The following is a 112,309-nucleotide window of genomic DNA, read 5'->3' as shown; positions in this document are numbered from 1 at the left end:
GCCGAGACGGAGAACCCGGTGATGCTCTACTCCATCGGCAAGGACTCGTCGGTGCTGCTGCATCTGGCCCTCAAGGCCTTTTCACCGGGCCGCCTGCCGTTCCCGTTGATGCACATCGACACGACGTGGAAGTTCAAGGAGATGATCGCGTTCCGCGATCAGAGGGCCAAGGATCTCGGGCTCGATCTCATCGTCTATACGAACCAGGAGGGCTTGGCGCGCGGCATCGGTCCCATCAGCCACGGGTCGGAAGTCCATACCGACGTGATGAAGACGCAAGGTCTGCGGCAGGCACTCGACAAGCACAAGTTCGATGCGGCCTTCGGCGGCGCGCGCCGCGACGAGGAGGCGAGCCGCGCCAAGGAGCGCATCTTCTCGCTGCGCACGGCGCAGCACCGCTGGGACCCCAAGCGCCAGCGCGCCGAGCCGTGGCACGTGTACAACCTCAGGAAGAAGCGCGGCGAGTCCCTGCGGGTGTTCCCGATCTCGAATTGGACCGAGCTCGACGTCTGGCTCTACATCGAGCAGGAAAACATTCCGATCGTGCCGCTGTACTTCGCCAAGCCCCGCCCCGTGGTGGAGCGCGACGGCCAGCTCATCCTGGTCGATGACGATCGCCTGCCCCTGGAGCCGGGCGAGACCCCGAAAGAGGTCTCGGTCCGCTTCCGGACGCTCGGCGACTATCCCCTCACGGGGGCCGTCGAGAGCGATGCCGCGACCTTGCCGGAGATCATCGGCGAGACCCTGGCCGCCCGCACCTCGGAGCGCCAGGGCCGGGTCATCGACAAGGACGGGTCCGGCGCCATGGAGCGCAAGAAGCAGGAGGGCTATTTCTAAGATGACCATCCATCAATCGCCCGAGGCCTTCGGCTACGACAGCTTCCTTGCCGCCCATCAGAGCAAGGAGGTGCTGCGCTTCATCACCTGCGGTTCCGTGGACGACGGCAAATCGACCCTGATCGGCCGGCTCCTGCACGACACCAAGCAGATCTTCGACGATCAGGTGACGGCCCTGCAGCGCGATTCGCGCAAGCACGGCACGCAAGGGGCCGAGATCGATCTGGCCCTCCTCGTCGACGGCCTCCAGGCCGAGCGCGAGCAGGGCATCACCATCGACGTCGCCTACCGGTTCTTCTCCACCGACCGGCGCTCGTTCATCGTCGCCGACACGCCCGGTCACGAGCAGTACACCCGCAACATGGCCACCGGCGCCTCGACGGCGGATGTCGCCGTGATCCTGGTGGACGCCCGCCAGGGCCTGACCCGGCAGAGCCGCCGGCACGCGCTCCTCGTCTCGCTGCTAGGCATCCGGCGCGTGGTGCTCGCCATCAACAAGATGGATCTCGTCGGCTGGTCCGAGAGCAAGTTCGAGGGGATCGTCCAAGCGTTCGACGCCTTCTCGGCGCCGCTCGGCTTCACCGAGATCCGGGCGATCCCGCTCTCGGCCAAGAACGGCGACAACGTCGTTCTGCCGGGCGCGGCCGTGCCCTGGTACACGGGCACGCCCCTGCTCCAGTACCTCGAAGAGGTGCCGGTCCATCTCGAAGAGCAGGCGGCTCCATTCCGCATGGCGGTGCAGTGGGTCAACCGGCCGAACTCCGAGTTCCGGGGCTTTTCCGGCCTCATCGCCAGCGGTCGCGTCGCCCCCGGCGACAGCGTCGTCATCGCCCCGTCCGGCCGGACCTCCACCATCGCCCGCATCCACACCGCCGACGGCGACCTGCCCCACGCGGTGGAGGGCCAGTCCGTGACCCTGGTGCTGACCGACGAGGTCGATGCCTCGCGCGGCGCCGTCATCGCGGCGGCCTCGGCACCGATCCGCGTCACCGACACGATCGACGCCCGCCTGTTCTGGGCCGCCGAGACCGAACTCGCTGAGGGTGCGACCCTGCTCGCCAAGATCGGCACCGTCACGGTCAACGCCGTGGTCACCGCCATCCGCACGCGGATCGATCCCGAGACGGGGCAGGCCGAGCCGGTGACGCGGCTGGTGGCCAACGACATCGGCGACGTGGTCCTGACCCTGGACCGGCCCGTGCCGGTGGATGCCTATACGGACAACCGCGACACCGGCGGCTTCATCCTCATCGACCGCGAGACCACGGATACGGCGGCGTTGGGGCTGGTGCAGGCGGCATCCGCCGCGCCGAAGCCGGCCAAGGGGAACGTTGCCGAGGCCGAGGCCGCCAAGTCCGAACCCGCCAAGTCCGGCGGCCTATTGTCCGGGATCAAGCGTCTGTTCGGCGGCTGACCCTTCGCGCCCCGCCTGCCATCGCGCCGCCGCTCCCCTGGGGGTGGCGGCGTTGTCGTAACCGCGGGTGACGGGCGCGACACCGATGTGCGACACGGCGGACCCCGTCGCCCATCAGAGGATCGGTTCGGACCAACAATGGCGAAATTCCACTTCGTGGAGGATTACGAGCGCTACGTCGCCGACCTGATCCGGCAGCATCCCATCGACACGGCCATGAGCCTGGCGGTGGGAGGTTCGTACGCGAGCGTCGGCGCCATCGAGTGCGAGATCCTGCTGCATGCGGGCCTGGAGCCCGGCATGGCGGTGGTCGATCTCGGCTGCGGCAGCGGACGCCTCGCAGTGGCCCTCGCCAACCGGATCGCGGTCGGCTATCTCGGCCTCGACGTGGTGCCGGCGCTGCTCGACTATGCCCGGACGAAGGCGCCGAAGGCCTACCGGTTCGTCCTCAACCGCGCCCTGTCCCTGCCCGTCGAGGCGGCGTCGGTGGATGTGCTGTGTGCCTTCAGCGTGTTCACCCACCTACTGCACGCCGAGACCTACCTCTACCTGGAAGACGCCCACCGGGCCCTGCGCCCCGGTGGCCGGGTGGTGCTGTCGTTCCTCGAATTCGCCATCCCCGATCATTGGGCGGTGTTCGACAGGACGATCCAGGCCCAGCGCGCCAGCACGGTGCCCCACCTCAACCAGTTCATCGAGCGCAATCAGATCATCGTCTGGTCGCAGCGCCTCGGCTATGCCGGGGTGAGCTTCATCGACGGCAACACCGCGCCCTGGCCTTCGGGCGAGCCGCTCGGGCAGTCCATCGCGATTCTCACCAAGGGGTGAAACTTCGAGCCCCTTGCAGTTCCCGACGTTGTCGTCAGGCCGGCTGAGCGTCTTCTGCAGACGCGCTGTCGAGACGGATATGTAACGTGGCACCCGTCGCGTCGGCGAAGCGGCGGAGCGAGGTTGTTGTGGAGGCGGATTTCCCACTCTCCCACCGCGCGACCATGGCCTGGGACGTGCCGATGCGCTGGGCGACCTCCGACTGGGAAAGATGCGCGCGGTGGCGGGCCTCGGCCATGGCAAACGCCAGATCCATCACCGGCGACACCGCGTCCCGCGCGGCCCGATAGTCCGGCTCGGCGTTCCACCGTTCGCGGACGACCTTGAAGGGAATCGCCATCACACCAAGCCTTTCGTCGTCGTAACCTTGCTCCGTTTGCGTGCCACGACTACGGTCCGGCCCGTCCGAAAACCGCAAAAATTCCGGAGTTCTCCCATGGGCTTTCTCGCCGACGCCCTGTCGCGTGTGAAACCGTCCGCGACCATCGCGATGACGCAGAAGGCGCGCGAGCTCAAAGCCGGCGGGATGGATGTCATCAGCCTGTCCGTGGGCGAGCCGGACTTCGACACGCCCCAGCACATCAAGGATGCGGCCGTCGCCGCCATCGCGCGCGGCGAGACCAAGTACACGCCCGTCTCCGGCATCGTGCCCCTGCGCGAGGCCATCGCCGCCAAGTTCAAGCGCGAGAACGGGCTGGACTACAAGGCGTCGCAGACCATCGTCGGCACCGGCGGCAAGCATGTGATCTACAATGCCCTGCTCGCGACCTTGAACCCCGGCGACGAGGTGGTGATCCCGCGCCCCTACTGGGTCTCGTATCCGGAGATGGTGGTCCTGTGCGGCGGCACGCCGGTCTTCGCCGAGACCACCATGGACCACGACTTCAAGCTCCAGCCCGAGGAGCTGGAGCGGGTGATCACTCCCAAGACCAAGTGGATCATCCTCAACTCGCCGTCGAACCCCTCGGGGGCGGCCTATGCGCGGGACGAGATGAAGCGGATCACCGACGTGCTCCTGCGCCATCCCCAGGTGTGGGTGCTCACCGACGACATGTACGAGCACCTCTGCTACGGCGATTTCGAATTCGTCACCCCGGCCCAGGTCGAGCCGAACCTCTACGAGCGCACGCTCACCATGAACGGCGTCTCGAAGGCCTACGCCATGACCGGCTGGCGCATCGGCTACGCTGCCGGCCCGGAAAAACTCATCAAGGCCATGGACTTCGTCCAGGGCCAGCAGACCTCGGGCGCCTGCTCGATCTCGCAATGGGCGGCGGTGGCGGCCCTCGACGGACCGCAGGCGCACCTCGCCGAGTTCCGCACGGCGTTCCAGGCGCGCCGCGACCTCGTGGTGTCGATGCTGAACCAGACCCAGGGGTTGAAGTGCCCGACGCCCGAGGGTGCGTTCTACGTCTATCCCTCCTGCGCCGAGGCCATCGGGCGCCGGGCGCCGTCCGGCAAGGTCATCGCGACCGACGAGGATTTCGTGGTCGAGCTGCTCCAGGCCGAGGGCGTGGCCGCCGTCCACGGTTCGGCCTTCGGCCTCGGCCCGAACCTGCGCATCTCCTACGCCACCTCGAACGCCGCCCTGGAAGAGGCGTGCACCCGCATCCAGCGCTTCTGCGGCTCCCTGCGCTGAGGGCACCCGGGATCGCCCCGGCGTCGCGGCCGCCGCGGCTTGCGGTCCTGCGGCGCGGGGGCGGATTGCCGGCTCCCGGTCCGGCGCCTACATCGACGGTCCCTGCTGCCGATGTGTCCGATGGTCTCGCGAACCCGCTCGGACTTCGCATGGTGACGGGGTCTGTCGTGACGGGGTGGTGCGGACCAGTTCTCTGCGCCGTTCCTGTGAGGCCTAGTGGGCCGGGTCGCGACAGGCGTGTCACGGGCGCGGGGAACAGGAACCGTCGCCGTGGCGCAAGGCCCACCCTTCGTCGAGGCCCGCCCTCTTAACGGATCGAGGACGGACGATGGCCCAATCCGGGACGGTAGCTCATCCAGCCCGGGTTCGTTCCCTTAACGATCCTGGGTGAGAGTGGGGCAAGGCCGGGGAACCGGTCGCGTGCCACCGCGTAGTTTCGGGCCCGACCTCAATGAGACGCCTTCTCACCGGTGGCATCAAGGCGATCCTCGCCATCGCCGCCCTCTCCACCGCCGCGCACTGGACCATGCGCCTGCAACGGGATCCCGCGCCCGCACCCCGGCCCGTGGCCGCGATCCCCGATCCGGTGACCACCGGGTCCATCGATGCGCGAAAGCCCGTCCTGGCCCCGGCCGCCGACGTGACGCGCGGCCTCGACCAGCGCCGCCTGTCGGAGCTGTTCGCCGGCACGGCACCCGAAAAGGCCAAGGTCCAGAAGGCCGAGGTCCAGAAGGCCGCCGTGAAGCGCTGAGGCGCTTCGGGACGTCGCCGAGTCTCGGAACCCTCCCCAGGGGGCATGTGTTGGTCAGCACAGCCCCACCCGAGGAGATTCCGCATGGCCAACCCCGGCCTACCGATCCCCGAACCGTTGCCCGGTGGCATTCCCGGCGATCTGCCGGTGCCTCCGCCGCCCGACGAACAGCCGGATATCGGCCCCACCGGTCCCCGCACGCCGTATCCGGTCAATGATCCGGGCATCGACGAGCCCACCGGTCCCGGCTCCGAGCCGGATTATCTGCCGGGCGGCCCCACCGATCCCGGCGTCCGCATGTAGTTAGTGATCTCCGTGCGACGCGCGAACGTCGCGCGGCGCACTCAGGATTTCGGAGAGGCTCGTCACCACGTGGCGGGCCTCTTCGTCCGTCAGGCGCAGCTGGAACGGCGGCAGCGCCCCGGCCTGAAGGGCGACCACGGCCTGGCCCTGCTCGTCGGTGCCGACCTCGATGGCCGAGGAGGTCACGTCGAGCATGGCCATGTCCTCGTCGTTCATGTCCTCAGGGCCATCGGTGTCGTCCGGCTCGTCGATGGCCGTGAGGAGGTGGCCGACCGCCCGCACCAGGGCGCGGGCGGCGCGCGCATCCATCACCACTGCCGTCGCCTGATCGTCCTTCTGGAAGGAGAGCTGGATGTTCGCACCTTCGAGGGAAACCGAAATGCCCGCCATGAACCGCCTAACCGCATCGCCACCGAACGGCCCACGCAAACCCCGGTCCGCGACAGATCTCCCACGGGCGAGGCGGGACGCGACGGAGGTGTCCGTGGGCGGCTCTAACTGCCTGGACCCGAACTCTTATATGCACCGGGACGCACCGGAATCCCAGCGGTCGGCGGCATTGCCGCAGGCCGCCCGAGCGCGCCGGAGACCCGTCCTGCCTTGTTGCGGCCGCAGGAACCGACTACATATCATCTCAGCGGGTATCGGTGAGCCGGGCGCTTGTAAGACCAAGCGTTTCACGTCCTGCTGATCCCCGTCAGGACGTTTTACGAAGAGGATTTGCGGTTTCATGTCCCTGGACATGGGCCGTCGATCGACGAACGATACGAGGATCTATACGTGAATACCGGCACTGTTAAGTGGTTCAACGAGACCAAGGGCTACGGCTTCATTCAGCCTGACGATGGCGGCAAGGACGTTTTCGTCCACATCTCTGCCGTCGAGCGTGCAGGCATGCGCAACCTCATCGAGGGCCAGAAGATCTCCTACGAGATCCAGACGGACAAGCGCAGCGGCAAGGACTCGGCTGGCAACCTCCAGGCGGCCTGACGCCCTCGGCGCCAGCCCTCAGGGCTGGCGTCACCAACGGTTCTCGCGAGAACCCTTCACCGCCGACCATCGATGACCGTTCCGGGAAGGAACGCCGCATCGATCCGGCTTCCCGCCACATCAAGCGACGCTACCGGACCCGCAAGGGGTCCCGCACATCACGACACCTGAAAGTACACAAGAAAACACATGTTGTTCGAATACACCCGACGCCGCAGCGTCCGTTCGCCCGTCACCGACGCGGCGACCTTCCGGGTGGATCGTCTCAAGCAGTCCGCGACGCGCGGTACGAAGACGACCGACCTGAGCCATCTCATCGACACCTCCTACAACTACCATTCGCCCCGCGAACTGCGCTGGCACCTCGCCGAGCGTTTCGGAATGGCCCCCGAGGCCGTGGCCCTCCGCGAGCACGCGTAAGCGTCCGGCACGCCCTCCGAAGGCGCGGCTCGTTTCGCGGGCCATGCCCCGATCCGCTCCGCGCTCCGGTTCGTCACCCGACGGGCGCGTCTTCCCATCCCCGATGGCATTCCCTGCATCGCCGCCGGTCTCCCTCGGAGACCGCGCGGCTTTCGGCATGCGATCAACCACGACGGTACTCCGTTTCCCGTCGCGGGGAGGCGCAACGAATCACTACGCAACGACGTAGGACGTCGGCGCCCGCCTTAGGACGCTGCGAACAGCTCGGGATGGCGCAGGCGCAGGGCGTAGACGAGAAGCAGCGTCTTGATGTCGGTGATGGCGCCGGTGTCGCTCATGATCGCCAGGGTCGCGAGCGGCATCTCGTGCACGGTGATGTTCTCGTGCTCGGCATCCAGGCCGCCGCCAGGGCCGGAGCGGTCGTCGGTGCCGTAGGGAGCCAGGAACAGGTCCATCTGCTCCGTCGAGATGCCCGGCATGCTCCAGCCGCAGGTGATCCGCTCCAGGGCACCGAGGCGGACGCCCACCTCTTCGTAGGCTTCCCGCCGCGCCCCTTCCTCGGGATCGGCCTCGTCGAGGAGGCCGGCCGGAACCTCGAGGACGGATTCGGTCCCGGCGGCGTAGAGGGCGGCGGGCCGGAACTGCTCCACCAGGAGGGCGACGCCGCGGGCCGGATCGTAGGGCAGCACCGCCACCGCCCGACCGTGATCCTCGATCTCGCGGGCCAGACGCGTCCCGTCCGGCATCGTCACCTCGGCAACGAGAAACCGGCTCCAACCGTCATGCAGGATCCGCGTGCCACGGATGACTGGCGCCATGCTTTTTCCCCACTCGCCGTCCGGACAGGAACGGCCGACGCGGGGGCCTTACCAGCGCGTTGTCGCACGATTGAGGCAGGGATTCGTGAGGCAACGCTCGCCTCAGCGCGGCATACGCCGGATGACGAAGCGGATCGCGCCGTCCCGACGTTCCTGGCCGAGGAGCGAATCGCCCTCGCTGCGCACGAGGTGCGGAATGTCGATGGCCGCGAGGGGGTCCGTGCTCAGGACCGCCAGAGTCGCGCCGGGGAGCAGGCCGCCGAGGGCCTTGCGCGTGCGCAGGACCGGCAGCGGACACTTGAGGCCCGAGAGATCGAGCTCGGTGACGTCGGAGCGTTCGGCGGACATGGACTTTCGTAATGGAGTCACGGCGCAAAAAACCCGCCGGCGGCGCGGGGCCATCGACGGGTCTTATCAGGGTCGAGGCCCGGTGACACACACCGGGCCGTCCGAACCTCAGTAGCCGTAACCGTAGGCGGGGTATTCGTAGGCCGGCGCGTAACCGTAGGCGGGGGCGGCGTAGCCGTAGGCCGGGGCGTAGCCGTAGCCATAGGCGGGGGCGCCGTAGCCGTAGCCGGCGCCGACGTAACCGCGGTCGTAGTAGCCGTAGCGGGGCGCCTGACTCGCCGCGATGGCGCCGCCGATGATGCCGAGGGCGGCACCCGCCGCCAGGGCGCCGCCGATGCCGGGGCCGCGACGGTGGCCGCCGTAATAGCCGCGGCCATACCCACGGCCGTAGCCGGCGCCGTAATAGCCGCCGCCGTAGCCGCCGCGCCAGCGGACGTTCTCGACGCCCGCCCGCTCACCGGCGATCTGGCCGGCGTTCAGGGCCGGGAACGGGGCCGCTTGGGCAGCCGTGAACGAGCCGGCGGACAGGCCGATGGCTGTGGTGCCGGCGAGGGCGAGGGACAGAATGCGCGACATGCGAGACTTCTCCGTCTGGCGATCCAATGTGCCTATGAACGGCATCGCGCCTGAACCGTTCCCGAACGAACACAGTCAAGCCTGCACGCTCCCGTGAGGCGACGGCTGGTTCAGAAGACGCAATCGGTGAAGGCGGGCTCGACGGAACGCTGCCAGCGGCCTTCGTAGGCGGCGAGATGCACCTCCGCCTGCGAGCGACCGGCGGCGACGATGGCCTCGAGGGGCTGGAGGTGGCGGGTCTCGTCCTGCCCCTGCGCGTCGCGGCGGCCCCGGGCCGCGAGGCCGGAGCGCGCCACGGCCAGGGCCTCGGCGGCCACCGCCCCGAGGGGTCGGCCACCGATGCGGGCGGCGAGGCCGAGGCGCGGCACCGTGGCGCGCAGGCACTCGCGGTCGGCGTCGGTCCAGCCCTTGGCGATGTCCCAGGCGGCGGCCAGGGCCGCGTCGTCGTAGAGCAGCCCGACCCAGAACGCGGCCTGGGCGGCGATCATCTCCGGACCGCCGACGTCGGCGCCGCGCATCTCGAGGAAGCGCTTGAGCCGGACCTCGGGAAACGCCGTGGAGGCGTGGTTCGCCCAGTCCGACACCGTGGCGCGCTCGCCCGGCAGGGCGGACAGCGTTCCAGCCATCAGATCGCGAAAGGAGGCGCCGGAGACGTCGTGATAGGTCTCGCCGCGCTTGACGAAGTACATCGGCATGTCGAGCAGCCAGTCGGCATAGGCCTCGTAGCCGAAGCCCGGCGCGAAGGCGCGGGGCAGCATGCCGGTGCGGTCGGGATCGGTGTCGCGCCAGATCTCCGAGCGGCGCGACAGGAAGCCGTTGGGGCGTCCATCGGTGAAGGGCGAGTTGGCGAAGAGCGCCGTGGCCACGGGCTGGAGCGCCAGGGCGACGCGCATCTTGGCGACCATGTCGGCCTCCGAGGCGAAGTCGAGGTTCACCTGCACGGTGGCCGTGCGCAGCATCATGTCGAGGCCCAGCGTCCCGACCTTCGGCATGTAGCCGGCCATGATCTTGTAGCGGCTCTTCGGCATCACGGGGGTTTCCTCGCGGGTCCATTTCGGACTCATGCCGAGGTCGAGGAAGCCGATGCCGAGGGGCTCGGCCACGCGCTTGACCGCATCGAGATGCGTGCGCAGCTCGGCTTCCGTGGCGTGGACGTCGGCGAGCGGCGCGCCGGAGAGCTCGAACTGCCCGCCCGGCTCCAACGAGATGGCACCGCCCTCCTGGCCGGCCAGACCGATGAGGTGGCCCGCATCCTCGATGGCCTCCCAGCCGGTCTCGCGCGCGAGACCTTCGAGGAGGGCCTGGATGCCGGCCTCCCCTGCATACGGAACCGGCCGATTGCCGTCGCGGTAAAACGGCACCTTCTCGTGCTCGGTGCCGATGGCGAAGCGCGCGCGCGGTTTCTCGCCCTCGGCGAACCACGCGATCAGTTCGTCCCGCGTCGTCAGCGGCGTCGTGTCGGACGTATCGCGCGCCATGCGCTGGCCTCGTCGTGAAATCGTTCGGGTGAGAGGCAGGCCCGACCTCGGGTCGCGGAAGCCCCATCGGGATGCCGCCTCCTTAGTCCACGCCCGCTGTGCGAACAACGGACGCGACGGCGCGCCGTGTCAGCGTGTGTCCCCTAGCACCGACTGCACCAGGGCGAGCACCACGACGGCCGCCGTGTCGGCCCGCAGGATGCGGGGTCCAAGGGACAGGGCAACGGTGTTGGGCCGGCCTAAGATCAGGGCGCGTTCTTCCGGCGCGAAGCCGCCCTCGGGGCCCACCAGCACGGCCAGGGGCGGGGCGGCGGCGGGGTCGGCCGCTCCCCGCAGGGCGGCGATGGGATCGGACAGGGGGGCGTCCTCGTCGCAGAACACCAGCAGGCGCTCCGGCGCGAGATCGGCCAGTGCGGCGGGCAGCCGCACGGCGTCCGGAAACTCCGGCAGGGCGAGGATGCCGCACTGCTCGGCCGCCTCGATGGCGTTGGCGCGCAGGCGCTCGACGTTGAGCTTCTCGCCCTGCGTGCGCCGGGTGAAGACTGGCCGGATGGTGCCGGCCCCCATCTCCACGGCCTTCTGGGCGAGGTAGTCGAGGCGCGCGCTCTTGAGGGGGGCGAACAGGTAATGCAGGTCGGCCCGTGGCGTCTGGGCGCGGGTCCGCTCACGGACCACGAGATCGGCGCTCTTGCGGCCACTCTGCGCCAGGGTGGCGCGCCACTCGCCGTCGCGGCCGTTGAACAGGAGCACCGGGTCGTCCGGCCCCCGGCGCAGGACGTTGAGGAGATAGTTCGCCTGCGCCCGGTCGAGGGGCAGGACCGCGTCCGGCGCGAGGTCGGCCTCGACGTGGAGACGGGGGGTGGTAAAATCGTAGGCGGCCATGGCGGCGGTGGTCGCGTGGCGCTCGACCGCTGTCAACGCGCGGTTTGTTGCGGGAAGAGCACAGGCGCGATCTTTACGAAGTTTGCCCACGCCCGATCGAACGGGCCGGTTTGCGACTCGAATAGCGCCACATTCCTATGGCGAAACACGAATCGGGGTCGAAGCGCGCGGATCGCGCCACGTCCCGCAGCGGATCGGGCCATCGCGTCGGCGGTCAGGGGCAGAGCTCCCGCCGGGGCGTCGGGGAGACTCAAGGGAAGTCAGAGCATGTCGTTCAAGATCATCGCGACGGTCGCCGTCGCCCTCGCCGGCCCCCTGCTCGTCGCGGCTCCGGCGTTTGCCCAGAGCGTCGAGTGCGGCGAGATCCAGAAGACCCTCCAGGCGCGCAAGGACCTCGTGGCCAAGGCCAATTCCGCCTCGAACTCGAAGAAGAAGATGACCCCGCAGGAGGCCTGCGCCCTGTTCGGCAGGCTCCAGACCAACGGCTCCGAGGGGATGAAGTGGATCACCGCCAACAAGGAGTGGTGCTCGATCCCGGATTCCTTCGCCGAGGGCTTCAAGGCCGATCACCTTAAGGTCGGCGGCATCCGCACCAAGATCTGCGGCATCGCCGCCCAGGCCGCCAAGATGGAAGCCCAGGGCCGTGCCCAGGCTCAGAACGGCGGCGGCGGCGGTGGCCTCCTCGGCGGCCCCGGCCTCACCGGCGCGATGAAGATGCCCCAGGGCGCGCTCTGACCGCGCGATTCCGGACCGTGCGATCCCGACGGCTTGTGTCGCCGGGGCAATGCCCGCCATACGCCGCGGGATGAACCGCTCCCGTCACGCCGCCGGTCCCGCATGCGCGTGACCGTCCCCCCGTCCGAGCGCCCCGTCGCCGATGCGGTCGCCGGCCACTGGGTCGACCGATGGGCGCCGCGGCGCACCCGCCCCTACCTGCGGCTCGCCCGCATCGACCGGCCCATCGGCTGGTGGCTGCTGCTGCTGCCGTGCTGGTGGTCGGCGGCTCTGGCCGCCATCGCGTCGGGTGCGGCGTTCCCGAACCCGGTCCATCTCGCCCTGTTCCTCGTCGGCGCCGTGGCCATGCGCGGGGCGGGCTCGACCTATAACGACATCGCCGACCGCGACCTCGACGCGCAGGTCGAACGCACCCGCTCGCGCCCGCTTCCCTCGGGGCAGGTACGCGCCCGCCACGCGGCGGTGTTCCTGGTCGCCCAGACCTTCGTTGGGCTCCTCGTGCTGCTGCAGTTCAACGCCGACGCCATCCTGGTCGGGATCGCGTCCCTCGCGCCCGTGGCGATCTACCCGTTCATGAAGCGCGTGATGCCGATGCCGCAGCTCGTGCTCGGTCTCGCCTTCGCCTGGGGCGCGCTGATGGGGTGGGTCGCCGTGTTCGGCCGCCTCGATGCCCCGGCCTGGCTGCTCTACGCCGGCACCATCGCGTGGGTGGTGGGCTACGACACGATCTACGCCGTGCAGGACATCGAGGACGACGCCATCGCGGGCATCCGCTCCTCAGCGCGCACCTTCGGACCGCGCCTGAAGGTCGCCATCGGCGCCTGCTACGCCGCCGCCGCCGGGCTCGTGGGCCTCGCGGCCTGGAGCGCGGGCGCGGGCGTGGTCGGTCTGTTCGGCGTCGCCGGGTTCGCCGCCCATCTCGGATGGCAGACCGTCCGCCTCGAGGCGGGGGACGGGCGCGGCGCCCTCAGGCTGTTTCGATCGAACCGCGACGCGGGCCTGATTCTGTTCGCGGGTCTCACCTTCGACGCCGCCCTGCGGGTCTGGACGGCGTAATCCTCAGCAGACGCCGCCGCAGGCGATCTCGCTCTCGCCGCGATGGATCAGGGGACGCACGGGCAGGGAGCCGGTCTTGCGGCGCACGAGGAAGCGCGGGCGGCGGCCGGAAAGCAGGCCGTGGCGGCGGCGGGTGCGGGTGAGACCGAGCGCCACGGGACCGAGCTGGCGCGAGACCGCGGCGAGGCCGCCATCCTCCTTCACGATCATCCGGGCGAGGCCGGACGTGTCCGCCACGTCGCGCCACAGGGCCACGACCTCGTCCTCGCAGAACGGGCCGAGGCGGCTGATGACGACGGCGTCCGCACCGACGAGGAGCAGGTCGAACCGATCCTCGCCGCACGCGTCGGAGGCGTCGTCTGAGAACGCCAGGGCGACGCCCGTGGGCCGGACGGCGCCGGTACGGCCGATCACCGGCAGGCGGGCGGCGACGAAGGCCGGCATCGTCGAGAGCGTGTCGTCCTGGCCCGTGGCATCGGCCGAGGCGCGGTTCGTGTTTGCGAAAGTGTTCATCACCGGGGCACCCTGTCGGTGGCAACGGCCTCTGTCGGACCGTCCGTCTATGACAAGCAGAATTGCGTCTAACCTCCTCCAACCACCTTAAGAGTGAGCGTTAAGCGAATATGGACGCGCCCCTCTTGCCAAGAATGCTCAACGGTTCCTTGCGTCGATGTTCGGGATCCGAGCGTATCGACCTCTGCGCGGCAATCCTTGTGGCGACCGGACGTGCACCTTAGAGTGACTTCGACGACGGATGCACGGCGCATCGCCACGCCGCCCGGCATCTTCCGTGCTCCGTCCCCAGCCTCGTCCCCCGCCCGAACCCGATCCGACTGGAGCCGCATGCCCGCCACGATGACACCGGATGCGGCCCAAGCTCACGCTCAGGCCCTTGTGCCGGCCCTGCGCGAGGCGATCCGCGAGGCCGCCGGCCTCGCCCTGCCGTTCTACCGGGCGGGCGAGCAGACGGGCGCGCGGATCTGGTCGAAGGCCGGCGGCTCGCCGGTGACGGAGGCCGATGTCGCCGTCGACACCTTCCTCAAGATCCGCCTGAGCGCCCTGCTGCCGGCGGCGGCGTGGCTCTCGGAGGAGACCGCCGACGATGCCCTGCGCCTGAAGGCCGACCTCGTCTGGATCGTCGATCCCATCGACGGGACGCGCGCCTTCCTCACCGGGCACCCGGACTGGTCGATCTCCGTGGCGCTGCTGTCCGGCGGCCAGCCGGTGCTCGGCTTCGTCCACGCGCCGGTGAGCGGGCATTTCTACGAGGCGGTGGCGGGCTTCGGGGCGACCCGGGACGGCCAGCCCATCCGCGCCTCGTCGCAGGCGACCCTGGCGGGCGCGCGGGTGACGGGCCCGAAGCCGATGATGGACAGGCTCGCGCGCGGCGGCGCCCGGGACGGGGTGAAGCCGGACTTCGTCGTGGTCGAGCGGGTGCCGTCCCTGGCCCTGCGCGTTGCCCGCGTCGCCGACGGTTCCATCGATGTCGGACTCGTCTCGTCGGATGCCCGCGACTGGGATCTGGCCGGCGCCGACCTGCTCCTGCGCGAGGCCGGCGGCTCGGTGAGCGACCTCTCGGGCCGCCCCACCACCTACAACCGCACGGACCCTGTCCACGGCTCGCTCATCGCCCTGCCGGACGGTTTGCGGGCGCAGACGGTGGACGCCCTGGAACGCGGCTGAGGGCTCAGCCCCGCGGCGTCGCCACGGGCGCGTTCGCCAGGGTCAGCAGGGTCTGGAGCAGGAGATCCGCGCCGGCGGTGCAATCGGATTGCGTCGCCGATTCCGCCTCGTTGTGGCTGATCCCGTCCTTGCACGGCACGAAGATCATCGCGGTCGGCACCTTGAGGGCGAGGTTGCAGGCGTCGTGTGAGGCGCCCGAGACCATGCGGCGATGGGGCAGCCCGAGGCTGTCCGCGCCCCGTTCGATCAGCGCGACGATGCCGGGGTCGAACGGCACCGGCTCCTGGCGCCACACCAGATCGAGGGTGAAGCCGAGATTGCGCCGTCCGGCGATCTCCGCGAGGGCGGTACGCAGTTCGGCGTCGATGGCGTCGAGGGTGGCGGCGCGCGGGTCGCGGATGTCGAGGGTGAAGCGGACCCGGCCCGGGATGACGTTGCGCGACGGCGCTCCGATCACCGCCTCGCCGAGGGTGCCGACGGCGCTCGGGCCATGGGCACGGGCGATGCGCTCGACGGCGAGCGCCACCTCGGCGAGACCCGCGAAGGCATCGCGGCGGCGCGGCATGGGCGTGGTGCCGGCGTGGCTTTCGAACCCCGTGATCGTGCCGTCGAACCACAGGATTCCCTGGCCGCCCTCGACCACGCCGATGGTCTTGTCCTCCGCCTCGAGGATCGGCCCCTGCTCGATGTGGAGTTCGACGAAGGCGCCGATGGTGCGCGACCCCGTCGGCTCGGTGGCGGCGATGCCGAGCTTGTCCAACGCGTCCGCCACGCTGACCCCGTCCACATCCGTGCGGGCCAGAATGTCGGCCGTCGCGAAGGTGCCGACATGGGCGGCCGACGCCATGGTGGCGGGGGCGTAGCGGGAGCCCTCCTCGTTGGTCCAGTTGACGATGAGGATCGGCGCCTCCGTCTCGATGCCGGCATCGTTGAGGGTGCGCACCACCTCCAGCCCCGCGAGGGTGCCGAGAATCCCGTCGAAGCGCCCGCCCGTGGGCTGGGTGTCGAGGTGCGAGCCCGTGGCGACGGGCGGCCGTGTGCCGTCCCGGCCCGGCCGCAGGGCGAATTGGGTGCCGAGCTCGTCCGTACCGATTGTGAGTCCCGCCGCCTCGCAAGCGTTACGGAACCAGTCGCGGACCTGCCCGTCCTCCGGCGACAGGGTCAGGCGGTTGATGCCGCCTGCCGGCGTCACCCCGAACGCCGCCGTCTCCATGAGGCTGGACCATAGGCGCGCTCCGTCGACCCGCAGGTTGTGCCGTGCCGTGCCCATGGGGGCTCCTTCTTTGGTTCGATCGAGTCGGGTTTGATCGGCTCACTCGATCAAACCGCCGCTTCCAGCACCCGCGCCCGGTCGCCCTGGAACGCGGCGTGCGCCGCCTCCGTTCGCCAGCACGCCGCCCGGTGACCGGGATCGACGGCGACGTCCGGCGGGGCGTCGACGCTGCAGCGGTCCTCGGCGAGGAAGCACCGCGGAGCGAACGGGCAGCCCGGCGGGCGGTTGGCGAGGTCGGGGGGCGAGCCCGGAATCGTCTTGAGGCGCGAGCCCTTGGCCAAAGCCCCGTCGGCGCGGCTGCGCATGAGGCCGATGGTGTAGGGGTGGTGCGGGTTCAGCACCACGTCGCGGGCCGATCCCTCCTCGACGATGCGGCCGGCATACATCACGGCGATCCGATCGGCGACCTCCACCGCCGCCCCGAGGTCGTGGGTGACGAAGATCGTCGAGAGGCCGAGTTCGGCCTGCAGCTCGCGCAGGAGCAGCAAGATCTGGATCTGCACCGTGGCGTCGAGCGCGGTGGTCGGCTCGTCGGCGAGCAGCACCTGCGGCCGGCAGGCCAGCGCCAGGGCGATCATGGCGCGCTGGCGCATGCCCCCCGACATCTCGTGCGGATAGGCGTCGAGGCGCCGCTCGGGGCTGGGGATGCGCACGCGCTCGAACAGCTGGAGCGCGCGCCGGCGCGCGGCCTCGGCCCCGATTCGTTCGTGCTGGCGGATCGCCTCGGTGATCTGCTTGCCCACCGTGTAGACCGGGTCGAGGGCGAGAAGGGGCTCCTGGAAGATCATCGCCACTTCGCGGCCGCGCAAGGCGCGCAGGGCACGCGACGACAGCTTCATCACGTCCTGGCCAGCGACGAGGATCTCGCCGTCGATCCGGGTCTTGCGCTCCGGGTTGAGGCGCATGATGGCGCGGAGGGTCACGCTTTTCCCGGAGCCCGATTCGCCGATGAGGGCCACGGCCTGGCCGCGCTCCAGGGTGAGGTCGACCCCGTCCACGGCCTCGACCACGCCGCCGAACACGACCTTCAGGCCGCGAATGGCGACGGCGGGTTCTTTTGCGAGTCCGCTGCTCATGCGGCCACCGACAGGGCGGGGGCGGCGGAGTGGCCGGAGCCCGGCTGGCGGGCGAGGCAGGCGACACGGTGGACCGGATCGACGGGGGCGAGCGGCGGGGCGGTCGCCCGGCACACGTCCTCCACCAGGGTGCAGCGCGGGTGGAAGCGGCAGCCCGGCGGCGGGTCGATGGGGTTGGGCGGATCGCCGGCGAGGGGCGCCACCTCGGTCCGCGCATCCGGGTCCATGGACGGCATCGAGGACAGGAGCGCCGCCGTGTACGGATGGGCCGGGTTCGCCAGCACCGTGTCGGCCGGGCCGATCTCGACCACCTGGCCGAGATACATCACCGCGACCCGGTCGCAGATGAAGCGCACCACGTTGAGGTCGTGGGAGATGAACAGATACGTGAGGGCGAATTCCTGCTTGAGGTCCATGAGCAGGTTCAGCACCTGCGCCTCCACGGACTTGTCCAGGGCCGAGACCGCCTCGTCGAGGACCACGAGGCGCGGTTCCAGGGCGAGGGCGCGCGCGATGTTCACGCGCTGGCGCTGGCCGCCCGAGAGTTCGTGGGGATAGCGCGCGGCGAAGCGCGCCGGCTCCAGGCCGACGCGGGCCAGGAGCGAGCGCGCCCGCTCGATGGCCTGGCGCTTCGGCACCCCGTGCACCCGCGGCCCGAAGGCGACGGAGCCCTCGATGGTCATGCGCGGGTTGAGGGACGAGTAGCTGTCCTGGAACACCATCTGGGTCTGGGCGCGGAACTCGCGCCAGGGCAGCGCCCGGCCGCCGATGCGCTCGCCGTCGAACAGCAACTCGCCCTTGTCATGCGGCATCAGCCCCATGATGAGGCGCGCGGTGGTGGACTTGCCGCAGCCGGATTCGCCGACGATCCCGAGGGTCTCGCCCTTGAGGATGTTGAAATCGACGCCGTCGACCGCACGCACCACGGCCTTCTTCCCGCCCAAGCCCTTCTTGACGGGAAAATGCTTCACGAGGCCGTCGATGGACAGCAGCGGCTGGGCCGGGCCGCCCCGGTCGCGGTCCTGCGGAACGGTGGGGAGTCCGATCGGCGTGCTCACGACTTCACCTCCATGGCGGACCGGAGCCCGTCCGAGAACAGGTTGAACGAGATCGAGACGATGAAGATGGCGAGTCCCGGCAGAGCCGCGACCAGGGGGTTCACGTAGATCGCCGTGCGCAGGGTGTTGAGCATCAGGCCCCATTCGGGCTCGGGCGGCTTCACCCCGAGGCCGAGGAACGACAGGCCCGAGGCCAGGATCATCGACACGCTGATGAGGCTGGTGGCGTAGACGAAGATCGGCCCGAGCACGTTGCCGAGCACCTGCACCCGCAGGATCGTCAGGGTCGAGGCGCCCGACAGCCGGGCGGCGTCGACGTAGTCGCGCGAGCGGATCTGCGTGGTGACGCTCTCGGCGACCCGCGCGATCTGGGGCACGAACACGCAGGTGAGCGAGACGATGGAGTTGAACACGCCCGCGCCCAGCGCGCCCGAGAGGGCGATGGCCAGCAGCACGGACGGGAACGCGAAGAACACGTCCACGGTGCGCATGAGCACGGTGTTGACCCAGCCGCCGACATAGCCGGCGAGAATGCCGATCCCCGAGCCGATGACGAAGGCGAGGATGACGGGGGTGACGCCGATGAACAGGGACAGGCGCCCGCCCATCATCAGGCGGCTCAACATGTCGCGGCCGAGCTCGTCCGAGCCGAGGATGTAGGTGGCGTCGCCGATGGGCTTGAGGCGGCGCACCATCGACCCGCGATAGGGGTCCATGGGGGTGATCCACGGCGACAGCAGCGCGATCGCCACGATGGCGAGGATGACGCAGGCCGCCGTCATCGCCACGGGATCGCGCACGAGCTTGTGGCCGACCTGCCCCCAGAACCCGCGCGAGGCCACGAAGGCGTCGGGGGCCGCCGGGGCGGGGGGGGCCCCGCCGGCGACATCGATGGCTGGTGCAAGGGTGTTGGCCATCAGCCCCTCTCGATGCGCGGGTCGAGGGCCGTCTGGACCACATCGACGATGAGGTTGAGGGCGACGAAGAACATCGCCAGGACGAGGATCGAGCCCTGGAGCAGGGGCAGGTCGCGCTGGAAGATCGCCGCGTTGAGCAGGAAGCCCGTGCCCGGCCAGGCGAACACCGTCTCGATGAGGATCGAGCCGCCGAGGAGGTAGCCGAGTTGGAGGCCCATGATGGCCAGCGCGGTCGGCGCGGCGTTCTTCACCACGTGCTTGAACACGCCGAACTCGCTCATGCCCTTGGCCCGCAGCGCCCCGACGAAGTCTTGGGCGAGGATGTCGCCGACCAGCGCCCGGACGGTGCGGGCGATGACCCCCATGGGGATCACCGACATCGTGATCGCCGGCAGGATGATATAGCGCAGGTGCTCGAGATCGGGCCGCCAGTTGCCCGAGCCGTCGGGGCCGGCGCCCGTCGGCGGCAGCCAGCCGAGCTGGGCCGAGAACACGATGACCAGCACCATGCCGAGCCAGTAATGCGGCACGCTGACCCCGAACACCGACACGGCCGAGGCGAGGCGGTCGAGGATCGAGTTGCGGAAGTAGCCGGCGACGAAGCCGAAGATCATGCCGAAGGTGAAGCCGATGAGCGTCGCCACTGAGGCGAGGATCAGGCTGTTGACCACGGCCCGGCCGACCTCCTGCGCCACGGGGCGCCCGGTGGCGATGGAGATGCCGAGATCGCCCTGGAGCACGTGCCAGAGCCAGATCACGTACTGCACCGGCAGCGGCTTGTCGTAGCCGTAGGCCGTGCGCATGGCGTCGATGGTCTCCTGCGTCGCGTCCACGGGGAGCACGGCGCTCAAGGGGTCGCCGGGCGCGAGGTGGACGAGGAGGAAGCACACGACGCTGACGCCGAGGGCCACGGGGGTGACGGTGAGCAGGCGCTGGAGGATGAAGCTCAGCATGGTCTTTACCCTCTCCCCCCTGCGGGAGAGGGTGCCTGCGGAGCAGGCGGGAGAGGGGGCGACCTCTCCGGAAGCGTTCCTCCCCTCTCCCGACCCGCGCTCGCGTGCGGGCCACCCGCCCCCGCAGGGGGGGGAGGGTTCATGCGTGCGGCCCTGGTCATCACTGGCCCGATCATTTCGCCATCGAGATCGGCGAAAAGTCCTGGAACCAGTTCTGCGCCTGGACGAAGCCCTTCACCTTGGGGCTCATGGCCCGCGGGTTGGTGTCGTGGGCCACCATCAGGAACAGGGCGTCGTTGACGTACTTCTCGTGGACCTTCTCCAGCACCTTGGTCTGCGCGACCGGATCGAAGGTGGTGCGAACCTCGTCGAACAGCTTGTCCATCTCGGGGTCGCAGTAATGCCCCCAGTTGGTGCCGTTCGGCGCCGCGAGATTGCACTGCAGGTGGCGGATGAAGCCCGTGAACGGGTCCTGGACGAAGTACGAGAAGTTCATCCCCGTGGCCTTGCGCGACATCTCGGCCTTCGATCCACCCCGCCACAGGTTGATGAGGGTGTTCCACTCCACCACCTCGAACTCGACCTTGATGCCGATGTCGGCCAGATTCTGCTGGATCAGCTCGTTCATCGGCAGGGGCTGCATCTGCCCCGAGCCGGACGGCGCGATGAGGATCTTCGTCACGATGGGCTTGTTGGGGCCGTAGCCGGCCTCGGCCAGGAGCTTCTTGGCCGCCTCCGGGTCGTAGCCGGGCTTGAAGGTCGGGTGGCCGAACCAGGCCGAGCCCGGCGGCATGAAGCCCTGGGCCGGGATCATCAGGCCGTTGAGCATTTCCTTCATGCCCTCGCGGTCCACCGCGAGGTTGGCGGCCTTGCGCACGCGGATGTCGTTCCAGGGCGAGCCCTCGGCCCGCGACAGGTGCCAGGTCCAGTTGTGCGGATAGGCGTTGGTGACGATGCCGAAGCCCGCCCCCTTGAGGGAGGCGACGGCGTCGGGCGGCGGCGCCTCGATCCAGTCGACCTGACCGGACCGCAGGGCCGCCACGCGGGCGTTGGCCTCGGGGAGCGGCACCAGCACGAGCTTGTCGAGCTTCGGCACCCGCGCCTTGTCCCAGTACGCCTTGAACGGGACCATCTCGGCGCGCTCGCGCGGGGCAAACAGGGTCATCTGCCACGGGCCCGTCCCCGACGGCGTCTTGGCGAAGGCGTCCCAGCTCTTACCGAGCTTCTCCCACTGGGCCGGCGACGAGATCATGATCCAGGCGATCTGGTAGGGCAGGGTCGCGTCGGGGTTCTTCGTCGTGATCTCGACGGTCAGGGGATCGACGACCCGGTAGCTCGCCACCGCCGGAATGCGCGAGCGCCCCTGCGCCGATTGGCGCGGATCGAATTGCGGGGCGTCGGTCTTCAGGAGCTTGTCGAGGTTCCACACCACCGACTCGGCGGTGAAGGCCGAGCCGTCGTGGAAGGTCACGCCGTCGCGAAGCTTGAACGTCCACTTGGTGTTGTCGGCCGGGTCCACGGTCCAGCTCGTGGCGAGCCCCGGCGCCAGCACGGACGGCTTCGTCGCCGAGGACAGGTCCCAGTTGATGAGGCCGTCATAGACCGTGAAGCCCGTGAACCGCATGCCCTCGCCGCCATTGTCGGCCTGGCCCGTGGTGAGCGGGATGTCGGAGGCGGTCATCCCGATCTTGAGGACGCCCTGCGCGAGGGCCGCCGGGGTCATCAGGCCCGACAGGAGCGTCGCGGCGAGGAGGCGCTTGTTGAAGCGGGAGAGCTTGGTCCGACGCGTCACTGAATCGATCATGCGCACACAGGTTCCTTCGGCGGGCCGGGCCCGGACGGGATACCGTATGCAATCCACTGGCCAGCCCGGCGGGTCGGGGCCGAGAAACCGATTTGAGATGTCGAGGATGGCAGACCGCCGTCGATCCTCGACGACCCGCTATTCGTTCGTATCGCGGGCGGTCTTTCTTGGAGGGAGAGGGACACGGCGAGGTCTGAGACCCGCCCGGTTGACCCGCACACCTCACCGCGATCCTTTCCCGAGAGGAGTTGGAGCCCGTTGTGCCTCACGCCGCCGGCCCCAATCCTTCCGGATCGGTCCTTCGAACGGAGTGGATCCCGTGCGGGCGGTGAAGTCCCCAGGTCGAGCGGGCGGGCGCCGCCTCAGGCGCCGTGGGACGCCGCGCCCTCCGGGGCCTCGTCGCGGGCGCCGACGAGGCGGCCGAGCAGGCGGCCCAGGACGTTGCCGAGGCTGTCCATGAGCAGGAACACCGCCGGCACGAACACCAGGGACAGCAGGGTCGAGACGATGAGGCCGGAGATCACCGCCACCGCCATGGGGGCGCGGAACTCGCCGCCGACCCCGAGGGCCAGGGCGGAGGGCACCATGCCGGCGGCCATGGCCAGCGTCGTCATCACGATGGGGCGGGCGCGCTTGCGGCCGGCCTCGACGATGGCGGTGACCCGATCGACGCCGCGGGCCATTTCCTCGACGGCGAAGTCCACCAGCATGATGGCGTTCTTCGTCACCAGCCCCATGAGCATCAGGATACCGATGACCACCGGCATGGAGATCGGCATGTTGAGGACGAGCAGGCCGAGGATCGCCCCGCCGATGGAGAGGGGCAGGGAGAACAGGATGGTCAGGGGCTGCAGGAACGAGCCGAACAGCAGCACGAGCACGGCGTAGACCATCATGATCCCGGCGCCCATGGCCATGAGGAACCCCGAGAACACCTCGCCCATGATCTCGGCGTCACCCGTCTGCCGGATGGTCACCCCCGGGGGCAGGTTCTTCGCGGTGGGCGTCTCCAGGGCCTGCTGGATCAGGGAGCCGAGGGCGTCGGACCCTTCCATGTTGGCCTCCACGGCGACACGCACGACGCGGTCGTAGCGGTCGATGGCGCCCGGCCCCTGGCCGAGCTCGATGTCGGCGACGGCGGCCAGCGGCACGGCAGTGTTGTTCTTGGCCGGCACCTTGAGGTTTTCCAGGCGCGCGACGGTGCCGCGGGCGCTTTCCGGCAGCTGCACCCGGATCGGCACCTGACGGTCGGCGGCGTTGAACTTCGCCAGGTTCAGGCCGATGTCCCCGATGGTGCCGACTCGCACGGTCTCGGCGATGGCGTCGGTGGACACGCCGAGATCGGCGGCGGAGCCCTCCTTCGGGCGGATCCGCACCTCCGTGCGGTTGAGCGGCGCCGTCGACATCACCGAGACAAGGTGGGGGATCGCCGCCATGTCGCGCTGCAGGCGGGCGGCGACCTCGGTCACCACCTCCGGGTCGGGCCCGCCGACGACGAGGGCGAGGTCGCGCTGTCCACTGTCGCGAAGGGTCCAGGAGCGGATGTCCGGCTCCTCGGCGATGAGCGCCGCGATTTCGGTCTCCAACGCACCCTGCTTCTTCGCGCGCTGGTTCTTCGGCGTCAGGTTGACGATGAAGCTGGCGAGCCGGGTTTCCTTCTTGCCGCCCACCTGCCGTCCGCCATCGACGAAGACGGAAACCACCTCGGGGAGCGCCCGGATGCGCGCCGCCACCCGGTCGGAGGCCGCGATGGTGTCGGCCAGCCGCGCGCCGGGGGCGAGCTCAACCATGACGAGGGTGCGGGCGTTGTCCTGCTTCGGCACGAACCCCGACGGCAGCAGCCGTGTGGAGGCCAGCGACCCGGCGAACAGTGCCAGACCGATGACCAGGGTGATGAAGCGATGGCGCACGGACCAGCCGACGAGGCGAACATAGAGGCGCATCACCGGGCCTTCATGCGCTTCGGCGTGACCCTGATCGCGTAAAAAATAGGCAGCCAACATCGGTGTGATCAGGCGTGCCACCAGAAGCGACATGAAGACCGACACCGCGATGGTGAGGCCGAACTGCATGAAGTAGCGCCCGGCGATCCCGCCCATGAACGACACGGGGGCGAACACCGCGATCAGCGTCGCCGTGATGGCGATGACCGCGAGCCCGATCTCGTCGGCGCCGTCGATGGCGGCGCGGTAGGGCGATTTGCCGAGGCGCATATGCCGGACGATGTTCTCGATCTCGACGATGGCGTCGTCGACGAGGATGCCCGTCACCAGGGTGATGGCCAGCAGGCTGATGCCGTTGAGGGTGAACCCCATGGCGTCCATGGCCCAGAAGGTCGGGAACACCGAGAGCGGCAGGGCGACGGCGGCGATGAGGGTCGCGCGCCAGTCCCGCAGGAACAGGAACACCACGATGACGGCGAGCACCGCGCCCTCGATGAGGGTGTGCATGGCCGAATCGTAGGAGCCGAGGGTGGCCGAGACCGACGAATCGATTTTTTCGAAGAGGAGGTCGGGATAGGTTTCCTGGAACTCGGCGATTTTCTTCTCGACGCCCACCGCGACTTCGGCGTCGCTGGCGCCCGCGCCGCGCGAGACCGTGAACGCCACCACCGGATTGCCGTTGAAGCGCGCGAAGGTGCGCGGCTCCTCTATGGAATCCTCCACGGTGGCGAGGTCGTCGAGGCGCACCTTGCGGCCCGCCGGCAGCACGATGGAGGTGGCCTTGAGGTCGCGCAGGGTGCGCGAGGCGGCCAACGTGCGGATCGACTGCTCGCGTCCGCCGACCTCGCCGCGCCCGCCGGCCATGTCGGCGGAGGTGAGGCGCAACTGCCGGTTCACGTCCGCCGCCGTGATGCCGAGCGCCAGGAGGCGGTCGGGCTGGAGCACCACGCGCAGTTCGCGGGCGACGCCGCCGACGCGCTCGACGCCGCCGACGCCCTTCACCCCCTGGAGGGTGCGGGCGATCTTGTCCTCCACGAGCCAGGACAGGTCGGCGGGTGTCATGGCCGGGGCGGTGACGCCGTAGACGAGGATCGGCAGGCCGGCGATTTCGACGCGGCTGATCACCGGCTCGTCGATGGTGCGCGGCAGGTTGATGCGGATCTTCGAGACCGCGTCCTTGACGTCGTTGACGGCCCGGTCGGTGTTCACCTCGAGGCGGAACTCGACGGTGGTGACGGACGAACCCTCGGTGATGGCCGAGGTGATGTGCTTGACCCCGCGCACGCCGGCGATGGAATCCTCGACCCACTTCGTCACCTGGGTCTGCAGCTCGGACGGCGCCGCCCCCGCTTGCGTGATCGCCACGGAGACGATGGGCACGTCGACGTTGGGCATGCGCGTGACGGCGAGGCCCCGGAAGCTGACCAGCCCGAGGACGATCAGCACGAGGAACAGGACCAGGGGCCCGATGGGCTTGCGGATCGCCCAGGCGGAGACGTTCAGGCGCATGGGACGAGGTCTGCGGTGCGAAGCGCGGGGGGGCGGGGCGGTCTACGGAACGCCGGCCTCGGCGGTCGTCAGGGGCGACGGCTTCGCCGTCATGGCGGGAGCCGGTGCCGCGACCATGACGGGCCGCACCCGGTCGCCGTCGCGCAGGAACGAGCCGGCCCGGGCCACCACCCGTTCGCCCGCGTCGAGCCCCTTGCGGATCTCGATATCGTCGTCGTCGGACAGGCCGGTGCGGACCTCCCGGGCCTCGACCCGGTCGCCGGTCACCACGAGGACGGTGCTGCGCCGGTCGGCGCCGTAGAGGACGGAGGCCTGGGGCACGGTGACGTCGCGGGTGCGGGCGAGCTCGACGCCGCCGCGGGCGAAGGTGCCGATGCGCAGGCGCGGGTCGGCGTCGAGGCGCACCCGGACCTTGCCGAGACGGCTCGCCTTGTCGACCTCCGGATAGATGGCGCGCACGCTGCCCTGGACCCGTTCGCCGTCGCCGAGCACGATCCAGGCGGGCTTGCCCTCGCGCAGCTGCGGCAGCTTCGTCTCGATGACCTCGCCCTCGAGCTCGATTTCCCCCCGCGCGATGAGCCGGAACAGCGGCTCGGACGCGGCGGACGCCGCCATGCCGACGCGGGCGGTGCGGCGGCTGACGATGCCGGCCTCCGGCGCGCGGATCTCCGTGCGGGCCAGGCGCAGTTCGAGTTCGTCGCGCACGGCCCGGGCCTGGGCGAGCTCGGCCTTCGCGATGATCAGGCCGTTGCGGGCAAACGCCAGCTTGCCCTCCGCCTGACGCAGGACGGAGGTGCGGTTCTCGAGGATCACCGCCGTGGCGTTGCCCGTCTGGAGCAATTGGCGGGCGCGCTCGTGGGAGAGGCGCGCCTCCGTCTCGGCGGCCTCGGCCTGCTCGATGCTGCTCTGCGCCTGCGGGACGACGGCCGCCGCCTTGTCGATGAGGGCCTTCTGCTGGGCGAGCTGGCGATCGACCAGGTCGCGCGACAGGCGTGCCAGGACCTGGCCGCGCTCGACCCGCATGCCCTCCTCGACGAGGACCTCGGTGATGCGGGTGCCGTCGATCTCGGGCGTCACCAGAATCTCGTCGCGGGGCACCAGGGTGCCGGTGACGGTCACCGTCTCGACGATCTCGCGGCGCTGCGCCTCGACCACGCTGACGGTGGGCGGGAGCGGCGCCTTGGCGGGCGTCGTCTCGGCCTGGGCTGAGCCGCCGCCGAGGCCCGACATCACCGCATGGGCCAGCATCACGGCACCGAACCGGAGGGCGTGCGTGCGGACCATGGTCATGGGGTCGACTCCAGGATCGTCTGGGAGGGACGGGGAAACTGTCCCGCGAGCCCCGCTTCGATCGTGCTGTTGAGCTGGGCCGCCGCCGCGACCGTATCGTAGCCGGGCACCAGGGCTCGACCGACGACGAGTCCCGTCATGAGGGGTTCGATGATGGCGTAGACCGCGGTCGGATCGCAGTCGGGATCGGTGGCGAGGGCCGCGATCGTCGCCAGGAACCACGCCCTGGTCTCGGCGTCGGCCCGCTCCGTCATGGCGGCGATGGCCGGGTTGCGGGTCGCCTCCGACCAGATGTCGAGCTGGAGCACCGCGGTCTCGCGGCTCAACGTTCCGAAATACTGGGTGAGGATGCCGAGGAACGCCGTGCGGCGGTCGCCGTCGCGCTCCAGATCGGCGACGCGAAGGGCAGCCTGTCCCCGCTCGCGTTCGGCGAGCCCCAGAACCAGGGCCTCCTTCGATTCGAAGTAGCGGTAGACGTTGCCCGGGCTCATGGCCGCCTCGCGGGCGAGGTCCTGCATGGTGGTGCGGTGGAAGCCGTTGCGCACGAAGCAGGCCTGCGCCGCGTCAAGGATGTGCTCGCGCCGGGCGGCTTGACTGCCCCGGGCGTCGATGACGGCGCCGGCGGCCGCGCTCACGAGGCGGCTCCCGGGGACTGAACCACCGCGCAGGCCCGCGGCTGCAGGTCGAGGTCGGCACAGACCCGGGCCTGCCAGCTGTCCGGGCCGGCCCCGGTCCAGCCGATGAGGGCGAGCCATCCGAAGGCGAGGGTGCCGGCGAGCACGAGGTTCCCCGGCGTGCAGACCGCGCGGATGGCCGCCATGACGTGGTGGGCCGACCTGGATTGCACGGACCCGGATCGCGATGGTCCGGGACCCGTCACGTCGAATTCCGGCCAGCGGCCTCGGTGGGGAAGGGCCATCACGCACTCCTGACTATGCCTCTGTGTAATGAACATTCATTCTCATGTCAATGAACATTCATTCTCATGGCGGGCCGAACGATGTGGGCGGCGACGAAGGGGCATATCGGGGAGCCCCCGCCGCCGATTCGCCGCCGTCGAAGCGGACCCGCACTTGGCCGGGCGATTCGCGCCTGGAAACGGGGGGCTGACCGTCCCATGCGGTGCGGCGTCATCGGGTGTGGTATCGGTCCGTCGGCGTGAGCCGCGATCCCGAGCGACAGGGGCCGCCGGTCGTTGCCGCGGCCTCGCCGGACCGGGGCTTCGCCAAGCCGTAACTTCGGAGAACGCAGTCCCGAATGACGCAAACGCCCGACGAACGCGCCCTCCGCATCGATCCCGGCCTCGATGGTACGATCCGGGTCGCGCCGCGACGTTCGGCCGGTTCGGCAAGCCCCTGGGCGCGCGCTTCGACGACGCACGGCGTTCCGGGCGCGGAACCCGCACCCCCGGTCGCCGCCCGGCATCGGACTGCCCGTCGGAGTGCCCTCGCGGGCATCGCCGTCATCCTCGGATGCCTCGCGCCCGTCGCGGCCTCGGCCCGGCCGTTCACGGATGCGGCCGGCCGGACGGTGGAAATCCCCGACCGGGTGGCGCGCGTCCTCGCCGCCGGGCCGCCGGCCTCGGTGCTGCTCTACAGCCTCGCGCCCGGCCGGATGGTGGGTTGGGTCCGGGCCCCGTCCCCGGAGGAGCGCCCGTACCTCGCGCCCGAGACGCGGGACCTGCCGGCCACCGGGCGCCTCACCGGGCGCGGCGGCACCGCCAATGTCGAGGCGGTGCTGGCCCTCAAGCCCGATCTCATCGTCGATGTCGGCAGTACCGGACCGACCTACGCCTCGCTGGCCGACCGGGTCCAGGCACAGACCGGCATTCCCTACGTCATCCTCGACGGCACCTTCGCCAAGACCGGAGAGGCCTACCGACAACTCGGCGACCTCATCGGTGAACGATCCGCGGCCGAGGCCCTGGCCGCCTATGCGGATGCCACCCTGAAGGACGTGACGGAGACGCTCGCGGCGGTGCCGGAGGCCCGGCGGCCCCGCGTCTACTCCGCCCGCGGTCCGAGGGGACTCGAGACGGCGCTCGCCGGCTCCCTCAACGCCGAACTGCTCGACGTCGTCGGCGCCCGCAACGTCGCCGTGGCGGCGGGGCAGGGCGGCCTCGCCACCGTCTCGCCGGAGCAGGTCCTGGCCTGGAACCCCGACGTGATCGTGACTCAGGACCCGGTCTTCCGCAGGGCCATCGTCACCGATCCGCTCTGGGCCGGCGTCAAGGCCGTGCGCGACGGCCGCGTGATTCAGGCGCCAACCCTGCCGTTCGGCTGGTTCGACGCGCCGCCCGGCGCCAACCGCCTCATCGGCGTGCGCTGGCTGGCGGGCGCGCTCTATCCCGACCTGTTCCCGCAGCCGCTGGCCGAGGTCACCCGCGACTTCTACCGGCGCTTCTACCATGTCGAGCTCGATGCGGCGCAGGCCGCCGCCCTCCTCGACGGTGCCGTGAGCCCGCAGGGCCCGACCCCGCACGGACCGACGCCGTGACGACGGATGCCGTGGCGGAGGTCCCGACCCGGCCGGCGGGGCGGCGAGTCCTCGCCGTTGCCGGATGGGTCCTGCCCGTCCTGGCCCTGTGCGCCCTCGCCGTCGCGGCCCTCGGCATCGGCCGCTACGCGGTGCCGGTGGGCGATGTCTTCGACGTCCTCGCCGCCACGCTGTTCGGATGGCCGTCGGGCGCCGACGCCACGGTCCAGACGGTTGTCCTGCGGGTGCGCCTGCCGCGGGTCATCGCCGCCCTCGTGGTCGGGTCGGCCCTCGCGGCGGCCGGGGCGACCTACCAGGGGCTGTTTCGCAATCCCCTGGTCTCGCCCGACATCCTCGGGGTCTCGGCCGGCGCCAGCCTCGGGGCAGTGCTCGGCATCTTCCTCGCCCTGCCCGTGGTGGCGATCCAGGGCCTCGCCTTCGCGGGCGGCCTCGCCGCCGTGGCGGCCGTCTACGCCGTGGGCGCCACGGTGCGGCGGCACGATCCGGTGCTGACCCTGGTGCTGGCCGGCGTCGCCATCGGGGCGGTGCTGGGGGCGGCGATCTCCCTCATCAAGGTCCTGGCCGATCCGTTCAACCAGCTGCCGGCCATCACCTACTGGCTGCTCGGCAGCCTCGCCTCGGTGACCCTCGGCGATGTCGGCGCCATCCTGCCGGCCATGGTTCTCGGCCTCGTGCCCCTCGTGCTCCTGCGCTGGCGGGTGAACCTCATGAGTCTGGGTGAGGAAGAGGCCCGGGCGCTCGGCGTCGAGACCCGGGCCCTGCGCCCCCTCCTCGTCATGGCCGCCACCCTGGTGACGGCGGCGGCGGTGTCGGTGACGGGCGTCATCGGCTGGATCGGCCTGCTCGTGCCCCACGTCGCCCGGCTCCTCGTCGGCCCGGACTTCCGGCGCCTGCTGCCGGCCTCCCTCCTGCTCGGGGCCGGCTACCTGCTCGCCGTCGACATCGTCGCCCGCACCCTGGCCCCCGTGGAGGTGCCGCTCGGCATCCTCACGGCCCTCATCGGCGCGCCGTTCTTCCTGTGGCTGCTCGCCAGCGGCCGGCGCGGCTGGGCCTGATGCTGGAGGTCGACAACCTCGCGTTCGGCTATGGAACCCGAAGGATCGGGTCCGACGTGAGCTTCGGCCTCGCGGCCGGGGAGGTCCTGTGCCTGCTCGGCCCCAACGGCGGCGGCAAGACCACCCTGTTCAAGACCCTGCTGGGGCTGCTGCCGAAGCAATCGGGGCGAATTCTCCTCGACGGCGCCGATGTGGCGGGCTGGTCGCGCGCACGCCTCGCCCGCAGCCTCGCCTACGTGCCGCAGGCGCAGGCCGCCTTGTTTCCGTTCCCGGTCCGCGACGTCGTCCTGATGGGGCGCGCCAGCCGCCTCGGCGCCTTCGCCAGCCCCGGCCGGGGCGACCGCGCCCACGCCGAACGGGCGCTCGCGACCCTCGGCATCACGCATCTGGCCGACCGCATCTACACGGAGATCAGCGGCGGCGAGCGCCAGATGGTGCTCATTGCCCGGGCACTCGCCGGCGAGCCGCGCCTCCTCGTCATGGACGAGCCCACCGCCAGCCTGGATTTCGGCAACCAGACCCGGGTCCTCGATCAGGTCCGGCGGCTGGCGCGCGGCGGGATCGCCGTGATCCTCTCGACCCACGACCCCGACCACGCCTTCCTGTGCGCCGACCGCGTCGCCCTGCTGCACGAGGGCCGCCTCGCGGCCCTCGGCACCCCGGCCGAGACGATCACACCCGCGAGCCTGCAGCGCCTCTACGGCGTCGCCGTCGCAGTGGTGCCGCTCCCCGGATACGGACGCTCCGTCTGCGCACCGATCCTGTCCTGATCCGCAAGAGGCCCTTTCCGATGGTGCGCCTGAACGAGATCCGCCTGAACGAGATCGCCGTGGCCCCGCCCGCCGCCACCGATGCCGGCCTCGTCTATGTCGGGCGCATCGCGACGCACTGGAGCGACCGCCTCGCCTGCCCGCGCCAGGGCCGGGCCGACGGGCCCCTGTGCCGGATCACGGTGTTCGAGCCCTGGGTCGCCGCCCTCGACGGGCTCGCCGCCTACGCGCGGATCGAGGTGCTGTACTGGCTCGACGCCTCGCGGCGCGACCTCGTCCACCAGTGCCCGGCGAGCGACGGGGTCGCGCGCGGCACCTTCTCGCTCCGCTCGCCCGTGCGTCCCAACCCCATCGGGACGTCCATCGCGCGCCTCGTGTCCATCGAGGGACCGGTCGTCACCGTGCGCGGCCTCGACTGCCTCGACGGGACGCCGCTCCTCGACCTCAAGCCGGATCGCACCCTGTTCACCCCCGTCGCCCCGCCGCAGCCGGGCGATTTCGAATGACGGAAGCGATCCGGAACCCGCTCAGTCGACGGCGATCATGACGTCCGAGGCCTTGACCACGGCGTAGGCCTGGCCGCCCACCGTCAGGCCGAGGGCATCCACGGCCTCGTTGGTGATCGAGGACGTGATGACCGTGCCGTCGGCGACCTCGATCTTGACGTGGGCCGTGGTGGCGCCCTTCTCGACGGAGACGACCTTGCCCTTGAGGGTGTTGCGCGCGCTGATCTTCATCGGTGCTCTTTCGTTACTGTGAGGGACCGGCGCCGAGGACCTGGAAGCCTTGCGCCTCGAAGAAGGGCCGGGCCGCCGCACTCTTCAGGAAGGCGAGGAAGCGGGCGGCACCATCCCCCTTGGCCTCGGCGGTGACGGCGAACGGATACACCACCGGCGGGTGCGAGTCCGCCGGAAACACGCCCACCACCTTCACGCCCGGGTCGGATTTCGCATCGCTCTCGTAGACGACGCCGAGCGGCGCCTCGCCGCGCGAGACGAGGAGGAGGGCCGCGCGCACGTTGTCGGCCTGGGCGAGGCGCGGCTGCAGGCCGCCCCACAGGCCGAGCTTCTCGAAGGCCGCCTTGGCGTACTTGCCGATGGGCACGGAGGTGACCTCGCCCGTGGCGAGGCGGCCATCGGGGCCGAGGGCGGCGGAGAACCCTTCCTGCGTGAACGGCACGTCCGCCGTCCTGGCGTCCTTCGGCGCGATGACCACGATGCGGTTGCCCAGCAGGTTCGCCCGGGTCTCTGGGCGCACGAGGTTCTTCTTCGCGAGATAATCCATCCATTCGAGGTCGGCCGAGGCGAAGAGGTCCGCCGGCGCCCCCGACTCGATCTGCCGCGCCAGGGCCGACGAGGCGGCGTAACTCGCCTTCAGCGCGACGCCGCTCTCGGCGGTGAACGCCTTGCCGGCGTCGTCGAGGGCGTTCTTCAGGCTCGCAGCCGCGAACACCGTCGCGGTCTCCGCGGCCCGGGCGGCGGGGGCCACGGCGATGAGGCCGGCAAGCAGGACAGCACGGAGGGATGTAAGCATGCGGAATCGATCCTTCGACAAAGCACCGGCGGGGCCGCGGCGATGGGGTATATACAGCCAAATATAGCCGAGGTCAGGGGCCCACGGCCCGGGGAACCGACCGGTCCATCGCCGATTGACGCCTCATTGGGCTCGACGGGCCTCGCCCCGGCGGGGCCTCCGCAACGGCAGGACACGGGATCCTATGAAGCTGCAAGGCAAGCGCGCCCTCATCACCGGCGCCGATTCCGGCATTGGCCAAGCCACGGCCGAACTGTTCGCCCGCGAGGGCGCGGATGTCGCCATCACTTACAACACCGACGCCGAGGGCGCTCGCGAGACGGCACGGCGCGTGGAGGCCCTGGGCCGGCGCTGCCTCGTCATCCAGGACGATGTCGGCGATCCGGCCTCCGTCGCCGCGACCTTCGACCGGGTGGCGAGCGAACTCGGAATCCTCGACATCCTCGTCAACAATGCCGGTCAGGCCATGTGCGGCATGCCCGTGGCCGACATGGAGCCGGCGAAGCTCGAGCATATCCTGCGGGTCAACCTCATGGGGCCGGTGTTCTGCGCCAAGGCCTTCATCGCCGTGCGCCGGGCCAACGGCGGACGCGGCAAGATCGTGACCGTCTCCTCCGTGGCCCAGCACCTGCCGACGCCGGAGAGCGCGCCCTACGGCATGTCGAAGGCCGGCATCGGCTCCCTGTGCCGCAGCCTGTCGCGGGAGCTCGCCGAGGACGGGATCAACGTCAACAACGTCGCGCCGGGCCTCATCGAGACGCCGATGACGAGCGACCGGTTCGAGAACCCGGAAAAGCTCGAAGCCTCCCTGGAGCGGATCCCGTGGCACCGCGCCGGCCAGCCCGACGAGATCGCCAAGGCGATTCTCTACCTCTCCAGCGACGATTCCGACTACGTGACCGGCCATACCCTCGTGGTCGACGGCGGCCTGACCATGCAGTGGGGCGGCGCCTGAGCGCCGGCGGGCCGGAAACACGACCCATGTCGGCCACCGATCCCGCGCGGACGCTTCCGATCCGCCCCATCGACGCGGCGGCGTTCGCGCCGTTCGGCACCCTGCTGGAAACGCCGGACGTCGCCCCGCGTCAGGACCGCGCCGCGTTCATCGAGAACGGGCGTCCGGATGTGGCCGTCAACCTCGCCCTGATCCGGAGCGAGCCCTGGTCCGGCCCCGTACCCGTGGCCCGCCTCGAGCGGCACCCGCATTCGAGCCAGGCCTTCCTGCCCCTCGCCGTCGCCGCCTACGTGGTGGTGGTGGCGCCCGACCGGGACGGGCGTCCCGACGAGGCGGCCCTGCGGGCCTTTCGCGTGCCCGGCCATATCGGCCTGAACTACCGGGCCGGGGCCTGGCACGCCCACATGATGACCCTCGACGCCCCCGGCATCTTCGCCATGCTGGTCCACGAGGACGGGAGCGCGGACGATTGCCACGTGGTCGCGATCGCGCCCGTCGCCCTGACCCTCGACGGATGAGCGGTCGCGCTCCCGCTCTCCACTGTCAGACCAAGAGACCTCTCCATGACCAAGCCCCGCCTCTATACCTCGCCTTCGGCCTTCCCGAACCCGCAGCGGCTACGCCTCTTCCTGCATGAGAAGGGCATCGCCGACCGGTTCGAGGAGGTGATCTACGATATGGCGCCGAAGGGCGAGCAGCGCGGCTGGCGCCACCTCAAGCTGAACCCGTGGGGCGAGACCCCGACCCTGGATCTCGGTGACGGCCAAATCCTCTCGGAATCGGCCGCCATCGTGCGCTACCTCGATGCGACGCATGACGGCCGCAGGATTACCGGCACGACGCCCCTGGAGCAGGGCCAGGACGCCATGTGGGACGACCGGATCTGGGTGCAGATCCTCTATCGGATCACCACGATGTTCCACGTCCGCAACGAGGGCCTGGGCCCGAAGCTCGAACTGACGCACAATCCGCAATGGGGCGAACACTGCCGTAAGGAGGCCATCGCCCATGCGGGCCTCGTCGACCGTCACCTCGCCGACGGCCGCGACTGGCTGCTCGGTGGCGACCAGCCGACCTTCGCCGACATCACCCTGTGTACCGCCATCGCCTTCTCGAAGTTTCCAAGCGTGCAGACGCCCCTCGACGAGCGCTTCGAGCACCTCGACGGATTCTGGCGGCGCTGGAAGGTCCGCGACAGTTTTCGCACCGCCTATGCCGATGGCGGCGGCCTCGACGAACTGGCCGACCTGTCGGCCTGAGCGGATGCGGCGACGCCATCCGGCGCGCGTCGTGCCGGCTCCGAGACCGCGTCCCGCTCCCGTCCCCGGAGACCCCATGGTGCTGCTCTACGAGCATCCGCTCTCGTCCTACGCCCAGAAGATCAAGATCGCCCTTCGCGAAAAGGGCGTGGCGTTCACGGCCGAACTGCCCGAGAGCTTCGGTACCGGTCGCGCCGACGGCCCGTTCGCAGAGGCCAATCCGCGCACGGAAGTGCCGGTGCTCATCGACGGCACCGTGTCGATCTTCGAATCCACCATCATCCTCGAATACATCGAGGAGCGCTGGCCCGATCCGCCGCTCCTGCCCCGGACCCCGGCGGCCCGCGCCTTCGCGCGGATCACCGAAGATGTCTGCGACACCCAGTACGAGGCCGTGAACTGGGGGTTTGGCGAGGTGCTGTGGTTCCGCCGCGCCACCGGGGCGCTGGCCGATCACCTGCGGGCCCAGGCGGCGGCGCAGACGCGTGTCCTGCAGGATTGGCTCGCGGGACGCCTCGGCGACGCCGACTGGTTCGGCGGAGAGGGCTTCGGCTGGGCCGACGCGGCGGCGGCGCCCCTGGTCAACCGCTCGGTGCATTACGGCCTCGGGCCGGAGCCCGGCAGCCCGCTCCGGCGCTGGCACGCGCGGGTCGGCGAACGCCCCGCCGTGGCCCGGACCTTCGCCGAGTTCGAGGCGGCCGCCGCCCGGATGGCGCAGGCCGCGGACCTCTACACCACGGGAACGCGGCGGCGCGAGTACCGCGACCATCGCCTCGAATGGATGGTGAAGTCGGGTGGGCTGTGCGTCGTCGAAGCGGGTCTGCGCGACGGCAACATCCGCTTCCCCTGGCCGGACACCCCGTAGGCGGGCTCCCGTGCGTTGCCGCACGGTCAACCGCGTCATCGTGTGAACCGACCTTCGCGGCACCCGTTGAAACACGATGATCCTCAACCGAAGGAAGTGCGCCGTGACCTCGAGAATTCCGCTGATCGCCGCCCTCGTGTTCACCATTGGGTCAGCCGGTTCCGTTCTGGCCCAATCCCCCGCCGAGACCGGGACCGGTGGGGACGTCAGCACCACGACGCGGGCACCCAACACCACCTCCGTCGGCCAGACCAAGCCGCCCGGCGCCGCCGCGGGCGGCGACGTCGATCGCAACCTCGATCAACGCACGAAGCAGCAGAAGAAGGACAGCGAGATCACCAAGGGCATCTGCATCGGCTGCAACTGACGGGGCGATACGCTCGCCCATGGCCGGTTCTCGCTCCGCGCACGACGGCGGAGCGGGGGGCTCCTGTGAACCGAGGGCTCGGCGAACGCAGGTGGTTTCGCGCATGTTCCGACCGTGCCTCGTCGGCATGCGGTGCCGCGGCTTTCGACGAGGATGGCTTCGTCCGTCTTGAGAAAGTCCTGTCGACCAGTCGGAGGCCTGCGGGCAAGTTCGGAGGTCGGCGTACGTGCGGGACGAATTCCTGCTTACGCTCAGTGTTAATAAATAATAATATTCCGCTCGTATTCGCGTGGAAAAGTGTCTAATGGTCGTCTGTCAATCGGCTCGGATCATTCGCTCGATACAAAAGCGCCTGATTTCCTCTGAAACAGGTGCCGCCATGACACTTTCTCTCGATCAATCTAAGTTGCAGAATACGTTACTGGCCAGTCTCCGGCCCGACCTGTTCGCCGTGCTCGCGCCGTACCTCGCGCCCGCGTCGCTTGATCGCCACCACGTCATTGAGAGCCAGCACGAGGCCATTTCCCAGGTCTGCTTCCCGGGACCGGGCGTCGTCTCCGTGGTCGCTCGCACGGCGAACGGCATCCGCATGGAAACGGGCCTGATCGGCCCGGAGGGGATGACGGGCGTGGCGCTGCTATACGGCGTCGACCGCACGCCGCACGAAACCTTCGTTCAGATTCCCTGCCGGGTCATGCAGCTCTCGGCGTCCGACCTCCGCCAGGCCCTGATCGACAGCCTAACCCCTGCATCGCCATCTGCTGCGCTACGCCTATGCCTTCTCGATCCAGGTGGCGCAGACGGCGCTCTGCAACGGCCGCTTCACCATCGAACAGCGCCTGGCCCGCTGGCTCCTCATGAGCCACGATCGCGTCGACCGCGAGGACATCATGCTCACGCACGAATTCCTGTCCCTCATGCTCGGCGTGCGCCGCGCCGGCGTAACGACGGCCCTGCGCAACCTCGTCACCCTCGGATCCATCGGCATCCATCGCGGCACCATCGTCATCCGGGACCGCGCCGAGCTCCTGGCCTCGGCGGGCGACGCCTACGGCGCGCCGGAAGCGAGCTACGCCGCCGTCATGGGAACCACGCCCCCCGGGCTCGCCGCCTGACCGTCGGCGCTTGCCGGCGCGTCACGCCGTCCCCTCGCGGCGGCGCCAGACCTGGGCACGGGCGAGGACGAAGCGGTTGACCAGGGCCAGCGCCAGGCGGGCGCAGAGCGCGGTCGCCATGATCACGCTCGCCATGGCGGCGGCGGACGCCGTGGCCCCGGCCTCGTCCATGTGGACGATGGCGATGGCGGCGAGCTTGGTGCCCGGCCCGTAGAGGAAGATCACCGCCGAGACCGTCGTCATGGCGTTGACGAACAGGTAGACGGCGAGTTCGAGCACCGTGGGCAGGCAGATCGGCAGGCTGACCCGGCGGAACGTCTGCCAGAACGGCACCTTGAGGGAGGCCGAGACCGCTTCGAATTCGGGATCGATCTGCTTCAGGGCCGTCGTCGCGGTCACGTGCGCCACGGTGTAGTAGTGCGCCACGGTGTTGATCACCAGGAGCGCCAGGGTCCCGTAGAGGACGTTCAGGGGGTTCCACGGCGCGTTGAAGAAGAACACGTAGCCGAGTCCCAGCACGAGGCCGGGTACGGCCAGCGGCAGCATCGCCAGCAGCTGCGCCAGGGCGCGGCCGGCGGAGAACACCTTGAGCTTCTCGATGAGGTAGGCGCCGCAGAACACCAGCCCGGTGCCGAGGACGGCCACCGCCCCGGCCATGAGCAGCGAGTTCCCGTAGGGCGTCCAGCCGTCGGAATCGGCCGCCGCGAAGTCGTAATGGTCGAGGGTGAGGCCGAGGTTGTACGGCCAGTAGCGGATGAACGAGGCCCAGACGGCGACGCCGTAGGTGGCGACGACGAGGCCGGCGACGAGCCCCGCATAGGCGAGCGACAGGCCGTCGCGGACGGGGTGGGGTTTGGGCTCGTAGGGCACGGAGCGGGCCGTGAGCAGGGCCGATTGCCGGCGCCGGATCAGCCGGTCCACGGCGAAGGCCAGCACCGCCGGGGCCAGCATCAGCAGCCCGACCACGGCGCCCATGGGGAAGTTCTGCTGGCCGACCACCTGGCGGTAGGCGTCGGTGGCGAGGACCGGATACTGGCCGCCGATGACCTTCGGGATGCCGAAATCCGTCACCACCAGGGTGAAGACCACGAAGGCCGCGCTGACGAGGCCGTAGCGGGCGCCCGGCAGGGTCACGGTGGCGAAGGTGCGCAGGCGCCCCGTGCCCATGGCGGCGGCGGCCTCGTAGAGCCGGGCGTCGGACAGGGCCAGGGCCGTCATCAGGATGATGAGGGCGTGCGGGAAGGCGTAGAGGCATTCGGCGATGACGATGCCGATGGGTCCGTAGACGCTCTGCCCCATGAGCAGCCCGCGCAGGAATCCCTGGTTGCCGAGGATGTAGGTGAGGGCGATGCCCGACAGGAGCGAGGGCGCGAACAGCGGCAGCAGGGCCAGGGCCAGCAGCACGCCCCGGAACCGCATCGCCGTGCGGGTCAGCGCGTAGGCGTAGGCGAAGGCGAGGGGCACCACGATGGCGACGGTGGTGCCGGCCACAGCGAGGCTGTTGACCAGGGCCTCGACCAGGGTCGGGGTGGCGAAGTAGGTGCGGAAGTTGGACAGCCCCGCGAAGCCCCCGCCCGGCGCCTCCAGGCTCTTCATCAGCAGGGTGCCGAGCGGCAGGGCGAGGATGAGGACGAGCACCAGGCACAGGCCGGCGATGAGCACGGTGGCGACGAGGCGCTCCGGCACGCGGGCGCGCCGCACCGGAACGGCCTCCGGCAGGGCGAGGGCGAGGGCCTCCGTCATCGCGGGACTCACGCGCGCGCTGCCACCGGGAAGGCCCGGAGGGCCGCCGGCGGCAGGGAGACGTAGAGGTACTGGCCTTCCGTCAGGGCGAGGTCGCCGTGGAGGTTGGCCGAGACGTCGGCCACGAGGGAGCCGCCGAGATCCAGGCTCGGTTCCAGGCGGGCCCGGGTGAAGGCCCCGAGGAATTCGAGGCTGCGCACGCGGACCTGGAACGCGTTGACGTCGGTTGGTCGGACGTTGCCGACCCGGATCTCCTCCGGCCGGAAACCGAGGCGCACCGGACTGCCGGGGACGAAGCCGCGCCCGTCCTCGCAGACGAGATCGACGGCGCCGACCCGGAGCTGCCGCGCCGCCCCGACGGTGGCGTCGAGGAAGGTCATGGCGCCGATGAAGTCGGCCACGAAGGCGGTGGCCGGGTTGCGGTAGATCTCGCCGGGCGTGCCGACCTGCTCGATGGCACCGCGATTCATCACCACGACCCGGTCGGCCATGGCCAGCGCCTCCTCCTGGTCGTGGGTGACCATGATGGTGGTGATGCCGAGCCGCTTCTGCAGGTGCCGGATCTCCTCGCGCAGCCGGGTCCGCACCTTCGCGTCCAGGGCCGAGAGCGGTTCGTCGAGGAGCAGCAGGGACGGCGAGGTCGCCAGCGCCCGCGCGAGCGCCACCCGCTGCTGCTGCCCGCCCGAGAGCTGGACCGGATACTTCTCGCCCTGATCGGGCAGGCCGACGAGGGCGAGGAGCTCGGCGACGCGGTCGGCGATACGGGCCCGGTCGAGGCGGCGGTTGACCAGGCCGTAGGCGACGTTGGCCGCCACCGTCAGGTTCGGGAACAGGGCGTAGGACTGGAACACGATGCCGAAGTCCCGCGCCGCCGGCGGGGCGTGGGAGACGTCCCTTCCGGCGATCCCGATCCGGCCTTCGTCCTGCCGGTCGAGGCCGGCGATGAGGCGCAGGAGGGTGGTCTTGCCGCAGCCCGAGGGGCCGAGGAAGCACACGAACTCCCCGCGCCCGATGACGAGGTCGATCCGGTCCAGGGCCGTGAAGGCACCGTAGCGCTTCGACAGGCCGGAAACCGTCAGGAACGGGGTCGCATCGCGCTGCGTCATGGCGGGGCCCTCGGCTTGGCGGGAGACTTACTTCTTGGCGGCCTTGGCCTCGTAGCGGCGCGACCACTCGGCCAGCACCCGCTCGCGGTTGTCCGCCATCCAGCCGAGATCGTTCCTGATCATCGCGGCCTCCGCGCCGGCGGGATAGTTCGCCGGCACGGTGGCGACGCCCGGATAGGCGACCACGGCGTAGCTCTTGGCGTAGAGCTCGTTGGCGGCCTTGGTGGCGCCCCAGTCGGCGACCTTGCGGGCGGCGTCCCCATGCTTCGTGGCGGCCACGATGGCGTAGGCTTCCTCGTCCCAGCCGGTGCCGTCGGCGGGCGCGATCACGGCGAGGGGCGCACCCTTGGTCTTCTCGGCGGCGCCCCGCATGTCCAGCGACAGGCCGGCGGTGCGCTCGCCCCGCGCCGCCTGGACGCAGGGGGCCGAGCCCGAATGCAGGTAGGCGGCGATGTTGTCGTGGAGGCGGTCCATGTAGGCCCAGCCGGCCTCCTCGCCCATGCCCTGGAGCCAGCCCGCCACGAGGAGGTAGCCGGTGCCGGACGAGGCCGGATGCGGCATCACCACCTTGCCCTTGAGCTCGGACGCCAGCAGATCGGCCCAGCGCGCCGGTGTCTTCGCCTTGTCCTTCTCGGCCTCCGCCGTGTTGAAGCAGATCACGCCGATGGAGGCGTCCGTGCCGGTCCAGGTGTAGGGCGCCTCGGCGTCCCGGAAGGCGGGCTTCAGGGCCTCGACGCCCTTCGGCTCGTAGGTGGCGAGCAGGCCCTGCTTCTCGAACATCAGCAGGCTGGAGGCGGCGAGCCCCATGACCATGTCGGCGCGCGGGTTGTCCTTCTCGGCCAGGAACCGGGCGGTGATGACCCCCGTCGAATCCCGCACCCACACCACCTCGACCTCGGGCACCGCCCGCTCGATCCCGGCCTTGAACGGACCGAGCTGGTCGTTCTCCAGGGCGGTGTAGATCGTGAGCTTGGTGCGCTCTGCGGCCTGGGCGGGGAGGGGCGCCAGGAGGGCGAGTACGAGGGGCAGGGCGAGGCGGCCGAGGGCTGTCATAGTCGCGTCTCCGGGAGGCTTTCGTCGCCACCGCTTTACGGGGCGGTTCGTGACAGTAGAAAGACGAAATCTCGCATGAGCAAGATTAGTCTTTCGGCGTCTCTTGCCTCTTTCGTGTCCATCGTCTTCGAAGACTTAAGTGATTTCGCGCACGCCAAGACCGCCCACGGCGAGATGCCATGGACGGTCCACGAATGCTTCGGTTGTCCGGGCGCGCGAGGCGCCCGCGATCAGCAGGCCTGCGGCATCCGCCCGGCAGCGAGCAGGCCGTCGATGTCCGCGACGATTCCCGGCAGGTCCGCGATGGTGTCGATGAGGAAGTGCGGCTTCGACGCGGCGAACAAATCCGCGATCCGCGCGCGCTCGGCGGCGAGGCGCTTGGCGGGCAGGCGTAAGTACTGGTCGTGGGTGAGGCCGAGGGCGTTGCCCGAGCAGGTGAGCGCCACGGTCCACATCCCGGCCTTGCGGCCCTCCAGGATGCCCGGCACCGTGTCGTCGACCTTCACGCAGGCGGCGACGTCGTCGATGCCGAGCGCGATGACGTTGGCCAGTGCCTGGGCCGGCCACGGCCGCCCGTTGGGAACCTCGTCGGTGGCGACGACATGGTCGGCGACGTAGCCGTTGCTGGCGGCGAGGGCCACGACCCGCTCCATCACCCGCGCCGGATACCCGGAGCACGAGCCGATCTTCAGGCCCCGGGCCCGCAGGGCCGCGATGGCGTCGAGGGCCCCGGGGATCACCGCCGAATGGTCGGCGATCTTCTCGATCTGGAGCGGCATGAAGCGCTCGTAGAGGGCGGTGACGTCGGCATCGCTCGCCGCCCGCCCGTGGGCGACCGCGTAGCGCGCGGCGATGGCGGGATCGTTCAGCAGCGTGCGGATGTGGTCCCACTTGCCCATGCCCATGGGCCCGCGCGCCTCGGCGAGGCTGACGGCGACGCCGAATTCGGCGAAGGCCTCGACGAAGATCTGCGTCGGCGCGAACGAGCCGAAATCGACGACGGTGCCGGCCCAGTCGAGGATCGCCGCCTGGAGTCTTTTGGGTGGGGCGTAGGACATGGCGCGTGTTCCTCGAGGGGCTCAGGGCGTCGTGATGGCGAGGGCCCGCAGGGCGTCGGCGATCGCCTCCACCGCGCGTTCCATGTCGGTGGAGTCGACGTGGCCGATGCAGCCAACGCGAAACGTCTCCACCTGCGTGAGTTTGCCGGGGTAGAGGATGAAGCCGCGCTCCCGCACCGCCGCGTAGAACTCGGCGAAGCGATAGTTCGGGTCGCGCGGGGCGTGGACTGTGACGATGATCGGCGCCTGGATCGCGGGTGCCAGGAAGCTTTTGAGGCCGAGGCGCTCCAGCCCGCGGATCAGCACGTCGCAATTGCGGCCGTACCGGGCGTGGCGGGCGGGCAGGCCGCCTTCCTCGTCGTATTGCAGCAGGGCCTCGTGCAGGGCCGCGACCACGTGGGTCGGCGGCGTGAAGCGCCATTGCCCCGTGCGCTGCAGGTAGGTGTGCTGGTCGTGGAGATCGAGGGCCAGCGACGCCGCGTTGCCCTCGGCCCGCGCCAGGGCATCGGCACGGGCGATGACGAAGCCCATGCCGGGGACGCCCTCCAGGCACTTGCCCGAGGCCGCGATCAGGGCCTCGAACGGCACCGTCTTGGCGTCGATGGGCAGGGCCCCGAATGAACTCATGGCATCGACGATGAGGCCGCGCCCGTGCCGGGCGACCATTGCGGCGATCTCGGGCAGGGGGTTGAGGATGCCGGTGCTGGTCTCGCAATGGATCAGGCCGACATGGGTGATGGCCGGATCGGCGCCGAGCAGGGCATCGACGGCGTCCGGTGTCGTCGGCACGTCGTCGGCGGTCTCGTAGACGCTGTGGTCGCGGCCGAGGGCCGCGCAGATCTTCGCCAGGCGCTTGCCGTAGGCGCCGTTGACGAGGACCAGCACCTTGCCCGTGCGCGGTACGAAGGTGGCGATGGCGGCCTCCACCGCGAAGGTACCGCTGCCCTGGAGCGGCACGCAGGCATGGCTTCCGGTGCCGTTGGCGATGGCGACGAGCCGTTCGCAGACGGAGGCCGTCAGCCGGTTGAAGCTGGAATCCCACGAGCCCCAGTCTGTCATCATCGCGGCGCGGGTGCGCGCCGAGGTGGTGAGCGGGCCGGGCGTCAGGAGTATGGTGGCGGGGGCTGTCATGGTCGTCTCCGGTCCGCTGAGGGACACGAGCGAAGCGGGTCGGCGCCCAAAAACCTTGCCTTCGCGGCACCTATCAGATCAAATCGTTTGTCATGATGTACGGCATCAGTTCGGCTGATGGGCGCCCATGAACCTGTTCCAGCTCCGCGCCTTCGACGCCGTCTCGCGCGAGGGCAGCTTCACCCGTGCGGCCCGAAGGCTGTGCATCAGCCAGCCGGCGGTGACCGGGCACATCAAGGCCCTGGAGGAACGCTACGACCTCGTGCTGTTCCGGCGCACGGCCCGCAGCGCCGAACTGACGCCGCAGGGGCAGGCCCTGGCCGAACTCACCGGCCCCCTGTTCGGCCTCGTCGAGCGGGCCGAGGACCTGCTGGAGGCCAACCGCAATCTGGTCTCGGGCCGCATCGAGATCGCCGTCGATTCGCCCCACATCGTCATGCCCCTGCTGGCGCGCCTGCGCGCCCGCCATCCCGGCATCGTCGTCGGCCTCCGCCTCGGCAACGCCGCCGAGACCCGGGAGGCCCTGCTCGCCGAGCGCGCGAGCGTCGCGGTGCTGACGGAGGCGCAGGCCCATCCCGACCTGCACCTCGAAGACATCGCCGTCTCGCGCATCTGCGCCGTGCTCGCCCGCACCCATCCCTGGGCCGGGCGGAGCGGACTCGATCCCGGTGACCTCGACGGCGTTGCCATGGTCCTGCGCGAGCCGGATTCCGTCACCCGCCGGACCTTCGACCGCGCCTGCGCCGCGCGCGGCATCAGGCCCAACGTGCTGATGGAGCTCGACAGCCGCGAGGCGGTGATCGAGGCCGCCGCCGCCGGGATCGGGATCGGCATCGTCTCCTCCCTCGAATGCGGGCATGACGGCCGCGTCGCGGCGATCCCCCTCGCCGGGCCGGACCTCACCAACCGCCACGCCATCGCCTGCCTCGCGCGGCGCCGCGGTCTGCGCCTGATCCGGACGGTGTTCGACCTCGCCGCGACCGACCGATGAGGGACGCTTCCGTCGGCGCCGAACCCCGCACCCTGGCGGCCCGGCGCCAGGACGAGATCCTGGCGCGCCTCGGCACCGAGGGCAGCGTCAGCGTCGAGGCCATGGCGGCGCGGTTCTCCGTCTCCCGCGAGACCATCCGGCGCGACCTCAAGCATCTCGCCGAGCGCGGACGCCTCGCCATCGTCCACGGCGGCGCCACCCGCCGGGCCGACGAGCCGGCCCTCGCCGTGCGGGCGCGCGACAACCCCGAGGGCAAGGCCGCCATCGGCCGGGCGGCGGCGCGCCTGGTGGAGGACGGGATGGTGGTGGTGCTCGATTCCGGGGCGACGACCCTGGCGGTGGCCCACGCCCTCGCGGGCCTCGATCCCGTCCTCGACGCCGTGCCGCGCACGGGCGTGACGGTCTGCACCAACAGCCTGCCCGTCGGCCTCGTCCTGTGCCGGGTGCCCGGCCTCCGGGTCCATATCCTCGGCGGCGCCGTCGAGGCCTCGGACGAGGCCGCTTTCGGTTCCGAGGCCGTGGCCGCCCTGGCGCGGTTTCGCGTCGATCTCGCCTTCGTCGGCGCCGGCGGCATCGCCCCGGACGGCGAGATCACGGACTTCGCGCCGCTCCCCACGGAGCTGCGCATCGCCATGCTGGCCTCGGCGGCGCGCGGCTACGTCGTGGCCGACCGCACCAAGTTCGGCCGCCTCACCCCGATCCGCCTCGCGCCGATCCCGGCCGGCAGCGGGCTCATCGTCGATGCCGCCCCGCCGGCCGCGATGGCGGCCGCCCTGACGGCGCGCGGTCTTGAAGTCATCGTCGTCCCATGATGTGGTTTTTTGTGGTTTTTCGCTTCCTTTCGTTGAGGACGTGGCCTAGGTCTGGGCCCGGCCGCGCCGGTTCGGGCGGCCGGAGCGGAGCTGCGGACGCGTGGAGAACCTCGTCACCACCGGCATGAGCCTGCCGGTCTTCGCCATGGTGCTCGCCGCCGCCTGCATGCATGCGGGCTGGAACGCGGCGGCCAAGCTCAACCTCGAACCGATCCTCACCATGGCGCTGATCTCGGCGTCCGCCGGCCTGTTCGCTCTGCCGGCTCTGGTCTGGTTCGGATGGCCGGTGCCGGCCGCATGGCCCTGGCTCACCGGGTCCATTGTCCTGCATCTCGGCTACTACGTCGCCCTCGCCGAGGCCTACCGCCACGCCGACATGGGACAGGTCTATCCCATCGCCCGGGGCAGCGCGCCCCTGCTGACGGCGCTCGCGTCCCTGACGGTCCTACGCGAGCCGGTGGCGCCGCTCGCCGCCGCCGGCATCGTCGTCCTGTGCGCCGGCGTCGCCCTGATGGCCCTGGCCAAGGGCGGCGGGAAGCCCCTGAGCCGGACGGGCCTCGGCCTCGCCCTGCTGACGGGCATCCTCATCTCCGGCTACACCCTGGTGGACGGGCTCGGGGCGCGGGCCGCCGACGATCCGCACGCCTACGCGGCGGCGCTCTTCGTCATCGACGCCGTACCCCTGCCGCTCTACGTCCTGTGGACCCGGGGGCGCGGCGTCCTGGGGCTCGCGCGCGGCCTTGCCTTGCCGGGCCTCGGCGGCGGCCTCCTGGCGCTCGGCTCCTACTGGATCGCCATCTGGGCGATGACGGTGGCGCCCATCGCCCTCGTGGCGGCGACGCGGGAAACCAGCGTGCTGTTCGCCACCCTCATCGCCGTGGTGCTGCTCAAGGAGCCCCTGGTCGCGGCCCGCGCCGTGGCGGCCGTGATCATCGTCGCCGGCATCGCCACCATGCGGCTGGCCTGACGACCGCGCCTCCGGATGGGGTTCAGGCGTCGATGGCGCGAAAACTCCGGGCACCGAGGGGCGCGGGCATCCGTGTCGCCTCGTCCCGGCGGTCGCGGCTGGCACCCCGCATGAGGGCGAGGCCGGCACCGAGGGCGAGTCCGAGGGCGAGGGCGAGGGGCAGCACCACCTTGGGCGAGGGCGGCCAGCTGCGCAGGCGGGCCGGGGTCGCGGCCGAGATCACCCGGACGTTGGAGCTGTTGAGCCGCTCCTGCTCGGAGGTCTCGCGCGAGCGCTTCAGGAAGGTCTCGTAGACCCCCCGCCGCGATTCGAGTTCGCGCTCGAGCTCACGCAGGCCGACATTGGCCCGGTCGTTTCCGGCGGTCTCGACCTTGGCCCGCTCGAGGCTTTTCCGCACGGCGGCCTCGCTGGCCGAGGCCCGGTCGTAGTCCTTCTGCGAGGTGTCGATGATCCGCTCCTTCTCGCGCTGGATGAGGCGCTGGAGGTCGCGCTGCTGGGCATACTGCTCGGCCATGGCCGGGTGGCGCTCGCCGAGGCGGGTCGCGAGTTCGGCGGTGTTGCGCGACAGGGTGGCGTAGGATTGCCGCAGGTTCTGCATCTCGAGGGATTGCAGCATTTCGGGCAGGGCCGTGCCGGCCTCGGCCGTGCGCATGCGCTTGGCCTGATCGAGGCGGGACTGGGCCTCGGCCGTGCGGATCGTGGCGGTGACGAGCTGCTGGTTGAGGTCGCTCAGCTGCTGGTCGCTGAGGAGGCGGCCGCTCGTGGTCACGAGCTTGTTCGATTCCCGGTAGCGGATCACCTTGCCCTCGGCCTCTTCGACGCCGCGCCGCAGGCTGACGAGCCGGCCGCCGAGGGCATCGGAGGCGCGCCGGGCCGCCTCGGTCCGGGCGCGGGCGTCTTCGGCGAAGTAGGCGTCGCCGATGGCGTTGGCGATGCGCGCCGACTTCTCCGGATCGAAGGTCTGGACGTAGACGTCGATGACGAAGGTCCGCTCCGCCCGGCGCACGCCGAGCTTGGTCCGCAGGGTATCGAGGGCGATGTTGACGGCGTCGCGGCTGGCGGCCGGCGGGTCGAGGCCGAGGAGGTCCTTCACGCCGACGACGACGGGGTTCGTCGAGGGTTCGCGGACGAATTCCGGGTCCTCGGCGAGGTGGAGGCGTTCCACCACCCGGCGCAGGACGCTGTCGGACTGGATCACCCGCGCCTGGCTCTCGGCGATGGAGACGCCGCTGTCGGCCTGCGGCGAGCGGGTGCTGAGGTCGTTGGCGATGACGGCGAGATCCGTGGGGTCGACGAGGACCTGGAGCACCGAGGTGTAGGTCGGCGTCAGGACCCCGAGCCCGGCCACCGCCAGGACCACCGCGATCACCCCGGACAGTACGATGAGGCCGGCGCCCCGGCGGAGCCGCCGCAGGATGATTGCGGCGTCGGGCGCCGAGGATGCGCGTTCCATCACGATGGGTTCGCCGCGTACCGTAGTCCCGAAGTCGAACATCTGTCCCGTCCCCGACCGTCCCGTCCCCGGGGCATCGCGCCCCGCGCCCCACACCGGTCCTCCGAATTTCTGTGCCGATCCGGCACGGAAACCTCAGGCGTCGGCGTGGATGCGGGGTGATTCGCAGTCGGCATGCCAGCTCGCCCCGTTCCGGCCGCCCCGCGGCCCCATCGGAGCCGGACACGCCGGGGCCCCGAGGAGGCCCCGTCGAACCTGCTGCGATCACCACCGAAGACTAGGGACGGCCCGGTATAAGAAGAGGCTATCGGGCGCTCGGCGACCCCGCAAATTCCTGTGCGCAACGGCGACGATGCGTCGGTATGGTGACCGAAGTCTGACGTGATGGACGTCCGCCGTCACCGGCCTCAGCGTGCCGGCACCACGCCGTCCGGGTCGTCCGCGTAGGCGGCCGGCCCGCGGTCGAGGAAGTCGCGGAAGCGCGCCGCGTCCCCCGCCGCGAGCCGGTTCCAGCGCGCGACGTTGGCCCGTGCCGCCGCCGTCGCTCCGGGGAGCCGGGTGCGCGCCCAGGCGGCGATGCGCCGGGCCGAGTCCGCCGGATCGTCCGGTGCGATGAACAGGGCGGAGGACCCCAAGACCTCCGAGAACACCGCGCCCTCCGGGGCGACGACGGGCAGCCCTCCATGCTGGACTTCGAGGAGCGGCAGGCCGAGGCCCTCGGCCTTCGAGGTGGACAGCAGAAGGTGGCAGCTCTCGGCTAGGCGGCGCAGGCCGGCATCGTCGACGTAGCCGTGCAGGGTCAGGAAGGGGGGCGGCGCGTCGAGGAAGGCGTGGCGGCCCCAGCCGATCCGCCCGACCACGTGCAGCTCCGCCGGGATGCCGGCGGCGTTGAGGGCCGCCACGATGGCGATGGCCGCCGGGTAATCCTTGCGCGGCTCGATGGTACCGATGGCGAGCAGCCGCAGCGGGCGCCCCGGGTCGTAGGCCGCCGTTCCGGCCATCCCGGCGAGGCCGAACACGTCGCGCACCGCCGGCCGCAGCAGGGCCACGAGGGCTTCGCGCCGGCACACGTCCCGCACGGCCGCGCCGGTGGTGCGGGAATTGACGAGGAAGCGGCGCCCGAAGCGCATGGCGAAGGCGAAGCTCGGCGCCATGTAGAGCCGGCTCTTCCAGCTCAGGTCCTCGGGCCGGGTCAGCAGGAAGGTGTCGTGGACGTAGGCGATGCAGCGGTCGCCGAGGGCGACGGACAGGGGGCCCGGGGGGAAGCCGGGGAAGACGAACAGGGCGGAGCGGTCGGCGAGCGCGCGGGCCGGCAGGCCGACATGCTGGGTCAGCACCATCCCGGGCAGGCTGCGGCTGCGAACGGGGCGGACCGCGTGCGGCGCGAGGTTCTCCGGGGCGAACAGGTCGAGGGCGATCCGCTCGATGCCGGTGACGTGGCCGCGCAGGTTGGTCAGGTCGAGATAGACCCGGCGCGGCGAGGGATCGGTGCTCATCGGCGGCGCCTCATGATCTGTTCCGTCTCAGGGGGCCCGCGAGGAGGCTGCTGACGTAGAGGCCGCGCCGGAGCCAGAGGGGCAGGTCCCGGCCGAGAACCGCGCGCTTGGCCCGGCGCAGCATGCGGATCGGCGCGGGGGAGGGGGCCGGCACGGTGCCGCTCTCGCCGGGGTGCCGGTCCCGCGCGAAGGCGAACCGCCCGAGCAGGTCCGGGGAGAAGCGCAGGCGCCCGTCGGCGGCGGCGGGCAGGAGGCCGTGCGCGCGCAGGACGTCGTTGAACCGCAGGGCGGCCGAGGCGTGACTGAACCGGTTCTCCAGGGCGATGCGCGCATAGGCGCCCATGCGCCGGCGCAGGGGCGCATCGTCGATGAGCTTCGCGAGGGCGTCGGCGAGGGCGCCGGGGACCTGGGGCACGAGGATGCCCGAGACGCCGTCGATCACCGCCGTGGTCAGGCCGGAGGCCCGGTAGGCGACGGTGGGGATCCCGCACAGGCCGGCCTCCACGGGGGTCTGCCCCAGGGTCTCGTTGAGGCTCGCAGTGACGTAGATGTCGCAGGCGCCGTACCATTGCGCCAGGCCGGCCTCGTCGCCGATGGGCCCGACGGCCACGAGGTCGGGCAGGCCGAGGGCGGCCGGGTCGTCGAGGCGCCCCACGGCGACGAAGCCGACGCCCGGCCGGGCGACCCGGCGCAGGGTCGCGGCCAGATCCGCGAACCCCTTGCCGGGCGCGTCGGCGATGACGGCGGCGAACATCACCAGCACGCCGTCGGCGGGCAGGCCGAGGCGCCGGCGCAGGGCCGCCCGGTCCCCCGGCCGGAACGCCCCCGTGGGGAAGGCGAGGTCGATGCGGGCGATGGCGGCGCCGGCGGGGGCGCAGGCGCGGGTGTAGGCGAGGGTCCAGGCGGAGTTCGCCAGGAGCAGGGGCCCGCCGGGCTCGGCCAGCAGCGCCCGCTTCTCCGCGTAGATTCCGGCGATCCGGGACGGGGCGAGGTGGGGATACTGCGTCGAGGTCGGGCAGCGCGCGTCGCAGCCCGTAGCGATGAGGGCGCATCCGCACGGGAAGGCGCAGCGCCCGGTCAGGGGAAACAGGTCGTGCATCACGAGGGCGACGGGCAGGTGCCGCCCGAGGCGCGCGAGGACGTTCGGCCGGCGGGTGGCGCCGTGGATGTTGCCCACGAGGAGAAGATCGTAGGCGCCGTCGCGGATGGCGGCCTCGGTCCGGGGAAACCGGTCCTGCCACTCGGCCCCCGCCGGAACGGCCTCGTCGGCCAGCCGGAAGTCCGTCACCCGGTGGCCCGAGAGGATCAGCGCCTCGGCCAGGCGCCGATGGGCGATGCCGGCGCCGCCGCCGGCGCCGTGGTCGGTGAGGGTGGCGATGGCGAGCCCCGGATGCGGCGGCGTCAGCGAGGACCGTCCGCCGGGGGCATGCTGCAGCAGGACCGGTCGCCCGATCCGCGCGAGGCGCGCGCCCGCGAGGCGGGGCCACAGGTCGGCCACCGGGCGCGCCCGCGCGAGGTCGAGGCCGCCCGCCCGGCGGATCGCCGCCCGCGCCAGGAGGCACTCGCCGCCGGTGAACGCCGCCAGGGAGCCGTCCGGGACCCCGCCGCCGTCGAGGGGGCCGGGGGCCTGCGCGATGGCATCGAGGCCGAGCACCCCGCCGAGAACCCCTCGGTCGAATACGACGCGCAAGCCGGCCACCACGTCCGGGCCCGCGGAGGGGCCGCCGTCCAGGATCGCTTCCAGACCGAGGGCGGTCAGGGCGCCTGGCGCCAGGAGGTCGCCGGCCCGCAGGACGAGGACGTAATCGACGGACGGATCGGACAGCAGGACTTCGACGGAGGCCGTCGCGTCCGGCCCCGGCGGGACATGGTGGTGATGCAGGGGCGCATAATTCTGGGCGGCCACCGAGGCGTCCGTGGCCTCAAGCCCGGGGGCGTCGGGCGCCGCCGGGGTGAGGACGTGGATGCTGGGCCAGGGGCGGCCGTCGGGCAGCGTCGCCGGGCGCAGCGCGTCCGGCGCGCGGGGTCCGAAGGGCCACTGGGCGACGCCGTGACCATCGTGTTCGAGCATGGCGACGGTCGAGCCCGTGAGTGACATCGCCGGGAGAACGCACACCGACCCGGCCTCGGACCATGGCCCGAGGGTAGGTCCGAATCCTGAAGATATGCTTGTCGCCCCTTGAGCCGGCAGGACCGGGTAATCCCGCGCACCTCCCGTCATCCGGGCCGGCACCGCGTCCCCCCACGGTACTGCTGGGGCCGCAGGGGTCGGGCGTGTTCGGTCATGGAGATCGCAGGCCGGCGATTCCCGGCGGCGTATGGTCCGGACCATAAAGCGACGGGCTGGTCGCAACCCCATCCCGGCATCGCGACATGATGAAAGCGCGAGGGCGCCACCGGACAGCGGTGCGCCGACGCACGAGGAGAGTCGATGGCACGCTTGAGTATCCGCATCGATCTCGGTCCCGACCATCGGGTCGGCCCCGGGAAGGTGCACCTGCTCGAGATGATCGCGGAGCATGGTTCGATCTCGGCGGCGGGCCGGGCGCTCGGCATGTCGTATCGCCGCGCGTGGATGCTGGTCGAAGCGATGAACAAGGGCTTCGGCAGGCCCGTCGTCGATGCACAGATCGGCGGCAAGTCCGGGGGCGGCGCGCGCCTTTCGCCGTTCGGCGCCGACGTCGTGGCCCACTATCGCGCCATCGAGCGTGCGGCGGAGGAATCGGCCCTGCCGTTCCTGGCGAAGCTCTCGGCCCCCTCCGCGAACGGGACGTAGCCCGCGGCCCGCGTCGCGGCGGAGGTCCGGTCGCACCGCGACCTATCCGACCGTGGAGCCGCGTATCCCTCCGGTTGCAGCGGGCCGTTCCGCTACGGGCTCGATGCCTCGGCTTGCGCCTCGCTCTCCCGTTGCCGCGCCTCCTGGCGGCGGCCGAGCCAGAGGCTGTTGACGAGCCATGCGATGGAGAGCGGTACCGCCGTCACGGCGACGGCCGTCGAGCCGAGTCCGAGGGCCGCGATCCCGGCGAACGACCAGGCGCCGATCTGGTCGCCGGTGCGATAGACCACGGTGTCGAGGAAGTTCTTGGCCTTGTAGCGATCCTCGCGCGGCACGACGGTGAACAGGACCTCGCGGATCGGCCGGGCAATGGCGAAGTTGCCGGCCCGGCGCAGCACCTGGAACACCACGATGGCGGTGATGGTCGGCGACACGGCCAGGGCCGCGAACCCGAGGATGCTGGCCGCCGGCAGGAGGGCGAGGCTCGGGCCGACGCCGATGCGCCGGACGATCCGCCCCGTGAGGAAGAACTGCACGCCCAGCGTCAACCCGTTGACCAGGAGATCGACGGTGGCGAAGAACGCCGTCTGCGCGCCGCGATCGGGGAAGCTCTTCTTGGCGATGCCGGCCTGCTCGAAATACAGGAACGTCGAGGTCACGGAGAACAGCAGCAGGAACAGGCCGATGTTGAGGAGATAGGGCGAGCGGAACGTCCGGGTGATGCCCGCGAAGGCACTGCCGCCGATGGCATCGGCCGGGCCCGCGTCCCCGGCCACGGGGCGCTGGTGCAGGCGGTCCGACAGGCGGGCGAGGCCGCGCATGCTGAACACCGCCACCTCCAGCAGCACGGCCGCACCAACGAGGAGCACCCAGGTCGGCACGTCGCGGGCGAGGATCGCCGTGGTGGCCGAGCCCGCGATGGCGCCGAGCGTCGCCCCGGCGGCGATGAATCCGAACAGGCGCTTGCCCTGCTCGGTGGAGAACACGTCGACGATGGTGGCCCAGAACACCGAGACCACGAACAGGTTGAAGATCGACAGCCAGATGAAGAACGCCCGCCCGATCCAGACATCGCCCTCGGGGCCGGCGAGGTAGAGGGCGGCGGCGAACAGGAGGATGTTGGCGGCGAAGAACCGGTAGGTCAGGGGCACGAACCGGGCGCGCGGCAGGGTCTTCACCAACCAGGCGAAGGGCACGTTGAGGGCGAGCATGCCCACAAGCGTACCGGTGAACAGCCAGGGCAGGTTCTCGAGGCCGCCGGCGATGCCCATCTGGTCCCGGATCGGGCGCAGGACGTAGTAGGCGGCCAGGATCGAGAAGATGTAGGCCCAGGACCACGCCAGCGCCGGAACCTCGCCGGGCCGGACGTCGACGAGGCGCCCGAGCCAGTGGGTCGCCCGGCCCCCGCCATCGACGGGGACGGGATCGACCCCGCCGGGGCTGCTCAACGCGTGACCCCGAGGCGCGTGCTCAATTCCGGGGCGGTGAGGTCGTGGCCGAAGCCCGGCGAGCCCATGGCGAAGCCGTCCGCTTTCGCGAGGGGTCCGACGATCACCGGATCGAAGCCCGCATCCGTGACGAGCTTGGAGACCGTGGCCAGGGCCTCGGCGTCGTCCCCCGCCATGGGGATCGCCATGCGGGCGCCGTCGCGGTTGCTGTTCTTGGCGAACACCTTGTAGTTCGCCGCGTTGAAGGCGCGCACGATCCGGGCACCGCGCAGGTACTTGGCCGAGACCGCCGCGATGCCGCTCTCCTTCACCTCGGCGTAGACCGCACCGTCGCGGGCCTCGGTGGCGTTCCCGGCGTCGATCACGGTCTTGCCCTGGAGGGCGGCGCCATGGTCGGCGCTCAGTTGCGGATAGGCCTTGTAGGGCACGGCGATCAGAACGACGTCGCCGAAGGCGATGGCCTCGGCCGGGGTGCCGGCGCGGGCCTTGGGGCCGAGGCTCTCGACGAGGCCCTTCAGCTCCTCGGGGTGGCGCGAGGACACCATGACCTCGTGGCCGGCCTTCGCCCACAGGCCGCCGAGGGTGCCGCCGATGTTGCCAGCGCCGACGATCCCGATGCGGGCCGGCGGCGGGGCGGTCTGGGCCCAGGCGGGCCCGCTCAGGGCGAGGGACGTGGCGAGGGCGAGGGCCGCCCGGCGGGACATGATCTCAGAGCGCATCGACATAGGCCTCCATTCGGGCACGCTGGGCGGCGTCGGGCATCCGGCCGCGCGCGGCACCGAGGTTGTCCTCGACATAGGCCGCCTTGGCCATGCCGGGGATCGGGCAGGTCACGGCCTCGTGGGCGAGGACGTATTTGAGGAAGAATTGCGGCCAGCTCGCGCAGTCGAACTCGGCGGTCCAGGGCGGCAGGTCGCGGCCCTGGACGGCCTTGAACAGGCGGTCTCGCCCGAACGGCACGTTGACCATCACGGCCACACCGCGCTCGGCGGCGAGCGGCAGGATGCGCTGGGCGGCCAGTCGATCGTCGAGGGCGTAGTTCACCTGGATGACATCGAGGGTCTCGCGCTTCATCACGGCTTCGAGGTCGGCGAACTGATTGTCGCGCCACACGGTGACGCCGACGTAGCGGATACGCTTTTGCGCCTTCAGGTCCCGGAGGGTCGCGAGGTTCGAGGCCGGGTCGATGAGGTTGTGGACGGCGACGAGGTCGATCACCGGTGTGTTCAGGCGCTTGAACGAGCGTTCGATCTCGGCGAGGCCGGCTTCGCGGCCGGGCGTGCCGACCTTGCTGCACAGGAACACCTTTTCGCGCAGGCCGTCCTGCGGGAGGATGAGGCCGAGCACGTCCTCGGCCGTGCCGTAGCTCGGCGCCGTGTCGATCACCGAGCCGCCGAGCGCCACGAACCGCCGCACCGCCTCGCGCAGGGGGGCGACCTTCTCCGCGGTCGGCTCGACCTCGTAGCGGCGCGAGGTGCCGATGCCGAGGACGGGCAGCATCTCGCCGGAGGACGGGATGGGCCGGCGGATCAGGCCGGCGGGCTCCGCCCGCGCGGGCCGGATAGCGGGGCCGAGGAGCGGCGCCAGGGGGAGAAGGCCGGTGCCGGCGAGGATCGCGCGTCGGGATGGGTGCATCGGGCAGGGGCTCCTGCGGAGAGTGGCGTGCCCTCCATCTAGGTCGCGCATCCAATTCCGACATGGTGCAGGGCGCCTGCCGGGCCGCGACCGGCCCCTGTCGGCACCCGGTCGCGCGAGGCGACCGATGCCGAAGAGCCGGCGGCCGCCCGGTGCGCGAAGGCCTCGCTAACCATTTCACGTGAAAAAGGCGGTCGGAAAGATGCGCCGGCCGAGGCCGGCCGATCCCCCGACCGGCGCCTCCCGGCCTCAGGCCGCGGACAGGGAAGCGACGTGATCGGCGATGGCCCCGGCGGTGGTGAGCCAGATGTCGTCCCGGTGCCGGGCGATGTGCTCCAGGGCCGTGCGCAGGGGCTTGAGACGATGGGGCTGGCCGACGATGTAGGGATGGAGCGCGATGCCCATGACCAGGGGCGCGGTCCGGGACTGCTCGAGCATCGCGTCGAAACCGTCGACGATGGCTTCGGCGAACTGGCGCCCGGTGTCCTTGCGGGCGACGATGGCCGGGATGTCGTTCAGTTCCTGCGGGTACGGCACCGATAGGATGCGCCCGCCCCCGCGCGTCGCGAACCAGACCGGCTGGTCGTCGTGTGCCCAGTCGAGGAGGTAGCGGTAGCCGGCCTCTGCCAGGAGATCGGGCGTGACCGGCGACTGCGAGATCCACGGGCCGAGCCAGCCGGCGGGCGGCCTGCCCTCGTGCCGGGCCAGGGTCCGCGTGGCCTCCGCGATGAGGGCCCGCTCGGCCGCCTCGTCCAGGGTGCCCTGGCGCTCGGCATTGGTGCGGCCGTGGCCGACGATCTCGTCGCCGCGCGCCCGGAACGCCTCGATGAGGCCGGGGCAATCGTCGTAGAGCCGGCTGTTGACCAGCACGCTCGCCGGCAGGGCGAGCGCGTGGAACAGGGCCTTCATCCGCCACGCGCCGACGCGGTTGCCCCAGTCGCGCCAGGCGTAGTTGAGCACGTCCGGCTGCGGCCCGCCGGGGGCGAGCTCGGCCCCGAGTCCCGATCCGAAGTCGAAGGTCTCGAGGTTGAGGGCGACGTAGACGGCCAGGCGCTTGCCCCCGGGCCAATCGTAGACCGGCCGATCGGGCAGGGCGCTGTAGCCGTAGCGGCCGTGGCCTGTCGGTGTGTCCATACCTGATGCCCTCGAATTCGACGGGATGTCGCGCCCGGCCGAGATAGGCCGCTTCGGGCCGCGGTTCCACGGCGATCAGGCCCGCCACTCGGGAAGCGCGTCCGGCGTCGCTTCGAGCCAGCCTGGGACCGGCAGGCCGCGCTCGCGCAGGAACGCGATGTTGAACAGCTTCGAGGCGTAGCGGGCGGCCCCGTCGCACAGGATCGTCACGATGGTGTGGCCCGGCCCCAGTTCGCGCGCGAGCCGTACCGCTCCCGCGACGTTGATCCCCGACGAGCCGCCGAGGCTGAGGCCCTCGTCGCGCATGAGGCCGAAGACGTGGTCGAGGGCCTCGGCGTCGGGAATGCGATAGGAATGGTCGGGCCGGAAGCCTTCGAGGTTGCGCGTCACCCGGCCCTGGCCGATGCCTTCGGTGATCGACGAGCCCTCGGCCTTGAGCGCCCCGTCCGTGTAGTAGGCGTGGAGCGCCGAGCCGTCGGGATCGGCCAGGGCGATCCGCACGCCGGGCTTCAGGGCGCGCAGAGCTTCCGCCGTCCCGGCCAGCGTCCCCCCGGTGCCCGCCGCGCAGACGAAGCCGTCGACGGCGCCTCCCGTGCCGGCGAAGATCTCCGGGCCGGTGGTCTCCACATGGGCCCGCCGGTTGGCGACGTTGTCGAACTGGTCGGCGAAGAAGGCGCCCGCCGGCTCCGTGGCACTGAGCGCCGCGGCGAGGCGGCGCGCGGCGTGGACGTAGTTGTTCGGATTGGAAAACGGCACCGCCGGCACCTCGACGAGGCGGGCGCCGGCCAGCCGCAGGGTCTGCTTCTTCTCGGCCGACTGGGTCTCCGGGATGACGATGACCGTGCGGTAGCCGCGCACGGCGGCGACGAGGGCGAGGCCGATGCCGGTGTTGCCGGCGGTGCCCTCGACGATGGTGCCGCCGGGCCGGATCAGGCCGCGCGCCTCCGCGTCCCGCACGATGGACAGGGCGGCGCGGTCCTTCACCGACAGGCCGGGATTCAGGAACTCGGCCTTGCCCAGGATGGTGCAGCCGGTCTCGTCCGAGGCGCGCGCCAGCCGGACGAGCGGCGTGCCGCCGATGGCGGACAGGATATCGTCGTGGGGCGTCATTCGGGGCGTCAGCCGTGTTGTCGTTGCGGATGCGAGGCGGCGCCCTCAGGCCGGTCCATCCCGTAGGAGGGCCGAGTGTGCGCCGCCCTCGCCGAGGTAGGCAACCATCATTTCGGCCACCGCCCGTTCGGCGTAGGCGGCGAGGCTCTCGCCGTTCCAGACCGGAAAGGCGTCCACCAGGGTGCGCCCGGCCAGGATCTGCCGGATCTCGTCGGGCATCAGCCCATCCTCAATGGCGGCGAAGTATCCGGCCCGCGCATAGGCCCGGCGCCGCCGCGGTCCCGCGCCCTCGGAGCGGTGGGACGCGCCGGTTCGCTCGAGGCGTCCGAAGTCCAGGATGCGCGTGCGCGCCTCGCGATCAGGATAGTCGCTTCCCATGGCCGACGGGCCTCCCTGTCGAGTTCTCCGAATCCGAGTCCGCACCGGCCGGGCCCGGGCATGGGACGGGTGATCTCGTGGAAGCGGGAATGAACATCGTCACGATACGGGACCCTCACGACCGAAACGGCACCGGCCTTTTCGATACGGCGATCCTAGTCAGTCGGATTGAGGATGTGCTTCCAAAGATCGCCGCCGCCGGGGTGCGATCGTCGCCCGGACACGCTCAGCGTGAAAGTTCGTGGGCGCAGGCGGACGAGGCGGCAGGTCTGCGGGGCGCCGCGATCCGTTCGAACAGGAGCATGGGGCCCGGGTACCGATCTCGGCGACGGGCTGCACGATGACCGTGAGGCCCGGAGCGACGGGGCCGGTCCAGGGCTCGTTGTCGACGTCGGCGAGGGCGACGCCGGTGGGCCTGCGCAGGCCTTGCCCGCGCGGCGCAGGGCAGGAGCGCCCGCTCACCCCTCGGCCGCATCCTCCTTGTGCGGGCGGAGTTCCGGGACGCCGTGGTCGATGGCGGCTTCGGCGGGGGCCGAGCGGCTCTCCACGCGGGTGCTGTCCACGAAGATGCGGGCGTCGCCCTCCTTCAGGCCGAGGCTGCGCAGGGCGTAGAGGGTCATGCCGAAGGCGAGCTCTCGCTCGGCCATGAGGACGAGGCCGACGCCCTGCTCCTCGAAGTAGCGCCGCTCCGTGTCGCTGTGGGTCCGCACCAGGGTGTCGATCCCCGGGCTCATCTCGCGGGCGAGCTCGACGAGGCGGCGGGCCGTGTGCGGCTCCGGCGTCGCGATGACGATGATCCGTGCCGCCTCGATATCGGCGGCGTGCAGGATGCCGGGTGCCGTGGCGTCGCCGAACACCGCCTCGATGCCGTCCTTGCGCAGGTCCAGCACCCGGCGCCGGTCGCGGTCGATGACGATGTAGGGCAGGTCCCAGGCGGCGAAGGCCTTGCCGATGGTGCTGCCGACGCGGCCGTAGCCGACGACGATGGCGTGGCCGCGCTTCGGGATTGCCTCCATCTTGGCGGCGAGGGCGTCCACGCCCCGCCGTTCGAAGCGGGCGGCGAGGGTCGGGCGGGCGGCCACCGACCGCCCGATCCAATCCGTGAGGGCGAAGAACAGCGGGTTGAGGGTGATGGACAGGATCGCGCCGCCGAGGATCAGGTCGCGCCCCTCCGTCGGCAGGAGCTTCAGCGACAGGCCGAGGCTGACGAGGATGAACGAGAACTCGCCGATCTGGGCCAGACTCGCCGCGATGGTGAGCGCCGTCCCGAGGGGATGCCGGAACGCCAGCACGATGGCCACCGCCGCCACTGACTTGCCGATGAGGATCACGCCCAGCACGGCCAGCACCGAGAGCGGCTCGCGGATGAGGATGCCGGGATCGAACAGCATGCCCACGGAGACGAAGAACAGGACCGCGAACGCGTCCTGCAGGGGCAGGGAATCGGCGGCCGCCTGATGGCTGAGGTCGGATTCGGCCAGCACCATGCCGGCGAAGAAGGCGCCCAACGCGAACGAGACGCCGAACAGCTCCGCCGAGCCGAAGGCGATGCCGAGCGCCAGCGCCAGGACCGCGAGGGTGAACAGCTCGCGCGAACCCGTGCGGGCCGCCTGATCGAGGAGCCAGGGCACGACGCGGCGCCCGCCGACCAACATCACCACGGCGAAGACCGCGACCTTGGCGAGGGTCAGCACGAGGGTGAGCCAGATGTTGCCGTCACCGGCATGGTGCGCCACGCCGTCCCCGACGCCGCCGAGCGAGGGAGCCAGGGCCGGCAGCAGCACCAGGGCCAGCACCATGGCGAGGTCCTCGACGATGAGCCAGCCCACGGCGATGCGGCCCTTGTCGCTGTCGAGCAGCCGCCGTTCCTCCAGGGCGCGCAGCAGCACCACGGTGCTCGCCACCGACAGGGCGAGGCCGAAGACGAGGCCGGCGCCGACGCCCCAGCCCCAGGCCCAGGCGAGGCCGCCGCCCATGGCGGTGGCCGCCGCGATCTGCACGATGGCCCCCGGCAGGGCGATGGTGCGCACCGCCATCAGGTCCTTGATGGAGAAGTGCAGGCCGACGCCGAACATCAGCAGGATTACGCCGATTTCGGCGAGCTGGCCGGCGAGCTGGCCGTTGCCGACGAAGCCCGGCGTGTAGGGGCCGACGAGGACGCCCGCCATGAGGTAGCCGACGAGGGGCGGCAGGCGCAGGCGCTGCGCCGCCATCCCGCAGATGAAGGCGAGCACGAGGCCTAGGGCGATGATGGCGATCAGCTCGGTCGCGTGCGGCACGGGGGAGGGCTCTCCTGTCGATGGGATCGGGCTGCCGGTCGCATCCCTGGCGTTCTGCTGCGCCTGCTGATGCGCCGGGTGTTATTGCCCCTTGGCGCGTGTCGCCCCCAGGGGCAAGCGCTGTTCCAGGCTCCTACGGGCACGGCGTGGGGAAATCCGGCGGAACCCTCGGGGGGACCTTGGGCGTGCAGGCCATGAAACTGCATCTTGAATTCACGTTCGCGTGAAACTTCCGTGACTTCGACGCTGTTGTCGAGGGGGAACGTGCCGACGTCTGGTCGGTGCCCGGAAGGACACTGGCATGGCCGAGCGCGACGACGTCCAAAGCTCCCTCGATGCGGCGTCGACCGGCCCGACAATGATCTGGACCCTGGCCCTGGCGACGGCCCTCGTCGGCCTCGTGGTGCTGCCGCGCCGGGGCGCTTCGCAGGGGCCGACACAGGGGGCGGCGACGTCACGCGCAAGCGGTTCGGCCCTGCCGGGCGACCCGACTCGCGAGCCGTCGCCCTCCCACGCGGGCGGCGACGCCAGGGCGGTCGCCCGAGCCGAGCCGGAGCGCGGCCGGCAGGCGGCGAAACCCTCCGAGATCCCCGCCAAGGGCTGGAAGGATATCGGCCTGCGGGTGTTCCACGACATCTCAGAGAACGCCATCGTGTCGGTGGCGGCGGGCGTGACCTTCTACGTGCTGCTCGCGATCTTCCCGGCGGTGGCGGCCCTGGTCTCCTGCTACGGCCTGTTCGCCGATGTCGCCACCATCAACGACCATCTCCAGAATCTCCAGGGCATCATGCCGTCGGGCGCCCTCGAGATCGTCGGCGATCAGGTCAAGCGCATCGCCGAGAAGGGCGACACCACCCTCGGCCTCACCTTCTTCACCGGCATCGCCCTGTCGCTGTGGAGCGCCAACGGCGGCATGAAGGCGGTGTTTGCCGCCCTCAACGTCGTCTACGAGGAACGCGAGACCCGCAACTTCGTCTGGCTCAACCTGCGCTCGCTGGCCTTCACCGCCGGCGCCCTGCTGTTTGTGGTCCTGGCTCTGGTGGGAATCGTCGTCGTCCCGGCGGTGATCGGCATCGTCGGCCTGAGCACCGAGGCTTGGTACATCGCCCTCCTGCGCTGGCCGGTACTGCTCCTCGCGGTGCTGGGCGGCCTCGCTCTACTCTACCGTTACGGCCCGAGCCGGGACGCGCCGCGCTGGCGCTGGGTGACCTGGGGCAGCGCCATCGCCGGCATCGCCTGGCTCGCGACCTCGCTTGGGTTCTCGTGGTACGTCGCCAATTTCGGCAAGTACAACGAGACCTACGGGTCCCTCGGCGCCGCCATCGGCTTCATGACCTGGATCTGGATCTCCACCACCATCGTGCTGGTCGGCGCCGAGATCAACGCCGAGATGGAGCACCAGACCGAGGTCGACACCACCCGCGGCCCCGAACAGCCGTTGGGCACCCGCGACGCCCGGATGGCCGACACGGTGGGGGCGGCGGGCTGAGGGCCTTCAGCGACCGTGGGCGTTCTGATACGGTCCGCCCATGGAACGCGAGGCCGCCATCGAGATTTTGCGCGCCCACGAGGGTGCGTTGCGGGCGCGTGGAATCCGGCATGCCGCCTTGTTCGGCTCGACGGCGCGGGGCGAGGCGCATGCGGACAGCGACGTCGACATCGTGATCGACCTCGACGAGGCCCTGAAGCTCGATGTCTACGCCTATGTCGGCCTCTGCCACTTCATCGCGGACCTGTTTCCCGTGTCGGTCGATGTCGCCAATCGCAAAACTCTGAAGGACCGGGTCAGGACACGGATCGAGCGCGATGCCATCCCTGTCTTCTGACCGCGAATACGACGCGTGTGAGGATATCGTCACCAACGCCGAGGCGGCCCTGCGCTTCACCGCCGGCCTGACGTTCGCGGCCTTCGAGGCCGATCTGCTGACGCAGTATGCCGTGGTTCGCTGCCTCGAGATCATCTCGGAGGCGAGCCGGCGGCTTACGGCCGAGACCAAGGCGCGCCACCCCGACATCCCCTGGCGCGACATCGCGCATGCCGGAAACCCCTATCGACATGCCTATCATCGGGTGTCCCTGGACATCGTCTGGAAGACCGTCCACGACCAGTTGAACCCGATCACCGCGGTCTGCCGCGTTGAACTGAGCCGACCGCAGGCCCCGTGAGCGCGGCCGCCCCGAGCCCCTCTTTGCGAGACCCCGCCGCGCGATGACGATGCCCGCTTCCGCTCCCGTCGGCCCCGGCGATCAGATCATCCTCGTCGATGGCTCGTCGTTCATCTTCCGCGCGTACTTCCAGTCGATCAACCAGGACCAGAAGTACAACACCCGCCCCTCGGACGGCCTGCCCACGGGGGCCGTGCGGCTGTTCTGCACCAAGATCGCCCAGTTCGTGCAGGAGGGGGCGGCGGGCGTGATGCCGACGCATCTGGCCATCGTGTTCGACAAGTCCGAGGGCTCGTTCCGCAAGGAGCTCTACCCCGACTACAAGGGCCACCGGCCGGACGCGCCCGACGACCTCAAGCGCCAGATGCCGCTCATGCGCGATGCCGTGCGCGCCTTCGGCCTCCAGCCCATCGAGCTCATCCGCTACGAGGCCGACGACCTCATCGCCACCTATTCGCGCCAGGCCGAGGCGCGGGGCGCCGGGGTCATCATCGTCTCGTCCGACAAGGACCTGATGCAGCTCGTCGGCCCCCTGGTGCGGTTCTACGACTTCGAATCCGGCACCAAGGGCAAGGCCGGCCACCGGCCCGAGCGCAACCTCGACCGCGACGCCATCATCGCCAAGTGGGAGGGGCTGACCCCCGAGCAGATCGGCGACGCCCTGGCCCTCATCGGCGACACCTCCGACAACGTGCCGGGCGTCCCCGGCATCGGCCTGAAGACGGCGGCGGCGCTGATCAAGGAATACGGCAGCCTCGACGCCCTCCTGGACCGGGCCGGCGAGATCAAGCAGCCCAAGCGCCGCGAGACCCTGCTCGCCAGCATCGATCAGGCCCGGCTCTCGCGGCGTCTCGTGGCGCTCGAAGAGAACGTGCCGGTGCCCGTGCCCCTCGACGATCTGCGCCTGCCGAAGCCCGATCCGCAAAAACTCGTCGGCTTCCTCAAGGCCATGGAGTTCAACACCCTGACGCGGCGCATCGCCGCGATGCTGCACGTCGACCCCGAGGCGGTGCAGCCCGATCCAGCCCTGCTGCCCCAGCGTGCCGAGGCCGAGGACGCGCCGTTCGCGGCGCAAGCCCTCGGCGATCCCGTGCCGCTGCCGCCCGGAGACGGGCAAGAGGTCGATCCCTTCGCCGAGTTCGGCTTGCCCGACGCCGCGCCGAAAGCCCGCCGGTCGTCCGAGGCGACGCCCGCCGACCTCGTGGCGGCCCGCGCCGCCGAGTCCGTCAAGCCGTTCGATACGGCGGCCTACGAGACCATCGGCCTCGTCGAGCAACTCGACGCCTGGATCGCCGAGGCCGAGGAGGCGGGCGTGGTCGCCGTCGATACGGAGACCGACGCCCTCGACGCCATCAATTCCAACCTCGTCGGCATCTCGCTCTGCGTCGCGCCGGGGCGCGCGGCCTACATCCCCCTGCGCCACCTCGACCCCGTGCAGGCGACGGAGGGCGACCTGTTCGGCGACGCCAAGGCGGCGTCGGACGTGTTCCAGCCGGCCGCCGGCCAGATCGACGCGAAGGTGGTGATCGCCCGCCTGAAGCCGCTCCTCGAGAATCCGGGCGTGCTCAAGGTCGGCCAGAACCTGAAATACGATCTCGCCGTGCTGACCCGCTACGGCATCGACGTGGCGCCGTTCGACGACACCATGCTGATCTCCTACGTGCTCGATGCCGGCAAGGGCGGCCACGGCATGGACGAACTCGCCCGCCGCCATCTCGGCCATCAGCCCATCACCTTCGCGGACGTGGCCGGGACGGGCAAGGCCAAGACCACCTTCGACCGGGTGCCCCTGGACCGGGCCACGGCCTACGCGGCCGAGGACGCCGACGTCACCCTGCGCCTGTGGCGGATGATGAAGCCGCGCCTCGTCGCCGAGAAGCGCGTCACCGTCTACGAGACCCTGGAGCGCCCCCTGGTGGCGGTGGTCGCCCGCATGGAAGCGCAGGGCATCCGCGTCGACCGGAACATGCTGAGCCGCCTGTCCGGCGACTTTTCGCAAATTTTGGTGCGCCTGGAGGAGGAGATTCAGGAGGATGCCGGCGAGAAATTCCAGGTGTCGTCCCCGAAGCAGATCGGCGACATCCTGTTCGGCAAGATGGGCCTGCCCGGCGCCAAGAAGACGCCGTCCGGCCAGTGGGCGACGCCCGCGACCCTGTTGGAGGAACTCGCTCAGGCCGGCCACGAACTGCCGAAGAAGATCCTGGAGTGGCGCCAGCTCGCCAAGCTGAAATCCACCTACACGGATTCGCTGCAGCAGCACGCCGACCGCGAAACCGACCGGGTCCACACCTCGTTCTCGCTCGCCGCCACCACCACGGGCCGGCTGTCCTCCTCGGACCCGAACCTGCAGAACATCCCGATCCGCACGGAAGAGGGCCGGCGCATCCGCCGCGCCTTCGTGGCGGCCGAGGGCAACCGCCTGATCTCGGCGGATTACAGCCAGATCGAACTCCGGCTGCTCGCCCACATCGCCGACATCCCGCAGCTGCGCCAGGCCTTCGCGGACGGCGTCGACATCCACGCGGCCACCGCCAGCGCCATGTTCGGCGTGCCCCTGACGGAGATGACGCCGGACCTGCGGCGCCGCGCCAAGACCATCAACTTCGGCATCATCTACGGCATCTCGGCCTTCGGGCTGGCCGACCGCCTCGGCATCGGCCGCGAGGAGGCGGGCGCCTTCATCAAACAGTACTTCGAGCGCTTTCCCGGCATCCGCGCCTATATCGACGACACCAAACGCCTGTGCCGCGACCTCGGCTACGTCACCACCCTGTTCGGCCGGGTGTGCCACTACCCCCAGATCCGCTCCAACAACCCCAACGAGCGGGCGAGCGTCGAGCGCCAGGCCATCAACGCCCCGATCCAGGGCTCGGCCGCCGACATCATCCGCCGGGCGATGATCCGCATGGAGGACGCCCTGAAGGCGGAAAAGCTCAACGTGCGCATGCTGCTGCAGGTGCACGACGAGCTCGTGTTCGAGGCGCCGGAGGACGAGGTCGCCAAAGCCCTGCCGGTGATTTCGCGGATCATGGTCGAGGCGCCGGCGCCGGCTTTGACGCTGCGGGTGCCGCTGGTGGTGGAGGCGCGGGCGGCGTTGAATTGGGAGGAGGCGCACTGAGCCGTCGCAAACGACCGTCGAATTTCCGGTTGGCGCCGATCGGGAAGCGTGTTCCGTGACGGGTCACTACCAGAGGGGGGCAGAGGGCCTGTGGCCGAGCGTGCCGTGCGCGTTGCACATCTGCATTGGCGCGTGATGGAGCGTGCCCGCGCAAGGTAAAGCTTGGTGCGCTGCAGCACAGCCATGCACCCCCTGCGGGAACACCCCCGTTAAGAACGCGTTGCCGGCGGACGACACGTTCCATCACCACAAGCGCCATCAAGGCGCGTGAGGACATTTTCCGCCATGATCAACACCAAGCTTCTCGCCACCCTCGGCTTCTCCGTGGCCGCCCTCGCGACCCCGGCGCTGGCCCAGGAGCCCCTGTCGTTCCGCGTGGCGCCGCAATACGACGGCAACTCCGTCGAGGCCCGCGACACCTCGGCTTTCCGCTCCGCCGCCCTGAAGTCCGACGCCGTCAGCATCGAGTCGAGCCGCATCGCCCTGGAGCGCTCGCGCAACCCGAACGTGCGCAACTACGCCAAGAACGTGCTGGTCGAGCGTGAGGCCACCACCAAGGCCTTGCTGCCCGAGGGCACCTCGCTCACCGCCGGCGGCACCGTCGTCTCCGACAGCCAGCCCTTCGAGACCCGCTTCGACAACCCCGTCGGCGTCGTGCTCGCCCCGGTGACCATCTCGGCCGGCATCGCCCAGAAGATCGTCGGCGGCGTCCTCGGCGGCGTCGGCCTCGTCGACAACAGCCCCGGTGAGCCCGGCCGCCGCGTCGCCATCGGCCCCGAGGGTCAGGCCCGCATCGACAGCCTCAAGAACGCCCGCAGCGCCCGCGAGTTCGACCGCACCTACGCCCGCCAGCAGGCCCGCTCGGATGCCCGGACCCTCGGCCTTTACGAGGCCTATTCGCGCAACGGCGACAGCGCCCAGGGTCGCGAGTTCGCCAACCAGGCACTGCCCTACATCGCCAACCAGCACGGCCACTCGGCCGTCCTCGCCGACCGCATCGGCGGCTGATCCGCACGCCATCGCCTGACGGAAGGGCCGCCCCGATGGGGCGGCCCTTTCTCGTTTTAGATGGCCGCGGCGGGGTCGCCGCCGAGGGGATTGCCCTCGTCCTCGTTGCGGGTGTCGCTCCGCCGGCGCGACCCGCGATCGAGGAGCGAACGGCCGAGGGCCCGGAACGGTGCGGTGAGGCGGCGGGCATCGTCGGCGCGCTCCATGAAGCGCTCGCCGTTGCGGATCTCCTTGTCGAGCTTCGCCATGGTGCGGGCCAGCGCCGGGTCTTCGTCGTCGAGCCAGACCTCGACGGTGCGGGCGAAGGCGACGACCACGCCCTGGAGCTTGAGGCGCCCGAGGGGCCCCTCGGTGTTGATGCCGGCCGCCGCCAGCATGAAGCGGTGGGAGTTGAGGGCGACCCCGTTGAGGGCCAGGAGCGAGAGCGGATCGCCGCGCAGGGCATAGGAGATGCGCCGCAGGGCATCCTTGTAGGGGGTCATCGCGTCGAGGCGGCGCATGAGCACGTCGAACAGGCGCTCGCGGGTCGGCTCCTCGGCGAGATCCGTCGCGTCGCCGTCCAGCACCGTGCGGTCGATGATCCGGGCGAGGCCGCCCAGGACCGCGCCCTTCGACGGAAACAGGTCGCGGAATTCGGCGAGGCTCAGGCCGGCCTCCCGGGCGATGTCGCCGACCTCGATGTCGTTCCAGGGCTGCTCGGCGGCGAGCCGCATCAGCGCCTCGACGGCGGCCTCGCGGGGCGAGGGTTTCGGCGTCGCCACCGCGACGTCCGTTCCGGTCGAAGGGCTCGCGGAAGGCTTGTTGGCAGAGGGCATGGGGCGGTCCTTGGGGTACGATCCTCGTCGGTGTCGCCACCCATGTAGGGTGAAGCCGCCGAGGTCGTTAGGGCCACCCTACCCGGACAATTCGCCCGCCCGGTGCCGGCCCGCCGCCACGGCCTCGCGCAGGAGGTCGGGCAGGCCGCCGTCGCGCATGAGCACCGCGAGCGCCGCGGCGGTGGTGCCGCCGGGGGAGGTCACGTCCCGGCGCAGGAGTCCCGCGTCGCGGTCCGTGGCGTCGAGGAGGGCGCCCGAGCCCGAGACCGTGGCGCGGGCCAGCCGCGCCGCCATGGCGGCGGGAAGCCCGGCGGCGATGCCGGCCTGCGCCATCGCTTCGGCCAGGAGGAACACGTAGGCCGGGCCGGACCCGGACACGGCTGTGAGCGCGTCGATGAGGCCCTCGTCTTCGAGCCATTCCACGAGGCCGACGCTGGCCAGCAGCGCGTCGGCCTGGTCGCACCGGGCGGCATCCACCCCCGCGCTCGCCACGGCGCCGGTGGCGCCCCGGCCGATGCTGGCGGGAAGGTTCGGCATGGCGCGGACGATGGCCCGCGCCCGGGGCAGGCGGGTGCGCAGATCCGCGATGGTCTTGCCGGCGAGGATCGACACCACGAGGGTGTCCGCCCCGGCGAGCCCCGCCAGCATCGGCGCGGCGGCGTCGAGGCCCTGCGGCTTCATCGCCAGCACGAGGGCGTCGGACGCGGGCGGAGCGGCCGGGTTGAGGGCGAGGCCGCAGGCCGCGCACAGGGCCTCGATCTCGGGCGAGGGCTGGGGGTCGAGGATCGTGGTGCGGGCCGGATCGAGGCCGCCGGCGAGCCAGCCGGAGAGCATCGCGCCCCCCATCTTGCCGGCGCCGACGAGGGTGAGGGAGGCGGGAAGCCGGCTCACGCCTCGCCTTCGGTCTCGAACAGGACGGCGTCGAGGGATTCGCGCGCCGACTTGCCGGCCCAGATCACGAACTGGAACGCCTGATAGTAGCGCTCGCAGGCGTCCACGGCCGATTTCAGCATCATGGTGCACTGGTTCTGCGTCGGCGTGGACCCACCCGTCAGCAGGAGCGAGTGGCGGAACATCACCACGCTGTCCGTCGACCACAGGTCGAAATGCCCGACCCAGAGCTGCTCGTTGATGAGCGACACCAGCCGGAGCACCTCCGTGCGGCGGCGCTCGGGCACCTTGAGGTCGAAGGCGCAGGCCACGTGCAGGGCCTCCACGTCCTCGATCCAGGTGAAGGCGACGTGGTAATCGGCCCAGCGCCCGGCGACGGACACCGACATCTCGTCGGTCTCGGCCCGGTCGAAGATCCAGTCGCGCAGCGACGCGAGGCGCTCGACGATGTCGAGGGGGTGCTCGTGCCGGTCGTGATCTTCGATGTGGAGTTGGGTCATGGCGGTCCAGTTTGGCGATCCGGCACGGATCGTCGGCGTGTTGTGAAGAGCGGCCCGGTGCCCCGGCATCCCCTCATCCTTCGCATCGGCCAAACCATTGGCATCATCCAAGCTCATCCGCTCGGGCGATACGTTCGGCCTCAGTCGAGGTCGGGACGGGGTGGTTCGGGGCAGCGGCGAATCAGGTCATGGCTCACTATAGACCGCGCCGGACTCGCGTTTCAAAGCGCTCCGGAAACCCGGTGAACAGGAAAGCGACCGTCCACCGTTCCTTCCTGTGCACAAGCGCGGTCGCCGGAAAGAGACCTTGGACCGCGCTCGTCTCGGGTATCGCGTCAGATCGCTTCCGTGACGCCCGCGGCCGGTTCGGGCCCGAGCTTGGCCTCGAGGGCGGCCACGCGGTGGGCCAGGGCGTCGTTCTGGCTGCGCAGGGCGGCGACCATGTCGCGCAGGACGTCGAGTTCCTCGCGCGAGGCGATGTCCATGTCGCGGATCAGGCGTTCGAACTGCGCCTTGACCACCGTTTCGGCCTCGCGGCGCACCCCCTGCGCGGCGCCGGCGGCGTCGGTCATCAGGCGGGCGAAATCGTCGAACAGGCGGTTGCTGCCGGGGCGATCTGAGCCTGGCCGGTCGGAGCTTTGCATCGGTCGTCTCCCGGGGGAATCGGCCGCCCTCCGCGTCCATGAGGGGCACGGAACCGGCGGCCGTTCCCAGCGACATAAGAATCGGCGCGGGTTCCGGCAATCCGTTCCGACTCCCGCCGGACGGTTATTGCCAAACCCGTCCGACGCCGCGTCCGAAACAGCCGGTTACAAATCGGCCGGCGCACCCCCCTTCGCCCCGCCCGCGCGAGGCTGCATAACCGGGGGGCGGACGGTCCCGCGTCCCTACCTTCTGTCGAACCCTACGACCCGCGTCATGACCCAGCCCGCGACCCCTCACATCCTCGTGGTCGAGGACGACCGCGAGATCAGCGCCCTCGTGGCGCGGTATCTCCGGGCCAATGCGTGCCGCGTCACCGTGGCGGGCGACGGGACCGCCATGGACCAAGCCCTCAACGACGCCCGCGTCGATCTCGTGGTCCTCGACCTGATGCTGCCCGGCGAGGACGGCCTCAGCCTGTGCCGCCGCCTGCGGACCACGTCGAACGTGCCGATCCTGATGCTCACCGCCAAGGCCGAGGAGATCGACCGGATCATCGGCCTCGAGATCGGCGCCGACGACTACCTCGGCAAGCCGTTCAACCCGCGCGAACTCCTGGCCCGCATCCGCGCCATCCTGCGGCGGGGGTCGGCCGGGGAGGGCGAGGACGAGGGCGGCGTGCGCCGCCTGCACTTCCTCGACTGGACCCTGGACGTCTCCCTGCGCCAGCTCGTCAGCCCCGAGGGCGCGCGCATCGCCGTCACGGGCGCGGAGTTCGACCTCCTCCACGCCCTGTGCCTGCGCCCGGGCCGGGTCCTGTCCCGCGACCAGCTCCTCGACCTGACGCAGGGGCGCGCCGCCGGCCCGTACGAGCGCAGCATCGACGTCCTCGTCAGCCGCATCCGCCAGAAGATCGAGCGCGATCCGCGCAGCCCCGAGATCATCCGCACCATCCGCTCGGGCGGCTACCTGTTCACGCCGGAGGTCGCGCGCACATGAGGGCGTCCGCCAGACTCCGCCTCGCCGCCCTGTGGCCCGGCAGCGTCGCCGGGCAGATCGCCCTGCTCATCGTCGCCGCCATGGTGGTGACCCATGCGGTGGCGACCCTCGCCTTCTTCACCCTGCGCGAGCCGTGGCGCCCCGACGACCATCCGGGCGTCGCCGCCACCCGGATCGCGACCCTGGCGCGCCTCCTCGACGCCACGGCACCCCCGGAGCGCGACGCCCTCCTGCGCGCCGCCGCCCGGACCCTGCCGACCCTGCGGATCGCATCCTGGCCCACCTCGGCGCCGGCCGGCACGGCGAGCGAGGCCCTCGCCGCCCACACCGTGGTGCAGCGCGTGCGCGACGGGTTCGCCCGGTCCCTCGCCATCACCGACCTCGACGCCGCCGACACGCCGCCGGGCATCCGGATCGGGATCGTCACGCCGGAGGGCGCGCGCTTCTCCGCCCTCGTGCCCGACGACGACCGGCCGCCGATCCGGCAGGGGGCCATCGTCGTGACCTTCCTGTTCCTGGCCGTGGTCCTGTCGCTGGTCACCGTGTGGGCGGCCCGGGCCCTGACCCGGCCGCTGGCCCGCCTCGCGCAGGCCGCGGAGGCGTTCGGCACCCGCATGAACGTGGTCGCCCTGCCCGAGGGCGGGCCGCAGGAGGTCATCGCCGTGGCGCAGGCCCTCGACCGCATGCGCGCCCGGGTGCGCCGCCTCGTCGACGACCGCACCCAGATGCTGGCGGCCATCAGCCACGACCTGCGCACGCCCATCACCCGCCTGCGCCTGCGCGCCGAGTTCATCGAGGACGACCACGCCCGGACCATGACCCTGCGCGACCTCGACCAGATGAACGGCCTCGTCGAGGCGGCCCTGTCCTTCGTCCGCGACGGCCAGAGCGGGGAAGAGCGCGCCGTGACCCTCGTCGACGTCGCCTCCCTGGTCCAGACCGTGAGCGACGCCTTCGCGGATGTCGGCGCCGACGTCCGGGTCGCGGCCACCCGGCACGTCCTCGTGCGCGGCCGGCCCGAGGAACTGCAGCGCGCGGTGACGAACCTCGTCGACAATGCGGTGAAGTACGGTGGCGGCGCCCGCCTGCGCATCGTCCAGACCGAGCACGTCGTGGCGGTGGAGGTCGGCGACGACGGCCCCGGCATCCCGGATTCCGAGCGCGAGGCGATGCTGCAGCCGTTCGTGCGCGGCGACCGGGCGCGCAACCTCGACACGGCGAGCGGCTTCGGCCTCGGCCTCTCCATCGTGGTCGCCATCGCGGAGGCCCATGACGGGCGCCTGATCCTGACGAACCGGAGCCCGCGCGGCCTCACCGCCCGCCTCGAACTGCCCCCGGCGGCGGGGGCGGCCCGGTCCGTGCCCGAGCGGATCGCGGCGGAGTAGTTTTTTCGCGTAGGCGAGACGGGCGCCGGGGCGGGCCGGCCGAGGGGCGGGCCGGCCGTGCCCTCAGAACTCCATGTCGAGTTCCTCGATCTCGTCGGGTTCGGCCAGCGCCGCCTCCGTCCATTCCTGCATCAGCGGCCAGGCCAGGATGGTGTCGCGGTAGCGCGCCGTCCTGTCCGAGACCGGCACGTCGTAGGTCACGAACCGGGTGCAGACCGGGGCCAGCATCGCGTCGGCGAGACTCGGCGCGTCGCCGAACAGGTAGGGACCGTCGTAGCGCGACACGCACTCGTCCACGATGGTGACGATGCGGTCGATGTCGCCGCGCGCGCCGTTGAAGATCTTGAAGTGGGTGTGGCGGGCCTTGAGATTCATCGGCAGGGCCGAGCGCAGGTTGATGAAGCCGCCGTGCATCTCGCCCGCGATGGAGCGGCAATGGGCGCGGGCCACGGCGTCCTTCGGCAGGAACCCGGCCTCGGGCCGGATCTCGTTGAGGTATTGGGCGATGGCGAGCGTATCCCACACGATGATCTCGCCGTGGCACAGGCGCGGGACGAGGAAGGACGGCGAGAGATGGAGCAGTTCCGCTCGGGTCGACGCGTCGTTGCCCGAAAGCAGCTCCGTCTCGAAGTCGAGGCCCGCCATCCGGCAGACGAGCCAGCCGCGGAGGGACCACGACGAATAGTTGCGACTCGAAATGGTGAGTGTCGCCGCTGGCATGGGTGTCCCCCGATGTCTCTGGTCGGCCGTGCGCGAAGCGGACGGACCGAAGCTGGTGGCGATCCAAGACTCGTGCCGAACCGCGCGGACGGCAAGCCCGTTCGGGGCCGGGTACGCGGATAACCCTGAGCGGGGTGGTGGCGCGACACCCGGCGCGGTACGGACGCGCAACCCCCGCACAACCCGGGATGCGGTATCCTGCGCCCATGCGGTGTTCGGCCGATCGGGGGCGCGCGGGCCGGGTCGGTTCGGAGCTGGGGACGGCGAGTGATGCAGGCGTACAACAATCCCGTGGGATCGCTCGCCGGGCCCGTTGCGTTGCCGACTCACGTAGACCAGCCTAGCGCCCCATCGGTGGCGGGCCTTTTGCCTGGTCCGTCCCCTGCGGACGTTCCGCGATCCGGTCGTTCGCGTAGGAGTTCGGGCTTCATGCTGTATCGTGCCTTCGATGCCCAGACGGATCTGGCCGAGCAGACCCGTGCCTGGGGCCGGCTCGTCCACGACGCGGTCTCGCCCTGGACCGCCGCCGGATACCGCGAGCCGATGAACTGGTGGTCGGCGGGGGCGCGCATGATGATGCGCGCCGGCCTGACCTTCACCCGGCCCGCCTACGGCATCGATTCCATCACCGTGGGCAACCGCGAGGTGGCGGTGACCGAGGAAGCGGTGTTCGCCACGCCGTTCGGCACGCTCCTGCGCTTCCGCAAGGACATCGACACGCCCCAGCCGCCGGTGCTCGTGGTGGCGCCCCTGTCGGGCCACTTCGCCACCCTCCTGCGAGGCACTGTGCGGACGCTTCTGGCCGACCACGACGTCTACATCACCGACTGGCACAACGCCCGCGACGTGCCCCTCGAGGCCGGTGCCTTCGGCTTCGACGACTACGTCGACCACCTCGTGCAGTTCCTCGGCGCCATCGGGGAGGGCGCCCACCTCGTCGCCGTGTGCCAGCCGGCCGTGCAGGCGCTCGCCGCCGCCGCCGTCATGGCCCAGTCGAAGGACGTGGCCGCTCCCCGCAGCATGACCCTCATGGCCGGTCCGGTCGATTGCCGCGTCAGCCCGACCTCCGTGAACCACCTCGCCACCTCGAAGCCCATCGCGTGGTTCGAGAAGAACCTCATCGCCACGGTGCCCCAGCGCCACAAGGGCGCCGGCCGGCGGGTCTATCCCGGCTTCATGCAGGTCTCGGCCTTCGTCTCCATGAACGCCAAGCGCCACATGCAGGGCCATGCCGACCTGTTCTGGCATCTCGCCAACGGCGAGACCGAGAAGGCGCAGCAGATCGAGACCTTCTACGACGAGTACTTCGCCGTCCTCGATCTGGCGGCGGAGTTCTACATCGAGACGGTCAAGACCGTGTTCCAGGATTACACGCTCGCCAAGAACGAGCTCACCTATCGTGGCAATCCCATCGACATGCGCTCGATCCGGCGCACGGCGCTGATGACCGTCGAGGGCGAGCGCGACGACATCTGCGCCGTCGGCCAGACCATGGCGGCCCACGATCTGTGTACGGGCCTCGCCCCGCACATGAAGAGCCATCACCTCCAGGCGGGCGTGGGCCATTACGGCGTGTTCTCGGGCCGGAAGTGGGAGAGCCAGACCTACCCGCTCGTGCGCAACTTCATTCAGTCGCACGCCTGACACGCGGGCGTCGGAATCGCATTGCGGCGGTTGGAACTCGCCGAGCCTTCGTGTATGAGCCTGACCCAAGTGCAGTTTCTGCGCCGATTCGAGGCCGTCCGACCGACGTCCCGCCCGGGAGAGAATTCCGGGTCCGGGACATTTGTCGGTTTCATCCTCCTTCCAGGACCGCGATTGGCCCCGGGATCGGCGCCGTTCAACAAACCTATGTCTCAGAGGATCTAGACCGTTGCAGGTACTCGTTCGCGACAACAACGTCGATCAGGCTCTCCGCGTCCTCAAGAAGAAGATGCAGCGTGAGGGCATCTTCCGCGAGATGAAGCAGCGCAAGGCTTACGAGAAGCCGTCCGTGCGCAAGGCGCGCGAGAAGGCCGAGGCCGTCCGCCGCGCCCGCAAGCAGGCGCGCAAGACCGCCATCCGCGAGGGCCTGATCGCCGCTCCGAAGCCCAAGCCCCGTTTCGGCGCCGGTGCGCCCCGTCGTCCGGGCGGTTCGCCGTTCGCTCCGACCGCCCCGACCGTGCTGCCCCCCGTCGGCGGCGCCGCCTGAATTTTTGTACGGGTCGCTCTTCGGAGCGACCCCGGCAACGAAAAAGCCCGGCTGCATCGCGGCCGGGCTTTTTCGTTGTGACTGATCGATCGATCAGGCCGCGCGGGCGGCCACGGTGGCGTGCTCGGCCTGGACCAGCACGTCGAGGGCGCGCCAGGGCTTCTGCATGTAGACGGCCCGGCTCGGGATGCGGCCGGCGCCCCTGGCGTCGCCGCCCGAGGTGAGCACGACCCGCACGTCCGGCCAGCGCCGGCCCACCGCCGTGGCGAGGTCGATCCCGTCCATGCCCGCACCGAGGCGCACGTCGGCGAACAGCAGGGCGACGTGTCCGCCGGACCGTTCCAGCACGGAGATGGCCGCCTCGGCACTGTCGCAGGCGATCACGTCGAGGTCGGTTTCCTCGAGGACCGCCGTGGCGAGGTCGCGGATTGCGGCGTCGTCCTCCACCACGAGGGCGATCGGGCAGTCCGGCAGGGGCTGGGCCATGAAGTCTCCTTTGCGGGTGGTGCGGGCGTTCCAAAGGGCGCAAGAAGGTCTCGCCAACCCTCGATCATGATTCTCGCCGGGTGATGCTGCTCTGCCACGCCGCGTTGGGCAAGAGTCCGGACGTGTCAGAATCGCAAGTGCCGATCCGGCTATGCGGTTCCTGCAGCCGCCTCATCCTGATCTCGCCATGGTGCCGGTGCAGACCGGTGTTCGCACGCCGGGGGCACCCGATCTTCTGCGGTGCGTCTCTTGCATGACATCCGATGCACGGGGCGCACGCTCGACGGTGACGTTAACGATCCGTTCACCGTGATCGCCCGAAAGTCGGGGCTTCGAAGCTGAGACGGCAGGCGCGCGAGGCGGGGTCGCGCACCGGCGGATGGGAGGCCCCCGCCCGAGATCCACAGGAGGTGTCTGCCTGCATGTGCCGTTTTCTCGCCTATTCCGGTGATCCCGTCTTCCTGACCGACCTCGTCTGCGCGCCGACGCATTCCCTGGTCCACCAGTCGCTCCACGCGACGGAGGCGAAGACCGAGACCAACGGCGACGGTTTCGGCATCGGCTGGTACGGCGAGCGGGCCGAGCCCGGCCTCTATCGCGACGTCTGCCCGGCCTGGTCCGACGAGAACCTCGTCAACCTGTGCCAGCAAGTGCGGGCGCGGATGTTCTTCGCCCATGTCCGCGCCTCGACGGGCACGGCGACGACGCGGGCGAACTGCCACCCCTTCGCCCATGGCCGGCACCTGTTCATGCACAACGGCCAGATCGGCGGCTATCACAAGATCAAGCGCCGCCTCGAAGCCCTGATCCCCGACGACCTCTACGACGTCCGGCGCGGCACCACGGATTCCGAGGCGATCTTCCTCCTCGCCCTGGCCGACGGGCTGGCCGAGGACCCCGTCGGCGCCATGGCCCGGACGCTGTCCACCGTGCGCGACCTCATGCGGGCGGCCGAGGCGGACGAGCCCCTGCGCTTCACCGCCGTGGTCACCGACGGCGAGACCCTGACGGCCTATCGCTGGGCCTGCGACGGACGCCCGCCGAGCCTGTACTACCGCCAGACCGAGACCGGCCTCGTGGTGGTCTCCGAGCCCATCGACGGCTGCCGCGACGGCTGGAACGTGGTGCCGAAGGGCGGAACCCTTCAGGCGACGCGCGGCGGCAGCGTGGTCCTGCGCGGCCCCGATCAGGCCGTGGCGGAGCGCATGGCGGCCTGAGCGACCGGGCGACGCCATCGCGCGGGTTGCGGGCGGGGCGCGAAGGGCGGACAACCCGCGCAGTTCCAACTGCGCGGGAGCCGACGATGACCTATCCGAACGTGAGCCTGCACATCGCGGGGGCCTGGACCGGGGGCGCCGGCGGCGACACCCTGCCGGTCCTGAACCCGGCCACCGGCGAGAGCCTCGGCACCTGTGCGGTCGCCGCCCGGTCCGACCTCGACCGTGCGCTGGAGGCCGCCGAGCGGGGCTTTTCCGCCTGGCGCCAGGTCTCGGCGTTCGAGCGCGGCAGGACCATGCGCCGGGCCGCCGACCTCCTGCGCCAGCGCGCCGACGCCATCGCCCGCATCATGACCCTCGAACAGGGCAAGCCGCTCGCCGAGGCGCGGATGGAGACCCTGGCCGCGGCCGACGTCATCGACTGGTTCGCCGAGGAAGGCCGCCGCGCCTACGGCCGCATCATCCCGGCCCGCGCCGACGGCGTCGTCCAGATGGTCCTGCGCCAGCCCGTCGGGCCCGTGGCGGCGTTCACCCCGTGGAACTTCCCCATCAACCAGGCCGTGCGCAAGGTCTCGGCCGCCCTCTGCACCGGCTGCTCGGTGATCCTTAAGGGGCCCGAGGACACGCCGGCGAGCTGCGCCGAACTCGTGCGCGCCTTCCTCGATGCCGGGGTGCCGGGCGACGTGCTCTCCCTCGTCTACGGCGACCCGGCGACCATCTCCGGCTATCTCATCCCGCACCCGGTCATCGCCAAGATCTCGTTCACGGGCTCGACCCCCGTGGGTAAGGAGCTCGCGGCGCTCGCCGGCCGCCACATGAAGCGGGCGACCATGGAGCTCGGCGGCCACGCCCCGGCCCTCGTCTTCGCCGATGCCGACATCGAGACCGCAGTGGCCGTGCTCGGTGCCAACAAGTTCCGCAACGCCGGCCAGGTCTGCGTCGCGCCGACCCGCTTCCTCGTCCACGACTCCGTCTACGAGCGTTTTCGCGATGGCTTCGTGGCTTTCAGCGAGGCGCGCGTGGTCGGCGACGGCCTCGATCCGGAGACCACCATGGGGCCGCTCATCCATGCGCGGCGCCTGGAAGCGATGGAATCCCTCTGTGCCGACGCCGTCGCCAAGGGGGCGGAACTGCGCACCGGGGGCCACCGCATCGGCAACCGCGGCAACTTCTTCGCCCCCACCGTCCTGTGCGACGTGCCGGTGGAGGCCCGCATCATGAACGAGGAGCCGTTCGGGCCCGTCGCCCTGATCCAGCGGTTCTCCGACGACGAGGCGGCCTACGCCGAGGCCAACCGCCTGCCCTACGGGCTCGCGGCCTATGCCTACACCCGCTCCGTGACCCGGGCGACGGAGGTCGCCGCGCGGGTGCACAGCGGCATGATCGGCATCAACCATCACGGACTGGCCCTGCCGGAAACGCCGTTCGGCGGCGTCGGCGATTCCGGCCACGGCAGCGAGGGCGGTTCGGAGGCCATCGAGGCCTACCTCACCACCAAGTTCGTGAGCCAGGCGAGCGTCGGGGCGTAGCGCGCGGAGACCCCATCGCGACCGCTCCATCCGGGGCGGTCGCGATGGGGGATCAATCCTTGGCCGCCGCGGCCTTCGTCGCCGGAGCCGGCGGCTTCGCGGCGGGCTTGGCCGCCTTCTCGTCGACGGCGGCGACGGTGCCGGGCTTCCCCTTCGCCGGCTGGGTCGTCGCCGCGTGGATCTGCCCGGAATGGGCGACCTTCGCGGGCGCCTTGGGGGTGAGCTTGGTCGGCACGGGATCGGCGGCGACGGCGGGCGGGATCGTCGCCGCGTCGGCGGCCGGCGTCGCCGGGGCGGGGCCGTTGCTGAACAGGTTGCCGAGCAGCTTCTTGTAGGCGGCCGGATCGCCGTCTGCGTCGGCCACCATCACGCGGGCGGGTTTCTGCGGAGTCGCGGCCGGCTCGGCCAAGGGTTGAACCACGGGCTCGACCTTCGCCATCAGGGTGGTGCGGGCGGGGGCGCCCTTCCTGCCGGCCTGAGCGGCGGCGGCCTTGGTCGGGATCGGCGCGTCGGCGGCGGCGAGCATGACCGGGCGGCCCTTGGCGTCGACCTCGACCTCGCGGGCGGCCGCGATGGTTTCGGGGCGGCTGACCTCGCCGAGGTGGTGGCGGGCGTAGTCCTTGGGATCGTAGGGCTGCTCCGGCTCCTCGGACTTCACCAGATTGGCGAACGCCAGGGTGCTGCTCGGTGCCTGCGGGCGGAACACCGGGTTCTGGCTGCCGTCCTCGTAGACCACGCGGGTCGCCGGCGTGCCCTTGGCGACGAGCTCGGCGATCTCGCGGTTGTCGCGGTCGCGCTTCTCGGCGACCTGCGGTTCCACGCGGGGCGTGCAGGAGCCGGCCGCCGCATCCGACCCGCCGAACACGTAGCGCGTGCCGCACAGGCCCACCTTCGGCTCCTCGCGCAGGGCCTCGAAATAGTCCGAGCCCTCCTTGAGGTTCTTCCAGAACGGCGCGTTGGGGTCGTTGCGGAACTTCGCGACGTTGGAGGCCGTCATTCGAAACGGATAGGACTGGAACTGGAACGCCCGCTGGCCGCCGGCGAAGGAATCGCGCGCGAGGGCGTAGATCTCGCCCATGGATTCGTCGGTCATGGCAAAGCAGCCTGCCGACGAGCAGGTGCCGTGGACCATGATGTAGTTGCCCGAGCGGTTGTTGGCCCGGTCGTAGGCGTTGGGGTACCCGGTGTCGAACGAGAGGTAGTACGAAGAGTTCGGGTTCATCTGCCCCGGCGTCACCGTGTAGAAGCCCTCGGGGGCCTGACGGTCGCCCTGCTTGGTCTTGGGGCCGAGCTGACCCGACCAGCGGCAGATCGGGAACGTCTTCAGGAGGGCGTATTGGCCACCTGCGCCGCGCTTCCACACCTCCATCTCCGCTTCCTTCTTGTAGGCGCGGATGAGGATGGGGTCGTTCTGGGCCATGCCCTTCTGGGTCATGAGCGCGAGGGTCTTTTGCGGCACGGGTGCGAGGGCCCGCAGGGGAACGCCGCCGCCCGTCGATCCGTCCTGGCAGGCGCCAAGGGAGATCGTGAGCGCGGCGAGGCCGGCGATCACGTACGGGCGCAACGCCGACGGGCGCACAGCCATGGGGAACCCCGTTCTCAAAAGATACGCCTCCGCGGGATTTGTCCCGTCGAACGCCACTCCCCAACCCAATAGCTCCGTTAAACTTACCCCCTTCTTACCGCAAGGCGACGGGATCGGCGGCGGGGGATGCCTGTGAATCGCGGGCATGGTTCGGGCGCAGCGTGGAACCCGGGCGCCCGGCCCGCCGAGGCCATCGCGAAACCGCTGATCCGAAAGGGCTTTTCGCCGGGTCCGCGGCCACGGGCCTGGACCACCGCATGTGCGATCCGGCACAGTCCGCCCGGACAAACCTTAAAAGGTTCCTGCACCCGACCTGCGACAAAGCGTCCTGCCGGGTCATCGGGGCGGGGATCGTCAGAGTTTGCGGCCGATCTCCAGGAATTTCGCGGCGCGGCGGTCGCGGATGTCGTCGGGCGACAGGCCGTCGAACTCGGCCAGGGCCGCGGCGAGGGCCTGTCCGGCGGCGGCGGTGGCGGCGGCACGGCCGCGATGGGCGCCCCCCGTGGCCTCGGGCACGATGGTGTCGATGATGCCGAGCCGCAGGAGGTCCTGCGCGGTGATCTTCATGGCGGTGGCGGCGTCCGCCGCCCGGCCCTGGTCGCGCCATAGGATCGAGGCGGCGCCCTCGGGGGAGATCACCCCGTAGATGGCATGCTCCATCATCAGCACGCGGTTGGCGGTGGCGAGCGCGATGGCGCCGCCCGAGCCGCCCTCGCCGATGACGAGCGCCACGTTGGGCACGCCGAGGGACAGGCAGGCCTCCGTGGAGCGGGCGATGGCCTCGGCCTGGCCGCGCTCCTCTGCCTCGATGCCCGGGAACGCCCCGGCGGTGTCGATGAAGGCGAGGACGGGGAGGCCGAAGCGGTCGGCCATCTCCATCAGGCGCACGGCCTTGCGGTAGCCCTCGGGCTTGGCCATCCCGAAATTGTGGCGCAGGCGCGTCTCGGTGGAATGGCCCTTCTCCTGGCCGATGACGCAGACGGCCCGTCCCCGGAACCGGCCGAACCCGGCGACGATGGCGGCGTCCTCGCCGAAGGTGCGGTCGCCGGCCAGCGGCGTGAACTCGGTGACGAGGTCGGCGCAGTAATCGACGAAGTGCGGCCGCTGCGGGTGGCGGGCCACCTGGGTCTTCTGCCACGGGGTCAGGGACGCGTAGATGTCCGACAGGGCGGCCGCCGCCTTGGCTTCCAGGCGCCCGACCTCCTCGCTGATGGACACGGCACCGTCGCGGGCGCCCACGGCCTTGAGTTCCTCGACCTTCGCCTCGAGTTCGGCGACGGGCTTCTCGAAGTCCAGGTAGGAGCGCATCACCGTCATCGGTCTCAAGATCCATCGAGATCGCGCGCGGCGGGATTTCCACCCGGTGCGCAGCGGGGCGAGGTGTTGGCGAACCCCGGGCGGGTGTCAACCGCGAGGGGACTGGCGAGGGGTCAGGCGAGGGGGCGGGTGGCCGCGTCGAGCCAGGCAAGGGCGGCCGCGTCGAGGTGGGGCCCGAGGGCGTCGCGGACCCGGGCGTGATAGGCGTCGATCCAGGCGCGCTCGGCCGGACTCAACAGGTCGAGGGCGATGAGGCGCCGGTCGAACGGCGCGAGCGTCAGGGTCTCGAAGCCGAGCATCGGCCGTTCGCCGCCGGGAATCGCGCGCGGCTCCACCAGCACGAGGTTCTCGAGGCGGATGCCGTATTCCCCGGCCCGGTAATAGCCCGGCTCGTTGGAGAGGATCATGCCGGCCTCCAGCGGCACGGTGCCGGTCTTGGCGATGCGCTGCGGGCCCTCGTGGACGGAGAGGAAGGCGCCGACGCCGTGGCCGGTGCCGTGGTCGAAGTCGAGGCCGGCCTCCCACAGGGCGGCGCGGGCGAAGCCGTCGATCTGCGCGCCCGTGGTCCCCTTGGGGAACACCGCCCGCGCGATGGCGATGTGGCCCTTGAGCACCCGGGTGAAGCGGTCGCGCATGAGGTCCGTCGGCGCCCCGACGGCCACCGTGCGGGTGATGTCCGTGGTGCCGTCGGCGTATTGCGCGCCGGAATCGACGAGGAAGAGCTCGCCCGGTTCGACCCGGCGGTCGGTCTCGCGGCTCACCCGGTAATGCACGATGGCGCCGTTGGGGCCGCTGCCCGAGATGGTCGGGAACGAGACGTCCTTCAGCAGGCCGCCCCGGCTGCGAAAATCCTCCAGGGCCTCGACGGCGGCGATCTCCGTGAGGGTGTCCGCCCCGTCGATCCAGGCGAGGAAGCGGACCACCGCGACGCCATCGCGAAGATGTGCCGCGCGGGTGCCGGCGATCTCGGTGTCGTTCTTCACCGCCTTGAGGGCGGTGATGGGGTCGGGACCGGTCTCGGCGACGCCGCCCGCGGCCTCGATCCGGACCTTGAGGGCGATGGCCGCCGTGGCGGCGTCGAGGCGGATCTTCCGACCCTTCGCGATGCCGTCGAGGGCGGCGTCGAACTCCGCCTTCGGCCGGAGGTCGGCCAGGGGCGCGAGCGCCGCGCGAAGCTCCGGGGCGATGTCGGGCGAGGCGAGGAACAGGGTCGGGCGCTCGTCCAGGGGCAGGATCGCGTAGCCGAGCGCCAGGGGCGTGTGCGCCACGTCCGCGCCGCGCAGGTTGAACGCCCAGGCGAGGTTGTGCGGGTCCGAGATCACCAGGGCGGCGCACGCGGCCTGGGCGAGGGCCGCGCGGATGCGGGCGAGTTTTTCGTGCGCCGCCTCGCCCGCCAGAGCGAGGGGATGGGCCACCACCGGACCGGCCGGTGCGCCCGGCCGGTCGCGCCACACGGCATCGACGGGGTTGGCCGCGACGGCGCGGAGCGTCGCCCCGGCCCTGTGCACGGCGCGCTCCAGGCGGGCGACGCCGTCCGGCGTGTGCAGCCACGGATCGTAGCCGAGCACCTGTCCGGCCCCGAAATTCGCGCCGATCCACGCCTCGACGTTCGTCTCGGCGAGCTGGACCGGGGTGAGGATCGCGGTGTCGACCTGGGCCGGGGCCTGGAGGGTGTAGCGCCCGTCCACCACCAGGACGGCGGCCTCCTCCAGGATCACCGCCGTGCCGGCCGAGCCGGTGAAGCCCGTGAGCCAGGCGAGGCGCTCGGCGCCGGGGGGCACGTATTCCGACTGGTGCTCGTCGGCCCGCGGCACCACGAATCCGTCGAGCCCCTGCGCCGCCAGGACGCCGCGCAGGGCGGCGATGCGAAGAGCCCCCTCGCGGTGGCTCGGATCGTCGAAGGTCTGGAAGCGGGCGCGCGTCATGCGGCCAGGGTTACGCCGGGCGGTTCAGTGCGGCAACCATCTGCGCAAGGGGCGGGGCGCCGCGCCGCCGCGCTTGAGCACGAGGGTGGCCCAGCCCTCGATGAGGCCGTGGCGGGCGAGGTGGAAGCCGCGATGGCGGTAGGTCGAGAGCACGCCCGGCACGTCGCGCTCGATGAGGCCGGAGAGGATGAGGATGCCGTGGTCCGCCACCACCGCCGTGAGCGAGGGGGCGAGGCCTTTCAGCGGACGCGCCAGGATGTTGGCGAACACCACGTCGAACCGGCGCGGCCGGGCGGCGAGGGCGTGGCGCACGCCCGGTCCCTGGTAGAGCCTCAGGTTGGGGCCTAACCCGTTGAGGCGGGCATTGCCGATGGCCGTCGTCACCGCCTCGGGGTCGAGGTCGCCGGCGATGACCGGAGCGTGCAGGGCTTTGGCCGCCGCGAAGGCGAGGATGCCGGTGCCGGTGCCGACGTCGAGGACGTGGGCCGGCCGCCCGCGCTTGAGTCGGTCGGCCAGCGCCCGCAGGCAGCCGAGGGTGGTGCCATGGTGGCCGGTGCCGAAGGCGAGGGCCGCCTCGATCTCGATGGCGAGGTCGTTGACCCGCACGGTGTCGCGGTCGTGGCTGCCGTGGACGAGGAAGCGGCCGGCCCGCACGGGGTTGAGCCCTTCGAGGGACGCGCGGACCCAGTCCTGCTGGTCGATGGTCTCGAAGGTGGCGACATCGGCCTGATCGCCGACCACGGGCCGGATGAGGTCGCGGACCATGGCCTCGTCCGGCGCGTCGGCGAAGTACGCCTCCAGGCGCCAGGTCCGGCCGTCCTCGGCCTCGAAGGCGGCCACCGCCGTCTGCGTCGGGTCGAACATCTCGCCCAGGAGGTCGGTCATCGCCTTGGCCGACCCCTCGTCGGTGAGGAGCCGGAGCACGTGGGTCGGGCGGTGGGGAGGCAGGCCTTCGAGCATGGACGAGGGCTCTAACATCCCGGACGATGCGTCGCCACTGTCGCGAAAATCTTACGGAACGCGGACCGAGGTTCCGCGTTTGTCCTCGCTTCCCGGCGTCGGTTCGATCATCGCGGGTGCCCGTGTGCGTATGAAAATCAAGAGACCCGGCGGTCGAACGCCGGTGGTCATGGCGGAAATGTCCAAGTCCCGCAGGCGCCTCGCCCGCGGACGCGAAGGGATTCTCGACGCCGAGGCGCTGACGGCGCCGCTGCCGGGCTCCATGCTCGTGCTGCTCAGCCGCCTACACCGCTCCGAGACCCGCCTGCGCGAGGACGAGGACCGCTCGGCCTGAGGCGCGTTCCCGGTCCAGGGCGAGTCATGGTAGGTCCGTGGCGTCGGCCAGCTGCGACGGGACCTCGACTATGACGGGATGCGCGAATGGGCGATGTGGGCCTGCTGAACCGGTCCTGATCTGATCTTGGATTTGATCTTGGACCGGCTCGGCCTCACCCCCGACGAGTGGACCGCCATCGCCCTGAGCCTGCGGGTGGCGGCCGTCGCCACCCTCGCGAGCCTCGGGCCCGGCCTCGCCGTGGCCTGGCTGCTGGCGCGCAGGCGTTTCCCCGGCCGCGGCCTCCTCGACGGGCTCGTGCACCTGCCCCTGATCCTGCCGCCGGTGGTGACGGGCTACCTCCTGCTCCTCGCCTTCGGGCGGCGCGGCACCTTCGGGGCGGCTCTGGCCGAAATCGGCATCGTGCTGTCGTTCCGCTGGACCGGGGCGGCGCTTGCCTGCGCCGTCATGGGGTTCCCCCTCATGGTCCGGGCCATGCGCCTGTCGCTGGAGGCCGTGGACCGGCGGGTCGAGCAGGCGGCGGCGACCCTCGGGGCCTCGCCGTGGTCGGTCTTCCTCACCGTGACCCTGCCGCTCGCGCTCCCCGGCGTGCTGGCCGGCGCCGTGCTGGCGTTTGCGAAAGCCATGGGCGAGTTCGGCGCCACCATCACCTTCGTGTCGAACATTCCCGGCGAGACCCAGACCCTGCCGTCGGCCATCTACACCCTGACCCAGGTGCCGGGCGGCGAGGCGGGCGCCCTGCGCCTCACCCTGATCTCCGTCGCCCTGTCCATGGCGGCGTTGCTCGCCTCCGAACTCCTGGCCCGGCGCCTCGCCCGCCGCCTGGGGGCCGGATGAGCCTCGACCTCGACGTTTCGCTGACGCGCGGCGCCTTCCGCCTCGACGTCGCCTTCGCGGCCAGCCCCGGCCTCACCGCCCTGTTCGGGCCCTCGGGTTCGGGCAAGACCACGGTGATCGACTGCCTCGCCGGCCTCGTGCGCCCCGACCGGGGCCGCATCGTCGTGGCGGGCGAGACCCTGCTCGACACGCACCGTCGCATCGACGTGCCGACCCATCGCCGCCGCATCGGCATGGTGTTTCAGGAACCGCGGCTGCTGCCCCATCTCAGCGTGCGCCAGAACCTCGATTACGGCCGGCGGTTCTTCGCCCGCGGACAGGCGGCGAGCCCCGGCCTCGCCTTCGACGACGTCATCGGGCTGCTCGGCATCGGCCACCTCCTGGCGCGGCGCCCCGCCGGCCTGTCGGGCGGGGAGGGCCAGCGCGTCGCCATCGGCCGGGCCCTGCTGTCGCGGCCGCGCCTGCTGCTCATGGACGAGCCGCTCGCCGCCCTCGACGCCGCGCGCAAGGCCGAGATCCTCCCCCTCATCGAGGGCCTGCGCGACGGGGCCGGCATCCCCATCGTGTATGTCAGCCACGCCGTGTCGGAGGTGGCGCGCCTCGCCGACACCCTCGTGGTGCTGGAGGCCGGGCGCGTCGCCGCCGCCGGCCCGGCCGAGGCCCTGCTGCGCCGGGGCGAACTCGGCCCCGACCACGCGGCGCAAGGCGGCAGCCTCCTCGACATGGTGGTGGCCGGGCACGATCCCGCCTCGGGCCTGACCCACCTCACCGGCATCGCCGGCGCCTTGAGCGTGCCGCGCCTCGACCGGGCGGTCGGCACGCCCGTGCGCCTCCTCGTGCCGGCCCGCGACGTGCTGGTGGCGACGCAGGCGCCCGTGGGCCTCAGCGCCCGCAACGTCCTCGCCGGAACGGTGCGCGACCTCACCCCCCTGGGGGAGGGGGCCGTGCGCGTCACCCTCGAGTGCGGCGGCGCGGCCCTGGCCGCCCGCCTCACGCAGGCCTCCGTGCGCGACCTCGCCCTCGCGCCGGGCCAGCCGGTCTTCGCTGTGGTGAAGAGCGTCGCCTTCGATCCGCAGGGCATCGGCACCGGCCGGGGCCTCGGCGCGGTGGAGATCTGAGGGCTCTTCGCAGTGCGCTGTTGGAAGCCCTTAAGATTCGACGGATCGCCGCAAGGCTCCCTTGACGACACGACGCGAGACCGGGGGGCGGGGGTGATTTCTTAAGGTTCGATTCAGGCCCCGCGCGTTGAATGGTGTCCTGTCATCAAAGGAGGCGAGGGGCGTACGATGTCGATCTCGACCATTACCGCCACCCCCGCGTTCCGGGGGCCGGGCGCCGGTCCGGCTCCGGTCCAGCCCGTGACGCGCGTCGCGGCGCCGGAGCCCCTCGCGCCCGCCGTGCGCCTCGACATCCGGATCCCGGCCCCGGAGCGCGATGCGCCCCGGCCCGCGACGGACGCGGCGGCGACGCCCAACGAGGCCCGCATCCGCATCGACCGGGACACCCGCACGGTGGTCTACCAGGAGGTCGACCCGGCCTCCGGCGACGTGATTGTCCAGTTGCCCGATCCGGTGATCCTGAAAGCCCGCGCCTACGCCGAGCAGGCGGCCGCCGCCCGCGCGACCACCGAGCACCCCCTCGACCGCACCGCCTGACGTCCCCGTCCACCCGACCGCCCTCGACCGACCGCCCTTGGCGGACCCGGCCGGGGGCGTTCGCATGGGTGGCGCAGGCACCGGAACGCGAAAGGCCGGGGCGAACCCCGGCCTTTCGTTTCGTCCGAACCGCCGGCCCGGAGGCCGGCGGCGTATGTCTTAGCGGAGCAGCTGCAGGATGCCCTGCTGCGCCGTGTTGGCGAGGCCCAGCGCCGAGATCGCCAGGGAGTTGCGGGTCGACAGGGCCTGGGAGTTGGCGGCTTCCTCGTTGAGGTCCGCGTTCGTCAGGTTGGCCGAGCCGGTGTCGAGGACGCTGATCAGGTTCTTCGAGAAGTCCTGGCGGTTCTGGACCACAGAGAGGTTCGAGGCATAGGTCGCCGACTGCGACTGCAGGTTGTTGGCGGCCGAACGGATCGAGCTGAACACGTCGTTGATGGAGGCGTTGTCCTTGAAGTTGTCGGTGGTCACCGCCTTGAGGCCGAGGGTGTCCGAGCTCGTCGCCTTGCCCTGAACGGTGATCGACGAGCTCTGGGCTTCGTTGAACGAGACCTTGAGCTGGTCGCCCTTCAGCAGGTTGACGCCGTTGAAGCTCGAGTCGTTCGAGAGCTGGTCGATCTGGGTCAGGAGGTTGTTGTAGTCGGTGACGAGCTTGTTGCGGGCGGTGAGGCCGTCGCCGCCGATGGTCGCGGTGGCGGCCGTCGTCAGAAACGAGTTCGCACCACCCGTTGCGCTGCCACCGAGGGTCAGCTGCTGCGAGCCTGCATCGTTGTTGGTGGAAATGGACAGCTTTCCGGTTCCATCGATGGACGCCTGCGCATTGGCGGAGCCGAGCGCATCGTTCAACTGATCCAACGTCGAGATCTGGCCCGCCCCTGTGCCGAAGGTCAGGGCCGTGGTCTTCGCAGTCGCACCCGAGCCGACGGTGACGGACAGGACCTTGTTGTTCAGGTCCGCCGTGGAGCCGTTGGCGCCTTTGCCGGCCGCGAACTGCGAAGTGGTGCCGTAGCCGAGATTCGCCACGAGGGACGTCGCCGTCGAGCCGTTCGCAAGATTAACGGCGGTCTTGGCGTCCTTCGCCTTGAACGTGAACTTGTCGGCCGTCGGGTCGAAGGTCGCGCTGACATCACCCTTGGTGGCGGAGACGACTTTCTGCGCGAGGGTGTCGAGCGTGTCCGTCTTGGACACACTCACGGACGCGCCGTTGACGCTGAACGAGTCGCCATCGGCGAAACCCAGCGCGGTGGCCTTCGTCGATCCCGTGACGTTAGCGGCCGTGACCGAAGCTACCGTCGAGGTGGCCGCGCCGAGGAGGTCGGTGGCCCCCTGGCTGGCCCCCACCACGAACTTGCCGCTCGTTGCCGTGCCCGAGAGAACTAGGGTGTTCGTCGCGAAGGTCGCCTGGACCGCCGAACCGCCCGCCGTCAGCTGTGTGTTGATGCTGTTCAACAGGGTGGTCTGGTTGGTGATCGTGCCATCGAAATCCAGGTTCAGATCGACGCCGTCGACCTTGAGGGTCTTGCTTCCGGTCAGGGCGAGGATGGTGGGATCGTCGAGAGTGGTCACGGCGCCGGTGGTCACCTGGGCGGCACCCGCGCCGACCAGCGAGGGAACGGCTCCGAGAGCCTCGGTGGGACCGGTCGAGAGCAGGTTCGTGTCGACGGCGCCGTTGAGGGCCTTCGACGTCAGACTGGCCTTGGCGGTGAACGCCGAGGTGGCCGACAGGGCCTGCTGGGCGGTGGACTTCAGCTGGTCTGTCAGCTTGGTCAGGCTGGTGATGCCCCTGGAGGCGGCCTGAATCGTCTGAATGCCGTTGCTGATGCCGTCGAGAAGGCTCGAGATGCCGGACGAGCGCGAGTTCAGCGACTGGGCGGTGAAGAAGTTGACCGGCGAATCGAGGGCCGAGTTGACCTTCTTGCCTGTCGAAAGGCGGTTTTGGGTGGTCGAGAGAAGGTCCGCGGTGCCCTGCAGCGAGAGCAGGTTCTGGCGGGTCGCGGCCGAGAGGGTGATGCCGGAGGACATGAGGTTCGATCCATTCTGATCGGTGCGTCTCCGTTTTTGGAGACAGCGCCACAGGACCACACTCCCCTTGCGATCCTGTTAAATGTTGTGATGAACGCTCCCTGTTCTGGAATGGGCGGATCTTATGCAATTCAAGAAAAGTATAAACCGGTCAATTGGTTAGTTGGGTGCCGCCCGAGCCGCGTTTAGAACCCGTTAACCATGCGGGGGGAAGAATGGCCGCAGACCGCAACCCCCGCGAGACCTCATGCCCCTCAAGATCGAGCTGAAGCCGTTCGAGCGCCTGCTGATCGGCGGGACCGCGATCCGCAACGGATCGCGGCGTTCCTCGTTCGTCATCGAGACGGTGACGAACTTTTTGCGCGAGAGCGACATCATCCTCGAGAGCGAGGCCGACACCGCCTGCAAGCGCCTCTACCTCACCCTGACGGTGCTGTACCTCGCCGAGCCGACGCCCGAGGCCGAGGATCTCTTCATCCGGCAGGCCAACGCCCTGATGGAGGCGGTGCCCACCATGAAGCCGTACATCCGCGACATCCACGACTTCGTCGCCGGGCGCGAGCTCTACCGCGCGCTCAAGCGCTGCAAGGACCTGATCCAGTACGAGCAAGCCCTAAGCGACCGCCTCGCCCCGCCGGCCGGGACCGGCGAGGGGGGCTGATCGCCTATCGCGCGGATGCGGCGACGTTGGGGATCAGGCCCGGGGGCACGAGCCCCGTCGCCCGGGGCGGCGCGGCTTTGGCCGGCATCACCTGGGCGGGCGCGGGCTTGAGGGTCGGGCGCGGCGTGATGGAGCCCGTGGTCGCCACCTCCGGCATCGGCGCGATCGGGCTGTCGATGCCATAGATGTCGTCGCGAAAATGCGCGCGGCCGTCGGGGGTGGCGTAGCCGGTCAGGTACACGAAGGTCACGGGGATCTGCTTCGGCAGCTTGATGTCGAGGCGCTCGTTGGTGGCGATGTGGCTCTCGATCTCCATGGGCCCCCAGGTCGAGGCGCCGCCATTGGGCCCGGGCGTGCCCTCGAGCAGCCAGCCGGCGAGCTCCTTCACCTGCGCCACCCGCACGCAGCCGTGGGAGTGGAACCGCACCTCGCGGGCGAACAAGGATTTCGACGGCGTGTCGTGCATGTAGACCGCCTGTTTGTTCGGCATGTCGATGCGGACCTGCCCCAGGGAATTGTCGAGGCCGGAATCCTGCCGCAGGGTGTAGTTCGCCGCCTTCTCGCTCGCCCAGTCGATGGTGGTCGGGTCGACCACGACGCCGCCGGGGCCGAGGATGCGGATGCGCTCGCGGGCGAGGTAGCCGGGGTCTTTCCGCATCTTCGGGATGATCTCCTTCTTGATGATGGAGACCGGCAGGGTCCAAGTCGGGTTGAGGTTGACGTCGGTGATGCGCGCCTCGATACGCGGCGTCGCCTTGTCGGGCTTGCCGACCACGGCGACGTAGCGGCGCACCACGGTGCCGCGCTCCACCGCCTCGACGGTGGCCGACGGGATGTTCACCACCACGTAGCGGTCGCCGAAGGCGAAGGTCGAGCCGATCTGCCGGGCGGCGGACGCGGCGAGCTGGCGCTGGCGGGTGGCCGCCGGCACGTTCAGCGCCGCCACGGTCTGGCGGCCGATGAGGCCGGTCTCGGGCAGGCCGTGCCGGGCCTGAAAGCTTTTGACCGCCGCCGCCAGGGGCGCGTCGAGGAGGTCAGAGGCCGGCGCGTCGGCGGGGAGATCGCCCACGAGGGCGAGGTGTTTTCTGAGCGCCGGGATGGCGGGGTCGCGGGCGCCGGGCTTGACCACGAGGCCGGGCGGCAGGCTCGCCCAGCCGCCGGCATCCGCCATGGCCTGGTAGCGGTCGGCCATCTTCAGGGTGTCGAGGAAGGTGGCGGGGCTGAGCGTCGGCATCGGATCGGCCGAGACCCGGGCGACGACGAGGGGCGGCAGCTCGCGCGATTTTTTCGGAGCGGCGTCCTTCGCCAGGGTCTCGGCGGTCGGCGTGCCCGCCGGCACGATGGCCTGCACGGCGGGCGTCGCCGGGGCGGAGGCCGCCAGCGGGTCGAGGCGCGGGGCCTCGGCCTTCGGGGTTTCCCTCGAAATCTCCTTCGGCGCCTCGGATTTCGGCACGGCCTTCGGCGGCACGGGCGCGGCCGGTTCGGCCTGGGCCAGGGCCATGGGTGACAGGCTCGCGCACAGGGCGGTGACGAAGAGCATGTGGCGCGAAAGCATCGCGGATCCCCGAAGCGGCAAGTGTCCCCGACCATGCGGGGCGTTGGTTACCATTCCCCTGCCGGCCCGCACGCGCGCCTGACGCCGGCGGCCGCCCGCCCTACGTCATGCGCGAAACCGCACATCGGAGGGACGGGCATGGCGAACGACCAGAAGACTCGCGACCAGGATTCCACCCATCGAGCCCCGAACCGGCATCCCGCCCTCCGGGCCGGCCGCACCGCCGTGGTCACCGGCGCCGCGAGCGGCATCGGGCGCGCCGCCGCCATGCGCTTCGCCGCCGCGGGCATGAACGTGTGGCTCGCCGATCTCCCCGGAGACGCCCTCGATCGGGCGCGCGCCACCGTGGCCGCCGCCGGGAATGGGACGGTGCGTGCGCTGCCCACGGATGTGGGCGATCGCGACGCGATGGAAGCCCTGCGCGACGCCGCCTCGGCCGACGGGCCGCCGGCCGTCGTCATGCTCAACGCCGGCATCGAGGCCGGCGGAAACCTGTTCTCCGACGCCGACACCTGGCGCCGCATCCTCGACACCAACCTGTGGGGCGTGATCAACGGCGTCCACGCCTTCGCGCCGGCCATGATCGACGGGGGCGAACCGGGTGCGATCATCGTCACCGGCTCGAAGCAGGGCATCACCACGCCGCCGGGCAACACGCCCTACAACGTCTCGAAGGCGGGGGTGAAGGCGGTGACGGAGGCCCTGGCCCACGACCTGCGGAGCCGGGACGGGGCGCAGGTGAGCGCCCACCTCCTGATTCCGGGCTTCGTCTATACCGGCCTGACGAAAGCCCGCGGCGTCGCGACGAAGCCGGAGGGCGCCTGGACGCCGGAGGAGACCGTGGACATCCTCCTGGCCCGCATGGCGCGGGGCGACTTCTACATCCTCTGCCCCGACAACGAGACCACCCGCGCGCAGGACGAGCGCCGCATCGCCTGGGCCGCCGGCGACGTCATCGCGAACCGCCCGGCCCTGTCGCGCTGGCATCCGGAGTTTTCGGAGCCGTTCAAGGCCTTCATGGAGGGGTAGGCCCCGCCCGCTGGCGAAGCTCTTGCTTGAAGGCTAAGCCTGACGCCGCGCTTCGTCGGTCGCTCCACGACCCGCGGACCCACGCGTGAACCGAACCCCGGGAGCCGCCCTTGGCCACCATCATCCCCGTCGCCTCCTTCGATTGCGTCGTGTTCGGCGCCACCGGCGACCTGACCACGCGCAAGCTGCTGCCGGCGCTCTACTACCGGTTCAAGGATGGACAGATTCCCGGCACCAGCCGGATCATCGGCGCCTCGCGCTCGGAGATGAGCGCCGAGGCGTTCCGCGAGCGGGCCCGCGACGCCATCAAGCGCTTCGTGCCCGCGAGCGACGTGGTGGAGGACAGGCTCGCGGCGTTCCTCGACCACCTCGACTACGTCGCCGTGGACGGGGCCGGCAACGACGGCTGGGCGGACCTCGCCGCCAAGCTCGCCGAGCGGCCCGACCAGGTGCGGCCCTACTACCTCGCCACCTCGCCCGACCTCTACGGCTCCATCTGCCAGAATCTGGCCGCCCACGGGCTCATCGGGGAAAAATCCCGCGTCGTGCTGGAAAAGCCCATCGGCAAGGATTTGAAATCGGCCCGCGCCATCAACGACGCCGTCGGTAAGGTCTTTCCCGAAGAGCAGATCTTCCGCATCGACCACTACCTCGGCAAGGAGACGGTCCAGAACCTCCTGGCCCTGCGGTTCGCCAACACCATCTTCGAGCGCCTGTGGACGGCCGACGTCATCGACCACGTCCAGATCACCGTGGGCGAGACCGTCGGCGTCGAGGGCCGGGCCGGGTACTACGACACGTCGGGGGCCCTGCGCGACATGGTGCAGAACCACATGCTCCAGCTGCTCTGCCTCATGGCCATGGAGAGCCCCCTGTCGCTGGACGCCAATTCCGTGCGCGACGAGAAGCTGAAGGTGCTGCGCGCCCTGAAGCCCATCACCCCGCATGACGTCCAGACCGTGACCGTGCGCGGCCAGTACGCCGCCGGCGCCGTGTCGGGCCAGCCGGTGGAGAGCTACCGCACGGATCTCGGCGCCGACGCCCAGAGCCGCACGGAGACCTTCGTCGCCCTCAAGCTCGAGGTGCAGTCCTGGCGCTGGGCCGGGGTGCCGTTCTACCTGCGCACGGGCAAGCGCCTGCCCCAGAAGCTGTCCGAGATCGTGGTGCAGTTCCGCGCCTCGCCGTTCTCGATCTTTCCCACGGAGGCGTTCGGGCGCGAGCCCAACCGCCTCGTCATCCGGCTCCAGCCCGAAGAGGGGATCAAGCTCGAGGTCATGACGAAGGACCCCGGCCCCGGCGGCATGCGCCTCAGGCCGACCAACCTCGACATTTCCTTCGAGGAGACGTTCAAGCAGCGCTACCCGGATGCCTACGAGCGCCTGCTCATGGACGTGGTCCGCGGTAACGCCACCCTGTTCATGCGCCGCGACGAGGTCGAGGTCGCCTGGGCCTGGGCCGACTCCCTGCTCAAGGCTTGGGCCGACCGGCCCGAGCCGCCCCGGCCCTATCCGGCCGGAAGCTGGGGACCCACCGCCGCCATCGCCCTCATCGAGCGGGATGGACGCACCTGGCACGAAGAAGTGCGTTGACGGGACCGGACGGCCGCCCGCTTGCTGGCGGCCGTCCCTCGACACCCGCGCGGTCGACTCCTACAACGGAAGTATAGGCCACGCGATTTTTCAGAACTGTTGACCGATGAACAAGATCGAGCCGGGCATCGGCATCAACCGGCGCTACCTTCACGACGAAGTCGTCGATCGGATGCGTGATCTCATCCGGTCCGGCGAACTCGAACCGCGGGCCCGCATCAACGAGGGCGAGCTGACCGAGCGCTTCGGCATCTCGCGCACGCCCCTGCGCGAGGCCATCAAGATCCTGGCGACGGAAGGTCTGCTCGAACTCCTGCCCAATCGCGGCGCCCGGGTGGCGAGCCTGTCGCAATCCGAGATCGAGGAGATGATCGAGGTCATCGCCGGGCTGGAGGCCACGGCCGCCGATCTCGCCTGCCGCAGCATCACCGACGAGGAGATCGCCGGGATCGAGCGCGATCACCTCGCCATGGTGGCCGCTTGGAAGGCCGGGGAGGAGGGGGCGTATTTCGGCCTCAACCGCGCGATCCACGACGCGATCATGGCGGCGAGCCGCAACGCCACCCTGGGCGGCATCTACGCCAGCCTGTCGGGCCGGATCCAGCGCTCGCGCTACGCCGTCCACCAGACGCCGGAGCAGTGGGCGCGGGCGGTGTCCGAGCACGAGCGGATGATCGAACTCCTGCGCGCCCGCGACGGCGAGGCGTTCGCGGTCCTCATGCGGGCCCATATCCGCGCCCGGACCCCGATCATCACCGAGAATTTCGCCGCGGCCGACTGATCCCGGCTCCGGCCGGTCTCAGGCGACGTTCCCGTTAGGCGACGTGCCGGCCGGGGCCGGCCTTGCCCGACGCCCGCCGCCGGTGGGAGCGGTGCGGTTCGGCGCGGCCCTGGGCTTCGAGGCCGCGCAGGGCCGCCACCATGGAATCCGTCCGGTCGCGCAGGTCGGCCGGCCGGCGTTCGCCCGCCGCGTCGTTCCGGCGGGCGAGATAGAACGCGGTCGCGAGGGCGGCGAGACTGCCGCCGAAGGGCGCGGTGATCACGGCGAGCGCCACGCTGGTGGGCGCGACGGCGGCGGCGGTGCCGAGGCCGGCGGCGATGGCGACGAACATCAGGGGAAACATGGGGCGCCTCCGAAGGCGGAGAGCCTGCCCGAGCGGGCGACCTCCGGCCACCATTCACGGCCGCCAGGGTAAACCGATGGTAAACGCGGTCGCTTACGACCCCGGACACGGCGGTGCCGCGGGCGTTTCGGGGGAGACGCTCAGGCGACCCGCGCGATGGCGTCGCCCAGGATCGACACCATGGCGTCGATCTGTCCGGCCTCGACGATGAGGGGCGGCGACAGGGCGACGATGTCGCCGGTCACCCGCACCAGCAGGCCGCGCTCGAAGCAGTCGACGAAGATTTCGTAGGCCCTGGCCCCCGGTGCGCCCTCGCGGGGCGCGAGCTCGATGCCGGCGACGAGGCCGAGGCTGCGGATGTCGATGACGTGGGGGGCGCTTGCCAGCCCGTGCACCGCCTCCGCCCAGGTCTCGCTCGAGCCGGCGGCGCGGGTGAGAAGCCCTTCGCGGGCGTAGATGTCGAGGGTGGCGATCCCGGCCGCGCAGGCCGCCGGATGACCCGAATAGGTGTAGCCGTGGAACAGCTCGATGGCGCCCTCCGGCCCGTGCATCAGGGCGTCGTGGACGGTGCGCGCCGCGAACACCGCCCCCATGGGCAGCGCCCCGTTGGTGAGACCCTTGGCGGTTGTGACGAGGTCCGGGACCACGCCGAAATAATCCGTGGCGAAGGGCGTGCCGAGGCGGCCGAACCCGGTGATCACCTCGTCGAAGATCAGCAGGATGCCGTGGCGGGTGCAGATGGCGCGCAGGCGTTCGAGATAGCCCTTCGGCGGGATCAGCACGCCGGTGGAGCCGGCCATGGGCTCGACGATGCAGGCCGCGATGGTCTCGGCCCCATGGAGCGCGACGAGGCGCTCGAGGTCGTCGGCGAGCTCCGCCCCGTGCTCGGGCTGGCCCCGCACGAAGGCGTTCCGGTCGAGGTCGTGGGTGTGGCGCAGGTGGTCGACGGCGGGCAGGAGCGGGAAGACCCGGCGGTTGTTGACGAGGCCGCCCACCGAGATGCCGCCGAAGCCGACGCCGTGATAGCCGCGCTCGCGCCCGATGAGCCGGGTGCGGGTGCCTTGGCCGATGGCGCGCTGGTAGGCCAGGGCGATCTTGAGGGCGGTGTCCACGGATTCCGAGCCCGAGCCCGTGAAGAACACCCGGTCGAGATGCGCGTCGGGGCCGCCCGGCGCCATGGCGGCGAGGCGCTCGGCGAAGTCGAAGGCGATGGGGTGGCCCATCTGGAACGACGGCGCGAAGTCGAGGGTGGTGAGCTGACGCTCCACGGCGGAGGCGATCTCGCGCCGCCCGTGCCCGGCATTGACGCACCACAGGCCGGACGTGCCGTCGAGGACGTCACGCCCGTCCGTGGTCGTGTAGTGCATGCCCTGCGCCGACGCGAACAGGCGCGGCGCCGCCTTGAACTGCCGGTTGGCGGTGAACGGCATCCAGTAGGCGTCGAGTCCGGGGGCGTTCGCGGTGGCGGGCATGCGGGTCCTCTCCTGTCCGGCGGAGTTGACCCGGCTTCGCACCTGCGAACAAGCTTTTTCGCACCGCCCCCGTCCTCGCGACCACCGTGCGACGGTCTCAGAAGCGGTAGCCGAGGCCGGCCCCGACGATGACCATGTTCAGATCTGTATTGGCCTTCATCCCCGCGATTTCGTAGGTCTGCGGCGGGACGAAGACGTACTTGACCATGGCGTTGGCGAACCAGTTGCCGGTGAGGTGGTAGTCGAACCCGACCTGGAGCACCGGGCAGATCAGCGACGCCACCTTGAAGGTCGGTATTCCCGGGGCCGGATCGACCGAGATGGGCATCATCGCGCTGACGCCGACGCCGAGGTGGGGATTGAAGGCCGCGTCCGGCAGGAAATGATACCGCACCACGCTGGAGACGACGGCGTTCCAGATCGATCCGACGGCGACGTCGCCGACGAGGGAGCCCCGGATCACCGGACGGTTGCGGACCGGACCGGCCTGGCCCGACACGGAGAGATGATCCGTGAGGAAGTAGGACAGGTCGAAATCGGGCAGGATTGCGGCCGGCGTGTCGACGCGGCCGCCGATGGGATCGATGCGGGAGGTCCGCTCCGTCGGGATCATCCCGACGAGCCGGCCGTGCACGAGCCAGTCCCCCGCCCGCAGGCCGACCGTCGTGGGGGCCGCCGCCGGACCGGGCGGCTCCGCCGCGTAGGACGATCCGGACCCCGGTGGGACCGCGCAAAGGCCGACGAGGGCTGCGATCAGGGACGTCTCGAACTTCGACATGAGGTGAGGCCTTCGGAAAACGTGTCCCGGCGGATGGGCGTCGGCGCTTCTGGAACGTGCAGCGGTCGGTCGTGCGAAACGGATGCCGCACGGGACGCCACTCTTCGAGCGCCCTCGAATGCGTAACGGATAAATCTTACGAAAATTGCAATCTCCGAAGCTGTTGGTCGTGATATATAGTGTGTATCATCTGACATATGCGATCGTTTGACGTTTGGTTAATCGTGAGTGGGAAATATCAAGGGCCGCCGCGATTTCGCGAGGTCGGCGCGGCAGCGTATTAGGGTCTCTGCTGCAGCAATGTCCGGCAGCCGCGACGGTCCGTGCGGCTATATCGGTCGGCGGCCGAAAGAAGCACACCCGATGTTCCTCGATCTCGCCACCCTGCATTTTGCCAGCGCCACCAGCCGCTGCGCCTACGTGATCGTCTTCCTCGTGATGGCCCTGAGCCAACGCGGCCAGATCTTCCTGTGGCATTGGATGGGGGCCATGGCGGCCTCGATGGCGGGGTCGTTCATCATGATGGGCGTTCCGCCGGAGACCCTGCCGTCCGTCCCCGTCACGATGGTGATCTACTGGCTCTACGGCGCGAGCCTGGTCCTGTCCTGGACGGGGTTCCGCAGCTTCTTCGGACGGCCGGTGAAGATCGGGCTCGGCGCGTTCCTCGCCGTCCTGCCGGCCGTCCTCTATCCCATCGTGCTCGCCACCGGTCTCTCGACCCGGTTCGCGCTCGCCGCGGTCTTCGCCAACTGCTCCGCCGTGGCGGCCCTGACGTCCTACGAGAGCTTCCGCAGGATGCCGGGCGTCGCACGGCTCTGGTCCCAGTACATCGAGGCCGTGGCCTTCGGGGCCTACGCCCTGATCCTCCTGCTCTCCATCGGGATGCTGCTCGGCACCGACCGGCCGATCGCTTCGGCGGAGAGCGCGCGGGCCTCCCTCATCCTCGATCAGGTCGCCGGCGTCTTCGTCTATTTCGGCTACGTCGCCATGACGGCCGAGCGGGCCAACCGCCGCCTCGTCCGGATCGCCGAGACGGACCCGCTCACGGAGCTCTACAATCGGCGGGGGCTGGCGGAGGCGTTGCACCAGCGCTTCGCGGACCGGGACGGATATCCGTCGGCCGGCCTCCTCATCGCCGATATCGACCACTTCAAGGTCATCAACGACGCGCACGGCCACGAGGGCGGCGATCGTATTCTGATGGCCTTCGCGAAACGGATGTGCAGCGCCTTTAGGGGCACCGATCTCGTCGCCCGCTGGGGCGGCGAGGAGTTTCTGGTCGTGCTGCCGGGGGCGACGCAGCGGGAACTCGCCGCCGTCGCCGAACGGTTGCGGGCAAGCGTCGCGGAGGAGCCGTTTTCCCTCCGAACCGGCGCCCTCGCCGTGACGATCAGCATCGGCATCACCACGATGGACCCGAACGACAACGACTTCGAGCAGGCCGTGCAGCGGGCCGATGCCGCGCTCTATGCGGCCAAGTCCGGCGGCCGTAACCGGGTCTGTTCTGCCCCCGCGGCTGCGTTGCCGGACGGCGTGCCGAAGAACGATGTACAGGAGGACGGCGTACAGACCCGATGCGACGACGCGGCGTTCGCCTGACGTCGGTCGGCCCATGGAAGGATCGCGGATGGCGCCGGGCGTCGAAGACGAGGACCGGGTCGGGGGCATCGCGGCGGCGCCGCGCCGCCGGTCCCTGCTGTTCTACACCCACGCGGTGACGGGCGGCGGGGCCGAGCGGGTGTGGGCGCTGCTGGCCTCGGCCCTCGCCGCGCGGGGCCATGCGGTGACGCTGGCCTACGACCACGAGGCCAACGGCCCGGAGGCCGGCCTCGACCCGCGCGTGCGCCTCCTCGCCCTGGGCAGGAACCACGCCGTCGCGGTGGCGCGCCTCGCCCGCCACCTCGCGCGGGACAGGCCGGACGTGTCGCTCTCGGCGCTCGGCGTCTCGAACCTGAAGCACGCGGTGGCGGCCGGCCTCGCCGGGCGGCGGCGCCACGCCGTCCTCTCGTTCCACGGCCATCCCCAGAGCGAGCCGCAGCGCCTCAGCCGCCTCGGCAACGCCGCCACGCCGGTGCTGGCGCGCCTCACCGCCCGCTCGGTCTTCGTCTCGGACGGGCTGATGGCGCATTATGTCGCCGCGGTCGGCGCCGTGCCGGGGCGGTCGGTGCGCCTCCACAACCCCGTCGAGGTGGACGCCGCCGTGCCGGCCCGGGATGCCGCCGAACTCCGCGCCCGTCCCCGCCGGGTCCTCGCCGTCGGACGCCTCGCCCCGGCCAAGGACTTTTCGACGCTCCTGCGCGCCTTCGCGCTGGTCCGGCCCGACGCCGAGCTCGTCCTCGTCGGCGAGGGGCCCGAGCGTCCGGCCCTGGAGGCCCTGATCCGCGACCTCGGCCTGTCGGCGCGCGTCACCCTGGCGGGCCACGTCGAGCGGCCGTGGCAGCTCTACCGGGAGGCGGCGTGCTTTGCCGCCTCGTCGCGGGCGGAGGCGTTCGGCAACGTCCTCGTCGAGGCCCTCGCCCACGGCCTGCCCGTGGCCTCGACGGCCTGCGACGGGCCGGTGGAGATTCTGGAGGGCGGACGCTTCGGCGCCCTCGTGCCGGTGGGCGATGCCGCGGCGCTGGCCGCCGCCATCGACGGCATGCTCGACGAGCCCGGTCCCCCCGCCCCACGGGTCGCCCGGGCGGCCCTGTTCTCGGTGGCGGCGGCCGTGGCCGGCTACGAGGCCCTGTTCGACGGCCTCCTCGACGGCCTCCTCGATGGCTTCCTCGACGGCCCCGCCCGGCCGTGACGGCGTTCATGGCTGGGATGTTCACGGCTTCTAAGGACGGTTCGGGCCAGGGTCGGGCTGCGTTCGCCCCCTCCGTGCCACGAGGCGCCCCGTGCTCCTGAGCCACACCCTCCGGTATCTGCCGGCCCAGCTCATCGGGCCCGTGGCGCAGTTCGCCGCCGTCGTCGCCTGGACGCATTGGCTGCCACCGGCCGAGTACGGCATCGTCGCCCTGGTCATGGCCCTGCAGGAACTGGTGTTCCAGCTCTGCCTCGCCTGGTGGTCGGCCTACGTCCTGCGCTACGGCGCCGCCCTCGGCACCGACGGCCGCGCCGGACAGGCGGCCCACGAGAACGCCGTGCTGCTCATCAGCGCCGGGCTCCAGATCGGCGTGACCTGGGCGGTCCTCGCCACCGGCACCGCGCCCCTGACGCCGGGCTTCCTCGCGGCCGCCCTCGGCTTCACCATCAGCCGCACCCTGACGACGCACCTGGCCGAACGCGCCCGGGCCGGCGGCGCCATCGGAATCTACACCCTGGCGCAGACCGCCGGACCCGTGGCGGGCTTCGCCCTGGCGGTCGTCCTCGCCCGGGCCGAGAACTCGGCCACCGCGGTGCTCGCGGGTTTCGCCCTCGCCCACGCCGCGGTGCTGCCGATCCTGTGGCTGCGCCTGCCCCACACCGGCGCCATCTGCCTCGACACGGGAATCGTGCGCGTCGCCCTCGCCTACAGCACGCCGCTCCTCGTGAGCGGCAGCATCGCCTGGGCCTCGGTGAACGGCATCCGGGTGATCGTCGAGCGCCTCGACGGGGCCGTGGCCGTCGGCCTGCTCTCCGTCGGCTGGGGCCTCGGCCAGCGCCTGCTCTCCGTGGCGGCCATGCTGGTGACGGCCGCCGCGTTTCCCCTGGCCGTGCGGCGCATGGAGCAGGGCGGCCCGGCCGAAGCCTACGCCCAGGTGGCGCGCAACGGCATCTTCCTGCTGGCCGTGGTCGTGCCGGCGACCGCCGGGGTGATCTGGCTGACGCCGGCCCTGGTCGACCTCCTCATCGGCGCCGAGTTCCGGGAGATGACCCGCGTCCTCCTGCCGGTGGCGGCCCTGGCGGCGGCCGTGCGCAACGTCCGCGTCCACTGCGCCGACCAGGTGTTCCTCCTGCGCGAGAAGCCCGGCATCCTCCTGAAGGTCACCCTCGTGGAGAGCGCCGCGACCCTGGCGGGCTGCACCGTCGGGCTCCTCGCCGGCGGCCTCCTCGGCGCCTGCCTCGGGTGCCTCGCCGGCAGCGCCGTCGGCTTTCTGGCCTGCTTCGGCGCCGCCTACCGCGAGGGCCTGCGGGTGCCGGCCCGGCCCGTCGCCCGGATCGCCCTCGCCACCGGGATCATGCTCGTGCCCCTGGCCTGGATGCCGCCGAACCCCGGCTGGCTCGTGCTGGTGGCCGCCATCGCGGGGGCGGGCACCCTCTATCTCGCCGTCCTCGCCCTGCTGTTCCGCGAGGACTGGCCCGAGCGTCGGCAGCCGGCCTGAGCCCGCCCCGGTCCGATCAGGGCGCAGACGCCCTCAGCCGTCCTCGCCGCCCGGCAGAGGGGCGGCGGGGCCGGGTTTCGTCCCGGCCGCGCTCAGCCGGCGGCGCAGGGCCACGATCCACGGCTGGGTCCGGGCCACGCGCCGGGCGCCCTCGACGCCCCACGGCACGAGCCCGCGGGCGGAGAGGGGGGCGAGCACGCCCGCCAGGGGCACGGACACGACGCCGAACCGCCGCTTGTACTCGTAGTCGCCGATGGTGAAGTCGAAGGTGCGCGCGCCCTGTCCATGGAGGTGCTCCATGGTCCGGGCGATGAGGAGGCGCCCCGGCGAGGCGTTGCGCCATTCGCCGCCGGCCGCCGCGAGGCGCACCATGGCGTAGTGCTCGCCCGTGCGCAGGCCGAGCAGGGCACCCACCACCTCGTGTCCGGCGGTCAGCGCCGTCAGCACCACGCTGCCGTCGTGCAGGCCCCGCTCCACCAGGATGCGGTAATGCCGGGCGATGGCGGGATCGTCGAGGACGTAGGGCAGGCCGAGGTCGGCGATGCGCCCGCGCTGGAGCCGCTCCAGGGCGTCGAGGATGGCGGCGCCCTCCGTCCGGTCGTGGATCTGCCGGAACGCCGCACCGTCGTGGCGCGCGAACACCCGCCCGCTGCGCTCGATCTCCTTGCGGAAGGTGCGCTGCAGGCCGCGCTGGAACGCCTCCCACGGGCCGTCGATGCGGATGAGGTTGCCGTTCAGGGACGTCGGGACGGCGCCCGGCCATCCGGCGACCGGGCCGACGAGCTTGGTCAGGCGCAGGAGGTCGGCCGGCGGCAGGGCCGCCCGCACGGCCTTCGCGATCCCGGCCCAGGCCCCGGGCCCGGACGGGGCGGCGGGGCCGAGGAGGGCGGCGTTGTAGTCGGTGATCCCGCCGTCGGCGAAGCCGACGACCCGCAGGCCGCCGGCGCGCTCCAGCACCCAGGGCAGGGCCAGCGCGATCCGCCCCGTGCCCGCCTCCCGCACGGTGACGAGGAGGGGCGTCACGTGGGGGCACGCGCCCAAGGTGGCGTACCACGTCCGCAGCCAGGCTCCGTCCTGGAACGGCGACGCGACGCCCGCCTCCATCAGGGGGCGCCACAGGTCCTCGACCGTCGCCCAGTCCTCGGCGATGGCGACATCGTAGGCGAGCGCGCGGGCGTCGCCCGCGGTCGCTTCAAGGGGGAGGGCGAGGGACATGGTGTTTCCGGGCCTCAGACCGCGGCCGGGGACGCGTCGGTCTTGGGCAGATCGACGATCTGCCCGAGCCGCGCGCGGTCGAGGCGGAAATCCACCGGCGGACGGCCCTTCTTCTCGGCCCCGCGCATGGTCCATTTGCGGTTCTTGAGGGCCTTCTGCATCACCGCCTTGGCGAGGAAGCCCGGCCCGTCGGTGGCGCGGCTCTTCGGCGTCACCCCGAGACGGCTGCGCAGGATCGCGTTGCCGACATTGACGATGTGCTTCCGGCGGATCTCCTGCGTCCAGTACTCCATCGTCATCGAGACGTTGAGGCAGTCGAAGTTCTCGACGCGGTGGGGCGCGTTGAGGGGCCAGTGCATCATCTGCCCCGGCTCGAGGTCGTAGGCCGTGGCATGCTCCTCGAACCAGGGCTGGTACGGCATATCGATCTCGTGCCCGAACAGGGCGATGTCCTCGAGGTCGTGCGGCTGGAGGAACGGCGGGGTGTTCGGGTAGAGGTACAGGCGCTTGCGGCCCATGATCTGCCACAGGGCCTGACCCGGCAGGTCGCAATGGTAGTACACCTGCGCCTTCGGCGAGGAGATCAGGATGCCCATGCCCTGGTTCTCCGTGTCGAAGTCCGGCATGCGCTGCTTGAGCTCGTCGAACACCCCGGTGAGGAGCTCGTCGTAACGCCGGTCGATCTTGCGCACGTCGCGCAGGTTGATCCAGATCCGGCCGTTCTCGATGGCGTCGATCACCTCGGTGCCGGACAGGTCGCCGATCTCGCCCTCGCGCCACAGGCGCCGCTGGCCGGCCGGGCCCATGTGCACGAGGTTGTACGACTTGCGCGGATAGTTCTCGATGAGGCTCGCCAGCGCCGCGCGGGAGAACAGGGGCGATTCGTGCAGGCGGTGGGCCAGCCGCAGGGGCTGATGCTTGAACAGCTCCGCGTGCTGGGGCGTCCAGTCGGTGAAGACGGGGTTCTGCGTCGCGCTCATGACATCCTCGTGTGCGGGTGGGGCGGCGTGTGAAGGGGTGGTGTCGTCAGTCTGGCGGCGGGACCGGCCGGATGGGGCGGGTCGACCGTTCATTCCGGGTCCCGTCGTTCCATGGGTGGGACGCCTTGTGCCGTTTCGGGGCGCCCGGCCGATGCCGTGCGTGCGATGGGGACGTGCCAGGCAAGCCGTGGGCCCGATGTGAGCCTAGACATCCAGGTTGCGTCCTGTCGTGCGGCGCTGCCCGCATGGATAACAGCGTCTTAATCGAATGGAGAGATCGATTCCTCAAGACAACGGGTGATCGAGGACCGGTCTCGTGTGCGCCGATGTTTAAGGTCGATTCCCTAAAGCGAGCATTCCCGCGCGATGCTATCCACAGGTTGGTCGCAACGGCCGTTTTCGTCACGCGATGAAGGGTTTCGGAAACGGTCCCGCGCCTAGGGTCCAGACCAAATCGGCATGACCGGCGCGGCACTTGCTGTCGTCGGTCGTCGTCCGCCGTCCCTGCTCCGGAGCGGGACGGAGCGAACGCCGTACGGAGCGCGAGACGTGAGCCTCGACATGCCTACCACCCAGCCCCCGGACGGTCCCGTCGAGCGGCGGCAGTCCGGTGACCTCGTCACCTTGAGCGAACTCGGGGCGATCCTGCGGCAGCAGGCCGTCGCGATGATCCTGGTCTCCGCCCTCGTCCTCGCCGCCGCCGTCACCTATCTCAGCCTCGCCCAGCCCCTCTACCGCACCGCCGCGACCCTGCTCCTCGACCCGCGCGGCGGCACCAGCCTCAGCGCCGATTCGGGCGTGCGCCAATCCATCGACGCGAGCGTGCTGGAGAGCCAGGCCAAGCTCATCGCGTCGCCGGCGGTCCTGGGCCGGGTGGTGGAGGCCGAGCAGCTGACCCGAAATCCCGAATTCGGCAGCGGCCGCCCCGGCCTGCTGCAGCGCCTGAGGCAGATGGTCGGCCTGCGCGCCGAGGCCCCGACGGGGCCGCCCCCCACGGCGGAGGCCCAGGCCCAGGCGGCGACGGGAGCGCTCGCGGAGCGCCTCGTGGTCCGCCGCTCGGAGCGCACCCTGATCCTCGAGGTCGAGGCGTGGTCCGTCGATCCGAACACCGCCGCGCGCCTCGCCAACGGCGTCGCCAAGGCCTTCATCGACGATCAGATCGACACGAAGTCGAAGGCCTCCAGCGCCGAGAGCGTCTGGATCGACCGGCGCCTGGCCGAACTCGGCGACAAGATCCACGACGCCGAGGCGCGGGTGGAGACGTTCAAGACCCAGGCCCGCATCGTCAGCGCCAACGGCCGGCTGGTGAGCGAGCAGAAGCTCGAGACGGTCAACGCCGAGTTCGCCAAGGCCCAGCTCAAGACCTTCGACGCCCGCACCCGCCTTGCCGAGACCGAGCGGGCCCTCAAGACCGGCGATCCCGGCGCCACGGGGGACGCGGCCAAATCCGGGGTGATCCAGCAGCTGCGCCTGCAATACGCCGACATCCGGCGCCAGCAGGACACCCTCGGCACCACCCTGGGCGCGCGCCACCCCGCCCTCCAGGAGGTCGGCCAGCAACTCGCCGGCATCCGCTCCCTCATCGCCGCCGAACTGCGCCGGATCGCCGAGACCCAGCGCGGCGAAGTCACCATCGCGCAGGCCAACGAGACCCTGCTCAAGCGCCAGGTCGACGACCAGAACCGCGAGGCGAACCAGACCAACCAGTCCATCGTGCGCCTGCGCGAACTGGAGCGGGACGTGGAGGCGGCGCGCGCCATCTACTTGCGCTTCCTCAAGGCCAACGGAAACCTGGCCCAGGACAGCGTCGACACGCCCGTGGCCCGCATCATCGCGCCGGCCATCGCGCCGGCCAAGCCATCGAGCCCCAACACCCGGGCGGTCCTGCTCATCGCCCTCGCCTTCGCCGTGGCGGCGAGCCTCGTGGTGGCGATCCTGCGCCACCGCCGGCCGGTGGCGGTGCGGCGCGCGGGGGTCGGGCGCGGCCTGCCCTTCCCCGGATCGACGGAAGCCGGTCCGGCCTTCCAGCACGCCGGTGCGTCCGCGCCGCGCCCGTCCCGATCCTCGGTGAGGTATTGAGCATGCCGCCCCCCGGATCCGCCCTGCACGAGGCAAGCCTGACGATGGCCCCGATCCCGCCCGCACCGGGCGCTCCCCCGCGCATCGACGGGCAGTTCGTCAACGTCGCGGATTCCGCCGGGGCCGTGGCCGCCGTGCGGGAGCGCGCCGCCGCGGGACGCGGGTTCACCTTCTTCACCCTGAACCTCGATCACCTCGTCAAGCTGCGCGCCCATCCGGGCTTCCGCGCCGCCTACCGGTCGGCGACCCTTGTCAGTGCCGACGGCTGGCCCGTGGCCCGCCTCGCCCGCCGGGGCGGCGGGGGCGGGGAGGCCGTCCGGGTGACCACCGGGGCCGACCTCGTCGCCCCCCTGTGCGCCGCCGCCGCCGCCGATGGCGTGCCCGTCTACCTGTTCGGGGCCACGGAGAAGAGCCTCGCCGGGGCCGCCGCCGCCCTGCGCGCGGCGAGTCCGGGCCTCGACATCCGCGGCTGGCACGCGCCCGCCTTCGGGTTCGACCCCCTGTCGCCGCAGGCCGACGCCGATGCCGACCGGATCGCGGCCTCCGGCGCCCGCCTCGTCTTCGTGGCCCTCGGCGCGCCCAAGCAGGAGCTGTTCGCGGCCCGCGCTGCCGCGCGGCATTCCGGGCTCGGCCTCGTCTGCATCGGGGCCGCCCTCGATTTCCTGTCGGGGAGGCAGGTGCGGGCGCCGCGCCCCGTCCGGGCGGCCCGCCTCGAATGGCTGTGGCGCCTGGCCCATGCCCCGAAGGCCCTGGGCGGCCGCTACGCGCGCTGCGCCGGCCTGCTCGCCCGCCTGAGCGTCGTCGAGCCGGCCCTGCGGGCCCTCGGTTTTCGCGATGTGCAGGAGGGTGGGAGCGCGCCCGAGCCGTCGCGCGCCCGCATCTGCCTCATGTACACCATGGACCCGCGCGGCGCGAAGGTCGGCGGCATCGAGACCCATATCCGCCAGATCCTGGCCCACCATCCGGCGGATGTCTCCGTGCTGTTCGTCGGCACCGACGAGGTGGGCGACTGCACCCTGGGCGAGGTCCGCACCCTCGTCGTCGAGGGACGCACCATCGATTTCCTGCCCGTGGCGCGGATCCGGGCGCAGGACGTCAACCACGCGGCGAAAAGCCTGGGTCAGTCCATCACCCTGCACTACGTCCTCGGCGCCCTGCGCCACCTTCGGGCGATCCGGCGCGCCATCGGGCCGGGGCCCGCCACCGCCGACCTCCACCGCTTCGAGTTCGCGCCCCTGGCGCGCCTGCTGGGCCTGCCCGCCTTCCAGATGGTCCACGGCGAGGGCAGCCGGGGCGACCGAATGGATTCCCTCATCAAGTCGTACTGGTACCTCCACGCGCTCGGCGAGCGCCTCGCCCTGCGCTGGGCCACGGGCATCTTCTGCGTGAACCCCGCCATCGTCGCCCGCATCGCGAAGGAGTTCCCGAAGGCGCTGCCCAAGGCCGAGGTGCTCACCGTCTCCGTCGACACGGCCCTGTTCTCGCCCCACCCCTTCGCCTGCGGGGACGGGGTGTTCCGCATCGTCTTCGCCGGGCGCCTCGACGCGTTCAAGGACCCGGCCCTCATCTTCGCCACCGTGGCGGCCCTGCGCACCCGCCTCGGCGGCAAGGTCGAACTCCATTACGTCGGCGCCAGCGATCCGACGCGGTTCCCCGAATTCGCGGCCGTGAGCGACATCACCGTGCGCCACGGCTTCCAGGACGCGCGGGGCGTCGCCCGGATCATGGCCCTGTGCCACGCCGGCATCCTGACCTCGTTCTTCGAGGGCATGCCGTGCTTCCTCCTGGAGGGCCTCGCCAGCGGCCGCCCGTTCGGCGCGATCCGCCTGCCGCAATTCGACGGGCTCATCGTGGCCGGAACCAGCGGCTTCCTGGTGGAGCGCGGCGCCGATACGGAGACTTCGGCGGCCCTCATGGCGGAGCATTTCGCCGGCCTGTGGAACGGCATCCGCCTCGGCCACCTCGATCCGGCGGCGATCCACGCCAAGGCGGCGCCCTACGCGGTGACCGTGCAGATGAACCGGCTGTTCGCCCGGCACCGCGCGGTCCAGGGGCGCGCCGCCCCCGTCGACGTGCCCGCGACCGCGGCCTGAGCCGCCCATGCGGGATGGAACGAAGCCCGTCCGGGTCGGCGTGCGCCTGGACGGGCGGGCGCCGCGCCGCTGGCACCTGCGCCTCCTCGAGGCCCTGGCCGCCCTGCCGGGCGTCGACCTTTTCGTCGCGCGGTCACCGGGGCCCGGTGGGCTGCCCGCCAATGCCGCACTCCTGTTCGCCGTCGAGGCCCGCCTGCGGCGCCTGCCCGGCGACGGCCCGTCCGCGCCCGTGCCGCTGGCGGCCCTCGCGGCCTATCCGGACTTCGGCCCGGTCGACCTCGGGCAGCCCGGCCTCGTCCTCGACCTGTGCGGCGACGTCGCCCCGGCGCCGGGCCTGCGGGTCTGGCGCCTGACCTTCGACGGCACCTGCGGGGAGGCCGGCCTCCTCGCATCCCTCCTCGCCGGGCGGACGCCCGTCGCCGCCCTCGTGGAGGGGGAGCGGGTCGTCGCCGCCGGGCGCCTCGGCACCGAATCCCTCACCGTGATGCGGGCCGCGTTCGAGGACGGCCTCGTGCGCACCGTCGATCTGATCCGGTCGGCCCTCGTGGGCGAGGGAATCGGGGAAGGAGCCGGTGCCTGCGGATGGCCGGTGTGCGCAGACGCTCCGCCCCCGATCAGCTTGTCCCGCGCGACCATCGGCCTCCGGGCCGTCACGATCCTCGCCCGCACGGTGGCGGCGCGGCTGCACCGCCTGGGCTACCGGACCCCGCACTGGCGCGTCGGCTGGCGTCACCTCGCCGGGCCGGACCTCATCGACCTGCGCCGCCTGCCCGACCACGGCTGGCACGACCTGCCCGATGACGGTCTGCGCTTCTACGCCGACCCGTTCCCCATCGTGCACGGGGGCCGCACCATCCTGTTCGTGGAAGAGTATCCCCACGCCACCGGCCGGGGCGTCATCTCCGCCGTCGCCTTCGGCCCGGACGGCCCCGAGGGCGTGCCGGTGCCGGTGCTGGAGGAGCCCCATCACCTGTCCTACCCGTTCGTGTTCGAACGGGACGGCGCGCACTGGATGATCCCCGAGAGCGGGGCCGCCGGCACCGTCGATCTCTACCGCGCCACCGCCTTCCCGGGCGGCTGGGTCAAGCAGGCGACCCTGGTCTCCGGCGTGACCGCGAGCGACGCCACCCTCCTCGAACACGGCGGCCGGTGGTGGCTGTTCGCCACCGTGCGCGAACAGGGGCTCGGGCAGCCGGAGCGCGCGGCACGCGGCGCCTATTCCGATGCCCTCCACCTGTGGTCGGCGCCGGATTTCCGCGGGCCGTGGACCCCGCATCCGCGCAACCCCGTCCTCATCGATTTCGCCGCCGCGCGCCCGGCCGGGCGCATCGTGGCGCGGGACGGCGCCCTGATCCGCCCGGTGCAGGATTGCCGGCGCGGCTACGGCGCGGCCCTGGCCCTGGCGCGGATCGACCGCCTCGACGACGGCGGCTACGCCCAGACCGTGGAGACCACCCTCCGCGCCGGCCCCGGCTTTCCCGGCAACCGGCTCCACACCCTGAACCGGACCGACGCGTTCGAGTTCATCGACGGCTCGGGATCGTCCCCGCGTTACTGGCGGCGGCGGCCGTATTCGTAATGCAGAGCGAAGGCCCCCGCCGCGGGTCCCGTCCTCCACGAAACACACGATAATTTAATCCCGCCGTTTCGGAACCGGCGCGCGCGCCCCGGGATTGCCGGTCCGCTGGATCAGGCTTGGCCGGGCGGATGTCCGCCGGCGCGGGACGGGTCCGCGCACCCTATGCGATCTCAAGACGTCCGCGACGTCAGGAAGGGCTCAACGTGTCCGAGCCAACGATGAACGGCGCCGCCGTGCGCGCGCCCTCGGCCCGCTCGCTGCGCGGCCTCGACGCCCTGAACTTCTTCCTCGCCGACGTGCGCGACGGCCTCGGGCCCTATCTCGCCATCTACCTCATCGCCGTGCGCGGGCCCGACCAGGGCTGGAACGAGGCCACCACCGGCCTGATCATGACCATCGCGGGCATCGCCGGCCTCATCGCGCAGACGCCCGCCGGCGCCCTCATCGACCGGACCAGCCGGAAGCGCGCCGTGGTCATCGCCGGGGCCATCGCGGTGACGGCGAGCTGCCTGCTGCTGCCGTTCATCACCAACTTCTACCTCGTCGCTGCGACCCAGTCGGTGGCCGGCATCGCCGGGGCGATCTTCCCGCCGGCCCTGGCCGCCATCACCCTGGGCGTCGTCGGCCCGAAAATGTTCGCCAAGCGCATCGGCCGCAACGAGGGCTTCAACCACGCCGGCAACGCCGCCTCGGCGGCCATCGCGGGCGGCACCGCCTACTTCTTCGGGCCCATCGTGGTGTTTTGGCTCATGGCGGTCCTGGCGTTCTGCAGCATCGGCGCCATGCTGATGGTGCCGGCCGACGCCATCGACGACGACCTCGCCCGCGGCCTCGATCACAGCACGACCGAGACGAAATCCGATGCCGACGAGGAACCCTCGGGCTTCACCGCGCTCCTGAAGAACAAGTACCTCGTCCTGTTCGCCGTCCTCGCCGCCCTGTTCCACCTCTCCAACGCGGCCATGCTGACCTCCGTGGGCCAGCTGCTGACCAAGCTGTCGGGGAAGGACAACGCCACCTCGCTCATCGCCATCTGCATCGTGGCGGCGCAGCTCGTCATGGTGCCGGTCGCCGTGTTCGTCGGCGCCAAGGCCGACGCCATCGGCCGCAAGCCGATCTTCCTCGCGGCCTTCGGCGTGCTGGCGGTCCGCGGCGTGCTCTACACCCTGTCGGACAACCCGTTCTACCTCGTCGGCGTCCAGCTCCTCGACGGCATCGGTGCCGGCATCTACGGCGCCCTGTTCCCCCTCGTGGTCGCCGACCTGACGCGGGGCACCGGGCGGTTCAACGTCTCACAGGGGGCCGTCGCCACGGCGCAGGGCCTCGGCGCCGCGCTCTCGGCGACGCTCGCCGGCGTCATCATCGTCTCGGCGGGCTATTCCACCGCCTTCCTGGCGCTGGCCGCCATCGCGGGCGCGGGCTTCGCCCTCTACCTCTTCGCCATGCCGGAGACCTACGGCTACGAGCCCGGCCGCGGCGGCGCCACCGGCGGGGGCGCGACGCCCCTTCCGGCCGCGGCGGTCTGAGGCGGATCGTCGTGTCGGCCCGCGACGACATCCTCGCCTTCGCCCATATCGGCGACCTGCACATCACCGACGCGGACGCGCCCAACGCCCGCGACTTCGCCACCATCGTGGACCAGATCAACGCCGCCGACGGGCTCGATTTCGTCTACCTGCCGGGCGACAACGCCGACAACGGCACGCCCGCGCAATACGCCGTCGTCCGCGCGGGCCTCGACCGCCTGACCCTGCCGGTCCACGTGATCACCGGCGACCACGATGTCGAGGGCGGCGGCCTCGACGCCTTCTACGCCGGCCTCGACGCCCGGCGCCTGCCCTACGCCACGGACGTGTCGGGCCTGCGCTGCCTGTTCCTCGACATGAGCGGCCCCGGCTCCGGCGGTCCCGACTTCCGCCTCGGGCCGGACCAGCTCGCCTGGCTCGAGGGCGAAGTGCAGGGCGCCGAGCGGGACGGGTTCGACTGCGCCCTGTTCATGCACACCTACCCGGCCGACCTGAAGGGCGACGGGGAAGCGACCCGCGTGGCGCACCTCGTCTCGGGCTCGCGGGTCCGCCTCGTGGAGATGGGCCACACCCACTACAACGAACTCGCCAATGACGGCCGCACGGTCTTCGCCGCCACCCGCTCCACCGGGCAGATCGAGGAGGGGCCGGTGGGTTACGCCGTGGCCGCCATCGACCGGGGCGTGGTGAGCTGGCGCTTCAAGGAACTTGCCCGGCCCTGGCCTTTCGTCCTCGTCACCGCCCCGGCCGACCGGCGCCTCGCCCACGACGCGGCCGATGCCGAGCACATCGTCGGCGACACCATCGAGGTCCGCGCCCTCGTGCTGGGCGAAACCCCCGTGACCGCCTGCGAGGTCAGCGTCGACGGCGGGCCCTGGCAGGCCATGGAACGGGCCGAGGGCGATCGGCGCCACCGCGCCCGCATCGCCTGGGGGCCGCGGGCCCGCCGCCTCGTGGTCCGCGCCTTCGATGCCGCCGGCGGCACGGACGCGGATGCCGTCGAGCCCACCCGCGACGCCGCCGGCATCCCGGCCTCGAAGGGCCTCGGCAGCGACGCCGACGCCCTCGGCGCTTGGCCCGAAAAGGGCCTCTTGGGCACCCAGCTCGGTCCCAACCGCAACGGCCGGCCCTGGTAGGCGCCCGCCGAACCGCCGCCCTCCGAACGCTCCGACGAAACCGGTCCCCCGATGCCCGCCCTGCCGATCACGCCCCACCTCGCCACCTGGATCATCGCCGGGCTCGCCACCCTCGGGGTGATCGTGCGCCCGTTCGCGTGGCCCGAGGCCGTGTGGGCGGTGCTGGGGGCCGCCGCCCTCGTCCTGCTTGGGCTGATCTCGCCCGAGACCGCGTGGGAGGGCGCCCGCAAGGGCACGGACGTCTACCTCTTCCTTATCGGCATGATGCTGATTTCTGAGGTCGCCCGGAAGGAGGGGCTGTTCGACTGGCTGGCCGGCATCGCGGTCCGGGCCGCCAGGGGCTCGGCCACCCGGCTGTTCCTCCTGGTCTACCTCGTCGGCACCGTGGTGACGGTGTTCCTCTCCAACGATGCCTGCGCGGTGGTGCTGACGCCCGCCGTCTACGCCGCGACCAGGGCGGCCAAGGTCGAGAACCCGCTGCCCTACCTCTTCATCTGCGCCTTCATCGCCAACGCGGCGAGCTTCGTCCTGCCGATCTCGAACCCGGCCAACCTCGTCGTCTACGCCACCCACATGCCGCCGCTGCTCCAGTGGCTCGCCCGCTTCGCGCTGCCCTCGGCGCTGGCGATCCTCGCCACCTACCTCGTCCTGCGCCTGACCCAGAACGCCGCCCTGAAATCCCAGACCGTCGCGCGGGACGTCGAGGCCGTGGCCCTGTCGGGCACCGGCAAGGTCGCGGGCGCCGGCATCGTCGCCACGGCCGGCGTGCTGCTGGCCGCCTCCGCCTACGGCCTGGAACTCGGCCTGCCGACCTTCTGCGCCGGCCTCGCCACCACCCTGGTGGTGCTGGCGATCCGGCGCGGCGGCGCCGTCGCGGTGGTCAAGGACGTGTCGTGGAGCGTGCTGCCCCTGGTGGCGGGCCTGTTCATCCTCGTGGAATCCCTGGAGAAGACCGGTGTCTTGGCGATGATCGTCGCCTGGCTCAAGGGGGTCGCCGAGGCTTCCCCGGCCGAGGCGGCCTGGGGCGGCGGCCTCGCCGTCGCCGTTCTCTCCAACGTCGTCAACAACCTGCCCGCCGGCCTCATCGCGGGGGCCGCGGTGCAGGCGGCGGACGTGTCCGAGCGGATCGCCGGCGCCATCCTCATCGGCATCGACATCGGGCCCAACCTCTCCGTGACGGGCTCGCTCGCCACCATCCTGTGGCTCACCGCCATCCGCCGCGAGGGCCAGGACGTGAGCTTCTGGCGCTTCCTCAAGCTCGGGGCCCTGGTGATGCCGCCGGCCCTGATCCTGGCTCTGGCCGGCCTCCTCCTGGTCTGATCCCCCCTCGTCCGACCCCCCC

At 71.0% G+C, this 112,309-nt stretch carries 105 protein-coding genes (1 of these 105 cut by a window edge); 53 read left to right on the top strand and 52 right to left on the bottom strand.

Annotated features, from left to right (window positions below):
- The 3 genes from cysD to FV218_RS01340 form a co-directional block, all read left to right on the top strand.
- Positions 1–837, top strand: partial view of a sulfate adenylyltransferase subunit CysD gene (cysD, locus tag FV218_RS01350; protein ID WP_147708416.1) — the 3' portion only. It extends 93 nt beyond the left edge of the window; the window shows 837 of its 930 coding nt (coding positions 94–930); its start codon lies off the left edge, out of view; the stop codon is at positions 835–837.
- A 1-nt stretch (position 838) separates the two neighbouring features.
- Positions 839–2,251 (top strand): sulfate adenylyltransferase subunit CysN, encoded by a 1,413-nt coding sequence (cysN, locus tag FV218_RS01345; protein WP_147708415.1) that lies wholly within the window; start codon positions 839–841, stop codon positions 2,249–2,251.
- Between the two features lie 138 nt (positions 2,252–2,389).
- Positions 2,390–3,079: a class I SAM-dependent methyltransferase gene (locus FV218_RS01340; RefSeq protein WP_147708414.1), complete on the top strand. Its 690-nt coding sequence runs from the start codon at positions 2,390–2,392 to the stop codon at positions 3,077–3,079.
- A 34-nt stretch (positions 3,080–3,113) separates the two neighbouring features.
- Here the strand turns inward: FV218_RS01340 and FV218_RS01335 are convergent, their stop codons facing one another.
- Positions 3,114–3,419, bottom strand: coding sequence for a helix-turn-helix transcriptional regulator (locus FV218_RS01335; RefSeq protein ID WP_147708413.1), 306 nt, complete (start codon positions 3,417–3,419; stop codon positions 3,114–3,116).
- A gap of 96 nt (positions 3,420–3,515) precedes the next feature.
- On the opposite strand from FV218_RS01335, the gene FV218_RS01330 reads away from it, so the two are divergent.
- The 3 genes from FV218_RS01330 (at position 3,516) to FV218_RS01320 (ending at position 5,772) form a co-directional block, all read left to right on the top strand.
- Positions 3,516–4,718 (top strand): pyridoxal phosphate-dependent aminotransferase, encoded by a 1,203-nt coding sequence (locus FV218_RS01330; protein ID WP_056088794.1) that lies wholly within the window; start codon positions 3,516–3,518, stop codon positions 4,716–4,718.
- Positions 4,719–5,169: 451 nt separating this feature from the next.
- Positions 5,170–5,469: a hypothetical protein gene (locus tag FV218_RS01325; protein ID WP_056088791.1), complete on the top strand. Its 300-nt coding sequence runs from the start codon at positions 5,170–5,172 to the stop codon at positions 5,467–5,469.
- An 84-nt stretch (positions 5,470–5,553) separates the two neighbouring features.
- A complete protein-coding gene (locus tag FV218_RS01320) occupies positions 5,554–5,772 on the top strand; it encodes a hypothetical protein (RefSeq protein ID WP_056088790.1) in 219 nt (72 codons plus the stop codon).
- On the opposite strand, the gene FV218_RS01315 is transcribed toward FV218_RS01320, so the two are convergent.
- Positions 5,773–6,162 (bottom strand): hypothetical protein, encoded by a 390-nt coding sequence (locus tag FV218_RS01315; protein WP_056088784.1) that lies wholly within the window; start codon positions 6,160–6,162, stop codon positions 5,773–5,775.
- A gap of 390 nt (positions 6,163–6,552) precedes the next feature.
- Here FV218_RS01315 and FV218_RS01310 point away from each other — a divergent pair, with 390 nt between their 5' ends.
- Positions 6,553–6,762: a cold-shock protein gene (locus FV218_RS01310; protein ID WP_055956856.1), complete on the top strand. Its 210-nt coding sequence runs from the start codon at positions 6,553–6,555 to the stop codon at positions 6,760–6,762.
- Between the two features lie 189 nt (positions 6,763–6,951).
- Complete coding sequence (locus FV218_RS01305) at positions 6,952–7,182, top strand: hypothetical protein (RefSeq protein ID WP_056088781.1); 231 nt, start codon at positions 6,952–6,954, stop codon at positions 7,180–7,182.
- A gap of 245 nt (positions 7,183–7,427) precedes the next feature.
- On the opposite strand, the gene FV218_RS01300 is transcribed toward FV218_RS01305, so the two are convergent.
- The 5 genes from FV218_RS01300 to FV218_RS01280 form a co-directional block, all read right to left on the bottom strand.
- Positions 7,428–8,000, bottom strand: a complete 573-nt coding sequence (locus tag FV218_RS01300; protein ID WP_056088778.1) for an NUDIX hydrolase — start codon at positions 7,998–8,000, stop codon at positions 7,428–7,430.
- A gap of 102 nt (positions 8,001–8,102) precedes the next feature.
- On the bottom strand, positions 8,103–8,348 hold the full coding sequence (locus tag FV218_RS01295; protein WP_056088775.1) for a sulfurtransferase TusA family protein: 246 nt from the start codon (positions 8,346–8,348) through the stop codon (positions 8,103–8,105).
- 108 nt (positions 8,349–8,456) lie between these two features.
- Positions 8,457–8,924 (bottom strand): hypothetical protein, encoded by a 468-nt coding sequence (locus tag FV218_RS01290; protein WP_147708412.1) that lies wholly within the window; start codon positions 8,922–8,924, stop codon positions 8,457–8,459.
- A gap of 110 nt (positions 8,925–9,034) precedes the next feature.
- Positions 9,035–10,402 carry a glutamate--cysteine ligase gene (locus tag FV218_RS01285; protein WP_147708411.1) on the bottom strand — a complete coding sequence of 456 codons (1,368 nt, stop codon included), beginning with the start codon at positions 10,400–10,402 and terminating at the stop codon, positions 9,035–9,037.
- Positions 10,403–10,531: 129 nt separating this feature from the next.
- The gene (locus FV218_RS01280; RefSeq protein ID WP_147708450.1) at positions 10,532–11,284 is read right to left on the bottom strand and encodes a 16S rRNA (uracil(1498)-N(3))-methyltransferase; all 753 of its coding nucleotides are present in this window, start codon (positions 11,282–11,284) and stop codon (positions 10,532–10,534) included.
- Between the two features lie 267 nt (positions 11,285–11,551).
- Between FV218_RS01280 and FV218_RS01275 the strand changes: the two genes are divergently transcribed.
- Positions 11,552–12,019: a hypothetical protein gene (locus FV218_RS01275; RefSeq protein WP_056088762.1), complete on the top strand. Its 468-nt coding sequence runs from the start codon at positions 11,552–11,554 to the stop codon at positions 12,017–12,019.
- Between the two features lie 102 nt (positions 12,020–12,121).
- A complete protein-coding gene (gene ubiA, locus FV218_RS01270) occupies positions 12,122–13,075 on the top strand; it encodes a 4-hydroxybenzoate octaprenyltransferase (RefSeq protein ID WP_147708410.1) in 954 nt (317 codons plus the stop codon).
- A gap of 3 nt (positions 13,076–13,078) precedes the next feature.
- Here the strand turns inward: ubiA and FV218_RS01265 are convergent, their stop codons facing one another.
- A complete protein-coding gene (locus FV218_RS01265) occupies positions 13,079–13,519 on the bottom strand; it encodes a DUF6101 family protein (RefSeq protein ID WP_147708449.1) in 441 nt (146 codons plus the stop codon).
- 399 nt (positions 13,520–13,918) lie between these two features.
- Between FV218_RS01265 and FV218_RS01260 the strand changes: the two genes are divergently transcribed.
- Entirely contained in the window at positions 13,919–14,758 is an 840-nt protein-coding gene (locus tag FV218_RS01260) for a 3'(2'),5'-bisphosphate nucleotidase CysQ (RefSeq protein ID WP_147708409.1), read from the top strand.
- A gap of 4 nt (positions 14,759–14,762) precedes the next feature.
- On the opposite strand, the gene FV218_RS01255 is transcribed toward FV218_RS01260, so the two are convergent.
- The 10 genes from FV218_RS01255 to FV218_RS01210 all read right to left on the bottom strand — a co-directional run bounded on the left by FV218_RS01255 (position 14,763) and on the right by FV218_RS01210 (position 27,428).
- Positions 14,763–16,028 (bottom strand): Zn-dependent hydrolase, encoded by a 1,266-nt coding sequence (locus tag FV218_RS01255; protein WP_147708408.1) that lies wholly within the window; start codon positions 16,026–16,028, stop codon positions 14,763–14,765.
- Between the two features lie 50 nt (positions 16,029–16,078).
- Positions 16,079–17,107, bottom strand: a complete 1,029-nt coding sequence (locus FV218_RS01250) for an ABC transporter ATP-binding protein (protein WP_147708407.1) — start codon at positions 17,105–17,107, stop codon at positions 16,079–16,081.
- Complete coding sequence (locus FV218_RS01245) at positions 17,104–18,165, bottom strand: ABC transporter ATP-binding protein (RefSeq protein ID WP_200912646.1); 1,062 nt, start codon at positions 18,163–18,165, stop codon at positions 17,104–17,106. The genes FV218_RS01250 and FV218_RS01245 overlap by 4 nt, the downstream gene beginning before the upstream one ends.
- Positions 18,162–19,082 (bottom strand): ABC transporter permease, encoded by a 921-nt coding sequence (locus FV218_RS01240; RefSeq protein ID WP_056088746.1) that lies wholly within the window; start codon positions 19,080–19,082, stop codon positions 18,162–18,164. Before FV218_RS01240 ends, FV218_RS01245 begins: the two co-directional genes overlap by 4 nt.
- Positions 19,082–20,035 carry an ABC transporter permease gene (locus FV218_RS01235; protein WP_147708406.1) on the bottom strand — a complete coding sequence of 318 codons (954 nt, stop codon included), beginning with the start codon at positions 20,033–20,035 and terminating at the stop codon, positions 19,082–19,084. The genes FV218_RS01240 and FV218_RS01235 overlap by 1 nt, the downstream gene beginning before the upstream one ends.
- Positions 20,036–20,207: 172 nt before the next feature.
- The gene (locus tag FV218_RS01230; protein WP_246684941.1) at positions 20,208–21,758 is read right to left on the bottom strand and encodes an ABC transporter substrate-binding protein; all 1,551 of its coding nucleotides are present in this window, start codon (positions 21,756–21,758) and stop codon (positions 20,208–20,210) included.
- A 443-nt stretch (positions 21,759–22,201) separates the two neighbouring features.
- The gene (locus FV218_RS01225; RefSeq protein ID WP_147708404.1) at positions 22,202–25,291 is read right to left on the bottom strand and encodes an efflux RND transporter permease subunit; all 3,090 of its coding nucleotides are present in this window, start codon (positions 25,289–25,291) and stop codon (positions 22,202–22,204) included.
- A 42-nt stretch (positions 25,292–25,333) separates the two neighbouring features.
- A complete protein-coding gene (locus FV218_RS01220; protein WP_246684940.1) occupies positions 25,334–26,521 on the bottom strand; it encodes an efflux RND transporter periplasmic adaptor subunit in 1,188 nt (395 codons plus the stop codon).
- Positions 26,522–26,577: 56 nt separating this feature from the next.
- A complete protein-coding gene (locus FV218_RS01215) occupies positions 26,578–27,216 on the bottom strand; it encodes a TetR/AcrR family transcriptional regulator (RefSeq protein ID WP_056088732.1) in 639 nt (212 codons plus the stop codon).
- Positions 27,213–27,428 carry a hypothetical protein gene (locus tag FV218_RS01210; protein WP_246684937.1) on the bottom strand — a complete coding sequence of 72 codons (216 nt, stop codon included), beginning with the start codon at positions 27,426–27,428 and terminating at the stop codon, positions 27,213–27,215. The genes FV218_RS01215 and FV218_RS01210 overlap by 4 nt, the downstream gene beginning before the upstream one ends.
- Before the next feature lie 410 nt (positions 27,429–27,838).
- Here FV218_RS01210 and FV218_RS01205 point away from each other — a divergent pair, with 410 nt between their 5' ends.
- Genes FV218_RS01205 through FV218_RS01190 form a run of 4 tightly spaced genes read left to right on the top strand, consistent with a single transcriptional unit; the run spans position 27,839 to position 31,408 of the window.
- Complete coding sequence (locus FV218_RS01205) at positions 27,839–29,077, top strand: iron ABC transporter substrate-binding protein (protein WP_147708401.1); 1,239 nt, start codon at positions 27,839–27,841, stop codon at positions 29,075–29,077.
- Entirely contained in the window at positions 29,074–30,132 is a 1,059-nt protein-coding gene (locus FV218_RS01200; RefSeq protein WP_187272928.1) for an iron ABC transporter permease, read from the top strand. The genes FV218_RS01205 and FV218_RS01200 overlap by 4 nt, the downstream gene beginning before the upstream one ends.
- Positions 30,129–30,902 carry an ABC transporter ATP-binding protein gene (locus FV218_RS01195; RefSeq protein ID WP_147708447.1) on the top strand — a complete coding sequence of 258 codons (774 nt, stop codon included), beginning with the start codon at positions 30,129–30,131 and terminating at the stop codon, positions 30,900–30,902. The genes FV218_RS01200 and FV218_RS01195 overlap by 4 nt, the downstream gene beginning before the upstream one ends.
- A gap of 20 nt (positions 30,903–30,922) precedes the next feature.
- Positions 30,923–31,408, top strand: coding sequence for an SAM-dependent methyltransferase (locus tag FV218_RS01190; RefSeq protein ID WP_147708400.1), 486 nt, complete (start codon positions 30,923–30,925; stop codon positions 31,406–31,408).
- A 21-nt stretch (positions 31,409–31,429) separates the two neighbouring features.
- Here FV218_RS01190 and FV218_RS01185 read toward each other — a convergent pair whose 3' ends face one another.
- A complete protein-coding gene (locus tag FV218_RS01185; protein ID WP_147708399.1) occupies positions 31,430–31,639 on the bottom strand; it encodes a molybdopterin-binding protein in 210 nt (69 codons plus the stop codon).
- Between the two features lie 13 nt (positions 31,640–31,652).
- Positions 31,653–32,435, bottom strand: coding sequence for a molybdate ABC transporter substrate-binding protein (gene modA, locus FV218_RS01180; protein ID WP_147708398.1), 783 nt, complete (start codon positions 32,433–32,435; stop codon positions 31,653–31,655).
- Between the two features lie 184 nt (positions 32,436–32,619).
- Here modA and FV218_RS01175 point away from each other — a divergent pair, with 184 nt between their 5' ends.
- The 6 genes from FV218_RS01175 to FV218_RS23045 all read left to right on the top strand — a co-directional run bounded on the left by FV218_RS01175 (position 32,620) and on the right by FV218_RS23045 (position 36,996).
- Positions 32,620–33,390: a glucose 1-dehydrogenase gene (locus FV218_RS01175; protein WP_147708397.1), complete on the top strand. Its 771-nt coding sequence runs from the start codon at positions 32,620–32,622 to the stop codon at positions 33,388–33,390.
- 26 nt (positions 33,391–33,416) lie between these two features.
- Positions 33,417–33,908 carry an ureidoglycolate lyase gene (locus tag FV218_RS01170; protein ID WP_147708396.1) on the top strand — a complete coding sequence of 164 codons (492 nt, stop codon included), beginning with the start codon at positions 33,417–33,419 and terminating at the stop codon, positions 33,906–33,908.
- A gap of 45 nt (positions 33,909–33,953) precedes the next feature.
- Positions 33,954–34,649: a glutathione S-transferase N-terminal domain-containing protein gene (locus tag FV218_RS01165; protein ID WP_056088708.1), complete on the top strand. Its 696-nt coding sequence runs from the start codon at positions 33,954–33,956 to the stop codon at positions 34,647–34,649.
- Positions 34,650–34,725: 76 nt separating this feature from the next.
- Positions 34,726–35,514, top strand: coding sequence for a glutathione S-transferase family protein (locus tag FV218_RS01160; RefSeq protein WP_147708395.1), 789 nt, complete (start codon positions 34,726–34,728; stop codon positions 35,512–35,514).
- 103 nt (positions 35,515–35,617) lie between these two features.
- On the top strand, positions 35,618–35,881 hold the full coding sequence (locus FV218_RS01155) for a hypothetical protein (protein WP_056091255.1): 264 nt from the start codon (positions 35,618–35,620) through the stop codon (positions 35,879–35,881).
- Positions 35,882–36,672: 791 nt separating this feature from the next.
- On the top strand, positions 36,673–36,996 hold the full coding sequence (locus FV218_RS23045) for a helix-turn-helix domain-containing protein (protein WP_246684936.1): 324 nt from the start codon (positions 36,673–36,675) through the stop codon (positions 36,994–36,996).
- Positions 36,997–37,017: 21 nt separating this feature from the next.
- Here FV218_RS23045 and FV218_RS01145 read toward each other — a convergent pair whose 3' ends face one another.
- The 5 genes from FV218_RS01145 to FV218_RS01125 form a co-directional block, all read right to left on the bottom strand.
- Complete coding sequence (locus tag FV218_RS01145; protein ID WP_147708394.1) at positions 37,018–38,739, bottom strand: putative 2-aminoethylphosphonate ABC transporter permease subunit; 1,722 nt, start codon at positions 38,737–38,739, stop codon at positions 37,018–37,020.
- Positions 38,740–38,747: 8 nt separating this feature from the next.
- Entirely contained in the window at positions 38,748–39,845 is a 1,098-nt protein-coding gene (locus tag FV218_RS01140; RefSeq protein ID WP_147708393.1) for a putative 2-aminoethylphosphonate ABC transporter ATP-binding protein, read from the bottom strand.
- 27 nt (positions 39,846–39,872) lie between these two features.
- Entirely contained in the window at positions 39,873–40,898 is a 1,026-nt protein-coding gene (locus tag FV218_RS01135; RefSeq protein ID WP_147708392.1) for a putative 2-aminoethylphosphonate ABC transporter substrate-binding protein, read from the bottom strand.
- Between the two features lie 230 nt (positions 40,899–41,128).
- Entirely contained in the window at positions 41,129–41,956 is an 828-nt protein-coding gene (phnX, locus tag FV218_RS01130; protein ID WP_147708391.1) for a phosphonoacetaldehyde hydrolase, read from the bottom strand.
- Between the two features lie 21 nt (positions 41,957–41,977).
- Positions 41,978–43,087 carry a 2-aminoethylphosphonate--pyruvate transaminase gene (locus FV218_RS01125; protein WP_147708390.1) on the bottom strand — a complete coding sequence of 370 codons (1,110 nt, stop codon included), beginning with the start codon at positions 43,085–43,087 and terminating at the stop codon, positions 41,978–41,980.
- Positions 43,088–43,214: 127 nt separating this feature from the next.
- On the opposite strand from FV218_RS01125, the gene FV218_RS01120 reads away from it, so the two are divergent.
- The 3 genes from FV218_RS01120 (at position 43,215) to FV218_RS01110 (ending at position 45,857) form a co-directional block, all read left to right on the top strand.
- On the top strand, positions 43,215–44,078 hold the full coding sequence (locus FV218_RS01120) for a LysR substrate-binding domain-containing protein (RefSeq protein WP_147708389.1): 864 nt from the start codon (positions 43,215–43,217) through the stop codon (positions 44,076–44,078).
- Positions 44,075–44,890 carry a DeoR/GlpR family DNA-binding transcription regulator gene (locus FV218_RS01115; protein ID WP_056088682.1) on the top strand — a complete coding sequence of 272 codons (816 nt, stop codon included), beginning with the start codon at positions 44,075–44,077 and terminating at the stop codon, positions 44,888–44,890. Before FV218_RS01120 ends, FV218_RS01115 begins: the two co-directional genes overlap by 4 nt.
- A 100-nt stretch (positions 44,891–44,990) precedes the next feature.
- On the top strand, positions 44,991–45,857 hold the full coding sequence (locus FV218_RS01110; RefSeq protein WP_244474902.1) for an EamA family transporter: 867 nt from the start codon (positions 44,991–44,993) through the stop codon (positions 45,855–45,857).
- 22 nt (positions 45,858–45,879) lie between these two features.
- Here FV218_RS01110 and FV218_RS01105 read toward each other — a convergent pair whose 3' ends face one another.
- From FV218_RS01105 to FV218_RS01095, 3 genes are all read right to left on the bottom strand, one after another.
- Positions 45,880–47,310 (bottom strand): GumC family protein, encoded by a 1,431-nt coding sequence (locus FV218_RS01105; protein WP_246684935.1) that lies wholly within the window; start codon positions 47,308–47,310, stop codon positions 45,880–45,882.
- A gap of 407 nt (positions 47,311–47,717) precedes the next feature.
- On the bottom strand, positions 47,718–48,806 hold the full coding sequence (locus tag FV218_RS01100) for a glycosyltransferase (RefSeq protein WP_056088677.1): 1,089 nt from the start codon (positions 48,804–48,806) through the stop codon (positions 47,718–47,720).
- A 10-nt stretch (positions 48,807–48,816) separates the two neighbouring features.
- A complete protein-coding gene (locus FV218_RS01095; protein ID WP_147708387.1) occupies positions 48,817–50,877 on the bottom strand; it encodes a glycosyltransferase in 2,061 nt (686 codons plus the stop codon).
- A gap of 360 nt (positions 50,878–51,237) precedes the next feature.
- On the opposite strand from FV218_RS01095, the gene FV218_RS01090 reads away from it, so the two are divergent.
- Positions 51,238–51,582 carry a winged helix-turn-helix domain-containing protein gene (locus FV218_RS01090; protein ID WP_147708386.1) on the top strand — a complete coding sequence of 115 codons (345 nt, stop codon included), beginning with the start codon at positions 51,238–51,240 and terminating at the stop codon, positions 51,580–51,582.
- Positions 51,583–51,674: 92 nt separating this feature from the next.
- Here the strand turns inward: FV218_RS01090 and FV218_RS01085 are convergent, their stop codons facing one another.
- The 7 genes from FV218_RS01085 to ybaL form a co-directional block, all read right to left on the bottom strand.
- Positions 51,675–53,030: an MFS transporter gene (locus FV218_RS01085; RefSeq protein WP_147708385.1), complete on the bottom strand. Its 1,356-nt coding sequence runs from the start codon at positions 53,028–53,030 to the stop codon at positions 51,675–51,677.
- Positions 53,027–53,749, bottom strand: coding sequence for an NADPH-dependent F420 reductase (locus FV218_RS01080; RefSeq protein ID WP_147708384.1), 723 nt, complete (start codon positions 53,747–53,749; stop codon positions 53,027–53,029). The genes FV218_RS01085 and FV218_RS01080 overlap by 4 nt, the downstream gene beginning before the upstream one ends.
- Positions 53,739–54,665: an aldo/keto reductase gene (locus tag FV218_RS01075; RefSeq protein WP_147708383.1), complete on the bottom strand. Its 927-nt coding sequence runs from the start codon at positions 54,663–54,665 to the stop codon at positions 53,739–53,741. Before FV218_RS01075 ends, FV218_RS01080 begins: the two co-directional genes overlap by 11 nt.
- 249 nt (positions 54,666–54,914) lie before the next feature.
- Entirely contained in the window at positions 54,915–55,799 is an 885-nt protein-coding gene (locus FV218_RS01070) for a polysaccharide deacetylase family protein (RefSeq protein WP_147708382.1), read from the bottom strand.
- Between the two features lie 75 nt (positions 55,800–55,874).
- Positions 55,875–56,909 carry a cysteine synthase A gene (locus FV218_RS01065; protein ID WP_147708381.1) on the bottom strand — a complete coding sequence of 345 codons (1,035 nt, stop codon included), beginning with the start codon at positions 56,907–56,909 and terminating at the stop codon, positions 55,875–55,877.
- A gap of 45 nt (positions 56,910–56,954) precedes the next feature.
- Positions 56,955–57,287: a hypothetical protein gene (locus FV218_RS22585; RefSeq protein ID WP_187272927.1), complete on the bottom strand. Its 333-nt coding sequence runs from the start codon at positions 57,285–57,287 to the stop codon at positions 56,955–56,957.
- Positions 57,288–57,745: 458 nt separating this feature from the next.
- The gene (gene ybaL, locus FV218_RS01055) at positions 57,746–59,566 is read right to left on the bottom strand and encodes a YbaL family putative K(+) efflux transporter (RefSeq protein ID WP_056088658.1); all 1,821 of its coding nucleotides are present in this window, start codon (positions 59,564–59,566) and stop codon (positions 57,746–57,748) included.
- Between the two features lie 301 nt (positions 59,567–59,867).
- On the opposite strand from ybaL, the gene FV218_RS01050 reads away from it, so the two are divergent.
- The 5 genes from FV218_RS01050 (at position 59,868) to FV218_RS01030 (ending at position 65,858) form a co-directional block, all read left to right on the top strand.
- Positions 59,868–61,055, top strand: coding sequence for a YihY/virulence factor BrkB family protein (locus tag FV218_RS01050; RefSeq protein ID WP_246684934.1), 1,188 nt, complete (start codon positions 59,868–59,870; stop codon positions 61,053–61,055).
- Between the two features lie 40 nt (positions 61,056–61,095).
- Positions 61,096–61,392 carry a nucleotidyltransferase domain-containing protein gene (locus tag FV218_RS01045; RefSeq protein ID WP_056088651.1) on the top strand — a complete coding sequence of 99 codons (297 nt, stop codon included), beginning with the start codon at positions 61,096–61,098 and terminating at the stop codon, positions 61,390–61,392.
- The gene (locus FV218_RS01040; RefSeq protein ID WP_147708380.1) at positions 61,373–61,732 is read left to right on the top strand and encodes a HepT-like ribonuclease domain-containing protein; all 360 of its coding nucleotides are present in this window, start codon (positions 61,373–61,375) and stop codon (positions 61,730–61,732) included. The genes FV218_RS01045 and FV218_RS01040 overlap by 20 nt, the downstream gene beginning before the upstream one ends.
- 49 nt (positions 61,733–61,781) lie before the next feature.
- A complete protein-coding gene (gene polA, locus FV218_RS01035) occupies positions 61,782–64,850 on the top strand; it encodes a DNA polymerase I (RefSeq protein WP_187272931.1) in 3,069 nt (1,022 codons plus the stop codon).
- Between the two features lie 285 nt (positions 64,851–65,135).
- Positions 65,136–65,858: a DUF4142 domain-containing protein gene (locus FV218_RS01030; protein ID WP_147708378.1), complete on the top strand. Its 723-nt coding sequence runs from the start codon at positions 65,136–65,138 to the stop codon at positions 65,856–65,858.
- Between the two features lie 56 nt (positions 65,859–65,914).
- On the opposite strand, the gene FV218_RS01025 is transcribed toward FV218_RS01030, so the two are convergent.
- The 4 genes from FV218_RS01025 to FV218_RS01010 form a co-directional block, all read right to left on the bottom strand.
- Positions 65,915–66,673, bottom strand: a complete 759-nt coding sequence (locus tag FV218_RS01025) for a TetR/AcrR family transcriptional regulator (RefSeq protein WP_246684933.1) — start codon at positions 66,671–66,673, stop codon at positions 65,915–65,917.
- A 78-nt stretch (positions 66,674–66,751) separates the two neighbouring features.
- Complete coding sequence (gene proC / locus FV218_RS01020; RefSeq protein WP_281407786.1) at positions 66,752–67,564, bottom strand: pyrroline-5-carboxylate reductase; 813 nt, start codon at positions 67,562–67,564, stop codon at positions 66,752–66,754.
- Positions 67,561–68,064, bottom strand: a complete 504-nt coding sequence (locus tag FV218_RS01015; RefSeq protein WP_056088634.1) for a YbjN domain-containing protein — start codon at positions 68,062–68,064, stop codon at positions 67,561–67,563. Before FV218_RS01015 ends, proC begins: the two co-directional genes overlap by 4 nt.
- 335 nt (positions 68,065–68,399) lie before the next feature.
- Positions 68,400–68,708, bottom strand: coding sequence for an accessory factor UbiK family protein (locus FV218_RS01010; RefSeq protein ID WP_056088631.1), 309 nt, complete (start codon positions 68,706–68,708; stop codon positions 68,400–68,402).
- Positions 68,709–68,982: 274 nt separating this feature from the next.
- Between FV218_RS01010 and FV218_RS01005 the strand changes: the two genes are divergently transcribed.
- Positions 68,983–69,705, top strand: coding sequence for a response regulator (locus FV218_RS01005; protein WP_056088629.1), 723 nt, complete (start codon positions 68,983–68,985; stop codon positions 69,703–69,705).
- Positions 69,702–71,090 (top strand): ATP-binding protein, encoded by a 1,389-nt coding sequence (locus FV218_RS01000; RefSeq protein WP_056088626.1) that lies wholly within the window; start codon positions 69,702–69,704, stop codon positions 71,088–71,090. Before FV218_RS01005 ends, FV218_RS01000 begins: the two co-directional genes overlap by 4 nt.
- A 63-nt stretch (positions 71,091–71,153) precedes the next feature.
- Here the strand turns inward: FV218_RS01000 and FV218_RS00995 are convergent, their stop codons facing one another.
- Positions 71,154–71,810 (bottom strand): glutathione S-transferase family protein, encoded by a 657-nt coding sequence (locus tag FV218_RS00995; protein WP_147708377.1) that lies wholly within the window; start codon positions 71,808–71,810, stop codon positions 71,154–71,156.
- Positions 71,811–72,239: 429 nt separating this feature from the next.
- Between FV218_RS00995 and phaZ the strand changes: the two genes are divergently transcribed.
- Positions 72,240–73,454: a polyhydroxyalkanoate depolymerase gene (gene phaZ, locus FV218_RS00990; protein WP_056088621.1), complete on the top strand. Its 1,215-nt coding sequence runs from the start codon at positions 72,240–72,242 to the stop codon at positions 73,452–73,454.
- Positions 73,455–73,683: 229 nt separating this feature from the next.
- Positions 73,684–74,001, top strand: a complete 318-nt coding sequence (gene rpsU / locus FV218_RS00985) for a 30S ribosomal protein S21 (RefSeq protein WP_056088618.1) — start codon at positions 73,684–73,686, stop codon at positions 73,999–74,001.
- 93 nt (positions 74,002–74,094) lie between these two features.
- On the opposite strand, the gene FV218_RS00980 is transcribed toward rpsU, so the two are convergent.
- Positions 74,095–74,487: a response regulator gene (locus tag FV218_RS00980; protein WP_147708376.1), complete on the bottom strand. Its 393-nt coding sequence runs from the start codon at positions 74,485–74,487 to the stop codon at positions 74,095–74,097.
- A gap of 422 nt (positions 74,488–74,909) precedes the next feature.
- Between FV218_RS00980 and FV218_RS00975 the strand changes: the two genes are divergently transcribed.
- Positions 74,910–75,704 (top strand): class II glutamine amidotransferase, encoded by a 795-nt coding sequence (locus FV218_RS00975; protein ID WP_056088613.1) that lies wholly within the window; start codon positions 74,910–74,912, stop codon positions 75,702–75,704.
- An 86-nt stretch (positions 75,705–75,790) separates the two neighbouring features.
- A complete protein-coding gene (locus FV218_RS00970) occupies positions 75,791–77,233 on the top strand; it encodes an NAD-dependent succinate-semialdehyde dehydrogenase (protein ID WP_147708375.1) in 1,443 nt (480 codons plus the stop codon).
- Between the two features lie 52 nt (positions 77,234–77,285).
- On the opposite strand, the gene FV218_RS00965 is transcribed toward FV218_RS00970, so the two are convergent.
- The 4 genes from FV218_RS00965 to FV218_RS00950 form a co-directional block, all read right to left on the bottom strand.
- Complete coding sequence (locus tag FV218_RS00965; protein ID WP_147708374.1) at positions 77,286–78,818, bottom strand: L,D-transpeptidase family protein; 1,533 nt, start codon at positions 78,816–78,818, stop codon at positions 77,286–77,288.
- Between the two features lie 354 nt (positions 78,819–79,172).
- Complete coding sequence (locus tag FV218_RS00960; RefSeq protein WP_187272926.1) at positions 79,173–80,126, bottom strand: acetyl-CoA carboxylase carboxyltransferase subunit alpha; 954 nt, start codon at positions 80,124–80,126, stop codon at positions 79,173–79,175.
- 122 nt (positions 80,127–80,248) lie between these two features.
- Positions 80,249–82,060: an aminopeptidase P family protein gene (locus FV218_RS00955; protein ID WP_147708373.1), complete on the bottom strand. Its 1,812-nt coding sequence runs from the start codon at positions 82,058–82,060 to the stop codon at positions 80,249–80,251.
- 24 nt (positions 82,061–82,084) lie between these two features.
- Positions 82,085–83,020, bottom strand: coding sequence for a 50S ribosomal protein L11 methyltransferase (locus FV218_RS00950; RefSeq protein WP_147708372.1), 936 nt, complete (start codon positions 83,018–83,020; stop codon positions 82,085–82,087).
- Positions 83,021–83,198: 178 nt separating this feature from the next.
- Between FV218_RS00950 and FV218_RS00945 the strand changes: the two genes are divergently transcribed.
- From FV218_RS00945 to FV218_RS00930, 4 genes are all read left to right on the top strand, one after another.
- Entirely contained in the window at positions 83,199–83,354 is a 156-nt protein-coding gene (locus FV218_RS00945; protein WP_244474900.1) for a hypothetical protein, read from the top strand.
- Between the two features lie 126 nt (positions 83,355–83,480).
- The gene (gene modB / locus FV218_RS00940; RefSeq protein ID WP_147708370.1) at positions 83,481–84,191 is read left to right on the top strand and encodes a molybdate ABC transporter permease subunit; all 711 of its coding nucleotides are present in this window, start codon (positions 83,481–83,483) and stop codon (positions 84,189–84,191) included.
- Positions 84,188–85,309: a molybdenum ABC transporter ATP-binding protein gene (gene modC / locus FV218_RS00935; RefSeq protein WP_147708369.1), complete on the top strand. Its 1,122-nt coding sequence runs from the start codon at positions 84,188–84,190 to the stop codon at positions 85,307–85,309. Before modB ends, modC begins: the two co-directional genes overlap by 4 nt.
- 168 nt (positions 85,310–85,477) lie before the next feature.
- Positions 85,478–85,846 (top strand): hypothetical protein, encoded by a 369-nt coding sequence (locus FV218_RS00930; RefSeq protein ID WP_147708368.1) that lies wholly within the window; start codon positions 85,478–85,480, stop codon positions 85,844–85,846.
- Between the two features lie 159 nt (positions 85,847–86,005).
- On the opposite strand, the gene FV218_RS00925 is transcribed toward FV218_RS00930, so the two are convergent.
- Positions 86,006–87,865 carry a flagellar hook protein gene (locus FV218_RS00925; protein WP_147708367.1) on the bottom strand — a complete coding sequence of 620 codons (1,860 nt, stop codon included), beginning with the start codon at positions 87,863–87,865 and terminating at the stop codon, positions 86,006–86,008.
- Positions 87,866–88,112: 247 nt separating this feature from the next.
- On the opposite strand from FV218_RS00925, the gene FV218_RS00920 reads away from it, so the two are divergent.
- Positions 88,113–88,526: a flagellar biosynthesis repressor FlbT gene (locus FV218_RS00920; protein WP_056088583.1), complete on the top strand. Its 414-nt coding sequence runs from the start codon at positions 88,113–88,115 to the stop codon at positions 88,524–88,526.
- A 4-nt stretch (positions 88,527–88,530) separates the two neighbouring features.
- Here FV218_RS00920 and FV218_RS00915 read toward each other — a convergent pair whose 3' ends face one another.
- Entirely contained in the window at positions 88,531–90,081 is a 1,551-nt protein-coding gene (locus FV218_RS00915; protein ID WP_147708366.1) for a L,D-transpeptidase family protein, read from the bottom strand.
- A 138-nt stretch (positions 90,082–90,219) separates the two neighbouring features.
- On the opposite strand from FV218_RS00915, the gene FV218_RS00910 reads away from it, so the two are divergent.
- The 3 genes from FV218_RS00910 (at position 90,220) to FV218_RS00900 (ending at position 93,480) form a co-directional block, all read left to right on the top strand.
- Entirely contained in the window at positions 90,220–91,110 is an 891-nt protein-coding gene (locus FV218_RS00910) for an SDR family NAD(P)-dependent oxidoreductase (protein ID WP_147708365.1), read from the top strand.
- Positions 91,111–91,220: 110 nt separating this feature from the next.
- Positions 91,221–92,699 (top strand): glucose-6-phosphate dehydrogenase, encoded by a 1,479-nt coding sequence (gene zwf, locus FV218_RS00905; RefSeq protein ID WP_147708364.1) that lies wholly within the window; start codon positions 91,221–91,223, stop codon positions 92,697–92,699.
- A 106-nt stretch (positions 92,700–92,805) separates the two neighbouring features.
- Positions 92,806–93,480 (top strand): GntR family transcriptional regulator, encoded by a 675-nt coding sequence (locus FV218_RS00900; protein WP_056088567.1) that lies wholly within the window; start codon positions 92,806–92,808, stop codon positions 93,478–93,480.
- 34 nt (positions 93,481–93,514) lie between these two features.
- Here FV218_RS00900 and FV218_RS00895 read toward each other — a convergent pair whose 3' ends face one another.
- From FV218_RS00895 to FV218_RS00885, 3 genes are all read right to left on the bottom strand, one after another.
- On the bottom strand, positions 93,515–93,823 hold the full coding sequence (locus tag FV218_RS00895) for a hypothetical protein (RefSeq protein ID WP_147708363.1): 309 nt from the start codon (positions 93,821–93,823) through the stop codon (positions 93,515–93,517).
- A 140-nt stretch (positions 93,824–93,963) separates the two neighbouring features.
- The gene (locus tag FV218_RS00890) at positions 93,964–95,295 is read right to left on the bottom strand and encodes an aspartate aminotransferase family protein (protein ID WP_147708362.1); all 1,332 of its coding nucleotides are present in this window, start codon (positions 95,293–95,295) and stop codon (positions 93,964–93,966) included.
- A 97-nt stretch (positions 95,296–95,392) separates the two neighbouring features.
- Entirely contained in the window at positions 95,393–96,073 is a 681-nt protein-coding gene (locus tag FV218_RS00885) for an OmpW family outer membrane protein (RefSeq protein ID WP_147708361.1), read from the bottom strand.
- Between the two features lie 363 nt (positions 96,074–96,436).
- On the opposite strand from FV218_RS00885, the gene FV218_RS00880 reads away from it, so the two are divergent.
- The 3 genes from FV218_RS00880 to FV218_RS00870 all read left to right on the top strand — a co-directional run bounded on the left by FV218_RS00880 (position 96,437) and on the right by FV218_RS00870 (position 100,359).
- Entirely contained in the window at positions 96,437–97,672 is a 1,236-nt protein-coding gene (locus FV218_RS00880) for a GGDEF domain-containing protein (RefSeq protein WP_187272925.1), read from the top strand.
- A gap of 28 nt (positions 97,673–97,700) precedes the next feature.
- Complete coding sequence (locus tag FV218_RS00875) at positions 97,701–98,861, top strand: glycosyltransferase (protein ID WP_187272924.1); 1,161 nt, start codon at positions 97,701–97,703, stop codon at positions 98,859–98,861.
- Between the two features lie 91 nt (positions 98,862–98,952).
- Positions 98,953–100,359 (top strand): oligosaccharide flippase family protein, encoded by a 1,407-nt coding sequence (locus tag FV218_RS00870; RefSeq protein WP_147708358.1) that lies wholly within the window; start codon positions 98,953–98,955, stop codon positions 100,357–100,359.
- A 33-nt stretch (positions 100,360–100,392) separates the two neighbouring features.
- Here the strand turns inward: FV218_RS00870 and FV218_RS00865 are convergent, their stop codons facing one another.
- Together FV218_RS00865 and FV218_RS00860 are read right to left on the bottom strand one after the other, a co-directional pair.
- A complete protein-coding gene (locus FV218_RS00865; protein WP_187272923.1) occupies positions 100,393–101,574 on the bottom strand; it encodes a GNAT family N-acetyltransferase in 1,182 nt (393 codons plus the stop codon).
- Between the two features lie 14 nt (positions 101,575–101,588).
- Positions 101,589–102,554 carry a cupin-like domain-containing protein gene (locus FV218_RS00860; protein WP_147708356.1) on the bottom strand — a complete coding sequence of 322 codons (966 nt, stop codon included), beginning with the start codon at positions 102,552–102,554 and terminating at the stop codon, positions 101,589–101,591.
- A 549-nt stretch (positions 102,555–103,103) separates the two neighbouring features.
- On the opposite strand from FV218_RS00860, the gene FV218_RS00855 reads away from it, so the two are divergent.
- The 6 genes from FV218_RS00855 to FV218_RS00825 all read left to right on the top strand — a co-directional run bounded on the left by FV218_RS00855 (position 103,104) and on the right by FV218_RS00825 (position 112,287).
- Positions 103,104–104,633: a GumC family protein gene (locus tag FV218_RS00855; RefSeq protein ID WP_187272922.1), complete on the top strand. Its 1,530-nt coding sequence runs from the start codon at positions 103,104–103,106 to the stop codon at positions 104,631–104,633.
- Between the two features lie 2 nt (positions 104,634–104,635).
- Entirely contained in the window at positions 104,636–106,726 is a 2,091-nt protein-coding gene (locus FV218_RS23040; protein ID WP_246684932.1) for a WecB/TagA/CpsF family glycosyltransferase, read from the top strand.
- 7 nt (positions 106,727–106,733) lie between these two features.
- Positions 106,734–108,305: a formyl transferase gene (locus FV218_RS00840; RefSeq protein ID WP_147708354.1), complete on the top strand. Its 1,572-nt coding sequence runs from the start codon at positions 106,734–106,736 to the stop codon at positions 108,303–108,305.
- 218 nt (positions 108,306–108,523) lie between these two features.
- Positions 108,524–109,831 carry an MFS transporter gene (locus FV218_RS00835; RefSeq protein ID WP_147708353.1) on the top strand — a complete coding sequence of 436 codons (1,308 nt, stop codon included), beginning with the start codon at positions 108,524–108,526 and terminating at the stop codon, positions 109,829–109,831.
- Between the two features lie 11 nt (positions 109,832–109,842).
- Positions 109,843–110,967, top strand: a complete 1,125-nt coding sequence (locus tag FV218_RS00830; RefSeq protein ID WP_147708352.1) for a metallophosphoesterase — start codon at positions 109,843–109,845, stop codon at positions 110,965–110,967.
- Between the two features lie 51 nt (positions 110,968–111,018).
- Positions 111,019–112,287, top strand: coding sequence for an arsenic transporter (locus FV218_RS00825; RefSeq protein ID WP_147708351.1), 1,269 nt, complete (start codon positions 111,019–111,021; stop codon positions 112,285–112,287).
- Positions 112,288–112,309: the final 22 nt, after the last annotated feature.

This window comes from Methylobacterium sp. WL69, from assembly GCF_008039485.1.
In the GTDB taxonomy this organism is placed as follows: Bacteria; Pseudomonadota; Alphaproteobacteria; order Rhizobiales; family Beijerinckiaceae; genus Methylobacterium.
Note: the sequence above shows the minus strand (reverse complement) of the source record. Positions and strands in the feature narration are given on the sequence as shown.

Excerpts from the sequence above, each read along its gene's own strand:
- FV218_RS01080 (WP_147708384.1), bottom strand. The coding sequence starts at position 53,749 with ATGCGCTCTGAGATCATGTCCCGCCGGGCGGCCCTCGCCCTCGCCACG.
- FV218_RS01190 (WP_147708400.1), top strand. The coding sequence starts at position 30,923 with ATGGTGCGCCTGAACGAGATCCGCCTGAACGAGATCGCCGTGGCCCCG.
- FV218_RS01235 (WP_147708406.1), bottom strand. The coding sequence starts at position 20,035 with ATGCTGAGCTTCATCCTCCAGCGCCTGCTCACCGTCACCCCCGTGGCC.
- FV218_RS00920 (WP_056088583.1), top strand. The coding sequence starts at position 88,113 with ATGCCCCTCAAGATCGAGCTGAAGCCGTTCGAGCGCCTGCTGATCGGC.
- FV218_RS00955 (WP_147708373.1), bottom strand. The coding sequence starts at position 82,060 with ATGACGCGCGCCCGCTTCCAGACCTTCGACGATCCGAGCCACCGCGAG.
- modA (WP_147708398.1), bottom strand. The coding sequence starts at position 32,435 with ATGCTTACATCCCTCCGTGCTGTCCTGCTTGCCGGCCTCATCGCCGTG.
- modC (WP_147708369.1), top strand. The coding sequence starts at position 84,188 with ATGAGCCTCGACCTCGACGTTTCGCTGACGCGCGGCGCCTTCCGCCTC.
- FV218_RS01185 (WP_147708399.1), bottom strand. The coding sequence starts at position 31,639 with ATGAAGATCAGCGCGCGCAACACCCTCAAGGGCAAGGTCGTCTCCGTC.
- FV218_RS01065 (WP_147708381.1), bottom strand. The coding sequence starts at position 56,909 with ATGACGCCCCACGACGATATCCTGTCCGCCATCGGCGGCACGCCGCTC.
- FV218_RS01070 (WP_147708382.1), bottom strand. The coding sequence starts at position 55,799 with ATGGACACACCGACAGGCCACGGCCGCTACGGCTACAGCGCCCTGCCC.
- FV218_RS00970 (WP_147708375.1), top strand. The coding sequence starts at position 75,791 with ATGACCTATCCGAACGTGAGCCTGCACATCGCGGGGGCCTGGACCGGG.
- FV218_RS01260 (WP_147708409.1), top strand. The coding sequence starts at position 13,919 with ATGCCCGCCACGATGACACCGGATGCGGCCCAAGCTCACGCTCAGGCC.
- FV218_RS01220 (WP_246684940.1), bottom strand. The coding sequence starts at position 26,521 with ATGTCGGGCCTCGGCGGCGGCTCAGCCCAGGCCGAGACGACGCCCGCC.
- FV218_RS01165 (WP_056088708.1), top strand. The coding sequence starts at position 33,954 with ATGACCAAGCCCCGCCTCTATACCTCGCCTTCGGCCTTCCCGAACCCG.
- FV218_RS01160 (WP_147708395.1), top strand. The coding sequence starts at position 34,726 with ATGGTGCTGCTCTACGAGCATCCGCTCTCGTCCTACGCCCAGAAGATC.
- FV218_RS01325 (WP_056088791.1), top strand. The coding sequence starts at position 5,170 with ATGAGACGCCTTCTCACCGGTGGCATCAAGGCGATCCTCGCCATCGCC.
- FV218_RS01275 (WP_056088762.1), top strand. The coding sequence starts at position 11,552 with ATGTCGTTCAAGATCATCGCGACGGTCGCCGTCGCCCTCGCCGGCCCC.
- FV218_RS00885 (WP_147708361.1), bottom strand. The coding sequence starts at position 96,073 with ATGTCGAAGTTCGAGACGTCCCTGATCGCAGCCCTCGTCGGCCTTTGC.
- FV218_RS01320 (WP_056088790.1), top strand. The coding sequence starts at position 5,554 with ATGGCCAACCCCGGCCTACCGATCCCCGAACCGTTGCCCGGTGGCATT.
- FV218_RS01135 (WP_147708392.1), bottom strand. The coding sequence starts at position 40,898 with ATGACAGCCCTCGGCCGCCTCGCCCTGCCCCTCGTACTCGCCCTCCTG.
- FV218_RS01000 (WP_056088626.1), top strand. The coding sequence starts at position 69,702 with ATGAGGGCGTCCGCCAGACTCCGCCTCGCCGCCCTGTGGCCCGGCAGC.
- FV218_RS00980 (WP_147708376.1), bottom strand. The coding sequence starts at position 74,487 with ATGGCCCAGCCCCTGCCGGACTGCCCGATCGCCCTCGTGGTGGAGGAC.
- FV218_RS00880 (WP_187272925.1), top strand. The coding sequence starts at position 96,437 with ATGTTCCTCGATCTCGCCACCCTGCATTTTGCCAGCGCCACCAGCCGC.
- FV218_RS01120 (WP_147708389.1), top strand. The coding sequence starts at position 43,215 with ATGAACCTGTTCCAGCTCCGCGCCTTCGACGCCGTCTCGCGCGAGGGC.
- FV218_RS01040 (WP_147708380.1), top strand. The coding sequence starts at position 61,373 with ATGCCATCCCTGTCTTCTGACCGCGAATACGACGCGTGTGAGGATATC.
- FV218_RS01315 (WP_056088784.1), bottom strand. The coding sequence starts at position 6,162 with ATGGCGGGCATTTCGGTTTCCCTCGAAGGTGCGAACATCCAGCTCTCC.
- FV218_RS00995 (WP_147708377.1), bottom strand. The coding sequence starts at position 71,810 with ATGCCAGCGGCGACACTCACCATTTCGAGTCGCAACTATTCGTCGTGG.
- FV218_RS01030 (WP_147708378.1), top strand. The coding sequence starts at position 65,136 with ATGATCAACACCAAGCTTCTCGCCACCCTCGGCTTCTCCGTGGCCGCC.
- FV218_RS00910 (WP_147708365.1), top strand. The coding sequence starts at position 90,220 with ATGGCGAACGACCAGAAGACTCGCGACCAGGATTCCACCCATCGAGCC.
- FV218_RS22585 (WP_187272927.1), bottom strand. The coding sequence starts at position 57,287 with ATGGGAAGCGACTATCCTGATCGCGAGGCGCGCACGCGCATCCTGGAC.
- FV218_RS00975 (WP_056088613.1), top strand. The coding sequence starts at position 74,910 with ATGTGCCGTTTTCTCGCCTATTCCGGTGATCCCGTCTTCCTGACCGAC.
- cysN (WP_147708415.1), top strand. The coding sequence starts at position 839 with ATGACCATCCATCAATCGCCCGAGGCCTTCGGCTACGACAGCTTCCTT.
- FV218_RS01285 (WP_147708411.1), bottom strand. The coding sequence starts at position 10,402 with ATGGCGCGCGATACGTCCGACACGACGCCGCTGACGACGCGGGACGAA.
- FV218_RS00900 (WP_056088567.1), top strand. The coding sequence starts at position 92,806 with ATGAACAAGATCGAGCCGGGCATCGGCATCAACCGGCGCTACCTTCAC.
- FV218_RS01050 (WP_246684934.1), top strand. The coding sequence starts at position 59,868 with ATGGCCGAGCGCGACGACGTCCAAAGCTCCCTCGATGCGGCGTCGACC.
- FV218_RS01015 (WP_056088634.1), bottom strand. The coding sequence starts at position 68,064 with ATGACCCAACTCCACATCGAAGATCACGACCGGCACGAGCACCCCCTC.
- FV218_RS01230 (WP_246684941.1), bottom strand. The coding sequence starts at position 21,758 with ATGACCCCGGCGGCCCTCGCGCAGGGCGTCCTCAAGATCGGGATGACC.
- FV218_RS00865 (WP_187272923.1), bottom strand. The coding sequence starts at position 101,574 with ATGTCCCTCGCCCTCCCCCTTGAAGCGACCGCGGGCGACGCCCGCGCG.
- FV218_RS00950 (WP_147708372.1), bottom strand. The coding sequence starts at position 83,020 with ATGCTCGAAGGCCTGCCTCCCCACCGCCCGACCCACGTGCTCCGGCTC.
- FV218_RS00895 (WP_147708363.1), bottom strand. The coding sequence starts at position 93,823 with ATGTTTCCCCTGATGTTCGTCGCCATCGCCGCCGGCCTCGGCACCGCC.
- ubiA (WP_147708410.1), top strand. The coding sequence starts at position 12,122 with ATGCGCGTGACCGTCCCCCCGTCCGAGCGCCCCGTCGCCGATGCGGTC.
- FV218_RS01305 (WP_056088781.1), top strand. The coding sequence starts at position 6,952 with ATGTTGTTCGAATACACCCGACGCCGCAGCGTCCGTTCGCCCGTCACC.
- FV218_RS01075 (WP_147708383.1), bottom strand. The coding sequence starts at position 54,665 with ATGCACCCATCCCGACGCGCGATCCTCGCCGGCACCGGCCTTCTCCCC.
- FV218_RS00945 (WP_244474900.1), top strand. The coding sequence starts at position 83,199 with ATGTCCAAGTCCCGCAGGCGCCTCGCCCGCGGACGCGAAGGGATTCTC.
- phaZ (WP_056088621.1), top strand. The coding sequence starts at position 72,240 with ATGCTGTATCGTGCCTTCGATGCCCAGACGGATCTGGCCGAGCAGACC.
- FV218_RS01175 (WP_147708397.1), top strand. The coding sequence starts at position 32,620 with ATGAAGCTGCAAGGCAAGCGCGCCCTCATCACCGGCGCCGATTCCGGC.
- FV218_RS00965 (WP_147708374.1), bottom strand. The coding sequence starts at position 78,818 with ATGGCTGTGCGCCCGTCGGCGTTGCGCCCGTACGTGATCGCCGGCCTC.
- FV218_RS00925 (WP_147708367.1), bottom strand. The coding sequence starts at position 87,865 with ATGTCCTCCGGCATCACCCTCTCGGCCGCGACCCGCCAGAACCTGCTC.
- FV218_RS01010 (WP_056088631.1), bottom strand. The coding sequence starts at position 68,708 with ATGCAAAGCTCCGACCGGCCAGGCTCAGATCGCCCCGGCAGCAACCGC.
- FV218_RS01005 (WP_056088629.1), top strand. The coding sequence starts at position 68,983 with ATGACCCAGCCCGCGACCCCTCACATCCTCGTGGTCGAGGACGACCGC.
- FV218_RS00915 (WP_147708366.1), bottom strand. The coding sequence starts at position 90,081 with ATGCTTTCGCGCCACATGCTCTTCGTCACCGCCCTGTGCGCGAGCCTG.
- FV218_RS01205 (WP_147708401.1), top strand. The coding sequence starts at position 27,839 with ATGACGCAAACGCCCGACGAACGCGCCCTCCGCATCGATCCCGGCCTC.
- FV218_RS01115 (WP_056088682.1), top strand. The coding sequence starts at position 44,075 with ATGAGGGACGCTTCCGTCGGCGCCGAACCCCGCACCCTGGCGGCCCGG.
- FV218_RS01250 (WP_147708407.1), bottom strand. The coding sequence starts at position 17,107 with ATGAGCAGCGGACTCGCAAAAGAACCCGCCGTCGCCATTCGCGGCCTG.
- FV218_RS01335 (WP_147708413.1), bottom strand. The coding sequence starts at position 3,419 with ATGGCGATTCCCTTCAAGGTCGTCCGCGAACGGTGGAACGCCGAGCCG.
- FV218_RS00860 (WP_147708356.1), bottom strand. The coding sequence starts at position 102,554 with ATGAGCGCGACGCAGAACCCCGTCTTCACCGACTGGACGCCCCAGCAC.
- FV218_RS01125 (WP_147708390.1), bottom strand. The coding sequence starts at position 43,087 with ATGACAGCCCCCGCCACCATACTCCTGACGCCCGGCCCGCTCACCACC.
- FV218_RS01265 (WP_147708449.1), bottom strand. The coding sequence starts at position 13,519 with ATGCCGGCCTTCGTCGCCGCCCGCCTGCCGGTGATCGGCCGTACCGGC.
- FV218_RS00890 (WP_147708362.1), bottom strand. The coding sequence starts at position 95,295 with ATGCCCGCCACCGCGAACGCCCCCGGACTCGACGCCTACTGGATGCCG.
- FV218_RS01105 (WP_246684935.1), bottom strand. The coding sequence starts at position 47,310 with ATGGAACGCGCATCCTCGGCGCCCGACGCCGCAATCATCCTGCGGCGG.
- FV218_RS01240 (WP_056088746.1), bottom strand. The coding sequence starts at position 19,082 with ATGGCCAACACCCTTGCACCAGCCATCGATGTCGCCGGCGGGGCCCCC.
- FV218_RS01255 (WP_147708408.1), bottom strand. The coding sequence starts at position 16,028 with ATGGGCACGGCACGGCACAACCTGCGGGTCGACGGAGCGCGCCTATGG.
- FV218_RS01300 (WP_056088778.1), bottom strand. The coding sequence starts at position 8,000 with ATGGCGCCAGTCATCCGTGGCACGCGGATCCTGCATGACGGTTGGAGC.
- FV218_RS01340 (WP_147708414.1), top strand. The coding sequence starts at position 2,390 with ATGGCGAAATTCCACTTCGTGGAGGATTACGAGCGCTACGTCGCCGAC.
- phnX (WP_147708391.1), bottom strand. The coding sequence starts at position 41,956 with ATGTCCTACGCCCCACCCAAAAGACTCCAGGCGGCGATCCTCGACTGG.
- FV218_RS00835 (WP_147708353.1), top strand. The coding sequence starts at position 108,524 with ATGAACGGCGCCGCCGTGCGCGCGCCCTCGGCCCGCTCGCTGCGCGGC.
- FV218_RS01045 (WP_056088651.1), top strand. The coding sequence starts at position 61,096 with ATGGAACGCGAGGCCGCCATCGAGATTTTGCGCGCCCACGAGGGTGCG.
- FV218_RS01330 (WP_056088794.1), top strand. The coding sequence starts at position 3,516 with ATGGGCTTTCTCGCCGACGCCCTGTCGCGTGTGAAACCGTCCGCGACC.
- FV218_RS23040 (WP_246684932.1), top strand. The coding sequence starts at position 104,636 with ATGCCGCCCCCCGGATCCGCCCTGCACGAGGCAAGCCTGACGATGGCC.
- FV218_RS01090 (WP_147708386.1), top strand. The coding sequence starts at position 51,238 with ATGGCACGCTTGAGTATCCGCATCGATCTCGGTCCCGACCATCGGGTC.
- FV218_RS01100 (WP_056088677.1), bottom strand. The coding sequence starts at position 48,806 with ATGAGCACCGATCCCTCGCCGCGCCGGGTCTATCTCGACCTGACCAAC.
- FV218_RS01295 (WP_056088775.1), bottom strand. The coding sequence starts at position 8,348 with ATGTCCGCCGAACGCTCCGACGTCACCGAGCTCGATCTCTCGGGCCTC.
- FV218_RS01095 (WP_147708387.1), bottom strand. The coding sequence starts at position 50,877 with ATGCTCGAACACGATGGTCACGGCGTCGCCCAGTGGCCCTTCGGACCC.
- FV218_RS01170 (WP_147708396.1), top strand. The coding sequence starts at position 33,417 with ATGTCGGCCACCGATCCCGCGCGGACGCTTCCGATCCGCCCCATCGAC.
- polA (WP_187272931.1), top strand. The coding sequence starts at position 61,782 with ATGCCCGCTTCCGCTCCCGTCGGCCCCGGCGATCAGATCATCCTCGTC.
- FV218_RS01280 (WP_147708450.1), bottom strand. The coding sequence starts at position 11,284 with ATGGCCGCCTACGATTTTACCACCCCCCGTCTCCACGTCGAGGCCGAC.
- FV218_RS00840 (WP_147708354.1), top strand. The coding sequence starts at position 106,734 with ATGCGGGATGGAACGAAGCCCGTCCGGGTCGGCGTGCGCCTGGACGGG.
- FV218_RS00930 (WP_147708368.1), top strand. The coding sequence starts at position 85,478 with ATGTCGATCTCGACCATTACCGCCACCCCCGCGTTCCGGGGGCCGGGC.
- FV218_RS00875 (WP_187272924.1), top strand. The coding sequence starts at position 97,701 with ATGGCGCCGGGCGTCGAAGACGAGGACCGGGTCGGGGGCATCGCGGCG.
- FV218_RS01145 (WP_147708394.1), bottom strand. The coding sequence starts at position 38,739 with ATGACGGAGGCCCTCGCCCTCGCCCTGCCGGAGGCCGTTCCGGTGCGG.
- FV218_RS01025 (WP_246684933.1), bottom strand. The coding sequence starts at position 66,673 with ATGCCCTCTGCCAACAAGCCTTCCGCGAGCCCTTCGACCGGAACGGAC.
- FV218_RS00825 (WP_147708351.1), top strand. The coding sequence starts at position 111,019 with ATGCCCGCCCTGCCGATCACGCCCCACCTCGCCACCTGGATCATCGCC.
- FV218_RS01140 (WP_147708393.1), bottom strand. The coding sequence starts at position 39,845 with ATGACGCAGCGCGATGCGACCCCGTTCCTGACGGTTTCCGGCCTGTCG.
- FV218_RS01225 (WP_147708404.1), bottom strand. The coding sequence starts at position 25,291 with ATGCGCCTGAACGTCTCCGCCTGGGCGATCCGCAAGCCCATCGGGCCC.
- FV218_RS01290 (WP_147708412.1), bottom strand. The coding sequence starts at position 8,924 with ATGTCGCGCATTCTGTCCCTCGCCCTCGCCGGCACCACAGCCATCGGC.
- FV218_RS00960 (WP_187272926.1), bottom strand. The coding sequence starts at position 80,126 with ATGCGCTCCTACCTGGACTTCGAGAAGCCCGTCGCCGAACTCGAGGCG.